At 70.5% G+C, this 80,917-nt stretch carries 86 protein-coding genes (1 of these 86 only partly in view); 45 read left to right on the plus strand and 41 right to left on the minus strand.

Annotated elements, in window-relative coordinates:
- Both HB662_RS30115 and HB662_RS12150 read right to left on the minus strand, forming a co-directional pair.
- A protein-coding gene (locus HB662_RS30115) for a hypothetical protein (protein WP_456305472.1) crosses the window boundary here: on the minus strand, nt 1-284 show its 5' portion. Its footprint begins 148 nt before the window's first position; only the first 284 of its 432 coding nucleotides appear in the window; it begins with the start codon at nt 282-284; its stop codon lies beyond the left edge, outside the window.
- A 69-nt stretch (nt 285-353) separates the two neighbouring features.
- Nucleotides 354-569, minus strand: coding sequence for a hypothetical protein (locus HB662_RS12150; protein ID WP_168049962.1), 216 nt, complete (start codon nt 567-569; stop codon nt 354-356).
- A 263-nt stretch (nt 570-832) separates the two neighbouring features.
- Here HB662_RS12150 and hrcA point away from each other — a divergent pair, with 263 nt between their 5' ends.
- The 6 genes from hrcA to HB662_RS12180 are packed head-to-tail and all read left to right on the plus strand — an operon-like array spanning nt 833 to nt 5,364.
- Complete coding sequence (hrcA, locus tag HB662_RS12155; RefSeq protein WP_245185581.1) at nt 833-1,873, plus strand: heat-inducible transcriptional repressor HrcA; 1,041 nt, start codon at nt 833-835, stop codon at nt 1,871-1,873.
- A 44-nt stretch (nt 1,874-1,917) separates the two neighbouring features.
- On the plus strand, nt 1,918-3,363 hold the full coding sequence (locus HB662_RS12160) for a LutB/LldF family L-lactate oxidation iron-sulfur protein (RefSeq protein WP_168049964.1): 1,446 nt from the start codon (nt 1,918-1,920) through the stop codon (nt 3,361-3,363).
- A complete protein-coding gene (locus HB662_RS12165; RefSeq protein ID WP_168049965.1) occupies nt 3,360-3,605 on the plus strand; it encodes a hypothetical protein in 246 nt (81 codons plus the stop codon). Before HB662_RS12160 ends, HB662_RS12165 begins: the two co-directional genes overlap by 4 nt.
- Entirely contained in the window at nt 3,602-4,369 is a 768-nt protein-coding gene (locus tag HB662_RS12170) for a LutC/YkgG family protein (protein WP_168049966.1), read from the plus strand. Before HB662_RS12165 ends, HB662_RS12170 begins: the two co-directional genes overlap by 4 nt.
- A 7-nt stretch (nt 4,370-4,376) precedes the next feature.
- The gene (locus HB662_RS12175; protein WP_168049967.1) at nt 4,377-4,943 is read left to right on the plus strand and encodes a Smr/MutS family protein; all 567 of its coding nucleotides are present in this window, start codon (nt 4,377-4,379) and stop codon (nt 4,941-4,943) included.
- 22 nt (nt 4,944-4,965) lie between these two features.
- Nucleotides 4,966-5,364: a helix-turn-helix domain-containing protein gene (locus HB662_RS12180; RefSeq protein WP_168049968.1), complete on the plus strand. Its 399-nt coding sequence runs from the start codon at nt 4,966-4,968 to the stop codon at nt 5,362-5,364.
- 86 nt (nt 5,365-5,450) lie between these two features.
- Here HB662_RS12180 and HB662_RS12185 read toward each other — a convergent pair whose 3' ends face one another.
- Complete coding sequence (locus tag HB662_RS12185) at nt 5,451-6,500, minus strand: NAD/NADP octopine/nopaline dehydrogenase family protein (RefSeq protein ID WP_168049969.1); 1,050 nt, start codon at nt 6,498-6,500, stop codon at nt 5,451-5,453.
- 260 nt (nt 6,501-6,760) lie between these two features.
- Between HB662_RS12185 and HB662_RS12190 the strand changes: the two genes are divergently transcribed.
- The 5 genes from HB662_RS12190 to HB662_RS12210 all read left to right on the plus strand — a co-directional run bounded on the left by HB662_RS12190 (nt 6,761) and on the right by HB662_RS12210 (nt 11,867).
- Nucleotides 6,761-7,696 carry a lysophospholipid acyltransferase family protein gene (locus HB662_RS12190; protein ID WP_245185582.1) on the plus strand — a complete coding sequence of 312 codons (936 nt, stop codon included), beginning with the start codon at nt 6,761-6,763 and terminating at the stop codon, nt 7,694-7,696.
- A 192-nt stretch (nt 7,697-7,888) separates the two neighbouring features.
- The gene (gene miaB / locus HB662_RS12195; protein ID WP_168049971.1) at nt 7,889-9,307 is read left to right on the plus strand and encodes a tRNA (N6-isopentenyl adenosine(37)-C2)-methylthiotransferase MiaB; all 1,419 of its coding nucleotides are present in this window, start codon (nt 7,889-7,891) and stop codon (nt 9,305-9,307) included.
- A complete protein-coding gene (locus tag HB662_RS12200; protein WP_408871626.1) occupies nt 9,304-10,344 on the plus strand; it encodes a PhoH family protein in 1,041 nt (346 codons plus the stop codon). Before miaB ends, HB662_RS12200 begins: the two co-directional genes overlap by 4 nt.
- Before the next feature lie 111 nt (nt 10,345-10,455).
- A complete protein-coding gene (gene ybeY, locus HB662_RS12205; protein WP_245185583.1) occupies nt 10,456-10,932 on the plus strand; it encodes an rRNA maturation RNase YbeY in 477 nt (158 codons plus the stop codon).
- On the plus strand, nt 10,929-11,867 hold the full coding sequence (locus HB662_RS12210) for a hemolysin family protein (RefSeq protein WP_168049973.1): 939 nt from the start codon (nt 10,929-10,931) through the stop codon (nt 11,865-11,867). The genes ybeY and HB662_RS12210 overlap by 4 nt, the downstream gene beginning before the upstream one ends.
- Before the next feature lie 41 nt (nt 11,868-11,908).
- Here HB662_RS12210 and glf read toward each other — a convergent pair whose 3' ends face one another.
- From glf to HB662_RS12255, 9 genes are all read right to left on the minus strand, one after another.
- The gene (glf, locus tag HB662_RS12215) at nt 11,909-13,078 is read right to left on the minus strand and encodes a UDP-galactopyranose mutase (RefSeq protein WP_168049974.1); all 1,170 of its coding nucleotides are present in this window, start codon (nt 13,076-13,078) and stop codon (nt 11,909-11,911) included.
- The gene (locus HB662_RS12220; RefSeq protein WP_245185584.1) at nt 13,071-14,255 is read right to left on the minus strand and encodes a glycosyltransferase family 1 protein; all 1,185 of its coding nucleotides are present in this window, start codon (nt 14,253-14,255) and stop codon (nt 13,071-13,073) included. The genes glf and HB662_RS12220 overlap by 8 nt, the downstream gene beginning before the upstream one ends.
- 177 nt (nt 14,256-14,432) lie before the next feature.
- A complete protein-coding gene (locus tag HB662_RS12225; protein ID WP_168049976.1) occupies nt 14,433-15,170 on the minus strand; it encodes a DUF1194 domain-containing protein in 738 nt (245 codons plus the stop codon).
- Between the two features lie 113 nt (nt 15,171-15,283).
- Entirely contained in the window at nt 15,284-16,291 is a 1,008-nt protein-coding gene (gene holA, locus HB662_RS12230; protein ID WP_168049977.1) for a DNA polymerase III subunit delta, read from the minus strand.
- A gap of 6 nt (nt 16,292-16,297) precedes the next feature.
- Nucleotides 16,298-16,957, minus strand: a complete 660-nt coding sequence (gene lptE, locus HB662_RS12235) for an LPS assembly lipoprotein LptE (RefSeq protein WP_168049978.1) — start codon at nt 16,955-16,957, stop codon at nt 16,298-16,300.
- Nucleotides 16,923-19,565 (minus strand): leucine--tRNA ligase, encoded by a 2,643-nt coding sequence (leuS, locus tag HB662_RS12240; RefSeq protein WP_168049979.1) that lies wholly within the window; start codon nt 19,563-19,565, stop codon nt 16,923-16,925. The genes lptE and leuS overlap by 35 nt, the downstream gene beginning before the upstream one ends.
- A gap of 87 nt (nt 19,566-19,652) precedes the next feature.
- Nucleotides 19,653-20,198 (minus strand): DUF3576 domain-containing protein, encoded by a 546-nt coding sequence (locus HB662_RS12245; protein WP_408871627.1) that lies wholly within the window; start codon nt 20,196-20,198, stop codon nt 19,653-19,655.
- A 158-nt stretch (nt 20,199-20,356) separates the two neighbouring features.
- Entirely contained in the window at nt 20,357-21,553 is a 1,197-nt protein-coding gene (locus tag HB662_RS12250; protein WP_168049981.1) for a porin, read from the minus strand.
- Between the two features lie 206 nt (nt 21,554-21,759).
- Entirely contained in the window at nt 21,760-22,368 is a 609-nt protein-coding gene (locus HB662_RS12255; protein ID WP_168049982.1) for a thiamine phosphate synthase, read from the minus strand.
- On the opposite strand from HB662_RS12255, the gene HB662_RS12260 reads away from it, so the two are divergent.
- A complete protein-coding gene (locus tag HB662_RS12260) occupies nt 22,367-23,053 on the plus strand; it encodes a YggS family pyridoxal phosphate-dependent enzyme (protein WP_168049983.1) in 687 nt (228 codons plus the stop codon). The genes HB662_RS12255 and HB662_RS12260 overlap by 2 nt on opposite strands.
- 61 nt (nt 23,054-23,114) lie before the next feature.
- On the opposite strand, the gene HB662_RS12265 is transcribed toward HB662_RS12260, so the two are convergent.
- The gene (locus HB662_RS12265) at nt 23,115-23,672 is read right to left on the minus strand and encodes a histidine phosphatase family protein (RefSeq protein WP_168049984.1); all 558 of its coding nucleotides are present in this window, start codon (nt 23,670-23,672) and stop codon (nt 23,115-23,117) included.
- 178 nt (nt 23,673-23,850) lie between these two features.
- On the opposite strand from HB662_RS12265, the gene HB662_RS12270 reads away from it, so the two are divergent.
- On the plus strand, nt 23,851-24,531 hold the full coding sequence (locus tag HB662_RS12270; RefSeq protein WP_168049985.1) for a Tim44/TimA family putative adaptor protein: 681 nt from the start codon (nt 23,851-23,853) through the stop codon (nt 24,529-24,531).
- Nucleotides 24,532-24,552: 21 nt separating this feature from the next.
- Nucleotides 24,553-25,662: an MltA domain-containing protein gene (mltA, locus tag HB662_RS12275; RefSeq protein WP_168049986.1), complete on the plus strand. Its 1,110-nt coding sequence runs from the start codon at nt 24,553-24,555 to the stop codon at nt 25,660-25,662.
- A 79-nt stretch (nt 25,663-25,741) separates the two neighbouring features.
- Here mltA and hemE read toward each other — a convergent pair whose 3' ends face one another.
- On the minus strand, nt 25,742-26,797 hold the full coding sequence (gene hemE, locus HB662_RS12280) for a uroporphyrinogen decarboxylase (RefSeq protein WP_168049987.1): 1,056 nt from the start codon (nt 26,795-26,797) through the stop codon (nt 25,742-25,744).
- A gap of 462 nt (nt 26,798-27,259) precedes the next feature.
- Here hemE and HB662_RS12285 point away from each other — a divergent pair, with 462 nt between their 5' ends.
- Both HB662_RS12285 and HB662_RS12290 read left to right on the plus strand, forming a co-directional pair.
- Nucleotides 27,260-28,147, plus strand: coding sequence for a pyruvate, water dikinase regulatory protein (locus HB662_RS12285; RefSeq protein WP_168049988.1), 888 nt, complete (start codon nt 27,260-27,262; stop codon nt 28,145-28,147).
- Entirely contained in the window at nt 28,147-28,773 is a 627-nt protein-coding gene (locus HB662_RS12290) for a Maf family protein (RefSeq protein ID WP_168049989.1), read from the plus strand. Before HB662_RS12285 ends, HB662_RS12290 begins: the two co-directional genes overlap by 1 nt.
- Before the next feature lie 3 nt (nt 28,774-28,776).
- Here the strand turns inward: HB662_RS12290 and HB662_RS12295 are convergent, their stop codons facing one another.
- The 8 genes from HB662_RS12295 to HB662_RS12330 form a co-directional block, all read right to left on the minus strand.
- On the minus strand, nt 28,777-29,124 hold the full coding sequence (locus tag HB662_RS12295) for a DMT family protein (protein ID WP_168049990.1): 348 nt from the start codon (nt 29,122-29,124) through the stop codon (nt 28,777-28,779).
- On the minus strand, nt 29,121-30,389 hold the full coding sequence (locus HB662_RS12300) for an AmpG family muropeptide MFS transporter (RefSeq protein ID WP_168049991.1): 1,269 nt from the start codon (nt 30,387-30,389) through the stop codon (nt 29,121-29,123). Before HB662_RS12300 ends, HB662_RS12295 begins: the two co-directional genes overlap by 4 nt.
- A 119-nt stretch (nt 30,390-30,508) precedes the next feature.
- On the minus strand, nt 30,509-30,856 hold the full coding sequence (locus HB662_RS12305; protein ID WP_168049992.1) for an AbrB/MazE/SpoVT family DNA-binding domain-containing protein: 348 nt from the start codon (nt 30,854-30,856) through the stop codon (nt 30,509-30,511).
- 255 nt (nt 30,857-31,111) lie between these two features.
- Complete coding sequence (locus HB662_RS12310; protein ID WP_168049993.1) at nt 31,112-31,429, minus strand: hypothetical protein; 318 nt, start codon at nt 31,427-31,429, stop codon at nt 31,112-31,114.
- Between the two features lie 346 nt (nt 31,430-31,775).
- A complete protein-coding gene (locus HB662_RS29710; protein WP_168049994.1) occupies nt 31,776-32,414 on the minus strand; it encodes a calcium-binding protein in 639 nt (212 codons plus the stop codon).
- A gap of 332 nt (nt 32,415-32,746) precedes the next feature.
- Complete coding sequence (gene typA / locus HB662_RS12320; RefSeq protein WP_168049995.1) at nt 32,747-34,576, minus strand: translational GTPase TypA; 1,830 nt, start codon at nt 34,574-34,576, stop codon at nt 32,747-32,749.
- Between the two features lie 259 nt (nt 34,577-34,835).
- Nucleotides 34,836-35,456: a hypothetical protein gene (locus HB662_RS12325; RefSeq protein ID WP_168049996.1), complete on the minus strand. Its 621-nt coding sequence runs from the start codon at nt 35,454-35,456 to the stop codon at nt 34,836-34,838.
- 109 nt (nt 35,457-35,565) lie between these two features.
- On the minus strand, nt 35,566-36,570 hold the full coding sequence (locus tag HB662_RS12330) for an adenosine kinase (protein ID WP_168049997.1): 1,005 nt from the start codon (nt 36,568-36,570) through the stop codon (nt 35,566-35,568).
- Between the two features lie 132 nt (nt 36,571-36,702).
- Between HB662_RS12330 and HB662_RS12335 the strand changes: the two genes are divergently transcribed.
- From HB662_RS12335 to HB662_RS12345, 3 genes are all read left to right on the plus strand, one after another.
- Nucleotides 36,703-37,368 carry an EI24 domain-containing protein gene (locus HB662_RS12335; protein WP_168049998.1) on the plus strand — a complete coding sequence of 222 codons (666 nt, stop codon included), beginning with the start codon at nt 36,703-36,705 and terminating at the stop codon, nt 37,366-37,368.
- 346 nt (nt 37,369-37,714) lie between these two features.
- On the plus strand, nt 37,715-38,254 hold the full coding sequence (locus tag HB662_RS12340; protein ID WP_245185587.1) for a bactofilin family protein: 540 nt from the start codon (nt 37,715-37,717) through the stop codon (nt 38,252-38,254).
- Nucleotides 38,255-38,355: 101 nt separating this feature from the next.
- Entirely contained in the window at nt 38,356-38,940 is a 585-nt protein-coding gene (locus HB662_RS12345) for a hypothetical protein (RefSeq protein WP_168049999.1), read from the plus strand.
- Nucleotides 38,941-38,942: 2 nt separating this feature from the next.
- On the opposite strand, the gene HB662_RS12350 is transcribed toward HB662_RS12345, so the two are convergent.
- Nucleotides 38,943-39,158, minus strand: coding sequence for a hypothetical protein (locus HB662_RS12350; protein ID WP_168050000.1), 216 nt, complete (start codon nt 39,156-39,158; stop codon nt 38,943-38,945).
- A gap of 52 nt (nt 39,159-39,210) precedes the next feature.
- On the opposite strand from HB662_RS12350, the gene HB662_RS12355 reads away from it, so the two are divergent.
- Together HB662_RS12355 and HB662_RS12360 are read left to right on the plus strand one after the other, a co-directional pair.
- Nucleotides 39,211-39,792: a helix-turn-helix domain-containing protein gene (locus HB662_RS12355; protein ID WP_168050001.1), complete on the plus strand. Its 582-nt coding sequence runs from the start codon at nt 39,211-39,213 to the stop codon at nt 39,790-39,792.
- Between the two features lie 59 nt (nt 39,793-39,851).
- Nucleotides 39,852-40,769, plus strand: coding sequence for an AEC family transporter (locus HB662_RS12360; RefSeq protein ID WP_168050002.1), 918 nt, complete (start codon nt 39,852-39,854; stop codon nt 40,767-40,769).
- 27 nt (nt 40,770-40,796) lie between these two features.
- Here the strand turns inward: HB662_RS12360 and trpS are convergent, their stop codons facing one another.
- The gene (gene trpS, locus HB662_RS12365; RefSeq protein ID WP_168050003.1) at nt 40,797-41,798 is read right to left on the minus strand and encodes a tryptophan--tRNA ligase; all 1,002 of its coding nucleotides are present in this window, start codon (nt 41,796-41,798) and stop codon (nt 40,797-40,799) included.
- 180 nt (nt 41,799-41,978) lie between these two features.
- Here trpS and secB point away from each other — a divergent pair, with 180 nt between their 5' ends.
- The 3 genes from secB to HB662_RS12380 all read left to right on the plus strand — a co-directional run bounded on the left by secB (nt 41,979) and on the right by HB662_RS12380 (nt 44,745).
- Nucleotides 41,979-42,491, plus strand: coding sequence for a protein-export chaperone SecB (gene secB / locus HB662_RS12370; protein WP_168050004.1), 513 nt, complete (start codon nt 41,979-41,981; stop codon nt 42,489-42,491).
- A 137-nt stretch (nt 42,492-42,628) separates the two neighbouring features.
- A complete protein-coding gene (gene lnt, locus HB662_RS12375; RefSeq protein WP_342449498.1) occupies nt 42,629-44,104 on the plus strand; it encodes an apolipoprotein N-acyltransferase in 1,476 nt (491 codons plus the stop codon).
- 194 nt (nt 44,105-44,298) lie between these two features.
- Nucleotides 44,299-44,745 carry a helix-turn-helix domain-containing protein gene (locus HB662_RS12380; RefSeq protein ID WP_168050108.1) on the plus strand — a complete coding sequence of 149 codons (447 nt, stop codon included), beginning with the start codon at nt 44,299-44,301 and terminating at the stop codon, nt 44,743-44,745.
- Nucleotides 44,746-44,753: 8 nt separating this feature from the next.
- Here HB662_RS12380 and HB662_RS12385 read toward each other — a convergent pair whose 3' ends face one another.
- Nucleotides 44,754-45,257 (minus strand): DUF2244 domain-containing protein, encoded by a 504-nt coding sequence (locus tag HB662_RS12385; RefSeq protein WP_168050005.1) that lies wholly within the window; start codon nt 45,255-45,257, stop codon nt 44,754-44,756.
- 110 nt (nt 45,258-45,367) lie between these two features.
- Between HB662_RS12385 and nth the strand changes: the two genes are divergently transcribed.
- On the plus strand, nt 45,368-46,015 hold the full coding sequence (gene nth, locus HB662_RS12390; protein ID WP_168050006.1) for an endonuclease III: 648 nt from the start codon (nt 45,368-45,370) through the stop codon (nt 46,013-46,015).
- A gap of 103 nt (nt 46,016-46,118) precedes the next feature.
- Here the strand turns inward: nth and HB662_RS12395 are convergent, their stop codons facing one another.
- The 5 genes from HB662_RS12395 to HB662_RS12415 form a co-directional block, all read right to left on the minus strand.
- Nucleotides 46,119-46,526 carry a DUF3775 domain-containing protein gene (locus tag HB662_RS12395; RefSeq protein WP_168050007.1) on the minus strand — a complete coding sequence of 136 codons (408 nt, stop codon included), beginning with the start codon at nt 46,524-46,526 and terminating at the stop codon, nt 46,119-46,121.
- An 89-nt stretch (nt 46,527-46,615) separates the two neighbouring features.
- Nucleotides 46,616-47,455: an aldo/keto reductase gene (locus tag HB662_RS12400; protein WP_245185588.1), complete on the minus strand. Its 840-nt coding sequence runs from the start codon at nt 47,453-47,455 to the stop codon at nt 46,616-46,618.
- Between the two features lie 11 nt (nt 47,456-47,466).
- The gene (locus HB662_RS12405) at nt 47,467-48,474 is read right to left on the minus strand and encodes a WD40 repeat domain-containing protein (protein ID WP_168050008.1); all 1,008 of its coding nucleotides are present in this window, start codon (nt 48,472-48,474) and stop codon (nt 47,467-47,469) included.
- Nucleotides 48,474-49,445 (minus strand): CobW family GTP-binding protein, encoded by a 972-nt coding sequence (locus tag HB662_RS12410; protein ID WP_168050009.1) that lies wholly within the window; start codon nt 49,443-49,445, stop codon nt 48,474-48,476. Before HB662_RS12410 ends, HB662_RS12405 begins: the two co-directional genes overlap by 1 nt.
- Before the next feature lie 274 nt (nt 49,446-49,719).
- The gene (locus HB662_RS12415) at nt 49,720-51,045 is read right to left on the minus strand and encodes an aspartate aminotransferase family protein (RefSeq protein ID WP_168050010.1); all 1,326 of its coding nucleotides are present in this window, start codon (nt 51,043-51,045) and stop codon (nt 49,720-49,722) included.
- 78 nt (nt 51,046-51,123) lie between these two features.
- Between HB662_RS12415 and tsaB the strand changes: the two genes are divergently transcribed.
- Together tsaB and HB662_RS12425 are read left to right on the plus strand one after the other, a co-directional pair.
- On the plus strand, nt 51,124-51,783 hold the full coding sequence (gene tsaB, locus HB662_RS12420) for a tRNA (adenosine(37)-N6)-threonylcarbamoyltransferase complex dimerization subunit type 1 TsaB (RefSeq protein ID WP_168050011.1): 660 nt from the start codon (nt 51,124-51,126) through the stop codon (nt 51,781-51,783).
- Between the two features lie 24 nt (nt 51,784-51,807).
- Nucleotides 51,808-52,215 (plus strand): GNAT family N-acetyltransferase, encoded by a 408-nt coding sequence (locus HB662_RS12425; protein ID WP_168050012.1) that lies wholly within the window; start codon nt 51,808-51,810, stop codon nt 52,213-52,215.
- A gap of 77 nt (nt 52,216-52,292) precedes the next feature.
- Here the strand turns inward: HB662_RS12425 and HB662_RS12430 are convergent, their stop codons facing one another.
- On the minus strand, nt 52,293-52,550 hold the full coding sequence (locus HB662_RS12430) for a sulfurtransferase TusA family protein (protein ID WP_168050013.1): 258 nt from the start codon (nt 52,548-52,550) through the stop codon (nt 52,293-52,295).
- Between the two features lie 153 nt (nt 52,551-52,703).
- On the opposite strand from HB662_RS12430, the gene HB662_RS12435 reads away from it, so the two are divergent.
- The 3 genes from HB662_RS12435 to HB662_RS12445 all read left to right on the plus strand — a co-directional run bounded on the left by HB662_RS12435 (nt 52,704) and on the right by HB662_RS12445 (nt 54,719).
- Nucleotides 52,704-53,156: a MucR family transcriptional regulator gene (locus HB662_RS12435; RefSeq protein ID WP_168050110.1), complete on the plus strand. Its 453-nt coding sequence runs from the start codon at nt 52,704-52,706 to the stop codon at nt 53,154-53,156.
- Between the two features lie 126 nt (nt 53,157-53,282).
- Entirely contained in the window at nt 53,283-53,780 is a 498-nt protein-coding gene (locus tag HB662_RS12440; protein WP_168050111.1) for a Fur family transcriptional regulator, read from the plus strand.
- 66 nt (nt 53,781-53,846) lie between these two features.
- Complete coding sequence (locus HB662_RS12445) at nt 53,847-54,719, plus strand: GNAT family N-acetyltransferase (protein ID WP_168050014.1); 873 nt, start codon at nt 53,847-53,849, stop codon at nt 54,717-54,719.
- Between the two features lie 72 nt (nt 54,720-54,791).
- On the opposite strand, the gene HB662_RS12450 is transcribed toward HB662_RS12445, so the two are convergent.
- Nucleotides 54,792-56,867, minus strand: coding sequence for a methyl-accepting chemotaxis protein (locus tag HB662_RS12450; RefSeq protein WP_168050015.1), 2,076 nt, complete (start codon nt 56,865-56,867; stop codon nt 54,792-54,794).
- A gap of 885 nt (nt 56,868-57,752) precedes the next feature.
- Here HB662_RS12450 and HB662_RS12455 point away from each other — a divergent pair.
- Nucleotides 57,753-58,907 carry a DegT/DnrJ/EryC1/StrS family aminotransferase gene (locus tag HB662_RS12455; protein ID WP_408871628.1) on the plus strand — a complete coding sequence of 385 codons (1,155 nt, stop codon included), beginning with the start codon at nt 57,753-57,755 and terminating at the stop codon, nt 58,905-58,907.
- Nucleotides 58,908-58,933: 26 nt separating this feature from the next.
- Here the strand turns inward: HB662_RS12455 and HB662_RS12460 are convergent, their stop codons facing one another.
- From HB662_RS12460 to HB662_RS12485, 6 genes are read right to left on the minus strand one after another with little or no spacing between them, the layout of a single operon-like run.
- The gene (locus HB662_RS12460; RefSeq protein WP_168050017.1) at nt 58,934-59,794 is read right to left on the minus strand and encodes a ParB/RepB/Spo0J family partition protein; all 861 of its coding nucleotides are present in this window, start codon (nt 59,792-59,794) and stop codon (nt 58,934-58,936) included.
- On the minus strand, nt 59,791-60,606 hold the full coding sequence (locus tag HB662_RS12465) for a ParA family protein (RefSeq protein WP_168050018.1): 816 nt from the start codon (nt 60,604-60,606) through the stop codon (nt 59,791-59,793). Before HB662_RS12465 ends, HB662_RS12460 begins: the two co-directional genes overlap by 4 nt.
- Complete coding sequence (gene rsmG / locus HB662_RS12470) at nt 60,587-61,207, minus strand: 16S rRNA (guanine(527)-N(7))-methyltransferase RsmG (protein ID WP_245185589.1); 621 nt, start codon at nt 61,205-61,207, stop codon at nt 60,587-60,589. The genes HB662_RS12465 and rsmG overlap by 20 nt, the downstream gene beginning before the upstream one ends.
- A gap of 27 nt (nt 61,208-61,234) precedes the next feature.
- A complete protein-coding gene (gene mnmG / locus HB662_RS12475; RefSeq protein WP_168050019.1) occupies nt 61,235-63,109 on the minus strand; it encodes a tRNA uridine-5-carboxymethylaminomethyl(34) synthesis enzyme MnmG in 1,875 nt (624 codons plus the stop codon).
- A gap of 19 nt (nt 63,110-63,128) precedes the next feature.
- Nucleotides 63,129-64,454, minus strand: coding sequence for a tRNA uridine-5-carboxymethylaminomethyl(34) synthesis GTPase MnmE (mnmE, locus tag HB662_RS12480; RefSeq protein WP_168050020.1), 1,326 nt, complete (start codon nt 64,452-64,454; stop codon nt 63,129-63,131).
- Between the two features lie 37 nt (nt 64,455-64,491).
- A complete protein-coding gene (locus tag HB662_RS12485) occupies nt 64,492-64,884 on the minus strand; it encodes a (2Fe-2S) ferredoxin domain-containing protein (protein ID WP_342449499.1) in 393 nt (130 codons plus the stop codon).
- 164 nt (nt 64,885-65,048) lie between these two features.
- On the opposite strand from HB662_RS12485, the gene HB662_RS12490 reads away from it, so the two are divergent.
- Both HB662_RS12490 and HB662_RS12495 read left to right on the plus strand, forming a co-directional pair.
- On the plus strand, nt 65,049-65,579 hold the full coding sequence (locus tag HB662_RS12490; RefSeq protein WP_168050021.1) for a methylated-DNA--[protein]-cysteine S-methyltransferase: 531 nt from the start codon (nt 65,049-65,051) through the stop codon (nt 65,577-65,579).
- A complete protein-coding gene (locus HB662_RS12495) occupies nt 65,576-66,547 on the plus strand; it encodes a quinone oxidoreductase family protein (RefSeq protein WP_168050022.1) in 972 nt (323 codons plus the stop codon). Before HB662_RS12490 ends, HB662_RS12495 begins: the two co-directional genes overlap by 4 nt.
- 28 nt (nt 66,548-66,575) lie before the next feature.
- Here the strand turns inward: HB662_RS12495 and HB662_RS12500 are convergent, their stop codons facing one another.
- Together HB662_RS12500 and HB662_RS12505 are read right to left on the minus strand one after the other, a co-directional pair.
- Complete coding sequence (locus HB662_RS12500; protein WP_168050023.1) at nt 66,576-66,968, minus strand: MAPEG family protein; 393 nt, start codon at nt 66,966-66,968, stop codon at nt 66,576-66,578.
- Entirely contained in the window at nt 66,968-67,447 is a 480-nt protein-coding gene (locus HB662_RS12505; protein WP_168050024.1) for a YbaK/EbsC family protein, read from the minus strand. The genes HB662_RS12500 and HB662_RS12505 overlap by 1 nt, the downstream gene beginning before the upstream one ends.
- Before the next feature lie 17 nt (nt 67,448-67,464).
- On the opposite strand from HB662_RS12505, the gene hemW reads away from it, so the two are divergent.
- The 3 genes from hemW to HB662_RS12520 are packed head-to-tail and all read left to right on the plus strand — an operon-like array spanning nt 67,465 to nt 70,552.
- Nucleotides 67,465-68,628 carry a radical SAM family heme chaperone HemW gene (hemW, locus tag HB662_RS12510; RefSeq protein ID WP_168050025.1) on the plus strand — a complete coding sequence of 388 codons (1,164 nt, stop codon included), beginning with the start codon at nt 67,465-67,467 and terminating at the stop codon, nt 68,626-68,628.
- 5 nt (nt 68,629-68,633) lie between these two features.
- A complete protein-coding gene (locus HB662_RS12515; protein WP_168050026.1) occupies nt 68,634-69,611 on the plus strand; it encodes a polysaccharide pyruvyl transferase family protein in 978 nt (325 codons plus the stop codon).
- The gene (locus tag HB662_RS12520; RefSeq protein WP_168050027.1) at nt 69,611-70,552 is read left to right on the plus strand and encodes a hypothetical protein; all 942 of its coding nucleotides are present in this window, start codon (nt 69,611-69,613) and stop codon (nt 70,550-70,552) included. Before HB662_RS12515 ends, HB662_RS12520 begins: the two co-directional genes overlap by 1 nt.
- 34 nt (nt 70,553-70,586) lie before the next feature.
- Here HB662_RS12520 and rsmI read toward each other — a convergent pair whose 3' ends face one another.
- A complete protein-coding gene (rsmI, locus tag HB662_RS12525; protein ID WP_342449500.1) occupies nt 70,587-71,480 on the minus strand; it encodes a 16S rRNA (cytidine(1402)-2'-O)-methyltransferase in 894 nt (297 codons plus the stop codon).
- A 47-nt stretch (nt 71,481-71,527) separates the two neighbouring features.
- On the opposite strand from rsmI, the gene HB662_RS12530 reads away from it, so the two are divergent.
- The 9 genes from HB662_RS12530 (at nt 71,528) to HB662_RS12570 (ending at nt 80,757) form a co-directional block, all read left to right on the plus strand.
- On the plus strand, nt 71,528-72,712 hold the full coding sequence (locus HB662_RS12530; protein ID WP_168050028.1) for a penicillin-binding protein activator: 1,185 nt from the start codon (nt 71,528-71,530) through the stop codon (nt 72,710-72,712).
- Nucleotides 72,713-72,755: 43 nt separating this feature from the next.
- On the plus strand, nt 72,756-74,162 hold the full coding sequence (locus HB662_RS12535; protein ID WP_168050029.1) for an ATP-binding protein: 1,407 nt from the start codon (nt 72,756-72,758) through the stop codon (nt 74,160-74,162).
- 76 nt (nt 74,163-74,238) lie between these two features.
- Nucleotides 74,239-75,390: a glycoside hydrolase family 1 protein gene (locus HB662_RS12540; RefSeq protein ID WP_342449501.1), complete on the plus strand. Its 1,152-nt coding sequence runs from the start codon at nt 74,239-74,241 to the stop codon at nt 75,388-75,390.
- Between the two features lie 74 nt (nt 75,391-75,464).
- Nucleotides 75,465-76,670, plus strand: coding sequence for a ferrochelatase (hemH, locus tag HB662_RS12545; protein WP_342449502.1), 1,206 nt, complete (start codon nt 75,465-75,467; stop codon nt 76,668-76,670).
- Nucleotides 76,667-77,362 carry an HAD family hydrolase gene (locus tag HB662_RS12550; RefSeq protein ID WP_168050031.1) on the plus strand — a complete coding sequence of 232 codons (696 nt, stop codon included), beginning with the start codon at nt 76,667-76,669 and terminating at the stop codon, nt 77,360-77,362. Before hemH ends, HB662_RS12550 begins: the two co-directional genes overlap by 4 nt.
- The gene (gene hemJ, locus HB662_RS12555) at nt 77,359-77,811 is read left to right on the plus strand and encodes a protoporphyrinogen oxidase HemJ (RefSeq protein WP_168050032.1); all 453 of its coding nucleotides are present in this window, start codon (nt 77,359-77,361) and stop codon (nt 77,809-77,811) included. Before HB662_RS12550 ends, hemJ begins: the two co-directional genes overlap by 4 nt.
- Before the next feature lie 306 nt (nt 77,812-78,117).
- The gene (gene rho / locus HB662_RS12560; protein WP_168050033.1) at nt 78,118-79,392 is read left to right on the plus strand and encodes a transcription termination factor Rho; all 1,275 of its coding nucleotides are present in this window, start codon (nt 78,118-78,120) and stop codon (nt 79,390-79,392) included.
- A 55-nt stretch (nt 79,393-79,447) separates the two neighbouring features.
- Nucleotides 79,448-80,014, plus strand: coding sequence for an HD domain-containing protein (locus HB662_RS12565; RefSeq protein ID WP_168050034.1), 567 nt, complete (start codon nt 79,448-79,450; stop codon nt 80,012-80,014).
- The gene (locus tag HB662_RS12570; RefSeq protein ID WP_168050035.1) at nt 80,011-80,757 is read left to right on the plus strand and encodes a GNAT family N-acetyltransferase; all 747 of its coding nucleotides are present in this window, start codon (nt 80,011-80,013) and stop codon (nt 80,755-80,757) included. The genes HB662_RS12565 and HB662_RS12570 overlap by 4 nt, the downstream gene beginning before the upstream one ends.
- Nucleotides 80,758-80,917: the final 160 nt, after the last annotated feature.

Below are 80,917 nucleotides of genomic sequence, written 5' to 3' on the forward strand. Positions count from 1 at the left end.
TCAGGCACCCGCCCGCGCCGACCAGCCTTTCCATGGCCGGCACCACATCCTCCCGCGCCGCCACGTTGTGGCGCGTAGGAGGATGAACCGGTGCGTCCGGCGTCGTTCATGTCGGCGTCCAGCGCCTGCCGCAGCCAGGTGCCGAGCATCAGGCCGTTCATCTGGTAGAAGATGACTTCCGCATTCTCGAAGACCGGATTCCAGCCGAAGCCGGACCCATAGAAGGTCCGCGACCGGGCAAGATCGGCGACGCCGAGGGTGATCACCGAGATCTGCTGCTGCATGGTCATGTCCTCCGCCCTGGAAGCGGTCCTGCTACGCCCGGCCGATCCCGGCGGAACATCCCGTCTCCGTCAGAGCCAGGCGCTGCCGTTTCCCAGGCCGGTCAGGAAGACCCCCGCTTCCGGCGGCCCGACCAGCAACAGCAGGCCGAGCCCCACCGCGGCCGTGGAGGCCAGCAGCAGCGCCACCATCCGCCCGGCCCCCCGCACCGGCGCGACAAGCAGGGAGGACAGCACCCCCGCCCCGCCGGCCAGCAACAGCGACGCCGCGGTGAACAGCGCCGTCATTTCCCCCACCGTTGCCGCATCTCCAGGCCTCCTTCCACCTCATCCGGGTGCAGGCTAGGCCGGGCGTCGTAACCGCCGCGTGGCGCAAGTGTGTCGAAACCTTGCCACCAGGGCATCGGCGCCCGACATTGCGGGTAGAGACGCAGGTGGTTGACCCGGCCACAGCCGGCCCCCTAGCGTCATCCCCTTGCAACTTCACGGTTTGGGACACGCCCCCTATGGGTCCAATCACCAGGCCGCCGCGCCCCACCGGGTCGCCCGCGATGAGCCCTCTGCCGCCCGGGTTGGACGACCGCAGCGCGGCCATCTTCCGCGAGCTGGTGGAAACCTATGTGGCGACCGGGGAGCCGGTGGGGTCCCGCACCCTGTCGCGCCGCCTGCCGCAAGCCTTGTCCCCCGCCACCATCCGCAACGTCATGGCGGATCTGGAGGATGCCGGGCTGCTATTCGCCCCGCACACCTCCGCCGGGCGGCTGCCGACCGAACGCGGGCTGCGCCTGTTCGTCGACGGGCTGCTGCAATTCGGCGCGTTGGGGGAGGAGGAGCGGGACGCCATCACCGCGCGCTGCGCCGCGGGCGGGCGTTCGCTGCAGGAAACGCTGGGCGAGGCCAGCCAGATGCTGTCCGGCCTTGCCGGGGCCGCCGGGCTGGTGGTGGCACCGAAGCGGGAAGCGCCTGTGCGGCACATCGAATTCGTGGCGCTGGGCACCGGCCGGGCGCTGGTGGTGCTGGTGACGGCCGATGGCCAGGTGGAGAACCGCGTCATCGAGGTGCCGCTCGGCCTGCCGCCTTCCGCCCTGCAACAGGCCAGCAACTACCTGAATGCGCGGCTTTCGGGCCGCACGCTGGAGGAGACGCGCGGCACGGTGGCGCAGGAAATCGCCGCCAACCGCACCGCGCTGGATGCGCTGACGCATCAGGTGATCGAGGCCGGGCTCGGCACCTGGTCCGGCGGCGCCGGCGGGTCGCTGATCCTGCGTGGCCAGGCCAAGCTTTTGCAGAACCTGGACCACGCCCAGCGCGTGCAGGACATCCAGGCGCTGTTCGAGCGGCTGGAAGCGCAGGAGACGATGCTGCGGCTGCTCGACCTGGCGCAGCGGGGGGAGGGGGTGCAGATCTTCATCGGCGCGGAAAGCGGCCTGTTCGACAGCGCCGGGCTTTCGATGGTGGTCAGCCCCTTCCGCAACGGGGCGGAGCAGATCGTCGGGGCCATCGGCGTGATCGGGCCGACGCGGATCAACTACGGCCGGATCATCCCGGTGGTGGATTACACGGCACGCGTGATCGGGCGCCTGCTGGGCTAGCAGGCGCAACCCGCGCTATATCTGCCGCAAGCAGGAGAGCGCCCGTGGTCCACATCACCTCCCCCGCCTTCAAGGCGAATGCCGCCCGCGCTTTGGCCGATGCCGGGCTGCAGAAGGCGCTCGACCGCAGCAAGGGCACGTCGCACGGCAAACGCGCCGCCGCCGTGGCCGCGCTGCCGGAATTCGAGCGGCTGCGCGACATCGGCCGCGACATCAAGAACCACACCCTCGCCAATCTGGATTTCTACCTGGAGGCCTATGCCGCCCAGGTGGAACGCGCCGGTGGCACCGTCCATTGGTGCTCGACCGCCGATGAAGCCCGCGCCGCTGTCCTGAAGATCTGCCGCGACAAGGGCGCGCGCACGGTCACCAAGGGCAAGTCGATGATCTCCGAGGAGCTCGGCATCAACGAGCACCTGGAAGCCCATGGCATCGAGCCGGTGGAAACCGACCTCGGCGAATACATCCTGCAGATCCGCAAGGAGCCGCCGAGCCACATCATCGGCCCGGCCTTCCATTTGAACCGCGAGGATTGGGAAAGCACCTTCCGCGAGATCCACACGGAGCTGCCGAAGGACCGCGTCTTCCATGAGCGCAGCGACATCATGGCGGAGGCCCGCACCAAGCTGCGGTCCCGCTTCCTCGCGGCGGATGTCGGCATCACCGGCGCCAATTTCCTGATCGCCGAGACCGGCAGCAGCGTCATCGTCACCAATGAGGGCAATGGCGACCTGACGCAGACCCTGCCGAAGACCCACATCGTGCTGGCGTCGATCGAGAAGGTCGTGCCGACGCTGGAGGATGCGACCAGCCTGCTGCGCCTGCTCGCCCGGTCCGCCACCGGCCAGGACTTCTCGGTCTATACCACCTTCTCCACCGGCATCCGGCGCGAAGGCGATCTGGATGGGCCGGAGGACTATCATGTGGTCCTGATCGACAATGGCCGGTCCAACATGATCGGCACGGATTTCCAGGAGATGCTGCGCTGCATCCGCTGCGCCGCCTGCATGAACCACTGCCCGGTCTATGGCGTGACCGGCGGCCATGCCTATGGCTGGGTCTATCCCGGCCCGATGGGCAGCGTCCTGACGCCGACGCTGATCGGCATCGACAAGGCCGGCAACCTGCCCAACGCCAGCACCTTCTGCGGCAAATGCGAGAGCGTCTGCCCCGTGAAAATCCCGCTGCCGAAGCTGATGCGCCATTGGCGCGAACGGGAATTCGAGCGGCATCTGTCACCGCAATCCGTGCGCTCCGGCCTCGCCTTCTGGGCCTGGTTCGCCAAGCGGCCGGGGCTGTACCGCATGGCGACAAAGCTCGGCATCGGCGCGCTGTCGCTGCTCGGTCGCGGCAAGGGCAAGTTCACCTCCCTGCCGCTGGCCAGCGGCTGGACCGCGGGGCGGGACCTGCCGGTGCCCGAACCAGGCGGCACCTTCATGGCGCGGTACAAGGCCCAGAAGGCGGCGGATCAGCGGGCGGCGCGCCGATGAGCAACGACAAGATGTTGCCGGCAGGCGATGAGGCGGAGCGCATCCATGGCTACCGCTTTCCCGACCAGAGCGTTCCCACGCGCAGCACCCCGCGGCCTACGGGCACGTTGGAGGAAATCTACGCCCGCATCGACGCCGACACGCCCGCGGCGCGGCTGAACGAGGACCTCGACCGGATCGAGGGCGCGCTGGCCAAGCTGGAACAGGCGGTACGCGACGCGATGGAAGACGAACAGCGATGAGCAAGGACGCCATCCTCGGCGCGATCCGCCGCGGCCTGAAGCGCGGCCCGCTGCCGGCGGACCAGCAGGCCATGCTGGCCGGGCGCATCGCCACCCATCCGCGCCACCTGATCCCGGCCCGGTCGCGCCTGCCACGCGCCGAGCAGATCGCGCTGTTCATCCGCAATGTCGAAAAGGAATTCGGCACGGTCGAACGCGTGCCGGACCACGCCGCCATCCCCGCCGCCGTGGCGGATTACCTGGCGGCGCAGAACCTGCCCTCCCGCCTGGTGATGGCGCCGCACCCGGACCTCACCGATATCGACTGGTCCACCCGCCCGATGCTGGAGCGGGAGGCGCGCCGCGCCGAGGCCGCCGATGCCGTGTCCCTGCAGCATGCCTGGGCCGGCATCGCCGAGACCGGCACGCTGGTACTGCCCTCCGACGCGCAGCGCCCGACCACGCTGAACCTGCTGCCGGATACCGAGATCGCCGTGCTGCGGGCGTCCGACGTGGTCGGCGCCTATGAGGAAGCCTGGGACCGGCTGCGCGCCGGCGCGCCGGATGCGCTGACCGGCGGCTTCATGCCGCGCAACATCATGCTGGTCACCGGCCCCTCCCGCTCCGCCGATATCGAGCAGACGCTGGAGCTCGGCGCGCATGGCCCGCGCCGCCTGCACATCCTGCTGGTGGAGGATGAGCCCGCGCCGCGCATGGAAAGCCCTTCCGAGGCCCGCGCCGAGGCCACCACCCAGCCGGGCGCCCCCGCCGCACCGGGCGATTGACCTTCCCATGCGCGAAAAGCGGCTGAACCAGGCCGACCTCGCGCTGTGGCGCGCCTTCACCGCGGAGATCCGGCCGCTGTTCGGCCATCAGCGCCCGCCGGCGCCGCCCGCTTTGGCGCCCGCGCCCGAACCGGCACCGCCGGCGCAGCTCGCCATCGCGCCACCGCCGAGGCCGGGCCGCCCACTGCCGCCGCCGGAAATCCGGGTGGGGGAGGTGCCGGGCGGCCTCGACCGCAAGCGCTGGCAGGCGCTGCGCCGCGGTGACATGCGGGCGGAGCGCACGCTGGACCTGCATGGGCGGCGGGTGGCGGAAGCGCATCTGGTCTTTCGGGCGTTCCTGCACCGCGCGGCGGCGGAGGGCGTGCGGACCGTGACGGTGGTGACGGGCAAGGGGCCGCAGCCGGAGGGCGGCATCATCCAGCGCGAATTGCCGCATTGGCTGAACGACCCGGATCTGCGCCCGCTGGTGCTCGGCGCCGCGCATCCGCACCCGACCAATTCCGGCGCGGTGAACCTGCTGCTGCGCCGCCGCCGCACCAATACGGCAGCGCCGCAGAAAGGCCCCCGGCGGTGATGCCGCCCTGGGGGCACCGCCGATGACCCCCTTCGGCGCCCGGCTGCGGATGCTGCGGCGGCAGCGGCGGGTGACGCTGAAGGACATGGCGACGCATCTGCAGGTTTCGTCCGCCTATCTCTCGGCGCTGGAGCACGGCCATCGGGGCCGGCCCTCGGCCGGGCTGGTGCACCAGGTGAACGAGTTCTTCGGCCTGATCTGGGACGAGGCGGAGGAGCTGTCGGAGCTCGCCAAACTTTCCCACCCCCGCGTCATGCTGGACACGGCCGGGCTGACGCCGGAGGCGACGGCGCTGGCGAACCGGCTGGCGGAGGGGATCCACCGCCTCAGCCCGCAGACGGTGGCGGCGATGCATGGGCTGCTGGACCGGGAAGTGCCGGCCGGGGAGAAGCCGAGGCTGCGAAGGGCGGCGGGGCGGTAGGAGGGGGGGCGCCTGCCCCCGCCCGGCCGCTGCGCGGCCACCCTCCCCTGCGGAGCGGGGGAGGGTCGGGGTGGGGGCTCGGCGCCCTACCGCGCGTGCCCGTCCCGCAGCAGCGCCGGAAGCTGGCGGAAATCCAGACCCTCCAGCAGGTCGTCGGCCGCCAGGCTGCTGCCCCACATCGCCTCCAGCACCGCCACCGCCGCCTGGGTCAGCGGCATCGCCACGCCACGCGGCACCGCCAGGCGCAGCCACAGCGCCAATCCGTAGGTGACGCTGACGGCCAGATGCGCCGCATCCAGCCCGCGCGGCCCGGGGGTGGCGCGGGCGGCGGCCAGGGCGCGGGCCATCACCGGCAGCGGCGCTTCCGGCACGCCGGCCAGGCGATGCAGCCCGGCGGCCAGGCTCGGCACCGCATGGCCATAGGCGCTGGCGAGTTCCAGCCGTTCCGCATCCAGGCGCTCCGCCAGGCGGCAGATGGCGGGGGTCATGCGGGCGTGCTGGTCCCAATCCTCCCCGGCCTCGATCCGGGTGACATTGCCCAGCGCCAGCGCCGCCTGCAGCACCGGCTCATGCGCCGCCAGCGCCGCGCCCAGCGCATCGGCCAGCGGGATGAAGCGCATGCCGAACAGATCGGCGCATAGCCCGGCCAGCGGGCCGGCGGAGGCGGCGGGAATGGCGGCCAGTTCCACCTCCTCCGGCAATGCCAGGATGCGAAGCTCATCCCCGGCCAGCCGCTCCGCCACCACCGGCGGTGTCGCCATGGCGCCGATCGGGGCGTGGCGGCCCTGCCGGGCCAGCAGCCGGTCCAGCAGCAGCGGGGCCAGCGAATGGCTTGGCGCCAGCAGCACCGGCACGCCTTCCGTCAGCATCGGCGCGATGCGGCGCAGCACCGGGCCCAGCGCATGCGGCGGCACGCTGACCAGCACGGCGCTGGCCCCGGCCAGGGCGCGCGCCACATCCACCGCGACATCCACCCGCGCGGTGCCGGACAGCACGCCCTGCACCGCCAGGCTGCTGCCGATGCCATGCGTGCCGCCGCCGCGCGGCGACCACAGCGCGGCCTCATGCCCCCGGCTGACGGCCAGCGCCGCCGCCCCCGGCCCCACCGCACCGGCCCCCAGGACTGCCAGGCGCATGCGTTTCAGGCTTTCGGAGGCGGCGCGGCGGCGGGCCGGCCGTGAGAGGCGGGATCGGGCGGGGCGAGGCGGATCATCGGAACCACCTTACAGGCGCTTCGCGGGTTCCGCACCCCGCCGCGCTGCCGGGAGCACCCGGCGCACCACAGCGGCAACAAATCTTGCGGAGACACCCCCGTGTTCACAGGACCGTCGCCAGTCCTTCATTGCCCTGCCTTCGATCGCGGTATTAATGCTTGTCCATGCAGGCAACCGCCCGAATGACCGCGCCGGATGTGCTGCGCCCCCGCAAGCGGCGCCTCGCAATCCAATTCTCCGCCTCGGACCCCGAGGGGCTGTGGGGCGATGTCCTGGGGGAGCGTCCGCTGGGCGGCCGCTTCCGCGCGGTGCGCAGGCTGGTCTGCCTGCTGCTATGGACCATCATCGCCATCCCGATCCAGGCGTTTCTGCTGTTGCTGCCCGGACGCGGCGCCGCCTCCTTCGCACGGGTCTACCACCGCACGCTCTGCGCGCTGATGGGCCTTCGCATCCAGGTGGTAGGCGAGGCCTCGACGGCGAAGCCGGTGCTGTTCGTCTCCAATCATTCCTCCTGGCTCGACATCCTGGTGCTCGGCGCGACGCTGGAGGCGAGCTTCGTCGGCAAGTCGGAAATCGAGGGCTGGCCGCTGATCAATACCGTGGCCAGGCTCGGCCGCACCGTCTTCGTCAGCCGCCGCCGCAGCGGCACGAAGGGGGAGGCGGATTCGATCCGCGCCCGGCTGGCCGCCGCCGACAATCTGATCCTGTTCCCCGAGGGCACCACCAGCGATGGCGGCCGCGTGCTGCCGTTCCGCAGCGCCTTCCTGTCGGTGGCCGACAGCGCGCGGGTGGTGCAGCCGGTGTCGGTGGTGTTCGACCGGCTGGGCGGCCTGCCGGCCTGCCGGCGCGACCGGCCGCTGTTTGCCTGGTATGGCGACACCGACATCTTCACCCATTTCTGGCGCCTGGCGCGGCGCCCCGGCGGGCGCGCCACCATCATCCTGCACGCGCCGCTGGACCCGGCCGCCTGGCCGGATCGCAAGGTGCTGGCGGCGGCCTGCTCCCAGGTGGTGGCGGATAGCTGTTCCACGCTGCGGCAGAACCGCCCGGCCCTGCCGCTGCGCGCCACGCCGCCCCGCCCCCGCACCGACGCGCCGCCGGAAATCCTGCCGGCGTGACGCGCCGGACCCACGCTTCCCGCTTGACCCGGCGCGGGCCGATCCCGCAGCCTGACCGCGTGGTGAGACAGCCCCGGCAACCCTTCCTGGCCGCGGGCCGGACGCGCTTCGCTTGACCCGGGCGCGCGGCCTGCGCAAATCCCCCGCTTCCCTCCGCCCCGTCCCGGGCGGGGTGGTGGAGTGTGGCCCGGAATGAACCCTGACAACCCGGATCGGCGTGCCCCCCAGAAGCGTTTGTTCATCCGCAGCTGGGGCTGCCAGATGAATGTCTATGACAGCGGCCGCATGGCGGATGTGCTGGCGCCGCTTGGCTATGCGCCGACGGAAACGCCGGAAGACGCCGACATGGTGGTGCTCAACACCTGCCATATCCGGGAGAAGGCGAGCGAGAAGCTGTTCTCCGAACTGGGCCGGCTGCGCGTGCTGAAGCAGGCGAAGGAACAGGGCGGCAGCCGCATGATCCTGGCCGTCGCCGGCTGCGTCGCCCAGGCGGAAGGCGCCGAGATCACCGCCCGCGCGCCCTATGTGGACCTTGTGCTCGGCCCGCAGAGCTACCACCGGCTGCCGGAGATGGTGGCGCGGATCAGCCGCGCCACCGGATCGGTCATCGAGACCGATTTCCCGGCCGAGCAGAAATTCGACTTCCTGCCGGATTCCACCACGCCCCAGGGCGTCTCCGCCTTCCTGACCATCCAGGAAGGCTGCGACAAATTCTGTTCCTTCTGCGTCGTGCCCTACACCCGCGGCAGCGAATTTTCTCGAAGTGCCGCCGCAGTGCTGAAGGAGGCACGGCACCTGGTCGCACAGGGCGCCCGCGAAATCACGCTGCTGGGGCAGAATGTGAATGCCTGGCACGGCGAGGGCCTGTCCGGCGGCACCTGGACGCTCGACCGGTTGCTGCTGGAATTGGCGGAGATCCCGAACCTCGCCCGGCTGCGCTACACCACCAGCCATCCGCGGGACATGGATGACGCGCTGATCGCCGCCCATGGCCGCATCCCGCAGCTGATGCCCTTCCTGCACCTGCCGGTGCAATCGGGTTCGGACCGGATGCTGGCGGCGATGAACCGTGGCCACAAGGCGGACCTGTACCGCCAGATCGCCGACAAGCTTCGCACCGCGCGGCCCGATATCGCATTGTCCTCCGACTTCATCGCCGGCCATCCGGGCGAGTCCGAGGCGGACCATCAGGCGACGCTGAAGCTGATCGCCGATATCGGCTTCGCGCTGGCCTATTCCTTCAAATACTCCTCCCGCCCCGGCACCCCGGCGGCCAGCGCCGCGGTGCAGGTGGCGGAGGCCGAGAAGGACCGCAGGTTGCAGGAAATGCAGGCCCTGCTGCGGGAACAGCAGGATGCCTTCAACCGTTCCTGCATCGGGCGGCGATGCGATGTGCTGGTGACCGGCGCCGGGCGGCACGAAGGGCAGATTGCCGGTCGTTCACCCTGGCTGCAGCCGGTGCACGGCCTTGGATCGCCGCATCTCACGGGCCAGATAGTGTCCGCCACGGTCACCGCCGCGATGCCGAATTCGCTATCCGTCCGCCTCGAGGGGAATGAGGCGCTCGGTCCTCCGTCGCAAACGCCCCGTCAGGAGAAGGCCGCCGCTTGAACACACCCCCCGCCGCGCTCAGCCTCCGCCCGCCGCCACGTCCCGTGCCAGCACGGGACACCAACACGCAGCGTGTCGTCACCATGCAATTCGACGACAACCAGCTATTGCCGCTGCTGTATGGCGAGCACGACCGCAACCTGGCCCGGATGGAAGTCCGGCTCGGCATCCGCCTTGGCAGCCGGGGCAACCGCCTGACCATCACCGGCGCGCCGGAGCGGACCGATGTGGCGGAAGCGGCGCTGATGGCGCTGTGGCGACGATTGCAGAAGGGGGAGCCGGTGGGCAGCGCGGAGGTCGAGGCGGCGATGCGGATGGCGGAGGGGGTGCAGGAAAGTGACCCCCGCCTGCCGCTGCAGGACCTGCCGGCGATCCGCACCCGCAAGGGCGCCATCGCGCCGCGCACCCCGGCCCAGGCCGCCTATATCGATGCGCTGGCGCGCAGCGAGATGGTATTCGGCGTCGGCCCGGCCGGCACCGGCAAGACCTACCTCGCCGTGGCGCAGGGCGTGGCGCTGCTGCAGGCCGGGCGTGTCGACCGCATCGTGCTGTCGCGCCCCGCGGTGGAGGCCGGCGAGAAGCTCGGCTACCTGCCGGGCGACCTGAAGGAGAAGGTCGACCCCTATCTCCGCCCGCTATACGACGCGCTGCACGACATGATGCCCGCCGAGCAGCTCACCCGTCGCATGGCGGCCGGCGAGATCGAGGTGGCGCCGCTGGCCTTCATGCGCGGCCGCACGCTGGCGCATTGCTACGCCATCCTGGACGAGGCGCAGAACACCACCGCCGCGCAGATGAAGATGTTCCTCACGCGAATGGGTGAGGGCAGCCGCATGGTCATCACCGGCGACCCGACCCAGGTGGACCTGCCGCCGGGCCAGCGTTCGGGGCTTGCCGAGGCGCTCTCCATCCTCTCGGGGGTGGACGGCATCACGGTGGCGAGATTTGCCGAAGAGGATGTGGTAAGGCATCCCTTGGTTGCGCGCATCGTCGCCGCATATGGTCGGATGGACCAGGCGGCGCGCGGGCGTGGATGAGTTGTTCGGTGACGGTCCTTCACACAGGGCGGATCGGGCACCGGGGGCATTTGGAGAGCGATGGAACCGTTAAGTAGACATCCCGGCTCGGGCGCGGAGGCCCGGGCCGGGATGCAGAGCGAGGATGCGGGCATTACCGTCGTCCTCGCCACCCAGGGATGGCGTGCTGCCGTGCATCACCCGGAAGCGCTTGCCCGCCGTGCCGTGGCCGCGGCCCTGCGGGAAGCCGGCGCCGCCGGCGCCGTCACCGTGCTGCTGACCGACGATGCGGAGGTCAAGCGCCTCAACACCGGGCATCGCGACAAGGCCAAGCCGACCAATGTGCTGTCCTTCCCGGGCGGCCTGCCGGGCCACCTGGGCGACATCGCCTTGGCGCTGGGCGTGGTGCGGCGGGAAGCCCGGGAAGCCGGGCGCAGGCCGGCGGACCATCTGGCGCATCTCGTCGCCCATGGTGCCCTGCATCTGGCTGGTCACGATCACCTGGATGCCGGCGAGGCGCGGCGCATGGAACAGGCGGAGGCGCGCGTGATGCGCCGCCTCGGCCGCCCCAACCCCTGGAAGGAGGGCCGGGGACGGCCAGCGACATGAGCGGCAACGGAGACCATGCGGGCCACGCGACCCCGATCGAGCGCCGCAACAGCCTGCTCTGGCGGATCCAGGGCCTGCTGCGCCGGCGCACCGCGGACACCGTGCGTGACCAGGTCGAGGAACTGCTGGAAGGCCGGCAGGAGGAAGGCGCCCCGAACGACCCGGACCACCTCGGCGGCGGTCTGGACCTGAATGAGCGCGCGCTGCTCGGCAATGTGCTGCGGCTGCGCGACAAGGCGGCCTATGACGTGATGGTGCCGCGCGCCGACATCCTGGCGATGCCGGAGGATCTGACACTCGACCAGGCGATCCGCCTGATCCAGCGCGAGGGCCATAGCCGCTTCCCGGTGTACCGGGAGAACCTCGATGACATCGTCGGCATGGTGCACATCAAGGATGTCTTCGCCGCGGTGGGGCGGGACCCGGATACCTTCTCGCTGAAGGCCATCCTGCGCCGGCCCCTGTTCGTGGTGCCGACGATCCCGGTGCTGGACATGCTGCTGCAGATGCGCGCCGCGCGCATCCACATGGCGCTGGTCGTGGATGAATACGGCGGCATCGACGGGCTGGTGACCATCGAGGATCTGGTGGAGACCATCGTCGGCGATATCTCCGACGAGCACGACGAGGTGGCGCCCGCCACCATCCAGGACCGCCCGGACGGCACGGTGGAACTGGACGCCCGCACCACGGTCGAGGCCTTCGAGCAGAAATTCGGCGCAGTGCTGACCGATGAGGAGCGCAGCGCGGATATCGACACGGTGGGCGGGCTGATCTTCACCCTGGCCGGGCGGGTTCCGGCCCGAGGGGAGCTGATCTCGCACCCATCCGGCCTCGAATTCCGCGTGCTGGACGCCGATCCGCGCCGCATCCGCCGGCTGCGGGTCCGCCGCCCCGGTGCTGCCGGAGAGCCGGCCCGCCAGGCGGCCGAATGAAAAACCCTCTCCCCCCGTTTGCGGGGGAGAGGGCTTCCCGGTCAGTCGCCAGCGGCCACCCGACCGGCGGCGATCTCATCGTTCACCGCCATCGGCGGCACCACCTTCTGGATGCGCTCGAAGGTGGCCAGCGCCTGACCGACGACCTGGTCCATGTTGTAGTAGCGATAGGTCGCCAGCCGGCCGACGAACCAGGTCTCCCGCTCCGCATCCGCCAGCGCCTCATACTTCTTGTAAAGCGCCTGGTTCTCGGGCCGCGGGATCGGATAGTAGGGGTCGCCCTCGGCAGAGGGGAATTCGTAGGTCACGCTGGTCTTCGGATGCACCTGGCCGGTCAGGTACTTGTATTCCGAGACGCGGGTGAAGGGCGTGGATTCCGCCGGGTGGTTCACCGTGCCGGTCGGCAGCGCCTGTTCCTGGTCCAGCGTCTCATGCTGGAAGCGCAGGCTGCGATAGGGCAGGCGGCCGTAGCGGTGGCCGAAATACTCATCCACCGGCCCGGTCCAGATCACCCGGCGGAAGCTGAAGCGCTTTCGCGCCTCGGCGAATTCCATCCCGGTGCGGATCGTGATGTTCGGGTGGTCCAGCATGCGGCTGAACATGGCCGTGTAGCCATCCCGCGGCATCGCCTGGAACCGATCGGTGAAGTAGCGGTCGTCCCGGTTGGTGCGCGTCGGCACGCGCGCCGTGACGGATTTGTCCAGTTCGCTCGGGTCCAGCGCCCATTGCTTGCGCGTGTAGCCGCGGAAGAACAGCTCGTACAATTCGCGGCCGACCTTGCCGACCACCACATCCTCGCTCGATCGCACCTGCTCGACCTGCTCGGCGCGTTCCGCGAACCAGGCTTCGAGCTGGTCCTCGGTCAGTTCCAGCCCATACAGGCGGTTGATGGTGTCGAGGTTGATCGGCATCGGCACCTGCACCGTCTGCCCCGTGCTGGGGCTGACCACCTCGGCCAGCACGCGGTGCTCATAGGGGCGCCAGTCGGTGAAGCGCGACAGATGCGTGAACACCGCCTCGCTGTTGGTGTGGAAGATGTGCGGGCCGTAGCGGTGGATCATCACCCCGGCCTGATCCGCGTGGTCATAGGCGTTGCCGCCGATGTGGTCCCGCTTGTCGATCACCAGCACCCGGTCGCCGCGGGACGCCGCAAGGCGCTCCGCCAGCACGGAACCGGCGAAGCCGGCACCCACGACGAGCCAATCAAACATTCGCCACCCCCGATGCCATCGCCGTTGCCGGCACCGCGCCGGCGCCCGCCCGTTCCGGAACCCGCAGCAGCGCGGCCATGCGCGCCCAGGTCAGGTCCCAGGAATTCTTCGCCAGCTGCAGGTCGACGCGCGCCAGGAAGGGTGCCCGCGGCCGCGCCAGCAGAGCATCCGCCTGCTCCGCCAGTTCGGCGGCGGATTCCACGATCTCGACCAGCCCGGCCTCGCCGTAGTCCCGCACCACATCCACCACCGGCGTGGAGATCACCGGCAGGCCGGCGGCCAGGAATTCCGGCGTCTTGGTCGGGCTGATGAAGCGCGTGCTCTCATTCAGCGCGAAGGGCATGAAGCCCATGTCCCAATGCGCCAGATACTCCGGCAGTTCGTCATAGCTGCGGCCGCCGAGCCAATGCAGGTTCGGCGCCTGCGGCAGGCTGGCGGCGTCGATCTTCACGACCGGACCCAGCATCACCAGCTGCCAATCCGGCCGCAGCGCCGCGAAGGCGGCGACCAGTTCCAGGTCCATCCGCTCATCCACCACGCCGAAGAAGCCGATGCGCGGATGCGGGATGCCGGCCAGGGAGGCCGGCTCCGCCACCGCGCCGCGGGCGCGGCCGAAATGGGCGGTATCAATGGAGGAGGGGAAGCAATGCACCCGTGGGTGCCGGTCGCGCTTCGCCTCGTACAGGCTGCGCCCGCCGGTGAAGACCAGATCGGCCCGTTCCAGCAGCCGGCGCTCCATTTCCAGCATTGCCGGCGGGGCGCCGCGGAAGGCGGAAAGCTCGTCCATGCAGTCATAGACGGTGACATCCGCCTTGATGTGGTCGGCGAAGACCAGCGCCATCGGCGTGTAGAACCAGGCCACCAGGCGGCGCCCGGCGCGTTCCGCCAGCAGCCCGTCGAGCAGCGCGCGCTGCGCGGCGAAGCTTTCCGCCACCGAGAGCCCATGCGGCAGCACGGGAACCGCGCGCAGCACACCCCCAGGTTGCGGCGAAAGGTCCAGCCGCGCGGCGGCGATCGGCTCCTCGCGCGGTTCCTCGAAGAAGATTACCTCATGGTCCTGCGCCGCGCGCGTCATCAGGTGCTGCGGGCGCTGGAAGACGAAGTCCCAGCGAAGATGCGAGAGGCAGAGCAGCACGGACCGTGCCTCACCGCCGTTACCTGTCGGGGGAGCAGCCATTGTCATCCTGGTCTCCTGTGTCCAGCATCCGGGCACGCGAGACCCCTCCGCCGCGGCCCGTTTGGGCCGCCGCTCCGGACCTGCTGGATGTCCTGATGCAGGCAAAACGCGCGATGCTGCGCTGCGGTTCCAGCCGAGGCCGGAACGGGAATCAGCCGTCGCGCCGTTGATCTCAGCTCAGGAGAATTGCGTCCGTTGCAGCACCGGGTCGGCCGGCAGCCCGGCGATCTCCCGGATCAGCTTGCGCCGCACGGCCTGGCCGAAATCGGCGAAATCCTCGGCCGCGATCATGAAGGCGCCGGGCCCGCCGATCACGCTCTCCCGGTAGTAGATGTCGAGCGGGATGGGCGGGCGGCGGCCGAAGGTCGGGCGGTCGTTCAGGATCGGCAGCCCGTTGATGGTGATGCCCTCCGCCACCGCGCGGTCGCGCGCTTCCTCGGCCGGCGGGCCGCTGTTGTTGACCCCGTCGCCGGAGACATCGATCACCCGGCGCGTCGCCTCGAAGGGACATTCCGCCAGGGTGCGGCGGGAGAATTCAATACCGCCGGAGATCGAGGTCCAGGACAGCGAGGCCCGCGGCGCCTCCGCCAGGCCGGTGGCCCAGACCTCCGCCTGCATCTGGCTGCCGATGCGGGTCCAGGGCAGCACGAGGCGCTGGTATTCCAGCCCCGCCCATTCGACATAGGCGACCGCGACGCCACCCATCATGCCGCCGCGGATCGCCTCCACCAGCCGCGGATCGACCATGGCGTTGCGGTAGCCTTCGCGCTGCAGCCGTGCCTCATCCTCATCGATCGAGCGGCTGACATCGACGGCAAGCACCAGCGCCACATCGACCGGTTCATTTGCCCGGCTGCCCTCAGGACGAAGCGCGGCCGCGGCACCCGCCGCGGCGAGAAGGGACCTGCGGTACATCCGCGACCTCCCGCTGCATGAACGAAGCCCATGCAACCGCAACGCGTGGCGTCGGTTCAAGCAGATAGATATTTTTCTTTGAACCGCCTTGCGCTTGGCGGTTCCGCGCAGGGTCAGCGACGCGCGTAGGCGGCGGCCTGGCGGGCGAGGGCGGCGATGCCGGCGCGGGCCAGCATTTCATGCACCTCCCGGAACGCGGTGGTCTTGGTCCGGCGCTCGGCCTCCAGCAGCGCCGCGCCCTGGGTCTCCAGCGCGGCCAGCGGCCAGATCCGCAGCGCCTTGTCGAAGGCGGGCTTGTGGCGGAAGAACACCGGCGGGCGCAGCACACCCGCATCGCCGGCCAGTTGCGCCTCATGCAGCCGCTGCACGTGGCGCAGCGTGGCGCGCACCACCATCACGGCATTCGCCCCTTCCGCGAAGGCGGCATCCAGCGCCCGGTCGGCGGCCTGGGCGTTGCCGGAGGTGGCGGCCATCAGCGCGGTGTCGAGATCCGCCGTCGCGCCATCGGCGACGCAGGCCATGGCGGCGGCCTCATCCACCTTGCCGTCCGGGCCGGCATGCAGCGCCAGCACCTCCACCGCGCGGCGCAGCAGCATGCGGTCCTCGCCGAGGCGGGCCGCCAGCCAGGCGAGCACCGGCGGGTCTGCCTGCACGCCCTGTTCGCGCAGCAGGCGGCTGATGGTGCCGGCCAGTTCCTCCGGCCTTTCGCGGTAGCAGGGCACCACCATGACATCCGGCGCGGCCTCCGCCATGGCGCGCAGCTTGGACCGGGCGGTCATCTCGCCGCCTTCCAGCAGCAGCAGCGCATCCCCGGCGCCGGCCAGCGCGTCCTTCAGCGCCGCGGCATGCGCATCCGTCGCGTCACGCAGGCGGACCACGCGGCGGCCGCCGGTCATTGCCAGCGCCGCCGCTTCCCCGGCCAGCGCGCCGGGGCGGGCGGCTTCGTCCCGGCTCAGCTCGGCCAGGCGGAAAGGGTCGGGGGTGGGGCCGAGCACCGCGCGCACCAGCGTTTCCGCCCGCTCCCGCGCCAGGCCGGCATCGTCACCATGCAGCAGCACGGCGCGGGTGGCGCCAGGATCGGCGAGGAAGGCGCCGGTACGCTTCGGGTCGAGCTTCGCCATCGCCGATCAGCGGATGGCAGGCGTCAGCCCGGGCACCAGTTCCGGCCGAGCGGGCTGCACCACCATGGGGCTCGCGCCCTGCGCTGGGGCGGGCCCACCCTGCGCCAAGCCGGCGGCGCCAGCCTCCCGCCTGCGGAAATCCACCGCGATGCGGGTGACGACCAGCTCGGCCAGCAGCTCCGCCAACCGCTGTTCCGCCACTTCCCGGCTGCTGTCGGCGGCGAAGAACTGGTTGGGCGGAATGTTGTAGGCCTCGATGCTGCGCTCGATGCCGGAGGCCAGCGTCTCCGGCGGCGGACCGATCCGCGCCAGCAGCCAATTGGCGGTGCCGATGTAGCGCACCCGCGTGGCGGTGCCGTCGCGCTGGATGCCGACGCCCTCCGCCTGCAGATTAGGCGACAGCCGCAGCTCATACAGCGGCTGGTCCGGGCCGGAGACGCTCTGGCCCATGCGCTGGTAAAGCGCACGCCGCAGAAGCTGGCCAAACCGCTCCTGGATGACGGTGACGCGGATGCGGGACAGCTCCGCCCGCATCTCCCCGCCGGCGCCGCCGCCATAGAGGGGCCGGAAGCCGCAGCCGCCCAGCGCCAGCAGGCCGAGCCCGCCGAGCAGCCGGCGGCGCGAGAAGGATTCAGACGACGTAATTGACCACCCGCCCCGGAACATGGATCCGCTTCTTCACCGGCTTGCCGCCAAAGGCACGCTGCACGTTCTCCTCCGCCTCGGCCAGGGCGAAAATCTCCGCCTCCGGCGCGCCGACGGCAACCTCGATGGTGGCGCGCAGCTTGCCGAGCACCTGCACAGCCAGCGTCATCGTCTCCGCCTTCACCAGCGCAGGGTCGGCTTCAGGCCAGGGAAGCTGGGCGACCAGCTCCGGCGCATCCGGGTTGAGCAGCGCGAACAGCTCCTCGGCCAGATGGGGCATCATCGGTGCGGCCAGGCGGGCCAGGGTTTCCAGCGCCTCCCGCCGTGCCGCGCCGATGCCCTCGGCGGTCGCCTGCGCCTCGGCCTCGCCGATCGCATTGGCGAATTCATGGATGCGGGCGACCGCGACGTTGAACGCGAAGCTGTCCAGCGCCTCCGTCACCGCCACGATGGTCCGGTGCGTCACCTGCCGCAGCTTCCTGGCGGCGCCGGCCGTCTCGGGCATCGGGGTGCCGGGGGCGGGCAGGGTCGGCAGGGCATTCGCCGCAAGGCGCCAGACGCGCTGGGTGAACCGGAAGGCGCCGGCGACGCCGGACTCCGTCCACTCCATGTCCCGCTCCGGCGGGTTGTCGGACAGGATGAACCAGCGCGCCGTGTCGGCGCCGTAGCGGCCGATGATGGCGCCCGGGTCCACCGTGTTGCGCTTGGACTTCGACATCGCCTCGACCCGGCCGATGGTCACCGGTTCGTTGCCACCCTTCAGGGTGGCGCTGCGCGTGCCGTCGGCGGCGAGGTTGAAATCCACCTCCTCCGGGTACAGCCAGCGGCCATCCGGGCCCTTGTAGCTTTCGTGCTGGACCATGCCCTGGGTGAACAGCCCGGCGAAGGGCTCCTTCACCTCCAGATGGCCGGTCGCCTGCATCGCGCGGGTGAAGAAGCGACTGTAGAGCAGATGCAGGATCGCATGCTCGATGCCGCCGATATACTGGTCCACCGGCAGCCAGGCATTGACGGCTTCCTGCGTCACCGGTGTCTCGGCGTGCGGCGAGCAGAATCTCGCGAAATACCAGGAGCTGTCGACGAAGGTGTCGCAGGTATCCGTCTCCCGCCGCGCGGGCGCGCCGCAGGACGGGCAGGCCACGTGCTTCCAGCTCGGGTGGTGGTCCAGCGGGTTGCCGGGCTTCGAGAAATCGACGTCCTGCGGCAGTTCGACCGGCAGCTGGTCCTCGGGCACCGGCACCACGCCGCAGGCCTCGCAATGGATGACCGGGATCGGGCAGCCCCAGTAGCGCTGGCGGGAGACACCCCAGTCGCGCAGGCGCCAGTTCACCACGCCGGTACCCTGGCCCTCGGCCTCCAGCCTTTCGATCGCCGCCCGCTTGGCCGCGGGTACCGGCTTGCCGTCGAGGAATTCCGAGTTGAACAGCGTGCCGTCATCGGTATAGGCGGCACCATCCAGGGCGAAATCCGCCGCGGATGCGCCCGGCGGCAGGACCACCGGCTTGATCGCCAGCCCGTATTTGGTGGCGAATTCGAAATCGCGCTCGTCATGGCCGGGGCAGCCGAAGATGGCGCCGGTGCCGTATTCCATCAGCACGAAATTGGCGATCCAGACCGGGAAAGTCTGGCCCGGCAGGAACGGGTGCGCCACCCGGAAGCCGGTGTCGAAGCCGCGCTTCTCGGCCTGTTCGATCGCCGCCTCGCTGGTGCCCATGCGGCGGCATTCGGCGACGAATTCGGCCGCGGCCGGATTGGCCGCCGCGGCCGCGGCCGCCAGCGGGTGCTCGGCGGCGACGGCGATGAAGGACATGCCGAACAGCGTGTCCGGCCGCGTGGTGAAGACCTCCACCTCCGCCGTCTCGGCCACCGCTTCGGTCAGCTTGAAGCGGACCCGCGCGCCTTCGCTGCGGCCGATCCAGTTGGACTGCATCAGCTTGACGCGCTCGGGCCAGCGATCCAGCCCGCCCAGCGCCTCCAGCAGGTCCGGCGCGTATTTCGTGATCGCCAGGAACCACTGGGACAGCTTCTTCTTCTCGACCAGCGCGCCGGAGCGCCAGCCGCGGCCGTCGATCACCTGTTCATTGGCCAGCACGGTGCCGTCCACCGGGTCCCAATTGACCCAGGATTCCTTCCGCTCGACGAGGCCGGCCTTCCAGAAATCCAGGAACAGCTTCTGCTGCTTGCCGTAGTAGCCGACATCGCAGGTGGCGAATTCGCGCGACCAGTCCAGCGACAGGCCCATGCGCTTCAGCTCGGCGCGCATGTTGGCGATGTTGTCGTAGGTCCATTGGCCGGGATGGATGCCGCGTTCCCGCGCGGCGTTTTCCGCCGGCAGGCCGAAGGCATCCCAGCCCATCGGGTGCAGCACCAGGTGGCCGCGGGCGCGCTTGTAGCGTGCCACCACATCGCCCAGCGTGTAGTTCCGCACGTGACCCATGTGGATCTTGCCGGAAGGGTAGGGGAACATCTCCAGCACGTAGTATTTGCTGGCGCCGGCGGGCGGCACGTCGGGCACGGCGAAGCAGCCGCGGCGGTCCCATTCCGCCTGCCAGCGCGGCTCCGCGGCGGCAAAATCATGCCGGGCCGGCTGCGGCTGGCCGGAATCCTGGGTCGGGGACATCTCGTTCATCGTGCTGCGGTGCGCTGGCCTGGGTTGGGTTCTCCGGCATAGAACCCCCGCGCTGCCCTGGGAAGGGCGGCGCGGGGCGGCATGGTCCTACCGCGCGGCGGCGGTGGACTGGGCGCGCAGTTCGCGTGCCCGGGCGAGCACCTGATCCTCAAGCTCCGAGGCCGTGCCGGCGGAGACCGGGACATCCACCCAGGCATTGCCGCGCAGTTCCTGCCGGAACAGCGCCACGCGCACGCCATCCGAGCGGAGCTGGCGGCCGAGGATATAGGCGGTGGCGCGGAAGCGCTCGCTGGGGTTGCCCGGGGGCGAGTACCAATCCGTGATCAGCACGCCGCCGAAGGGGTCGGCGGAGGACAGAGGCATGAAGGACAGCGTATCCAGCGCCGCGCGCCAGAGGAAGGCGTTCACGCCGATGCCGACGCCACCCTGGTCGGCGCCGCCGCGCTGCTGGCTGCGGTCGGTGCCGAACAGCAGGATACCGTCGCTGCCGCCGAGCCGCCCACGCACCTGGTCCCGCCGGCGGTCGGAGCTGTATTCGTCGAGTTCGGGCGTGCGGACATTGCCTTGGAGCGCGCTGCACGCCGCCAGCAGCGTTCCGGTCAGGCCCACCATCATCAGTCGCGTCAGGCGCATCTTTCCCATCCTGGCCCGGCGGGGGCCTTTTCTGCGGATGGTCTTACCCTTCCAGCGCCCGATCGCAAAGCCGGGGGTGCAATGGCGGGGCGGTGAACATGAAAAAGGGACGGCAGGTTTCCCTGCCGTCCCCCTTCAGGCTAGCCGATCCGGAAGGATCAGAAGGCCAGGCGCGTGCCGAGGATGAACACGTCGATGCTGCGGTTGCGGTAGTTGGCCGCAACGTTGGCCGCACCGAACGGACGGACGTTCTCGTCCTCGATGTTGGTGTAGTTCGCGAAGACTTCGAGGCCCGGGGCCACGGTGTACACGGCGCCAACGCCGACCGCCTGCTGCTCACGATCGCCAGCGTCCACGCCACCGACAACGCCGTTGTCACGCTTGCCGAGCGAGTAGAAGGCGCCAACGGAGATCGCACCGGCACGGTAGGTCGCGCCGAGGGTCCAGTTGTTGGAGTTGTCGAGGCCAGCGGCCAGACCACCACGGCCCGGAGCGGAACCCGAGTAGCGGCCCCAGATGTAGTGACCACCGACGGTGAAGCCCATCGCGGACAGGTTCAGGCCGGCCTGGTAGGCGTTCGGGTCACGCAGGGTGGAGCCCGTCGGGACATCGGCGCGCATCGCGGAGAACGCCGCGGCCACACCGACATTGCCGAAGCTGCCGCGGTAGCGGATGGCGCCGGACAGCTCGTTGCGGATGGAGCCCGCGTTCGGGTTGCGCTGCAGGGCGGCGTTGTTGGCGGCGGCCGGCTGCAGGAAGTTCTCACCCTCGTACTGGTTCGGCGCATAGCTGACGCCGAAGTCGAAGCCGAAGAACTGCGGGGACAGGTAGATGATCTTGGTGCTGTCGCTGCCGTCGTTGATCGTCGTCAGGATGTAGCGGGTGCCACCGGCTTCCGGCGCGATGAACTCGTCCCAGCCACCCGACTCACCGAGGTTCGTCACGCCCGGGGCGGCGACCTTCAGCTGGTCGGCGGCGCTGTCGTTGTCACCGAACTGCAGGGTGCCGAGGGTCGGGGAGGAAACGAAGCCCCAGACTTCGTCGGTGTCGATGGCGGTCTGGCTGGTGTTGTTGTTATCCAGCTGCAGCTCGATCTCGGCACCGTAGGACAGGCCGTTGGCCGCCTTGCCGCGCACGATCACGCTGATTTCCATGTCGGAGCGGAAGTCGACCTTGGAGCGGGAAGCGGGCAGGCCGGTGATCGCCGCAGTGTCGAAGTTGTCGTCGACGTAGCCGCCGGTGAACTCGAAGTAGCCGCCCACGCGAACCGTCGGAGCCGTCTGCGCCTGGGCCACACCCATGCCCATCAGCGCGGCGCCAACCACCGCGGTGGTGCCCAGCAGAATCTTGCGCATATCTAAAAACCTCCTCCTGCGCCGGGTGGCCCCCGGCATGCGACGACCCGCCTGCCCCCCTCGGCAGGACGCCGCCACCAGGTTCCCCCCCAATGGCAGTCAGGTCCGGGGCGGATAATGATCCCGGCGCTGCGGACAGGGCAACGGCACAGCAGCGACTGACGCGACTTCCTTGAGACAGTGTGGCGAATGGGCAACAAGGGTGTTCAGCGCCGCAGCGCGCCGATCGCCGCCAGGCCCGCCAGCCGGCCGCGCGGCAACCGCCCCGCCGTTGCCGCCGCCACGCCGCCCAGCGCCACCGCCGGCTGGCCGAGCCGCGCGGCGAGCGCGCCCCACCGCAAGGGGCCCAGCGCCGGCGCGCCCGGGTGGCTGGCGGTGGCGAAGGCCGGGGAGACGAAGCCGAGATCCGCCCCCAGCCGCCGCGCCCGCGCCACCGCAGGGCGCCCATGCACCGCCAGCGAAAGCCAGGCCCAGGGGGTGCCGCGCCGCCGCGCTGCCAGGAAGGCCGTCAGCCCCGGCGGCGCGGCGCGGTCCGGCAGATGCAGCCCGCAGCGAAGCCGCAAGGCCGCCGTCGGATCGCCGCCCAGCAGCAGCAGCAGCCCACGCCGCCGCACCACCCGGCGCAGCCGCGCCAGCACCGGCGGCCGCAGGCCGCGCGCCAGCACCCCCGCCCCGCGCGGCAGCAATGCCGCGGCGGCACACGGGTCCGGCAGCCGCACCGGGTCGGAGACCAGCCACAGGCGGGGGATCGGCCCATGCAGCCGCCCATCGCGCGGCTTGAGCACATGCGACCAGCCCTCTAGCGTCCGTCCCATGCCGCACGATCCCCCGCTTGACCCGACCATCGCCGCCAATCTCGGCCAGATCCGCCACAGGATCGCCGAGGCTTGCGCACGCGCCAACCGCCCGGCCGAAGCCGTCACCCTGGTTGCCGTCTCCAAGACCCATCCCGCCACGGCGGTCGAGGCCGCGCTGGCTTGCGGCCAGATGATCTTCGGCGAGAACCGGGTGCAGGAGGCGGAGGGCAAGTTTCCCGCGCTGCGCCCCGCCTGGCCGGCGCTGCGCCTGCACCTGATCGGCGCGCTGCAGACCAACAAGGCGCGCGAGGCGGTGCGCGTGGCGGATGTGATCGAGAGCCTGGATCGCCCGAAGCTCGCCCTGGCACTGCGCGACGCCATGGCGCGGGAAGACCGCCAGCCGCGCCTGCTGATCCAGGTCAATACCGGCGACGAACCGCAGAAGGCCGGCATCGCACGCGCCGAGGCCGATGCCTTCATCCGCGCCTGCCGGGAGGAACACGGCCTGCCGGTGGACGGGCTGATGTGCATTCCGCCGGCCGAGGACGATCCGCGGCCGCATTTCGCGCTGTTGGCCGAAATGGCGACGCGGCATGGCTTGGCCACGCTGTCCATGGGCATGAGCGGCGATTTCGAGGCGGCGATCGCCGAGGGCGCCACCCATGTCCGCGTCGGCAGCGCCATCTTCGGGCGCCGCGACTGAGCCAGGCGCCTCAGGGCCGGTGCGCCAATCGGGGCGGCCGGCCCGCGAGACTTCGGGCGTTTCAGTGGTGCTTCCAGGACACCTCGGTCAGTGCCGGCTCGGTCGGGTCGCAGCGCAGCCAGGTGCCGTTGGCGACCGACTGGCCCGTCATTGCCAGGATGAAGCCCCAATGCGCGACCACCAGCGTGCTGGACCAGTCGCCAAGGGCCGACATCTCGGCGCGAAACAGCGCCGCCCGCGCCAGGACCTGATCCGCCGGTTCCTCCTGCGCCGGCCACCACACCTCCTCCACATGGCTGAAATCCAGATGCGGCCATTCGGCGGAGAGCGCCGTGGTGGGGCTGCCCACGTCGCAGGTGAAGGCATAGCGTTCCCGCACAAGCGGCTGCACCAGCACCTTCAGCCCCAGCCGCCGGGCCAGGGGCGCCGCCGTCTGCAGGGCGCGGCTGTAGGGGGAGGCGATGATGCGCGTGATACCCTCCGCCGCCAGCGCTTCCGCCGCCTGTTCCGCCTGGCTGTGGCCCAGCGGGGTCAGCCGCGGGTCGATGATGCCGGGGTCGCGCCGCGTGGCGCTGAAATGCAGGTTGAACTCGCTTTGTCCGTGGCGCAGCAGGATCATCGGCGGGGCGGCTCCTCATGAACTTCGAAAGGATGGCCTGGCGGCGCGCAGGGGCAATCCCCGGCACGGTTCGGGCGTTGGAGTGGGTCTATTGACGCATAGGACCCATGATCCGCGGCCGTAGGCGTTGCGGGGGCCCTGGGGCCGCCTTAAGTGAGTGCTTGATGAGGAGTTGGCAATGTCGGGCGGCTTTCCTGTCGATCTGATCCTGTTCGCAATGGTCGCGGCCTTCCTGGTGCTGCGCCTGCGCAGCGTGCTCGGCCGCCGTACCGGCTTCGAGCGTCCGCCGCGCGAAGGTGCGGCGCCCTACGACCCACGTGCCGCGCGCCCCGTCGGTGAGACGGACCAGCCCGAGTTGCCGCCGCCCGCCCCCGCCAGCACCACGCGCCATGTGGTGCCGGACCCGCGGACGCCGACCGGCCAGGCTTTGGCGCGCATCAAGGGCATCGATCCGTCCTTCGAGCCGCATGGTTTCCTGAACGGGGCCGAGGGCGCTTTCCGGATGGTGGTGGACGCCTTCGCCCGTGGTGACCGGGAAACGCTGCGCGCGCTGCTGGCCGATGACGTCTATGGCGGCTTCGAGGGTGCCATCACCACCCGTGAGCAGGCCGGCGAAACCCAGCGCTCCGAAGTACGCGCCATGCAGGAGGCCGGGATTGAGTCCGCCGACCTGCGCGGCACCACCGCCGATGTAACCGTGCGCTTCATCAGCGACCAGGTGAACCTGACCACGGCGAGCGATGGCAGCATCTCCGCCGGCGCCGAGGCGGTCACGGAACTGACGGATATCTGGACCTTCCAGCGCGACCTCCGCAGCGAAGACCCCACCTGGCGCCTCGTCGCCACCCGCTCCGCCTAGTTTCGGGACGCTGCCGCGGTCGTGTGGCGCGGGTTTCTCCTGGCTGGCCTGCTGGGGCTTGCCGGGTGCGCGGAGCCGGTTTCCTATCCGCGGCAGGTCGAGTTTTCGGAGCTGCCGGGGTGGACGGGGGACAGGCTGGAAGCGGCGCTACCCGCCTTCCGCGCGAGTTGCGCCGTGCTGGCGCGGCTGCCGCCGGACCGGGTGATGGGCGGCGAAGGGGAGACTGCCCGCAAGGCCGGTGATTTCGCCCGGGCCTGCGCCGCCGCCGCAGACCTGCCCGCGGATGGCGCGGCCGCCCGCCGCTTCTTCGAAAGCCACTTCCTCGCCTACGCCGTCGGCGAGGATGTGCTGACCGGCTATTACGAGCCGGAGCTGCGCGGCAGTTCAACCCGTACCGGCCCCTTCCAGACCCCGCTGCATGCCCGCCCGCCCGAACTGGTGGAGGTCGATCTCGGCAGCTTCGCCCAGGATCTGCGCGGCCGCCGCACCGCCGGCGTGGTGCGGGATGGCCGGCTGCAACCCTATCCCGACCGGGCCGCCATCGCCGGCGGGGCGCTGGCGGGGCGCGGGCTGGAACTGGCCTGGGTGGATGACCCCGCCGATGCCTTTTTCCTGCAGATCCAAGGCTCTGGCCGCGTCCGGCTGACCGATGGCCGCGTGCTGCGGCTGGGCTACGCCGCGCAGAACGGCCACCCCTACTACGCCATCGGCCGCGCCCTGGTGGAGAACGGCGCCCTGACGCGGGAGACCGTCTCGATGCAGGCGATCCGCGCCTGGCTGGCCGCCGCGCCCGCCGCGGAGGCCACAGCGCTGATGAACCGCAACCCGAGCTACGTCTTCTTCCGCCCGCTGCCGGACCTGCCGCCGGAGGCCGGGCCGCTGGGTGCCCTGGGCGCGCCGCTGACGCCCGGGCGGTCCCTCGCGGTGGATCGCACCCGCACGCCGCTCGGCGCGCCCGTCTGGGTGGCCGCGCAGGCGCCGCTACGGCGTCTGGTGGTGGCGCAGGACACCGGCGGCGCCATCCGCGGCTCCGCGCGAGCCGATCTGTTCACCGGCTGGGGCGATGCGGCCGGCGCCGAGGCGGGCGGGATGCGCGACCGCGCCGCCCTGTTCGTGCTGCTGCCGCGGTAGTTTTCTCGGCTCACAGGTCGCGGAAATTCGCCTGAAAGGCCCTCTCCCCCCTGCGGGCGGAGAGGTTTTTTTTGGCCTGCTACAATCCGGCCCGGACGATCCGGACGAGCTGCGCGACATGCTCCGGCGGTGTCACCTTCTCAATGCCGTGGCCCAGGTTGAACACGAAGGGCCGGCCGCGCATCGCCGCCAGGATCTGCCGCGCCTCGGCTTCCATCGCGTCGCCGCCGGCAATCAGTGCCAGCGGGTCCAGATTGCCCTGCAGGCCCACCGTGGCGGCAACGGCGGAGGCGGCGAAGCGGGGGTCCATGGAGGTGTCCATGGCCACCGTGTTGACGCCGGTCCGCAGCGTGTATTCGCCGATCAGCGGCCCGGCCAGGCGCGGAAAGCCGATGATAGGGATGGAGGGGTGCAGCCGCTTCAGGCTGCGGACGATGGTCGCGGTGGGCTCGATCACCCAGCGGCGGAACTGCGCCGGCGGCAACAACCCGGCCCAGCTGTCGAACAGCATCAGTGCCTCGGCCCCCGCCTCCGCCTGGGCCAGCAGGTATTCCGTGGTGGCCTCGACCAGGATGCGGATCAGCTTGCCGAACAGGGCCGGGTCGCTGAAGGCCATCTGCCGCGTGGTGGCGAAGTCCCGGCTGCCATGGCCTTCGACCATGTAGCAGGCGACCGTGAAGGGGCTGCCGGCAAAGCCGATCAGCGCGGTCTTCGGGTGCTGCGCCTCCAGCGCCGCGCGCACCCGGCGCACCGTCTCCAGGATCGGGGCCGCCCTTTCCCGCACCGCGCCCACTTCCAGAGCATTCACCGCTGCCAGGTCGCGCAACGGCTCGAGCTGCGGGCCCTCGCCCTCGGCGAAGCGGAGCGGCTGGCCCATGGCCCAGGGGACCATCAGGATGTCGGAGAACAGGATGGCGCCGTCCATGCCGTAGCGGCGGATCGGCTGCAGCGTCACCTCCGCCGCCATCTCCGGCGTGGTGCAGAGCTTGATGAAGCCGCCGGCCTGGGCGCGGATCTCGCGGTATTCGGGCAGATAGCGGCCGGCCTGGCGCATCAGCCACATCGGCGGCGGCCAGACTGCCTCCCCCGACAGGGCACGCAGCAGCGGTTTACCGGGCGCGTCCGTGGTCGTCATGCCCGCTGGCTCTGCCGTCAAACCCGCCTCCCCTGGTTCCGCCCGATGGCTCCTCTGCCTAGGGCACGGCCGTCGAAACGCCAATTCCCCAATAAGAAGAAAGAATCCTAAAGAGTCTGTGGGGGTAGTAGGGCCCTGTGCACGATGGGGATCACGGCTCGCCCGGTTTTCGTCCACAGCCCTGTCCATAGCCCGACCGGGGCGCAGAGTGCTGATTCGGCTCGGTGAATCGTCTTACCCCCGGAAACGCTCCGCAACCGCGGCGATTCATCCCGTGTGCCGGCGCCGGGACGGTTGTCCCCACTGACAGGGCGGCGCCACCCGGCGGGCCGAACTTGTCCCCAGCATCCACGGCTTTCCGCAGCCGCTTCGACGCCCTGTCATGGGGCGGCGCCATGCGGTAAGCCTGCACACTGAGGAAACCATTCGGCCCTGCCGGGCCGCCGGAGCCGGGCGCCCCATATGCCGAGCCGCACGATCAACCTGCACCTGGTCTCCGACAGCACCGGGGAGACGCTGAACTCCATTGCGCGCGCCACGCTGTCCCGTTTCGAGGACCCGCATGTCATCCACCATCGCTGGTCGCTGATCCGGTCCCGCCTGCAGCTCGACCGGGTGCTGGAGGGGATCCAGTCCGAGCCCGGCCCGGTGCTGTTCACCCTGGTCGATCGCAGCCTGCGCCTGGCGCTGGAGGAGCACTGCCAGCGCCTGCATATCGAGCACATGTCGCCGCTCGAGCCGGTGATGGAGATGCTGCAGCAGGCGATCGGCGCCCCGGCGCGCGAAAAGCGCGGCGCGCAGCATGTCATGGATGCCGATTATTTCCGCCGGATCGACGCCATGCACTATGTGCTGGCGCATGATGACGGCCAGGGCACCGCCGGCATCGCGGAGGCCGATGTCTGCATCGTCGGCGTCTCCCGCAGCAGCAAGACACCGACCTGCTTCTACCTGGCGAACCGCGGCATCAAGGCGGCCAATGTGCCGCTGGTGCCCGGCGCGCCGCTGCCGGTGGAGCTGGAGACGGCGCCCTGCCCGGTGATCGGCCTGCATATCGAGACCAATGCGCTGATCGAGATCCGCCGCCACCGGCTGAAGCTGATCGGCGCGCATGGCGTGCACCACGACGCCACGGATTACGTGGACCATGAGGCGGTGAAGGCGGAGATCCAGGCGGCCCGCCGGCTCTGCACCCGCCATGGCTGGCCGGTGATCGACGTGACCCGCCGCTCGATCGAGGAGACGGCGGCGACGGTGCTGCAATTGATGGAGGCCTGGCACGCCCGCCGCGGCGCCAGGCCGCCGGAACCGCCGCGCTCGATCGATCCGGCCTCCGGCGTGTTGGCCTGATGCGGCAGGCGGAGCAGCCGGCGCTGGTGCTGGCCAGCGCCTCGGCCACCCGCCGGGCCTTGCTGGAGGCGGCCGGGCTGCGCTTCGAGGCGATGGCCGCCGCGGTGGATGAGGCGTCGATCAAGGAAGCCGCCCAGGCGGAGGAGATCCCGCCAGCGGAGGCCGCGATCATGCTGGCCGAGGCCAAGGCCATGCGGGTGGTCCGCAAGCGGCCGGAGGCGCTGGTGATCGGCTGCGACCAGCTGCTGACCTGCACTGACGAAGCCGGGGTGCTGCGCTGGTACGACAAGCCGGCGGACCTCGCCGCTGCCCGCCGCCAGCTACTGGCGCTGCGTGGCCGGCGGCATGAGCTGGTGACCGCGACGGTGGCCTGGCGGGATGGCCAGCGCATCTGGCAGGACGTCACCACCCCGCGGCTGACGATGCGGGATTTTTCCGAGGAGTTCCTTGCGGATTACCTGGCCGCCGAAGGCGAGGCGGTGCTTTCCAGCGTCGGCGCCTATCGGCTGGAAGGGCCGGGCATCCACCTGATGGCGAAGGTGGAGGGCGCCCACAGCGCCATCCTCGGCCTGCCGCTGCTACCGCTGCTCGGTTTCCTGCGGCAGCATGGGGTTCTCGGCGCGTAGCGGTCAGTCGACCGGCAGGAAGATGAAGACCACCGCCGCCACCAGGCAGCCCATGGCCGCGAAATAGGTCCAGCGGAGTTGCTCGCCCAGGAACATCACGCTGAACACCGCGAAGACCGCGAGCGTGATCACCTCCTGCATCACCTTGAGCTGCTGCCCGGTGAAGGTGCCGTAGCCGATGCGGTTGGCGGGCACGGCGAAGCAGTATTCGAAGAAGGCGATGCCCCAGCTGGCCAGCACCGCCAGCCAGAGCGGCCAGGCCGGCTGCTTCAGATGGCCGTACCAGGCGAAGGTCATCAGCACGTTGGAGAACACCAGCAACAGCGGTGTCAGGAAATACGGGCTCGTCATGCAGGCAGGTCTTTCGCGGGCGGCACTACGGGTTGCGCGGGCGGCGGCAACCGCCGGAGCAGGAACAGCATGATCGCCATCGCCGGCAGCGCCGCCAGCGTGGTCAGCCCGAAGAACCAGGACCAGCCCAGCCCCTCCGCCAGCCAGCCGCTGCCGGCACCCAGGGTGCGCAGCGGCACGGCGGCGAGCGAGGACAGCAGCGCATATTGCGTGGCGGTGAAGTTGCGGCTGGTCAGCGCCGAGAGATAGGTGACGAAGGCGGCGTCGGCCAAGCCATCGGTGAAGTTCTCCACCCCCACCTGCAGCCACAGCATCGGCGGCGAATAACCGGCCTGGGCCAGCGCCACATACATCAGGTTGGACAGCATCTGCAGCACGCCGGTCAGCACCAGCGCCCGCGCGGTGCCGAGCCTGGCCACCACCCAGCCGCCGGCGAGCGCGCCCGCCAGGGTCATGAACAACCCGAAGACGCTGCCCACCGCCGCGACCTCGAGCCGGGAGAAGCCAAGTTCGCGGTAGAAGGGCGCGGTCATGATGCCGGCCAGCGCCTCACCCAGCTTGAACAGCGCGACGAAGCCGAGGATGGCCAGCCAGTAGCGGCGGCCCATGAAATCCACGAAGGGATCTACCACCGCCAGCTTCAGCCGCCGTGCCCAGGGCAGCACCTGTACCGGCGGCGCGGCGGGTTCCGGCCCCAGCAGCACCGCGGCGAAGCCGACGCCGATCAGCGCCGCGCAATAGGCGAAGGCGGCGGTCCAGCCGGCGAATTCGGCGATCGCCAGGGCCCCGGCATTGGCCGCCAGCAGCGCCGCGCGGTAGCCCCAGATGTAGCAGGCCAGCCCGTAGCCCTGGTTGTTTTCCTCCAGCACCTCGATGCGGTAGGCGTCCACCACGATATCCTGACTGGCCGACAGGAACGCGACCAGCACCGCCACCATCACCGTGACCTCCGCCGCGGTGGAAGGGTCGGTGAAGCCAAGGCCCAGGATGGCAGCCGCCAGCAGCGGCTGGATGGTGGCCAGCCAGCCGCGCCGCCGACCAAGCCAGCGGAAGGCCGGCGGTGCCGCATGGTCCAGCACGGGCGCCCAGAGGAATTTGAAGGCATAGGCCAGGCCGATCAGCGCCGTCAGGCCGATGGCGGTCAGCGAGATGCCGGATTCGGAAAACCACTGGCGCAGCGTGAAGGCCGTCAACGGCAGCGGCACGCCGGCGGAAAAGCCCAGCGCCAGCAGGACCAGGAAGCGCCGGTCCCTCAGCAGGGGCATCCTGGAAAGGACGCCGCGGAACGGGTTGGGCAAGCGGAACTCCTCTCTGGCCGCCACCCAGCCCGGGGAGGCTGGCAAGGTCTAGAAGGTTTTTCGCCCGCGTGGAAACGCCCGCCGGTTCAGTCCTGCAGCGCCTCGGTCAAAGCGAGGCGCGCCGCCTTCAGCCGGCCGAGCAGCCGTCCCGGCGTCACCAGCCGCAGCCCGGGCGATTCCACCCGCAGCAACAGTACCGTGCCCGGCGCCAGGTTCAGCGATTTCCGCAACTGGCCCGGCAGCGTCAGCCGTCCCTTGCGATCCAGCGTGGGTTGGCGGCCACGTTCGGCGGATTCGCCCGGCGAGATCGCAAGCTCCCCATCCTCCACCACCACCTGGAGCTTCACGCCAGGCTCCAGCCCGGTCGCTGCCCGCAACGCGGGTGTCAGCAGCACACGCCCGCGTGTGTCGAGCTGTAATCTGATAGCGCGCATCCAACCATCCGACCGTTGCGTTTGTGGAGTGTGCAGCAGAATCATCACCCAGCGCAAAGGGCGCGCGCCCCGGGCATGGGTGGCGCGCCAACTTCGCATGCCATCCTGCACGAAACCCTTTTGGGAGTGCAGCGACGACGGTGTAGCTTTCGTATTACGGTCCCGTGGCGCCCCCCGCCCGGGCCCGGCCCTGCGGCGCGTCGCGCATCTCAAGACCGGACCTCCTCCGGCGGCGCGTCGCAGGGGCCCCCCGCATCAGGCCAGCGTGATGCAGAGGGTAGCGGTGAAGCGCAGCGTCGCACCATGGATGGTCAGGTCGCCGCTGAATGGCTGCGGCTCGCCCGACTGATCCACGAAGCCCAGGCCGCCATCGGCATCGAGATGCAGCGACAGGCCCGGCTCCAGGACATTGATCGCGATGACCAGCTGCGTGAGCGAGACATCGCGCAGGGCCAGCACGTCCTGGCCTGGCTGACCGACGAATTCGGCATTGCCATCCGCCGGCGACCAGCAGGCTGCGGCCCGCGCCGGGACCGCGGATTGGGGTGCCTCGGGCGCCAATTCGGGTAACACTTCGGGTAACACTTCGGGGGCGAGGCGGGGCAATGCGTGGGTTCGGTGGGGGCCGTTGCCCTTGCCGGCCAGCCCCCAGCTCCCCCGCCCCCAGCTCCGCGCCAGATCATGCCAGCCGCGTGCCGAACGCGGGCCGCGCCAGAGGGAAGGTTTCTTGTTATCCGCGCTCATCAACCCAGTGCTCCCGCTTCTGCAACTCGCGTGAGTAAAGGCTAGGCGCGGGGCCAAAGGGCCGGCAGGCGGGGCGTAACGATCGGGCGGATAGGCAGCGCCTTGGCAGCGGGGGTTGAACGCGCGAAGGGCGGCGCCGCTGCCGGCGCCGCCCCCCGTATAATTACCAGCAGGATCAGAACTGGATCTGCAGGCGCTCCACATCGAAGAACTTCAGCGTCTCGCCGCCGATGTTCAGCTGGCCGCTGAAGCTGACCTGCTGGCCGGCCTGGTTGGTGAAGCTCACCTGCCCGGCGGAGTTCACCAGGATCTGCAGGCTCGGGTCATACAGCTGCAGCGCGGCGTTCAGCGTGTCCAGGTTCACGCCCTGCAGGATCAGCGTGTCCTGGCCACTGCCGCCATGGAACTCGTCGCTGCCGTCGCCCGGCGCCCAGATGTAGCTGTCATTGCCCTCGCCACCGAAGGCCTTGTCGGCCGCGCCGTCGCCCGCGCCGCCATCCAGCGAGTCATTGCCGGCATCGCCGAACAGCTCGTCGGAACCGTCGCCGCCATAGGCGAAGTCGTTGCCGCTGCCGAGGAAGACCTTGTCGTTGCCGGCGCCGCTGTTCACCGCGTCGTCGCCGCCGGCCGCATGGACCTCATCCTGGCCGCCGGCGGAGATGACGGTGTCATTGCCCTCGCCCGCGAAGATCTTGTCCATGCCGTCGCCGGTCTGGATGTTGTCCGCGCCGGCGGTGCCGTAGCGGTCGGTGAAATTGCCGCCCGAGACCTTTTCCAGGTCACTGCCGTCGATCGCCTTCGGTGTGCTGCTCATCGGAGCCTCCTTTTCGTTGCGTGTCCCGATGACCGAACGCTAGGCCCTGTCCGCGCCGCGCGATACGTGTCCCGTGCCTTTGGACGGCATAGGCGCAGCCGATGGCTGGTGACGTCCCAGACCGCTTGGCTGTTGCTTTTACTGCACAAGGAAGCCGCGCTGGCGCGTGTGGTGGTTCCAAGCCGGTAAAAAAAGATCCTGCGACAATTGCGGGTCTGCCGGGCTGCAGCCTTGTTGCGGCGGCCCGGCAGCAGGCGGAAACGAAAAAGGCCCCCTCCGCGATGGCGGAGGGGGCCCTGGTAGGCGATGGCCGAAAGGCCGGACGAAACGGCTTATGCCGCTTCGCTCTCGGACTTGCGGGCGTTCTTCTTGCGCTCATGCGGGTCGAGGTAGCGCTTGCGCAGGCGAACGGCGGTCGGCGTCACCTCCACCAGCTCGTCTTCCTCGATATAGGCGATGGCCTGTTCCAGGCTCATCCGGCGCGGCGGCACCAGCAGAAGCGCCTCGTCCTTGCCGGCGGCGCGGATGTTGGTGAGCTTCTTTTCCTTGATCGGGTTGACGTCCAGGTCGTTGTCCCGGCTGTGCTCGCCCAGGATCATGCCGACATAGACCTTCACGCCCGGATCGACGAACAGCGTGCCGCGCTCCTGCAGCGAGAACAGCGAATACTGGATCGCCTCGCCATCGGAGTTGGAGATCAGCGACCCGTTGCGGCGGCCCTCGATCGGGCCGGCCCAGGGCTGATAACCCGCGAAGATGCGGTTCATGATGCCGGTGCCGCGCGTGTCCGTCAGGAACTCGCCATGGTAGCCGATCAGGCCGCGCGACGGGATCAGGAAGGTCAGGCGCAGCTTGCCGCCACCCGACGGCCGCATGTCCTGCATCTGGCCCTTACGCAGGGACAGCTTCTGCACGACGACACCCGAATATTCCTCATCCACGTCGACCAGGCATTCCTCGAACGGCTCCTCGCGCTCACCCGTCTCCGGGTGCGCACGGGTCAGCACGCGCGGGCGGCCGATGGTCAGCTCGAAGCCCTCACGGCGCATCTGTTCGATCAGCACGCCGAGCTGGAGTTCGCCGCGGCCGGCCACCTCGAAGGCGTCCACTTCCTCGGAGACCTTGATGGAGATGGCGACGTTGCCCTCCGACTCCTTGAACAGGCGGTCGCGGATCTGGCGGGAGGTGACCTTCTTGCCCTCGCGGCCGCCGAGCGGGCCGTCATTGATGCGGAAGGTCATCGACAGGGTCGGCGGATCGACCGGGATGGCCGGCAGCGGCTCCATCACGGCCGGGTCGCAGATGGTGTCCGGGATGGTGCCGTTGGACAGGCCGGCGATGGCGATGATGTCGCCGGCATAGGCCGTCTCCACCACCACGCGGTCCAGCCCGCTGAAGGTCATCAGCTTGGTCAGGCGGCCGGTTTCCACCACGGACCCGTCGCGGCGCAGCACCTTCACCGGCATGTTGAGCCGGGCGGTGCCCTGCTCGACGCGGCCGGTCAGGATGCGGCCGAGGAAGTTGTCGGCCTCCAGGATCGCGGCGTTCATGGCAAACGGCAGGTTCGGGTCGAGGCCCGGCGCCGGCACATGCGACAGGATCAGGTCGAACATCGCCGACAGGTCCTTCTTCGGACCGTCCATCGTCTCATCCGCCCAGCCCTGCCGGCCGGAGGCGAACAGCATCGGGAAGTCGAGTTGGTTGTCGTCGGCGCCGAGCGCCGCGAACAGGTCGAACATCTCGCTGTGGACCTCGTCCGGACGGGCGTCCTGGCGATCCACCTTGTTGACGACCACGATCGGGCGGATGCCGCGGGCCAGCGCCTTGGTCAGCACGAACTTGGTCTGCGGCAGCACGCCCTCGGCGGCGTCCACCAGCACCACCGCGCCATCGACCATGGACAGGATACGCTCCACCTCGCCGCCGAAATCGGCGTGGCCAGGGGTGTCCACGATGTTGATCTTGACGCCCTTCCATTCCACCGCGGTGGATTTGGCAAGGATGGTGATGCCGCGCTCGCGCTCGAGGTCGTTGCGGTCCATCGCGCGTTCCGCCACCACCTGATTGGTGCGGAAGGCGCCGGCCTGCTTCAGAAGATTGTCGACGAGGGTCGTCTTGCCGTGGTCGACGTGTGCGATGATCGCGACGTTGCGAATGTCCATGGTTTCGTCCGGGTTCCGGCCATAAGAGTTTCAGCGAGCGATCCCGAGGAACCGCGTCGCGCCGACCCCCGCCGCCCCGGGCATGACCGTCACGGGACGGTCATCCAGGCACTTCGCTGGGCCATTGGCTTTGATGCGGCGCACACATAAGGCGACGGACGCCAAAAAGCGAGCGGGAACCGCATCGGGCCGGCCCGGGGCAGCCCCGTCCGGAGGGCAGGGCTGCCGCGCATGGCGCCATGCGTCCGGGCGGTCGGCGCTACATGCGCCCGGGGGCGGGCATCGGGCCAGGCTGGAACATCGGCGCAGGCGCGGGCCCCAGCGTGCGGGGCGCGGTGCCGGCGCCGGTGCCGCCTCCGGTCGAAGGGGCCATCGGCATGCTGCGGCCGGTCGCCGTGTCATTCGTCATCGGCGCTGTCCCTGGCGCCGCCATCGGGGAAGGGGCGCGGAGCTGCGCCATCGCCTGGTCGATATGGCGGTTCACCGCGCTGCGGTCGCGCCGGCCCAGCGCTTCCCGCGCCGAGGAAATCTCCGACACCGCCCCGCGGTCCATCGGCGTACCGGCCTGGCTCGGCATGACCGAGCGGGTGAGCAGGCGGGTTTCGGCCTGCTCGAGGTTCTCCCGCGCCTGTTGCGTGCGGCCGGCGGAAACCGCCTCCCGCGCCTGGCGCAGGAAATTCTCGGCGGCGGCGGTGTCCATGCTCGATTGGCTGCTGCCCATCGGCGCCTGGGACATCGGCGCCTGGGACATCGGGGCTTGCGACATCGGGGCTTGCGACATCGGGGCCTGGCGCAGCGGCTCGGTCATCTGCGCCTCGGCGGTCGCGGCCCAGGGCAGGATCAGCGCACTGGCCAGGATCAGGGCGGGTTGAAGTCGCATGCTGAACCTCCTTCATGGGCCGGAAGCGGCCCTCGGCTGTTCAACGCGGCCCGGCGCGCCCGGGTTCCGGGGCGCGCAACGTCCTGTTCCCGCGGAAGTTCCGGCCGGTTCAGCCGGCGACCAGCGCCTTCAGATCAGCCTGCGGACGGGCGCCGAAATGGCTGATCGCCTCGGCCGCGGCGACCGAGCCCCAGCGGCCGCATTCCGCCAGCGCCTTGCCCTGCGCCAGCGCCGCCAGGAAGCCGGCGGCATAGGCATCGCCGGCGCCGGTGGTGTCCACCACCTGCGTCGGCACCGCCGCCACCTGCCACTGCTCGGCGCCGGCCACCACCAGGCTGCCATGCTCCGACCGGGTGATGGCGGCCAGTGATACCTCCTGCCGCACCCGCGCCACGGCGGTGTCCAGGTCGTCCGTCTCGTACAGGGACAGGATCTCGGACTCGTTGGCGAACAGGATGTCGGTCTCGTTCCTGACGAATTCCTGGAAGGCGGCGCGGTGGCGGCCGACGCAGAACGGGTCCGACAGCGTCAGCGCGATCTTCCGACCGGCCGCGTGCGCAGCGCGGGAGGCCTTGAAGAAGGCGGCCTTGGCCTCGGGCGGGTCGAACAGGTAGCCCTCGAGGTAGGTGACGGCGGCCGATGCCACCTCCGCCTCGTCCACATCATCCGGCCCGAAGGCGACACAGGCGCCGAGGAAGGTGTTCATGGTGCGCTGGCCATCCGGCGTCACCAGGATCAGGCAGCGCGCGGTCGGTGCGCCGCCGGATAGTGGCGCGGTGGGGAAGCGCACGCCGGCGGCGCGGATGTCATGCGCGAATACCTTGCCCAGTTCATCCGCCGCGACCTTGCCGAGGAAGCCGACGCGGGCGCCGAGCGCCGCGGCGACGGCGCAGGTATTGGCGCCCGACCCGCCGCTGCCTTCGACGCCCGGACCCATCGCGGCGTAGATCCGCTCCGCCGCCGCCGTATCGATCAGCGCCATGCTGCCCTTGGTCATGGATTGCGCGGCCAGGAAGCCATCCTCGGCGCGGGCCAGCACGTCGACGATGGCATTGCCAATGCCGAGCAGGTCGAGGGTGGGCCCATCGGAGTTGGACGGGGCGGCGTTGGTCATCTGCGGTGCGGCCTTCTGCGAATGCGCCGGAAACTGCCGGAAGGGCGGCGCGCAGGCTAGTCCCGGCCGCATGAAGCGGGCCTGAAGGCCAGTTGATTAGCGTGGCGCTTTCCCCGGCCGCGGCGCCGGGCCATGTCCCGGAACATGTTGCAGAACCTGCTGCTGGCGATGCGCCAGCTTCCCGACCCCGCCTTCCGGCGGCCCCTGTTCTTCGGCGCGCTGGGGGCGCTGGCCGGGCTGGCGGGCCTCGCCTGGCTGTCCGCCTGGGGCCTGGGCGCGGTGGCGGGCGGCGATGGCTGGCTCGCCGCCGCCGCCGCAGCGGCCGGGGTGGTGCTGGTGGCGGTGGCCGCCTGGTGGCTGTTCATCCCGCTGCTGCTGGCGGTCGCCGGGCTGTTCCTGGATGGGGTGGCGGAGGCGGTGGAACGCCGGCACTACCCCAGCCTGCCGCCGCCGCAGGGGGCGAGCACCGCGGTGCAGGCCTGGGGGGCGGCGGTGATGGCGGCCAAGCTGGTCGGCCTCACCCTGGTGCTGCTGCCGCTGTCGCTTTTGCTGCCAGTGGTGGGCGTGGTGATCCTGTGGGCGGTGGCCGCCATCTTCCTGGGCGAGGGGCTGTTCGAGGGGGTTGCCCTGCGCCGCATGGGCCGTGCGGCCGCCGATGCGCTGCGCCGCCGGCGTCGCTTCGCCATCTGGGGCCTGGGCGCCGCGCTGGCGCTGCTGGCCGCGGTGCCGCTGCTGAACCTGCTGGTTCCGGTGCTCGGCACCGCCGCAATGACCCACCTGTTGCACAGATCGGCATGATCGCCGTTCCCAGCCGGAACTTTCCGGTTGGTCTTTCCGGTGGATGAGTTGCGGAGATTTGCAGAAGCGGCGCGGCGCGGCGTTGTCTGAACGCGGTGGAGCGTGTTAGCCGGTGCATCCGTACGGTGCGCAGGCAGCGCGCCCGCCGGACCATCTGGCGCCTGTTGCGCCCGGCCGCGATGCTGCCGCGGGACACCGTTGAAGGGGGACGATGATGAATGTCTTCGGCCGTCGCCGGGAAGAAAAGCCGGCCGAGCCCAGCCCCGACCCGCAATCGACCACCGTTCCGACCTCTCGCGACCCCGATCTGGGCGCGCCAAACCGACCCACCAGGGATGCCTCCACCATGAGCCTCGCCCCGAAGCCGCCCACTCCCACCATGCCGACCGGCCCGACGCCGTCCCCCGGCACCGCCATTCCGCCGCGTCCGCCCCAGATGGGTGCGCAGATGGGCGGGCAGATGGGGGGCCAGCAGCCCGGTGGCGCGCCGACCATGCCGACGCCCCGTCCGCAGGCGCCGGATCGCCGCACCCTGGTGGTCGGCCGCGGCATCAGCCTGCAGGGCACGGTGGCCGATGCCGAGCGCCTGGTGGTCGAGGGCACCGTCGAGAGCCAGATGATCCAGGCGACCGAGCTGTCGATCAGCCAGACCGGCGTGTTCAAGGGCGAGGTCCAGGTCGAGGACGCCGAGATCGCCGGCACCTTCGACGGCACGTTGACGGCGCGCGGCCAGCTGGTCATCCGCGGCACCGGCCGCGTCATCGGCACCGCCCGCTGCCGCCGCCTGATGGTCGAGGATGGTGGCCAGATCTCCGGTAAGATGGAGATGCTGGGCGACGCGCAGGTGGCCCCCGGCCCGGCGCCGCGCGCCTACGCCGAAGGCTGATGCAGACCCGCGGCACCGCTTGGGTGTCGCGGGGCCGCTCGCCGCGACCTTGGGGGATGGCGGTCGCGGCGATACGCCGCCCGCAGGTCCTCCGTCCGGTCATGTTCATGGTCCTGCTGCTGGGGGTGGCCTGCGCCCAGCCGGATCCGTCGGATCCCGTGGTGGTATTGCGGGAGGCCCTCGCCTCCCACCAGGCCAGCCTCGCCGGCATCGCCCCCCGCACGGCGGCGGCCGGCGGCGAAGGCTCCGTAGCCCCATCCGTCGCCCCATTGGGCGCTCCCGCCCCCACCGCGCCGGCCCGGCCGCGATCGGGCGCCGGGGAGGCTGGAAGGGCCGAGGCTGGCGGATCGCCCACCATGGCGGGGCAGTTCGTCGGCCACGCGCCCGGCACGGTCATCGCCTGGCTCGGCGAACCCCGCTTGCGGCGGGAGGAGGGCAATGCCGAGATCTGGCATTACCAGGGACCGCAATGCCATCTGGACCTGTTCTTCTACCGGGACGACGTGCCGGGCGCGGGGCTGCGCGTGGCCTTCGCCGCCGCGCGCGCCATCGGCACCGCTCGGCGCGGCGAGGCTGCCTGCCTGCGCGACATCGCCCGCGGCGCCGGCGGCCCGGCGGTCCCCGCCGCCCTGCCGGAGGAACTGCCGGCGGCGGAGCCTGGGCCGGAGCCGGTGGCGGGCGCCTGACCCTACAGGTAGCGGCCGCGCTCCAGGATCTCGAGCGTGTAGTCCCGGTAGCTCATGCCCAGTTCCTCCGCCCGCGCCAGGCGGCGCAGCACGATCTCCCGCCCCGGGCTGCGCCAGGCGCGACGATGCGCGCGCCGCCAGCAATGCAGGCGGTAGCCTTCATCTGGATCCGGATCCTCCAGCGGCGGTCCGCCATTATGGCCGAGCGGAGTGGTCATCGCGGCTGCCTCTCGCGGGGAAGGCCGAAACTATGATAGACGAAAATCCACCATGCAAGACGATCTGATCCCCGACGAGGCCGGCCAGCGCCTGGCCGCGCGCCTGCGGGCGGAACGGGAGGCGCGTGGCTGGTCGATCGCGACCCTGGCAGAACGCTCCGGCGTCTCCCGCGCCATGATCAGCAAGGTGGAGCGGGCCGAGGCGAGCCCGACCGCCGCCCTGCTCGGCCGCCTTTCCGGCCCCTTCGGCCTGACGCTGTCGGCGCTGCTGGCGCGGGCGGAGGCGTTGGCGCCGGGCGGGGTGGTGGCGCGGGCGGCGGGGCAGGCGCTGTGGCGCGACCCGGGCACCGGCTATCTGCGCCGGCTGCTGTCGCCGCCCGGTGCCAATCCGGAACTGGTGCGGGTTGAATTGCCGCCGGGCGCCGTGGTGCCCTACCCGGCCGAAAGCTACGCGCTGCTCGCCGGCCAGTGCATCTGGCTGCAGGAAGGCGAGTTGCTGTTCCATGAGGGGGAGCGGACCCATCGCCTGGCGCCAGGCGATTGCCTGGCGCTCGGCCCGCCGGCGGATTGCCGCTACGAGAATCCCTCCGCCGCGCAACCCTGCCTCTATCTCGTGGCGGTGGCGCGACGGTGACGGCTTGCGCAGGATGGGCGCCGATCCCTCAAGGTGCCTGACCGGATGACTCCTCCCCCATGACCCATTGGCTGGACGCCTTCGTGCCGGTTTTCGGCCTGCTGGCCCTGGGCGCGCTGCTGCGCCGGAAACTGCTGCGCGACGACACGATCTGGGCGGGGATCGAGAAGCTGGTCTTCTGGGTGCTGCTGCCCAGCCTGATCGTGACGGCCCTGGCCAATATGCGGCTGGCGGATCTGCCGGTGGGCGGGCTGGCCGGGTCCATCTGGGGTGCGCTGCTGGCCGGCACCGGGATTTCGCTGCTGCTGGCGCGCGGGTTGGGGGCGGGGCATCCGGCCATGACCTCCATCCTGCAGGGCGGCATCCGCTTCAACAACCTGATGGGCTTCGCCATTGCGGGGGCCATCTGGGGGCCGCCGGGCATCGCGCTGTGCGCCATCTGCACCGGGCTGATCGTGCCGATGGTGCAGACCATCACCACCCTGGCTTTTGCTTTCGGCGGCGAGGGCCGGGTGCTGCCCGCGCGGCTGGCGCGCCAGGTGTTGCTGAACCCGCTGATCATCGCCTGCGCGCTGGGCTTCCTGCTATCCGTGCTGGGCGGACTGCCGCCGGGGCTGAGTCCCACGGTGCGGGTGCTCGGCCAGGCCTCGGTCGCGCTCGGGCTGCTCTGCGTGGGTGCGGCGCTGACCCTGAAGGGGCTGGGCGACCGGCCGCTGGCGCAGGCAGCGACGGCGGTGCTGAAGCTGGGCGTGGTGCCGCTGATCACCTTCGGCCTGGCCAGCGCCCTGGGGCTGGGGCCGCTGCCCACCGCCATCGTGGTGATGCTGATGGCGCTGCCCACGGCGGCGACCAGCTATGTGATGGCGCGCGCCATGGGCGGCGATGCGCCGCTGATGGCGGCGATCACCACCAGCGAGCATGTCGTCTCCATCCTGACCCTGCCGATCTGGATCTGGTTCCTCAGCGGCCGGATGTAGCAGGGGCTACATTCGTGGAAGGGTCGGTTACCTGCGCGGCAGGAAGCCGACAATCTCCTCCGCCCGGGCGCAGATCGGCGCGGCGATCGCCTCCGCCCGGTCGGCGCCGAGGCGAAGCTGGGCGTCGAGCGTCGTCGGGTCGTCCAGCAGCCGGGACATTTCCTTCCGGATCGGGTCCAGATGCGCGACCAGGGCGGCGACCAGCACCTCCTTGAACGCACCGAAGCCCTTGCCCTCATGCTCCCGCAGCACGTTCTCCGGCAGGGTGCCGGTGATGGCTGCCAGGATGCCGACCAGGTTGCGCGCCTCCGGCCGGTTCTCCAGACCCGAGGCATGGCCGGGCAGCGGCTCGGCATCCGTGCGGGCCTTGCGGATCTTCTGGGCGATGGCGTCGTGGTCATCCGTCAGGTTGATGCGCGACTGGTCGGAGGGGTCCGACTTGCTCATCTTCTTCGTGCCGTCGCGCAGCGACATGACGCGGGCGGCAACGCCCTGGATCAGCGGCTCGATCTTCGGGAAGAAATCCACCTCGTAGTCGTGGTTGAACTTCTGGGCGATGTCGTTGGCCAGCTCCAGGTGCTGGCGCTGGTCGTCGCCGACCGGCACCTGGGTCGCGTGGTAGGTCAGGATGTCGGCAGCCATCAGGTTCGGATAGACATACAGGCCGCTGGACGCGGCCTCCCGGTCCTTGCCGGCCTTATCCTTGAACTGGGTCATCCGGTTCAGCCAGCCAAGGCGGGCGACGCAGTTGAAGATCCAGGCCAGCCGCGTATGGGCATGGACGTGGGATTGCAGGAACAGGGTGCAGCGCTTCGGGTCCAGGCCGCAGGCGATCAGCGCCGCCGCCATCTCCCGCGTCTGCCGCGCCAGCTCCTTCGGGTCCTGCCAGACGGTTATGGCGTGCAGGTCCACCACGCAGAAGATGCTCTCATGCGTGTCCTGCATCGGCACCCAGTTGCGGATGGCGCCGAGGTAGTTGCCGAGGGTGGGCACGCCGGAGGGCTGGATGCCGGAGAACACGCGGGTCATCTGGGGATACTCTGCTTGGGCGGGGAACGGTTGTGCCGCCTATGCGGCGCACGTCAAGCCGTCAGCCGCCTATGCGGCGCACGTCAAGCCGTGACCGGATGCGCGCGGCTTCAACCCTGGCCCGGCGCGGTGGCGCGTGGTAGCCCGCGGCAGCCGATCTTCGCATGAGCGGGAACCCCGATGTCCGACCAGAACGCGCCTTCCTCCCCGATCCCGAACGGCCAGCCGGCACCGCCGCTGCAGCTCAACATCCAGTACACCAAGGATCTGTCCTTCGAAGTGCCGGGCGCGCCCGAGATCTATGTGACGCTGCGCGAGCAGCCGCGGGTGGACCTGGCGCTGGACGTGCAGGCCCGCCCGGTGGAGCAGGGCCAGAACGTCTTCGAGGTGTCGCTGCAGATCCGCGCCGACGCCAAGGTGGGCGACACCCCCTGCTTCATCGCGGAACTGGTCTATTGCGGCGTCTTCACCATCAATGTGGAGCAGCAGCATCTGGAGCCGATCCTGCTGGTGGAATGCCCGCGCCTGCTGTTCCCCTTTGCCCGCAACATCCTGGCCGACATCACCCGTGACGGCGGCTTCCCGCCGGTGATGCTGGCGCCGATCGACTTCGTCGCGCTGTGGCAGAGCCGCCGCGGTCCCGGTGCCCAGGGTGTCCAGGGCGCGGCGCAGCCGCCGGTCGGGATCGCCTGAAGCCCCCTCGCGCCGCGCCGCGCGAGGGTTTCGCGCGGCGCCTGTCCACCTCCGGTCGCTGGCGCGACGCGCTGACGAGGCGGGTCGCGGGGCCGGGCTTCTGGCGCGCGCTCGCCACCGCCTTCGGGCTGGGCGCCGTGACGGCGCTCGCCTTGCCGCCGGTGCATCTGGTGCCGGTGCTGCTGCTGACGCTGCCCGGCCTGTTCATCATGGTGACAGCCGCGCCCAGCGCGCGGCGCGCCGCCCTGATCGGGCTGGCCTGGGGCTGGGGCTTCCATGTCGCTGGCCTGCACTGGCTGACGAATGCCATCCTGACCGAGGCGGAACGCTTCTGGTGGCTGGTGCCGATCGCGGTGCCGGCGCTGGCGCTGCCGCTGGGCGCCTTCACCATCCTGCCGGCCCTCGCGACCCGCTGGGTCAGGCCGGGCTTGCCGCAGGGCCTGGCCTTCGCCGCCGCCTGGCTGGCGGCGGAGCTGCTGCGCGGCGTCGTCTTCACCGGCTTTCCCTGGAACCTGCTCGGCACCGTCTGGGCCTTCGCCAGCCTGCCGATCCAGGCGGCCGCCTGGGTTGGCGTGCACGGCCTGTCGCTGGCCACCGTGCTGCTGGCCCTGGCGCCGCTGGCCGGACGGCGCGGCTGGATCGGCGGCGGCGCGGCCCTGCTGGTCTTCGCCGGCATCGGCCTGGGCCGGTTGTGGCCGGCCGAGCCGGAGCCCGAGCCGGTCACCATGGTCCTGGTCCAGGGCAATGTGGCGCAGGAGGCGAAGTGGCGGGAGGATACCCGCCTGCCGATCTTCCAGCGCTACGTCGATCTATCCGCCGGCGGCGTCCGCACCGCGCTCCAGGAGGCACCGGGCAACCGCATCGTCGTGGTCTGGCCGGAAACCGCCAGCCCGTTCCTGCTGGCCAGCGACCCGCGCGCCGCCGAAATGGCCACCGCACCCCTGCCGCCCGGCGCCCTGCTGCTGGCCGGCAGTGTGCGGGCGGAATTCGGCGCCGATGGCCGCGCCACGCAGGTCTGGAACAGTCTGGTGGCGCTGGACGCCCAGGGGGCGGTGCTGGATGCCTATGACAAGGCGCATCTGGTGCCGTTTGGCGAATACACGCCGCTGCGCGGCCTGCTGCCGATCCGCATCGTCGTCTCGGCGCTGGACTTCACCGCGGGGCCGGGGCTGCGCAGCGTGCGCCTGCCGGGCCTGCCGGCCTTTGGCGGGCTGATCTGCTACGAGGTGATCTTCCCCGGCGCGGTGACGCCGGCAGACCGGCCGGGCTTCCTGCTGAACATCACCAATGATGCCTGGTTCGGCATCTCGGCCGGGCCGCACCAGCATCTGGCTGCCGCCCGCCTGCGTGCGGTGGAGGAAGGACTGCCACTGGTGCGCGCCGCGCAGACCGGCATCTCCGCCGTCTTCGACGCGCGCGGCCGCGTGGTGGCGCGGATGGGGCTGGCCGAGACCGGCGTGGTGGTGGCGCCCCTGCCGCGCGCGGCGTCCGCGACGCCCTTCGCACATCTAGGATTGTGGATCCCGATCGGATTGCTCGTCCTGGTATCAGTCGTTGCGATTACGTCATCGAATTGGCGAGTCACCTCCGGAGGCGAGAAGCTGTCTCCATGAACCGACGCAGCCGGGGGTATGAAAGCATTATTGAGATTTCTCAAAAGAGTTGACAATTCATGACCGGCCGGATACGCCTTGCCGCGGCCGCTGGGCGGGCGCGTTCCAGCCCCTGCATCGGCTCCGCCCAGGCCAGGATGGCCCCCTGAACGGGTGGACATGAACTTCCCTGGACTGGAGTGCGCGCGTTGGCCATCCCGAGCGAAGAGGTTGTCGAACGAGCGGAACGGGAGCATCGGCCGAGCCCGATCGATGTCCACGTCGGCAGCCGCGTGCGCCTGCGCCGTACCCTCCTCGGCATGAGCCAGGAGAAGCTGGGCGAGGCCTTGGGCCTTACCTTCCAACAGGTTCAGAAGTATGAGCGTGGCGCGAACCGCATCGGCGCAAGCCGGCTGTTCGACATTTCGCGCGTGCTGGATGTGCCGATCGGCTTCTTCTTCGACGACATGCCGCCCGAGATGGGTGGCAACCAGGGCAACCGCCGCTTCGGTGGATTCCAGGAACAGCAGGACGGTTTCGAGGACGACACGCTGCATCGGCGGGAGACGCTGGAGCTGGTCCGCGCCTATTACCGCATCACCGATGCCTCCGTCCGCAAGCGGGTTTTCGAGCTGATCAAGAGCCTTACCCCCACGGACTGAATTAACCCTCACTGCAACTGGGGGTTGTCGAAGATGGGTTGGCGATAGCGCCGCAGCGCCGCCGCCAGTGCCTCGCCCAGATCGCGTTTCTCGGCGTCTGAGAGAAAGCACCCAACCTCCACGTGCCGGCCCCGCTGCACCAGGCTGAGCCGCGCAACGCCACCGGCCACCTCCTCCAGCGCCACCTTGGTCCAATAGGGCTGCAGCACCGCCTCCCGCACCCCGCCGCGGCCATTGGCGGTGACCACCTGCAACTGGTTCTCCGTCAGCCGCACCACCTCCCGCGCCCGTGCGCTCCAGCGCCGGTGCAGCGCCACCAGCCCCAGCACCAGCGCGACCTCGACGCCCAGGAAGCCGAGCACCGGCCAAGCGCCGAGCACCAGGAACAGTCCGCCCGGTATCGCCGCGCCGACCGCCGAGAACAGGCAGAGCAGCCGCATGCCGCCGGCGGACAGGCTCTGCGACGGCGTGCTGATCGCTTCGAACAGGATCGGTTCGGCGGTGGCTGACATTGTCATTCACTATGGGGTAGGGCTGGCATTCCGCCATGTCCGAAATTACGAAACCTGCCGCGGCCGCCCGCGCCACTAAGCCAGCACGCCCGCCCCGCAAGGCGCGCCCGATGAACCGCGCCCAGGCGGAAGCCTTCCTGCGCGCGCTCGCCGCCGCCAACCCGGCGCCGGAGACCGAGCTCCACTTCCGCGATGCCTATACGCTGCTCGTCGCCGTGGCACTTTCCGCGCAGACCACCGATGTCGCGGTGAACAAGGCCACCGCCACCCTGTTCGAGGCCGCGGCCACCCCGGCCGCCATGGTCGCGCTGGGGGTGGAGGGCGTCTCGCCGCATATCCGCCGGATCGGGCTGTGGCAGGGCAAGGCGCGCAACGTGGTCGCGCTGTCGCAGCTTCTGCTGGACCGGCATGGCGGCGAGGTGCCGAATGACCGCGCCGCGCTGGAGGCGCTGCCCGGCGTCGGCCGCAAGACCGCCAATGTCGTGCTCAACGTCGCCTTCGGGCAGGAGACGATGGCGGTCGATACGCACATCTTCCGGCTCGGCAACCGCACCGGCCTGGCGCCCGGCAAGACCCCGCGGCAGGTGGAGGACAGCTTGGTGAAGCGCTGCCCGCCCGACATGCTGCGGGACGCGCATCACTGGCTGATCCTGCATGGCCGCTACATCTGCAAGGCACGCGCCCCGGAATGCTGGCGCTGCCCCGCACTGGCCTTCTGCAACTACCCGGCCAAGGTCCTGGCCCCGCCAGCCAAGTAGCTGGAGCCGTTTCGTCGGAAGCGACGGCGGTGAAGCGGCTCCAGCTACCTGTCTTCAGGCATTTCCCGGTTCGCCTTGCGAAGCTGCAAGGCCGTGGAATGCCCTACCGTTCGACATCCTCGATCGACAGGCCGAAGGAGGCCACGCCCTCGGCCAGCAGGTCGCCGAAATTGTCCATGCCGAGCAGCACCTCGGCGGCATCCTCGCCATTGTCGCGCTCGCCGGCCTGGGCGATGGCCTCGTCCCATTCCTCGGCGGTGAAATCGCCGCGGCCGACCAGGGCGAGCGCGATCAGGGCCGCCTGCTCATCCTCGTTCAGGGCCAGGATGGCGGCGCGCAGGCTGTCCTCGTCGAACTCGTCCTCTGCCTCCCCGGTATCCGGGTCGCTCTCCGCCTCGGCGTCGAGGTCCACCACATCGGTGCCCTGCACCGCCCTCGCGTGGTCCACCAGCGTGGCCACCACCTCCAGGCTGATGCCCAGATCGAGATCGTCTTCCGATGGCTCCGCCATGGGGCCGCCCCTTTTCGTCACGTCGCGTTGAATGTGGATTAGAACGTCCGGGCCGGCCGGGTTCCAGGGCCGGCCCGTCAAAAAATGTCTCAGCCATTCACCCAGTCGGGTGCCATGCCGGGATTCACGAAACGCCGGTCCTTCGGCAGCGCCGCGATCACCGCCAGATCATCCGCATCCAGCTTCAGATCAAGCGCCGCCAGATTCTCCGCCTGCCGCGCCGGGCTGGCCGCCTTGGGCACCATGGCCACGCCGGGCTGCGCCAGCAGCCAGGCCAGCGCCACCTGGGCGGCGGAAGCGCCATGCTTGCGGGCGATGTCCTGCAGGGCCGGCTCGTTCGGGGCGTTGCCCTTGCCGAGCGGCGAGTAGGCGGTCAGCGCCATGCCATTGGCGCGGCAGATGCCGAGCAGCTTCGACTGGTCCAGCAGCGCATGGCACTCCACCTGCAGGCAGGCGAGGCTCACCCCCTGGTCGCCCCCTTGGTCAATCGCCCGCTGCAGCAGCTTCGGCGGGAAGTTGGAGACGCCGATCGCCTTGGCGCGCCCCTCCGCCCGGATCGCGGCGAGGCCCGCCAGCGCATCCGGCAGATCCAGCTCCGGGCTCGGCCAATGGATCAGCAGCAGGTCCACATAGGGCGTCGCCAGGCGCTTCAGGCTGGCATCGAAGGCGCTGCGGATCGCCGCGCCATTCGTCTTGTCATTCCAGATCTTGGTGGTGAGGAAGATCTCCCCGCGCGGCACGCCAGATGCCGCGAGGCCGGCGCCAACAGCCTCCTCATTGCCGTACATCTCCGCGGTGTCGATGTGGCGGTAGCCGAGCGAAAGGGCGGATTGCACCGCGGCGCTGCATTCCGTCCCCTTCATAGGCCAGGTGCCCAGGCCCAGGCGGGGCATGCGGATGTTCGGCGTCTCGATGACGGGCATCGCCATGCGGGCTCTCCTCAGCGCTTCGAAAGATCGACGAAACCGGCCAGCCCGGCTTCCGTGCCGAAGGCCAGCCGGGTGCCCGTGGCGTTCCAGGCCAGGCTGGTGATGGCGGAGCCGCGCGGCGGCGCCACCGGCACCACCTTGCCGCTCGCCACCTCGGCCATCAGCACCAGCCCGTCGCCGAAGCCGGCGGCGACCACTTCGTGCTGGGGATGGCAGGCGACGGCGCTGCACAGCACCTCGTCCCCGCCGGCGAGTTCGGTCGGCGCCTTGCCCATCGGGCCGCCGCCGAAGAAGGGCCACAGCACCACGGATTCCGCACCACTGGTCGCCAGCCAGCGGCCGCGGCTGGTGAAGGCGATGGAATGCGTCTTGCCGGGGTAGCCGGACATCCGCATGTGCTGGCCATCCGCCAGCCGCCAGCCATGCAGCGCGGTTTCCTGCATAGCGGTGACCACATGGGTGCCGTCCGGGCTGAAGGCGATGGCGTGGTGGCTGCCCTTCCACTCCAGCACCTTGGGCTTGTCCTCCTTCGCCGCGACGAACCACAGCGAGGCGCCGCCATAATGGCTGGCGGCCAGGCGCTTGCCCTTGGCATCGAAGGCCAGCCCACCGACGGAGGAGGGATGTGGCAGGGATTTCAGCACCTTGCCCGTGCCATCCAGCACATGCGCCAATTTGCCGACGGAGGCCGCGCGGATGCCCGATTCATGCGCCGCGACGTGGTCCACCCACTTGCTGCCGAATTTCGCGACCTCGGTCACCGTACCATCCGGCGCGGTATGCACCAGGCGGCCATCATCGCCGCCGGTCAGGAAGCCGCCCTTGGCATCGGCGCAGGCCGACAAGATGGCACCGTCATGCGCCTCGGCCGTGATGTCGCCGATCCGCACCGTCCCATCCGCCAGCGCGAAGCCGAGCACGCCGGCGCGGTCGAAGATGGCGGCCACCACCCAGCCGCCGAGTTCCTGCGTCGTGCCGCGCTGCGCCAGCAGGAAATCGGCCTCCGTGACACCAGCCATCAGGCCGGCACCTGGCACGCCTCGAAGCCGCGGCGCAGTTGCGGGCGGTTCAGGTCGCGGCCGATGAAGACGATCTTCGAGCGGCGCGGGTCGCCGTCCTTCCAGTTCCCGATGTAGTCGCCATCAGCAATCATGTGCACCGCCTGGAAGGCAAAGCGCCGGTCGTCATTGGCGTATGACAAAATGCCCTTGGTGCGCAGCAGGTCCTGGCCCTTCTTCTGCAGCAGGTCGCTGATCCAGGCGTTGAACTTCTCCGGGTCCAGCGGGCGGCTGGCCTCGAAGGACAGGCTCATCACCGCGTCGTCATGGGTGTGGTCGTCCTCGCCGGAGAGGAATTCCGGGTCCCGCTCCAGGATGCGTTCCAGGTTGAAGGCATCGCGGCCGATCACGGCCTCGATCGGCACGTCGGATTTCGTGGCGCGGCGGATCTCGGCATAGGGGTTGATGCCGCGGATGCGGCGCTCCACCGCATCGGCTTCCTCGGGCGTCACCAGGTCGATCTTGTTCAGCACGATGATGTCGGCGAAGGCGATCTGTTCCTGCGCTTCCTTGCTGTCATCGAGGCGCGCGAACAGGTGCTTGGCGTCCACCACGGTGACGATGGCATCCAGCTTCGTGGCGCGCTTCACATCCTCATCGGCGAAGAAGGTCTGTGCCACCGGGGCGGGGTCGGCCAGGCCGGTGGTCTCGACGATGATGCCGTCGAACTTGCCCTTGCGCTTCATCAGCCCGCCGATGATGCGGATCAGATCGCCGCGGACGGTGCAGCAGATGCAGCCGTTGTTCATCTCGAAGACTTCCTCGTCGGCATCGACGACGAGGTCGTTGTCCACCCCAAGCTCCCCGAACTCGTTGATCACCACGGCGAATTTCTTGCCGTGGTTCTCCGAAAGGATGCGGTTGAGCAGAGTGGTCTTGCCGGCGCCGAGGTAGCCGGTGAGCACGGTGACGGGAACGGGGGTATCGGCCATCGGGGCGGTCTCCGGGATCGGTTTGGGCGCATATATGGGATTGCGCCGCCCGGCTACCCGTGCGGCGCATGCAACCCTGCGATCCCGGGGGCCCCATGCGGCCCGGAGGGCCGAGCGGCCGCCGCGGCTTATACGTCGCGCCAAGGGCGCGCTTCGGGGCGAAGAAGCCAAGGGCGCGCCTTCGGGGCGCTGCCCCGACGCCGCCCGTCACGCCCATGGCGTGCCTGTGGCACGACTGAGGCGCACGAAGGTGCAGCCTTCGTGCGCTTGATGACTACGCGACGGCGCGGATCGCTTCGTCCAGCGTGCCGAACAGCCGGTCGACATGCGGCTTTTCGATGATCAGCGGCGGGGACAGCGCCACGATGTCGCCGGTGACGCGCACCAGCACGCCCTTGTCGAAGCAGGTGCGGAACACCTCCATGGCCCGGGCGCCGGGCTTGCCGGGGGTCGGCTCCAGCTCGATGCCGGCGATCAGGCCCATGTTCCGCACGTCGATGACGCCGGGCGTGGACTGCATGGCGTGCGCGGCTTCCTCGAAATACGGCTCCATCGCCAGGGCACGGCCCGGCAGGTCCTCCGCCTTGTGCAGGTCGAGCGTCGCGATGGCGGCGGCGGAGGCCAGCGGGTGGCCGGAATAGGTGTAGCCGTGGAACAGCTCGATGCCGGCCGGAACGCCATCGACGATGGTCTGGTAGATCTCGTTGCTGGTCGCCACCGCGCCCATCGGCACGGCGGCGTTGGTCAGCCCCTTGGCCATGGTCATGATGTCCGGCGTCACGCCCAGGCGCTCGGCGCCGAAGGGCTTGCCGATGCGGCCGAAGCCGGTGATCACCTCGTCGAAGATCAGCAGGATGCCGTGCTGCGTGCAGATTTTCCGCAGCTTCTCCAGGTAGCCCTTGGGCGGCACCAGCACGCCCGTGCTGCCGGCGACGGGTTCCACCATGACGGCCGCGATGGTGTCGCCATGCAGGGCGACCAGGTTCTCCAGCGTATCCGCCAGGTGCTCGCCATGGTCCGGCTGGCCCTTGGCGAAGCTGTTCTGCGCCGGCAGGTGGGTGTGCGGCAGGTGGTCCACATAGGGAAGCTGGGCGCCGAACTGCTTGCGGTTGCCGCCGATGCCGCCGACCGACATGCCGCCGAAGCCGACCCCGTGATAGCCGCGCTCCCGCCCGACCAGCCGCACCCGCTGCGACTGCCCGCGCGCCTTGTGATAGGCCAGGGCGATCTTCAGCGCGGTATCCGCCGCTTCCGAGCCGGAATTGACGAAGAAGACGCGGTCCATGCCTTCCGGCGTCATCTCCGCGACGCGGGCCGCGGCCTCGAAGGCGATGGGGTGGCCGAGCTGGAAGGTCGGCGCGAAATCCATCACCGCGGCCTGCTTCTGGATCGCCTCGACGATCTCCCGCCGCCCATGGCCGGCATTGCAGCACCACAGCCCCGCCGTGCCGTCCAGGATCTCATCGCCTTCCGGCGTGAAGTAGGACATGCCCTCGGCGCGGGCCAGCATGCGCGGGGTGGATTTGAAATACTTATTGTCGCTATAGGGCATCCAGAACGCGTCGAGGTTGTTACGGCGCGGGATCTGTATTTCGTTCATCGGAGTGGTCCTTCTGCGCCGCAATCCAAGCAAGCGGCGCGGCCGGGGGCAAGCGTTCGCTCCAGAGGCGGGTCTTCCATGAATCTCCTGGTCCTCGATGGGGCGCTCGCCCGCTGCTCTGTTGCCGCCTTCGCGGATGGCGTGCTGGTGGCGGAGGAAGCGGCCGACGGCGCGCGTCAGCAGCCCACCGCCCTGCCGCCGATGGCCGCGCGGGTCCTGGCCAGGCTGGGCGCGCTGGATGCGGTGGCGGTGGTGGTGGGGCCGGGCGGCTTCACCGGGCTGCGCGCCGCCATCGCGCTGGCCGAAGGCCTGGCACTGGGCGCCGGCGCCCGCCTCATCGGGGTCACCACCGGGGAGGCGCTGGCCGCCGCACTGCCGGAGGCGCTGCGGCAAACCCACCAGGTGTGGTCCGCGGTCGATACGAAGCGCGGCCGGCTGGTGCTGGAATGCCTGGCGCCCGGCGCCTGGGCCGCCGAGGCCCCGCCGCGCCCGATGGCGGAGGCCGAGCTGCCGCAACCCGACGGCCCGGTGGCGCTGGTCGGCGATGCCGCGTCCATCGCGGCAGCCCGGTTGCTGGCACGCGGCGCCCGCGCGCTGCTGACCGACAGCCGCCTGCCAAGCGCGGCCGCCGCCGGCCGGGTGGCGCTGCTGCGCCTGGCCGGTGCCATTCCGGGGCGGGACGCCGCGCCGCTCTATGCCGAGCCGCCGGCGGTGCGGCTGCCCGTCCCCGCGCCATGAACCGCGCGCCATGAACCGCCCATCATGAACCCGGCCGAGGCGGCGGCGCTGCATGCCGCCAGCTTCCCCCCGGCCGAGGCCTGGGGAGCGGATGCCATCGCGCTGATGCTGGACCTGCCCGGTGCCTTCGGCGTGCTGCGCCCGGCAGCCGGCTTCGTGCTGGCGCGCGTCGCGGCCGATGAGGCGGAGATCCTGACCCTCGCGGTGGTGCCTGACGCGCGCCGCGCCGGCCACGGTTCCGGCCTGCTGGCGGCGGCGATGGCCGGCGCGCGGGCGCGTGGCGCGGCGACGCTGTTCCTGGAGGTGTCGGACCGCAACCAGGCGGCCCGGGCGCTCTACGCTGCCTTCGGTTTCACCGAAGTGGGGCGCCGCCGGCGCTACTATCCGGATGGCGCCGACGCGCTGGTGCTGCGGCGAAGCCTGGATCAGTAATACCCGGCCTCGCGGAACGGAACCTGCGGAAGGCGATTGAGCGCGGAACGGTCATGATCCGCGGCACCTGGTATAAATCAGCTCTTCTTGCGGATCAGCAGTATCAGCACACCATCTGCCGCTTCCGTTGCCGAGAGCACGCTGTGACCCTGCTCGGTGGCCGTGCGGGGCACGTTCTGCCGCGGTTCGTCGCCCTTCAGCCGCAGCCGCAGGACCTGCCCCGGCTGCATGCGGTCGAGCGCCAGGCGGGTCCGCACGAAGGTCATCGGACAAGTCTCGGTGGTTATATCCAGGTCCCGGTCGTGGGTCTGTTCTTCGGCTGTGACAAGTTTCATCGGAACCCGCCCATTTTGTTTGGCAATGATCGTTGCGTCGGATCGATTCCGAGCAATATAGTCGCGGCAAGCATAGTGGCCCAGGACATCTCGTCCGAATGCCCCGAACGCGTCGGCCCCTCCCGGCCCGACGATGCAGGCGAGACCGGAAACATGGCTGAAACGACTTCGAACCCCGACATTCTGGGCCTGACCGCCGAGATCGTCTCGGCGCATGTCTCGAACAATTCCGTGGCAGTGGCCGACCTGCCGAACCTGATCCAGGAAGTCTACCGGACCCTCTCCAGCATGGGCCAGCCGGTGATCGAGGTGGCGGAACGGCCGCAGCCCGCGGTCCCGGTCAAGAAATCCGTGACGCCGGAATTTCTGATCTGCCTGGAAGACGGCAAGAAACTGAAGATGCTCAAGCGGCACCTCAAGACGTCGTTCAACCTGACGCCCGACCAGTACCGGGAGCGTTGGGGCCTGCCGTCGGACTATCCGATGGTGGCGCCGAACTACACCAAGCACCGCTCGACCCTCGCCAAGCGCATCGGCCTCGGCACCAAGCCGCGGGGCCGTCCGCCGGGCCGCGGCCGGGCAGCCGGGGCTGCGCGCGAAGCCTGAGGCGGGCGGCCGCCCCGGGCCCGTCGGCTTCGCCCCATCCTCCGGGTGGTCTGGCGACGCGGACGGGGCTATGGATAGTGCTCCGGCCCTTATCGGCCGGATCGCCGGAGGGTGCCGCGCCTGAACATGCAGAGTTCCGACGCCCCGACACGCGCTGACGCCGAACGCCCCGATCCCTCGCGGATCGAGCGCCTCTGCGTCGAGCGTGGTCTGAAGATGACCGGTCAGCGCCGGCTGATCGCGCGCGTCCTCAGCGAAGCCGAGGACCATCCCGACGTGGAGGAGCTGTACCGCCGCGCCGTCACCCTGGACGCCAAGATCTCGGTCGCCACCGTCTACCGCACGGTCCGGCTGCTGGAGGAAAAGGGCATCGTCGAGCGCCGTGACTTCGGCGGCGGCCGCGCCCGCTACGACCCGACCGATCGGGGCCATCATCATCACCTGATCGACGTGGACACCGGCAAGGTGCTGGAATTTGAGGATCCGGAGCATGAGAAGCTGGCGCAGGCGATCGCCCGGCGGCTCGGATTCACCCTGGTGGGGCAACGGCTGGAACTGTTCGGCCGCCGCGCCCCCGCCGCCCCGCCGCCCCGCGCGCCCCGCCCGGTCAAGACCCGCGGCTGAGCGCGCCTCGCCGGGGACAACCCGCGGCGGATCCTGCGCCGTGGATGAATGCGAGAAGGGATTCGCATGAGTGTCGACGGCCCCCTGCAGGACGACGCGCCGCTGCCCAGCCCGCCAGCCGCGCCTTTCCCCCCTCCGGCGCCGCTGGGGGCGGGGTTCGAGGAGTTGCGCGCCGGCAATCTCGGCCTGCGCCTGGCCGAGACCGCGGCCGAGATCGATGCCGCCCAGGCGCTGCGCTACCAGGTCTTCTATGAGGAGATGGGCGCGCATCCGGACACCGCGACCCGCGCCAGCCGGCGCGACCGCGACGCCTTCGACGCGGTCGCGGACCATCTGCTGGTGCTGGACCATGACCTGGGCAACGGCGCGGAAGCGGTTGTCGGCACCTATCGCCTGATCCGGCGGCAGGCCGCCGACCGGCTGGGCGGCTTCTACTCGGCGGCGGAGTACGACCTTTCGCCGCTGCTGGCCTATGACGGACAGATCATGGAGCTGGGCCGTTCCTGCGTCGCCGGCGCCTATCGCACCCGCGGCACGCTGCAGCTTCTGTGGCGCGGCATTGCCGCCTTCGTCTTCCGCCACCGGATCGACCTGATGTTCGGCTGCGCGTCCCTGCACGGCACCGATCTGGACGCGCTGGCGCCGCAGCTCAGCTACCTGCACGCCAACCACCTGGCGCCGCCGGCGCTGCGCCCCCGCGCGGTGCCGGAGCGCTATGTCGCGATGGATCGGCTGCCGGCGGAGGCGATGAACATGCGGGCCGCCCTCGGCGCCCTGCCGCCGCTGGTGAAGGGCTATCTGCGGCTGGGCGGCTTCGTCGGCGACGGGGCGGTGCTCGACCCCCAGTTCAACACCACGGATGTCTGCATCGTGGTGAAGACCGACCTCATCACCGACAAGTACTTCCGGCACTACGAGCGGACAGCCGGCCCAGGCTGATTCTTTCGCCCCGGGCCTTGCTGCCGCCTTAAGCGGCGCGGATGGCGCCGAGGCCAAGCTTCACTGCGCTCTCTACGCGGCCCGGATGGCGCCGAGGAAGGTGTCGACCTTGCCACGCAGGGTTTCGGCCTGGCGGGCGAGTTCGGCGGAGGCGCTGCGGACATCGGCGGCGGCGGAGCCGGTGCGGGCGGCGTCCTCGCTGACGCCGGTGGCGTGGTGGGCGGCCTGCTGGGTGCCGCTGGCGGCCTCCGCCACCGCCTGGCCGATCTCCGCGGTGGCCTGGGCCTGCTGGGAAGCGGTCTCCGCCACCTGGGCGGTGGTGGCGTTCAGCGTCTCAATGGTCCGCGCGATGGCGCGGACGACCTCGACGGTGCGGGTGGTCTCGGTCTGCATCGCGCCGATCTGTGCGCCGATCTCCTCGGTGGCCTTGGCGGTCTGGGCGGCGAGTTGCTTCACCTCGCTGGCCACCACGGCGAAGCCCTTGCCGGCCTCCCCGGCGCGGGCGGCCTCGATGGTGGCGTTGAGCGCGAGGAGGTTGGTCTGGCCGGCGATGTCGCCGATCAGGCGGACGACGTCGCCGATGCGGGAGGCGGCTTCGGAAAGGCCACGAACGGTGGCATCCGTGGCCTCGGCGGCGGCAGTGGCCTCGCGGGCGACGGCGGCGGAGGCCTCGATCTGGCGGACGACCTCGGCGATGGAGGCGGAGAGCTGCTCGGTGGCGGCGGCGACGGAGCCGACATTGGTGCTGGCGAGGGCGGAGGCCTCGGCGACGGCATTGGCGCGGGAGGCGCCGCTTTCGGCGGTGGCGGCCATGGAGCCGGCGGTGGCGTCGAGCTCGGTGGCGGCGGAGGCGACGGTGCGCAGCACGTCGGCGGTCTCGCCCTCGAAGCCGTGCAGGAGCTTCTCGATCTCGGCGGCGCGGGCGAGGCGGGCCTGCTGCTCGGTGGCCTGGGCGGCTTCGAGGGCGACGCGCTGGAGGGAGGCGTGGCGCAGGTTCTCGACGGCGCCGGCCATCTCGCCGAGCTCGTCGGTGCGGTCGCGGCCGGGCACCTCGAGGGTGAGTTCGCCGCCCCCGATTCGGCCGACGACCTTGGTCAGCGCACCCAGCGGCGCCACGATCCGCCGCAGCAGTACCAGCAGGGTCCCCAGCACCAGCAGGAAGGTGGCGAGCATGGCCAGGCCGGTGAGCTTCAGCTCCTGCCAATGCGCGGCGCTGGTCGCATCGCCGGTGGCCAGTGCCTCCTCCAGCGCCGCGTCGCGCATGCCCAGCAATTCGGCCAGGGCGGCGACGGAGAAGGGGCGGAACTGTGCGACCGTCAGCGGCCAGGCGGCCGATTGCGCGGCCTGTGGCGCGCCGAGGCGGTTGGCAGCCTCATCGATCAACCGGCTCCAGCCCGCCTCGGACTGGCCGATATAGCTGCGGCGCTGCGCGGCCAGGGCGTCCACCAGGCGCGGCGTGTCCAGGGCCTCTACCAGGCGCTCGATATTGCTGAAGGATTCCTGCATGCGGCCGGTCAGCAGGCGTGCCGTGGTCACGGCCGGTGCCTGCACCGGGGTGCCGCCCAGCCAACCGGTGATGAACAGGGCACGGCGGCCTGCCAGATCACGCAGGGTCGCGGCTTGGATGGCGACTTCCGCGCGGATCGCGAGGTTCGGCGCGGTGGTGGCCAGGCGCCGGCCCACGGTTTGTGCCAGCGTGGTCATGCCGTTGCCGATCTCGTTCCGCGCCCGCGTCAGGTCGCGCAGGATCGCCGGGTCACGCTCCGCGACCGGGCGGTTGGCCGCTTCGGTGACGCGGCGCAGCAGGTCGGCTGCCGTCTGCGCGGTGCGCTGCATGATGACGGGATCGAATCCGGCGGCCGTTGCGCTGGCTTCCGCCGCGCCCAGCATGCGGAGCGCCGTGGCGTGACCCTCCCGCAACTCGGGCAGGTTCGGCTGCTGCAGCACCAGCGCGCCACTCAGGCGGCCGGATTGCACGGCGTAGCCGATCTGGGCGCGCAGCACGTCGCTGAGGGTGCGGGTGTCGAGAATGCTCCGGTCCGCCTGCCGCGCACTACGCCAGGCATCATTCGCGAGCCACGCCGAGAGAAGAAAGCCCGGCAGGGCGATCATGGCGAAGCCCATGAAGAAGACGTTGCGGATGCGCATGGGGATAACCTTTGCGTGATCGTCCCCTTTTGCGCAGGTGCGTCTTGCTGCAGCGTTAATTCGCGCCCGTTCCCGGCGCAGTAACTGCTCAGTTATTCGGCAGCGTTGTGTACGTTCCCCGGCACGGCGGCTGTTGTCGCGGGTTTCGGCTGCGGAGGGCGACGGAAACGGCTTAGCTGCGCGAGCGCGCCTACGGGGTAAGTAGCGCTGCAGGCGGCGCGGATGGCATAGGGGAATGTATCGGCCTTGCCCGATCGGCCTGAACCTCCTGCCGCCGATCCAGCCGGTCATCGCCAGCGAACGCCTGCCGGCCAGTTCGCGCAGGGCGGCGACACGGGTCGCGACCTCCTGTCGAATCGCCGGCTCCGGTGCGGTCGGCATAAGCGGCCTGCCGCCGTGGCGCTGGCCGCGGCGGCTCCGAGCAGCCCGGTGATCTTCGCGTGGCCCTGCCGCAGGTCGGCCATATCCGGCTGCGGCACGAGCGTCGCGCTGTTCAGGCGGCCGGATTGGGTGGTGTAGGTGGACTGGGCGCGCAGTACATCGCTGATGGTGCGGGTCGCATGATGGCGTGATCGGCCCGCCTGCCGTCCTGCCATGCTTCGGCGGCGATCCAGGGCGACAGGGCGAGGCCAGACAGGGCCAGCAGCCCGAAGCCGAGCAGAAGGGCGCCGCGGATACGCATCGGTGGCTGACGTCCACAAGCGTGTGCCGGCCGGCGTGACTTTTGGTGAGTACTACTCATCCTAACCCCCCTGACTGGACGCGCCGGTTCCCATATGCCGAACGTCCGGTGGAAGGATTTCGTTGTGCAAAGCAGCGAAATGCCGGGTGATTTGGCCGGGGGGGCGGCCGGGGGGTAAGGAAGGCGCCGAAACCTGCCGACGGATGCCCATGACCAGCCTCCCTCCCATTGCCCTGTTCGACATGAAGGCGCAGCAGGCGCTGATCCGCACGGAGCTGGACCAGCGCCTGGCCGCGGTGCTCGACGGCGGCCGCTTCATCAATGGGCCGGAGGTGGCGGAGCTGGAGCAGAAGCTGGCCGCCTTCTCCGGCTGCGCGCATGGCGTCGGCGTGTCCTCCGGCACCGATGCGCTGCAGATCGCGATGATGGGCGAAGGGATCGGCCGTGGCGACGCGGTGTTCCTGCCGGCCTTCACCTATACCGCCACGGCGGAGGTGCCGCTGGTGCTGGGGGCGACACCGATCTTCGTCGATGTCGACCCGGTGAGCTTCAACATCGACATCGCCGACCTGAAGCGCCGCATCGCCCTGGTCGAGGCGGAGGGCCGCCTGCGGCCGGCGGCGGTGGTGGGCGTCGATCTGTTCGGCCTGCCCGCCGACTGGCCGGCGATCGAGGCCATCTGCGCCGAGAAGGGGATGTTCGCGCTGGATGACGCGGCGCAGGCCTATGGGGCTTCGCTCGGCAACAAGCGGCTTGGCCGCTGGGGGCATGCGACGGCGCTCAGCTTCTACCCCACCAAGACGCTGGGCTGCTACGGCGATGGCGGCGCGCTGCTGACCGATGATGCCGACCGCGCCGAGCTGTGGCGCAGCCTGCGGACCCATGGCGAGGGCAAGACCCGCTACGAGGTGGAGCGCACCGGCATGAACGGGCGGCTGGACACCATCCAGGCCGCCATCCTGCTCGCCAAGCTGCCGCTGCTGGAAGGTGAGCTGGCCGCGCGTACCAAGGTGGCCGCGGCCTATCATGCGGGGCTGGCGGGCAAGGTGCAGGTGCCGGAGATGGTGCCGGGCCATGCCTGGGGGCTCTATTCCATCCTGCTTGCGGATGCCGGACAGCGTGCGCGGGTGCAGGATGCCTGCAAGGCGGCGGGGGTACCGACCTCGATCTATTATCCGAAGTCGCTGCACCGGCAGCCGGCCTATGCTGCGGCGCATGCGGGCGCCATCGCCGCCGGCGCCCCCGGGCTGCCTGTGGCGGAGATGCTGTGCGAGCGGATCCTGTCGCTGCCGATGCACCCCTATCTGACCGAGGCCGAGGTGGCGCGGGTGGTGGCTGCGGTAGTCGGCGCCGTCTGAAGGCAGGCTGGGCGGCCGGCGGCGGCTCAGCCGCCGCCGTTGAGCAGCCGCACCAGGCCGTCCAGCTGGTCGAGGTCACGGTAGCGGACCACGACCTCGCCGCCCTTGCCGGCATGCCGTACGAGCACCTGCAGGCCCAGGCGCTCCGTCAGGTCGCGCTCCAGCGCCCGGGTTTCCGGGTCCTGCGGGCGGGGGGGCGTAGCCTCGGGCTTCGGCTTGGCGGCGGCCAGGGCCTCCGTCTGGCGCACATTCAGGCCGCGCGAGACCACCTGTGCCGCCAAGCGGCCCGGATCTGCCGTGCCGATCAGGGCGCGGGCGTGACCCGCCGTCAGGACGCCATTGCGGACCAGGTCCCGAACCGGCCCGGGCAGGTTCAGCAGGCGCAGCGTGTTGGCGACATGGCTGCGGCTTTTCCCGACCGACTGGCCGAGATGTTCCTGGGTCAGGCCGAATTCGTCGAGCAGCCGCTTGTAGCCCTCCGCCTCCTCCAGCGCGTTCAGGTCCTGGCGCTGCAGGTTCTCGACCAGGCCGGCGGCCATCGCTTCCCGGTCGCCGAGGTCGCGGATGACGACCGGAACCTCATGCAACTGTGCGGCCTGGGCGGCGCGCCAGCGGCGTTCGCCGCCGATGATCTCGTAGCTGTCCGGGCTGCCGGCCTTGGGACGCACCAGGATGGGCTGGAGGATGCCGTGCTCGCGGATCGAGCTGGCAAGCTCGTCCAGGCTGGCGCGATCCATGCCGCCGCGCGGCTGGAAGGGGCCGGGTTCCAGCGCCTCCACCGGCACCGTGCGCAGCGCCTCACCCACCGGGGTGGGTGGGGCGTCCGGGATCAGCGCCGACAGGCCGCGGCCGAGGCGGGAGGTGGGCTTGCGTGTTGTGCTGCTCATGAGGCGCGAATCCGCGCACGCTCCCGCTTGAGAAATTCGGCGGCAAGCTTGACATAGGCCTGCGCGCCAGGTGATCGGAAATCGTAAAGCAGGACCGGCAGGCCGTGGGAAGGGGCTTCGCTGACCCGGACGTTGCGGGGGATGGCCGTCTCGAACACCTTGTCCTTGAAGAAGCCGCGCACATCGCTGGCAACAAGTTCCGACAGATTGTTGCGGCGATCCATCATGGTCAGCACGATGCCTTCCAGGCGAAGGCGCGGGTTGAAGGCGCGGCGGACCCGGTCGATCGTGCGCGTGATCTGGCTGATGCCTTCGAGGGCGAAGAACTCGGTCTGCAGCGGCACCAGCACACCATCGGCGGCGACCAGGGCATTGAGGGTGATGAGCCCGAGCGACGGGGGGCAGTCGAAGAAGATGTAGTCGAAGCCGGCAAGCGCATCCCGCCCATCGGCCAATGCGGTGGCGAGCCGGCGTTCGCGATCTTCAAGGCCCACCAGCTCGATCTCGGCCCCCGCGAGATCCGGATCGGCGGGCAGGATCCACAGGTTGGCGACCTGGGTCGGGCGCAGCAGATCGCCGAGCGGACGCCCTTCCACCAGCAACGCATAGCTGCCCGCCGAACGGTCCTGTGCCGCGACGCCGAGGCCGGTGGAGGCATTGCCCTGCGGGTCGAGGTCGAGCAGCAGCACCTTGTGGTTCGTGGCCAGGGCGGTGGCGAGATTGATCGCGGTGGTCGTCTTGCCGACGCCACCCTTCTGGTTGGCGAAGGCCAGCACCCGCGGCTGCGGGGCTTCAGGCTTGCGGCTGGACATGGCGAATATCGCTGAGGCGGAAGATGGTGGCCTCCGGGTCGGTGCGGCTGGCGAAGCGGTCTAGGGTGAAGGACCAGGCGGGCTGGGCCTCGGCGAGTTCGGTTTCGGCCATGCGTCCCTTGGGGAAAAGGGCAATGCCGCCAGGGGCGAGCAGGCGGTGGGCATAGGCCAGCAATGTGCCGAGCGGGGCCAGGGCGCGGGCGGTGAGCACGGCAAGTGGCGGCAGGCGCGCCTCCTCGATTCGGGTCGCATGGATCTGAACCTGGGCCAGGTCGAGGCGCGCGGCGGCTTCGTTCAGGAAGGCCGCCTTGCGGCGATCCGATTCCACCAGATGGGTTGGGCGGCCGGTGGCGATGGCGAGCACCAGGCCGGGCAGGCCGGCGCCGGAGCCAAGATCGCCAATCGGGCCGGCGCCTTCCGGCAGCAGCGGGACGAGCTGCAGGCTGTCTTCGATATGGCGCTGCCAGACCTGGTCCGTGGTGGTACGCCCGACCAGGTTGATGCGGGTGTTCCAGCGCAGCAGCAGCTCGACATAGGCGTCCAGCCGCGCCCGGATGGCGTCATCCAGTGGCATCGGGTCAGGCAGGGGGTGCGGGATCAAGGGGGCCGGGTGTTTCACGTGAAACCCCTATACCGGCTCCACCGCGCCGCGTCGAAGGTGGATGGCCAGCGCGGCGACAGCAGCGGGCGTGACGCCGGGAACGCGACTGGCGGCGCCGAGGTTATCCGGTTGCGCACGTGCCAGTCGTTGCTGCATCTCGGTCGAGAGGCCCGGAATGAAGCGGAAATCGAAGGCGTCCGGGATCGGCAGCGAATCCTCCCGCGCCAGCATGCGGCGCTCCGAATCCTGGCGGCGCAGATGCGGGGCGTAGAAGGCTTCGGCCTCCACCTGGACCGCGACCGCAGGCGGCAGATCGGCCAGCCAGGGGAAGGCCATGGCCGCCATGGCGGCGGTGACATCCGGCAGGGCCAGCACCTCCAGCACCGTGCGGCGGCGGCCGTCCTGGCGAATCGGGATGCCGGCGGCGGCCAAGGCGAAGGGCGTGGCCTGGTCCTCGCCAGCCTGCCGCAATGCCTTGGTGACGTCCGTGGCGAAGCTGGCGTGGCGATCCGCGCGAAGGCTGCCGATGCAGCCCCAGCGCAGGCCGTGGCCGGTCAGCCGCAGCCCGGCATTGTCGGCGCGCAGGCTCAGTCGGTGTTCGGAACGCGCGGTCAGCATGCGGTAGGGCTCGCTGACGCCCTGGCTCACCAGATCGTCCAGCATCACGCCGATATAGGCTTCGGACCGCCCCAGGATCCGGTCCGGTGGCAAGCCGGCGGCGCGCTGGGCGGCATTCAGGCCGGCCATCAGGCCCTGGGCGGCCGCTTCCTCATAGCCCGTCGTGCCGTTGATCTGCCCTGCGAGGAACAGGCCCGGCGCGTTGCGAACCTCCAGGGTCCGGTGCAGGGCGCGTGGATCGACATGATCATATTCGATGGCATAGCCGGGCTGCAGGATGCGGGCGCGAGCCAACCCGGGGATCGAGGCGATCAGCGCCGCCTGCACATCTTCCGGCAGGCTGGTGGAGATGCCGTTGGGGTAGACGGTGTCGTCGTCCAGGCCCTCCGGTTCCAGGAATATCTGGTGGCGCTGGCGATCGGCGAAGCGGACGATCTTGTCCTCGATAGAGGGGCAGTAGCGCGGGCCGACGCCCTGGATCTGGCCACTATAGACGGCGGAGCGATGCAGGTTCGCCTGGATCAGGGCATGCGTCGCGGGCGTCGTCCAGGTGATCCGGCACTCGACCTGCGGATTGGTGATGCGGTCCGTCAGCCATGACATCGGCTCCGGCGGATCATCGCCGGGCTGCGGCTCCAGGGCTTCCCAGTCGATGGTGCGGCCATCGAGCCTGGGTGGCGTGCCGGTCTTCAGACGGGCCAACGGCAGGCCGAGCCTGTCGAGCGTCCGCGCCAGTCCCACCGATGGGGCTTCGCCGCGGCGGCCAGCCGGAATGCGCGTGTCGCCGAGATGAATTTCCCCGCGCAGAAACGTGCCGGTGGTGAGAATCGCGGCACCGCAGGGAATTCGGGCGCCGCTGACGGTGAGCACGGCGCGGACCCGGCCGGTGGCGTCGATCTCCAGATCCTCGGCCGCATCCCCGCGCAGGGTGAGGTTGGGCTCACGTGCCAGCAGGTCCTGCATCGCGGTGCGATAGAGGCGGCGATCAGCCTGGATGCGGGGGCCGCGCACCGCGGGGCCCTTGCTGCGGTTCAGTACCTTCGCGTGGATCGCGGCAGCATCGGCGGCGCGTGCGATCAGCCCGTCCAGCGCATCGACCTCCCGCACCAGATGGCCCTTGCCGATCCCACCAATGGCCGGGTTGCAGGACATCTCGCCAATCGTGTCAAGGCGGTGCGTCAGCAGCAGCGTGCGCGCGCCACAGCGCGCGGCCGCGGCCGCCGCTTCGCAGCCCGCATGACCGCCGCCCACCACCACCACGTCGAAGCCCGGATCTATCGCCATGGAGCGCGGTATAGGCCGACTACTTGCCGATGCAGAAGTCGCGGAACACGGCGTCGAGAACCTGCTCCACCTCCACCCGCCCCGTCAGGCGACCCAGCGCATGCAGGGCCGTGCGATAGCCCTCGGCTGCCAGTTCAGGCAGCCGGGCCTCCACGGCTTCGCCCAGCCGCGCGGCGGCCTCCGTCAGCGCCGCACGATGGCGGGTGCGCGTCAGGGCAGGTGCATCGCCGATTCCAGCATGGCGCTCGGCGTGCTCGGCCAGAGCCGCCTTCAGCTCCGCGATCCCGCGTCCGGATTTCGAGCTGGTTGGCAATACCGGGTGAGAGGCGATCAGCTTCGGCGCCTCGGCGAGGTCGCATTTGGTCGCCAGGACCAGCACCTGCCGCCCTGCCACCAGCAGGGCGAGGCTTCCGGCATCGGGGGGTTCGTCGGTGGCGAAGGCCACCAGCACAAGGTCCGCCTCCTCCGCGCGGCGCGTGGCGCGCCGCACGCCCTCCTGCTCCACCGCATCCTGTGTCGCGCGCAGCCCAGCGGTATCGGCCAGCAGGACGGGCACGCCGCCCAGCACAAGGCGGCATTCCACGATGTCGCGCGTCGTGCCGGGCTGGGGTGAGACAATCACCGCATCACGCTCGGCCAGCGCGTTCATCAGGGAGGATTTGCCGGCATTCGGTGCGCCGAGGATCGCGATCGACAGGCCCTCCCGCAGGCGCTCCCCGCGTTTGCCGTCCGCCAGATGGCCGGCAATCTCTGCGCGCAGCTGGATCGCCGCGTCGCGCGCCTGTGCGCCGACATCGCTGGGCAGGTCGTCCATCTCGAACTCGATCGCGGCTTCCTGCTGCGCGAGGATGCGTGTCAGGCGGTTGGTCCAGCCGTCGTACAGCGTTGTCAGCGCGCCGCCGGCCTGGCGCAGGGCCTGGCGGCGCTGCGCTTCCGTCTCGGCCGCAATCAGGTCGGCGATGCCCTCCGCCTGCGTCAGGTCGATGCGTCCGTGCAGGAAGGCGCGGCGCGTGAATTCTCCCGGCTCGGCGGGGCGGCAGCCCAGGGTGAGGAGCGCCGCCTCGACGGCCGCGACAATCGCCAAGCCACCATGCAGGTGGAGTTCTGCCGCATCCTCGCCGGTGTAGCTGCCGGGGGCCGGAAACCAGAGCACCAGCGCCTGGTCCAGCACTTCCCCCTCGGCGTTCTGCAACTGGCGCAGGCTGGCGCGGCGCGGCTCAGGCAGGCGGCCGGCCAGTGCCTGCAGCACCATCGCAGATTTCGGGCCGGACAGCCGCAATACGGCAACCGCGGCCGGCCCGGCGCCTGACGCCCGGGCCATGATCGTGTCGGTCACGCTGCTCATGCGCCGGATGTTTCACGTGAAACGTCACAGGGCACGATCAAGCCTTCGGCGGCGGCACGTCGCGCTCGGTCAGCATCAGGTCCGGGGCGCGACCGCCTTCAACCAGATGCGCCTGCAGGATGGCGTCCACATCCTCCCGCGTCTTCGGGCTGTACCAGACCCCCTCCGGATAGATCACCAGGGCCGGGCCAAATTCGCAACGGTCGAGGCAGCCCGACTGGTTCACCCGCACACCCTTGAGTCCGAGTTCCTTGGTACGCACCTTCATGTAGTCGCGCAGCGCCTCGCTGCCCCGGGCGGCGCAGGAGCCGCGCCGATGGCCGTCGGGGCGACGATTGCAGCAGACGAAGACATGCGCACGGAAGTACGGGGGCGGGTCCTGCGGCGTCTCAGGGGCTTCGGTCAGTGCGTCGGTCAGTGCATCGGTCACTAGGGCCTCCGAGTTCTGGCTTGGCGCGGCATGTAGCGATGGCGGCACGGCATCGCCAGGGCGATGCCCGGCGCGCGACAGGGGCAACGAAAGCCCGTATGGTGACCTTGGCTTGACGAGCACCGGCAGAGTGTGGCGCATGGTGGTCCACCGGACGAGAGCGAATGCCCCAGATTACCTGCCTCACGCCCCTCGGCGATATCACCGTCTCCGCGGAGGACGATGCGATCGTGGCGCTGGACTGGGGCCGTGGCCGCGATCAGGCGCCAACGCCGTTGTTGCGGGAGGCGGTTTCGCAGCTTCAGGACTACTTCGATGGGCAGCGAACCAGCTTCGATCTGCCGCTGGCCCCCTTCGGCTCGCCTTTCCAGCAACGGGTTTGGGCGGCACTTCTCCAGATCCCGGCGGGAGAGACCCGGTCCTACGGCGATCTGGCCAAGCTCCTTGCTTCCTCGGCTCGCGCCGTCGGCCAGGCCAATGGCCGCAACCCCATCCCGATCCTGATCCCATGCCACCGTGTCGTCGCCACGGGCGGACGGCTTGGCGGCTATTCGGGCGGCGATGGTCCCGCGACCAAGCGCATGCTGCTGGATCTCGAGCGTCGCGCGCGCCAGTCCAGCGTCGCAGACCCCGTTTCCTCCGCGGCACAGGCTGAACTCCTCCTCCCCCCATCTGCAGGGACCCTCCCCCGATGAACCATGCCATCCGCGTCCACGAATATGGCGGCCCCGAGAAGATGGTGTGGGAGGAGGTGCCCGTTCCCTCGCCGAAGCCGGGCGAGGCCCTGGTCCGTCATCATGCGGTCGGCCTGAACTACATCGACGTCTATTTCCGTACCGGCCTGTACAAGGCGCCCGCCCTGCCGGCGACGATCGGCATGGAGGCCGCGGGCGTGGTGGAGGCGGTCGGCGAAGGCGTCACGCATGTCGCGCCAGGCGACCGCGTCGCCTATGCCACCGCGCCGATCGGTGCCTATGCCGAGGCGCGAACCATCAAGGCCGATCGCCTGGTGAAAGTGCCGGAAGCCATCGCCTTCGAGCAGGCGGCCGCCATGATGCTGCAGGGCATGACGGCGGGTTTCCTGCTGACCCGCACCTACAAGGTGCAGCCGGGCCAGACCATCCTGATCCATGCGGCGGCCGGTGGCGTCGGCCTGATCATGACGCAATGGGCGAAGCATCTGGGCTGCACCGTCATCGCCTGCGTCAGCACGGAGGAGAAGGCGGCGCTGTCGAAGGCGCATGGTGCCGACCACGCGGTGATCGGGCTCGAGACGCTGCCGGCGCAGGTGAAGGAGATTACCGGTGGCGCCATGCTGCCGGTGGTCTACGACAGCGTCGGCCGTGACAGCTTCACCACCTCGCTCGACTGCCTGGCGCCCTATGGGATGATGGTTTCCTACGGCAACGCCTCCGGCCCCGTGACCACGGATATCGGCATCCTCGCCGCCAAGGGCTCGCTCTATCTCACGCGGCCGACCCTCGCGACCTACACGGCCAAGCGCGAGGATCTGGAGGCCCATGCCTCCGCCCTGTTCGACGTGGTGGCCAAGGGGGCGGTGCAGATCCGCGTCAACCAGCGCTTCGCACTCAAGGATGCGGCGGAAGCGCATCGCGCCCTGGAAGCCCGCAAGACCACCGGCAGCACCGTCCTGATGCCCTGAGGCCGAAGCCGGTGGCCCACCCGTAGGGTCAGAAGAGCGCGGCCAACGCCAGCCCCATGGCCGCGGCCCCTGCCGTACCGATCATCGTCAGGGTCAGGCCGGTGCCGAGGACGCGCCAGCGGAACACCTCCGGCTCGCGCCCGATCCCCAGGGCGTGAAATCCCCGCCCTGCCAGCAGTGTCACGCCCAGCACATGCAGCGCCCAGCTCGGCAGGCCGTTCGCCTCGCACAGCGCCAGCAGCAGCAGGGCGAGCGGCGCTGCTTCGGCGAAATTGCCATGGGCGCGCGCTGCGCGTTCCACCAGGCGGTGCGCGGTGCCGAGAGGCTGCTGGTACAGGCGTCGTGCGCGGATCACGCGGGTGGACAGCACCACGAAGGCCAGTGCCAGCGGTGCGGCATAGAAGGCGGTGACGGGCAGCATCACGCGTCTTCCCGCACATCGGCCCGCAAGCCGCCAGACAGGCGCAGCAGCGCATCCGGCGTCGTGGCAAAGACATGCATCGGGGATCCTGCCGCCGCCCAGACCTGCTCGTGTTGGAACAGATCCTCATCGAGCAGCACCAGCGGCGGTGTCACATGCCCCACCGGTGCGACACCCCCGATGGCGAAGCCGGTGACATCCCGCACCCAGCCGCCATCGGCGCGTTTCACGTGAAACATGTCATCCAACGCCCTGCCTACCTTGCGCATGTCCACGCGATTGGCGCCCGATGCGATGACCAGCAGCGGTCGCTCCCCTGCGCGAAACACGATGGATTTGGCGATCTGCGCCACCGTGCAGCCCACCGCCGCGGCGGCTTCCGCCGCACTGCGCGTGCCTTCCGGGAAGGACGCCACCGTGTCCGGATGCCCCGCCGCCAGCAGCGCCGCACGCACCCGTTCGACAGATCCGCCTGACATCGCCATATCTCCGCCCGATGGAAACCCTGGCCCTCTACATCCACTGGCCGTTCTGCGCCGCCAAGTGCCCCTATTGCGACTTCAACAGCCATGTGCGGGACCGTGTGGACCAGGCCGCCTATGCCGCGGCCCTGCGCCAGGAGCTGGCGCGCGAAGCGGCCCGCGCCAATGTGGCAGGCCGCCGTCGCCTCGCCAGCATCTTCTTCGGCGGCGGCACGCCCAGCCTGATGGCCCCCGCGACGGCCGCTGCCCTGATCGCGGATGCCCAGGCGTTGTTCGATGCCGAACCGGACCTCGAGATCACGCTCGAGGCGAACCCGACCAGCGTCGAACTCCAGAAGCTTCGCGACTTCCGCGCCGCCGGCGTCAACCGCGTCTCGCTCGGCGTCCAGGCGCTCGATCCCGCTGCCCTCGCCTTCCTGGGCCGCAAGCACGATCGCGCCGAGGCCATCACCGCCCTGGAACACGCCCGCGCCACCTTCCCGCGCGTTTCCTTCGACCTGATCTATGCCCGCCCCGGCCAGGCCGAAGCCGCCTGGCGCGCAGAGCTGCGGCAGGCCCTGTCGCTCGCCGCCGATCACCTGTCGCTCTACCAGCTCACCATTGAGCCCGGCACGCAGTTCGCCACCCTGTTCGGCCGCGGCGTCTTTACCCTGCCCGAGGGCGACGAAGCCGCCCGGCTCTACACGGCTACAGCCGAGGAAGCCGCCCGCTTCGGCCTGCTGCCCTACGAGATTTCGAACTACGCCCACCCCGGAGCCGAAAGTCGCCACAACCTCGCCTATTGGCGCTACGGCGATTATCTCGGCATCGGCGCCGGCGCGCATCAGCGCCTCACCCAGCCCGACGGCACCCTGCTCGCCGCCCGCCGCCACCGCGCGCCGGAGGAATGGCTGGCGCGGGTGCAGCGCGATGGCCACGCGGTGGTCGAGGAGGAAGCGCTGTCACCGCGCGACCGGGCGCGGGAGGCGCTGCTGATGGGCCTGCGCCTGCATGAAGGGATCGACCCGGCCCGCATCGCCCGCCGCAGCGGCCTCCCCTTCGAAGCCTGCGTGGACATGGCGGCGCTGCAGCATCTCGAGGCCGAGAACCTGCTCGCCTGGCGCCCGAACGGCCATCTTGCCGCGACCCCGGACGGGCTGCTGCGACTGGACGCGCTGCTGCCCTTGCTGGTCAACTGAAGGCCATGACCCGCACCGCCTTCCTCGGCGCCTATGGCTACGGCAATCTCGGCGACGAACTCTGCCTGATGGAGGCCATGGCTGCCTTTCCTTCCACGGAAAGCCACGCCTTCTCGGTCTCCCCCGCCTGGACCCTGCGCTGCTGCCCCGGCCTCGATGCCTGCTTCGCCGATGGCGCCGCCATGCTGGCGCTGCGGCCGGACCGGGTGGTGTTCGGCGGTGGCATGTTCGGGGTTCCCGATGCCTTCCGGAACTGGATGCCCTGGATCGCCCAGGCGGAGGCGCGGGGCGCGGAGATCCATTTCCACAACCTCGGCGTCGCCTGGCTGCTGAAGGATCTGGATTGGCTGGATGCGACGGCGCGCGGCGTCATTGCCCGCCTGGCCAGCTTCACCGTGCGCGACTACCTCGGCGTGGAGCGGATCGCGGAGGCCGATTTCGGCCGGCTGCCGCGCATCACATTCTTCCCCGAAGCCGACATCCCGCCCGACACCGGCCTGGCCGATGCCCTGCTGCCGCAGGATGAGAAGCTGCTCGGCCTGTCGATCATCCCGATGCCCAATATGAAGGCCTGCCTGCAGCAGGAAGCCGGGCTGGTGCGCGACCTTCTGGCCGAATTCGCCGGCCACCAGATCGTGCCCATCGTCTCCACCGTACATGTGGACAGCATGGCGGAGGACGACATGGCCGGCTGCCGCGACTTCATCCGGGACTTCCTGCCCGGCGCACGCATTGCTGCGCCCGCCTTGCTGGACCGCGATTTCTGGCACGCCCAGCTCACGCCGCGTCGGCTCAAGGGGCTGGTGTCGCGGCTGGACGTGCTGGTGACCCAGCGCAAGCACAACGCCATCCATGCCATCGGCTGCGGCGTGCGGGTCATCGGCCTGCACCCGCTGGAGGATAACAGCCTGCGACGCACCTTCGTCGCCATGGAGCACCGCCTGCCGCCCGGCTCCCGCTGCCTCGGCCTGCTCTACAACTGATGCTGACCCTGCTCCTGGCCGAACGGCCGTTCCGCGACCTCCGCTCCCGTGCCCTGCTGGCCAACCTGCCGGCACAGCTCGGCGGCGGCACGGCGCTGCTGCTCTCCACCGCATCCTCCACCGCCCCGGCGGGCTTCGAGCCGTTGTCGCCGGAGGCCGATCCGGCGGCGCATGGCGTCACCCGCGTCGTCATCGCCGGCGCCTTCCAGGAGCGTCCTCAACTCGAACAGGCATTCGCGATCGCCGGCCGTGCGGTGGCGGCCGGTGCAGCGCTGGAGCTTCGCGCCTTCACGGTCGAACGCGGCGCCGCCATGCGGGACCCGCCACGGGGTGTGGAGGTTCTGGCCCGGGCCAGCCCGCTGGAACTGCGGGAGCATCACACCGCCAATGCGCTGATGGTCTGGCGCAGCCCGGCCGCCTTCCGCATCCGCCCCTATCCCGAATGTGCCGTCGCGCCGGATGACGCGCTGGTCTCCCTGCTGCCGGAGGGTCCGATCCTCGGCCTGTCGATCCTGGGCGGCGGGCAGATGCGGCAGGCCTGGACGGCGCGGCTGGCGGAGCTGCGCGCTTTGCTGGCGCCGATGCAGGGCTGGGCCATGCTGCCGCTGCCAATGGAGCACGCCGCCAGCCCGATGGACGACTTTGCCGGCACCCGCGACTTCCTGGCCGCCCTGCTGCCCGGCACGCCCATGCTGCTGCCCGAGCTGGCGCAGGAGGTCTGGCGCCGGCGCCAGTTCACGCCGGGCCGGATGCGGGCGCTGGTGGCGCGTTGCGGCGCGGTGCTCACCAACCAGGACCTGCCCGCCGCCTTCGCCATCGCCGCCGGCGTGCCCGCCATCGGCCTCGCCTTGGGAACGGACCGCCGCGCGATCACCTGCCTGACCCAGTTCGCCAACATCCTGCCGCCCGGATCGCGTTTGCTACACCCGCCGCGCGGCTGAGCGCCGGCCCGCTCCAGGGCTGCCTGGCGGCTGCTCAGGGCTGGGCGGCAGCCAGTTCCAGCGCCCGCGCATACACCTGCTTGCGCGGCAGCCCCGTGGCCGCCGCCACCATCGCCGCCGCATCCCGCAGGCTCTGCCCCGCCATGGCGGCGCGGAGCTGCGCGTCGAGGTCGGCCTCACCCGTCACCTCCTCCGGCGCCGGGCCGACGCAGATGCATATCTCGCCGCGCGCCGGCTCGGTCGCGTAATGCCCCGCCAGCTCCGCCAGGGTGCCGCGCCGCACCTCCTCGAACCGTTTCGTCAATTCGCGTGCCACCGCCCCCGGGCGATCGCCGCCGAGGCCCTCCGCCAGGGCGGCCAGCGTCTCGGCCAGCCGGTGCGGCGCCTCATGCAGCACCAGGGTCGCCGTCAGCCCCGCGCGTTCCGCCGCCCGGTGCCGCGCGATCGCCGCCGCCCGCGGCCCATCCTTCGGCGGCAGGAAGCCCAGGAACACGAAAGGGTGAGGCGGCAGCCCGGACAGCGTCAGCGCCACCACCGCCGCGTTGGGGCCCGGGATGGCGGTTACCGGCACACCTGCCTCGATGGCGGCACGCACCAGGCGGTATCCGGGGTCGGAGACCAGCGGCGTGCCGGCATCCGAGGCGAGTGCCAGCCGCTGCCCGCCTTCGATCCGGGCCAGCACCCGGGGGATCATTTCCGCTTCGTTGTGGTCATGCAGTGGCACCAGCGTCGCGGAGACGCCATAACGCTGCAACATGAGGCCTGTTACCCTGGTATCCTCGCAGAGCACGGCATCCACCGCGCCGAGCACCGCGAGAGCCCGGGGCGACAGGTCGCCGAGATTACCGATCGGTGTCGCCACCAGGGAAAGCCCAAGCGGGGCCTCCCGAGGAGGCGCCGCCCGTTCAGGAGGGTCGCCGTTTGCCACGTCCTTCGTCCCACCATCCGTCCGACGCGCCGGAATCCTCGGCGCCGTTGCCCAGAACGCCCTGGCGACGACGCCGCCTGGGCGGGGTCACGCTGGGGGCGCTGGTGGGCACACTTCTGGGCCTCGCGGCCTGCGCGCCGCAAGCCCCCCGCCCCTCCTTCATCGGCGTCGCCCCGCCGATCGGCGGCCAGCCCGTGCTGCCGGGGCCGGTCGGGCCGCAGCGTGCGGCGATGCTCCTGCCGCTGACCGGGCCGCAGGCGCCGCTTGGCCAGGCGATGCTCAATGCCGGCTACATGGCGCTGTTCGATGAATCGCAATCCGGCATCGAGCTGGCGCCGCGCGACACCGGTGGCACCCCCGCCGGCGCCCAGGCGGCGGCGAGGGCGGCGATCGCCGATGGCGCGCGCATCCTGGTCGGCCCGCTGACCAGCGCGGAGGTGGCGGCCGTTGCCGGCCCGGCGCGGGAGGCCGGGGTGCCGGTGCTGGCCTTCACCAATGATTCGCAGCGCGCCGGCGGCGGCACCTGGGTGCTCGGCATCACGCCGGAACAGCAGGTGCGCCGCGTGGTCGCCGCCGCCGCCGCGCAGGGTGCGCAGCAATTCGCCCTCGGCGCGCCGGACAATGATTTCGGCCGTGCGCTCGCCGGCGCGCTGCGCGGTGCCACGGCCGATCTCGGCCTGCCGCCGCCCAGCATCGCGCTGCACCCGGCCAGTGCCGAACCCGCCATGGCCGCCTCCGGCGCCCGCGTCAGCGGCAGCCGGGCGGATGCGGTGCTGATCGGCGAGACCGGGGAACGCGCCCGCCGCTTCGCCGCCACCTGGATGACGGAAGCCCAGGCGAACGGCCAGCAGCCGCGCCTGCTGGGCACTGCGCTCTGGCTGAACGACCCGTCGCTGGGGCGGGAGGCGGCGCTGGCCGGCGCCTGGTTCGCCGGCCCGGATGGCCGCGCCCGCGCCCGCTTCGAGGCGCGCTACCGCGACGCCTTCCGCGAAACGCCGCCGCGTGTCGCCGCCACCGCCTATGACGCCGCGGCCATTGCCACCCGCGCGCTGCGCAGCGGCGCCTCGCCCGGCCAGGCGATGGCCGGTGCGCCCTTCGCCGGCGCCGATGGCCCGGTGCTGCTGCTGCCGGATGGGCGGACCCAGCGCGGCCTCGCCATCTATGCGGTCTCCACCGGCAGCGAGCCGCAGGTGATCGAGCAGGCGCCGGCCCCCGGCGGCCCGGGCTCCTGAGGCGGCGGCCATGGACCTGCTGAACCGGAGGGTTTGACTGGCCATGCCGGTCGCCGCCCCACCGACCGGACGCTGGCTCGCCGGCGCGGCGCTGATCGGCGGCGTGCCGGCGCTGGCGCTGTTCATTCTGCTGCTCGGCGGCGCGGTGGATACCGCGCCGGGGCTGCTGGCGCTGGGCGCCACGCTGGTCGCGGCGCTGCTGGTGTCACGCATCTGGCTGGCCAATATCGGCGCGCTGTCGGCGGCGCTGCGCCAGGCGGCGGATGGCGCCGGCATGGTGCCGGAACTCACCGGCCGGCTGCTGCTGCCCTCGGTCGCGGATCTGGCCGAGACGGCACGCCGCGTCGCCCGCGCCCTGCAATCCCGCACCGAGCAGGTCTCCCGCCTGCGCCAGGCGGATGAGGCGATCATCGAGCGCCTGCCGGACCCGCTGGTGGTGCTGGACTCTGAAGGCGCACCGCTGCGGGCGAATGCGGAAGCGCGCACGCTGTTCGGCGGCGCCCCCGGCAGCGCCGGCGACCTGGCCGCGCTGCTGCGCCACCCGGCCATGGCCGAGGCGATTGCCGCCGCGCTGTCCAAGGGCGAGCAGCAGCGCGCCGAGATCGTGCTGCCAGTTCCGGTGGCGCGGGAGTTGCGCGTGCATGCGGTGCCGATGGACCCGCCGCTGGGCGATGGCGGCCGGCTGCTGCTGGTGCTGTCGGACCGCACGCGGGACCGCGCGGTGGAGCGGATGCGCGCCGATTTCGTCGCCAATGCCAGCCATGAGCTTCGCACCCCCCTGGCCAGCCTGATCGGCTTCATCGAGACGCTGCGCGGCCCGGCGGAGGATGACCGGGAGGCGAGCGCCCGCTTCCTCGGCATCATGGCGGAGCAGGCGGACCGCATGCGGCGGCTGATCGACGACCTGCTCGGCCTGTCGCGGATCGAGATCACGGAACACCAGCCCCCCACCGGCCGGGTGGATCTCGGCGCGCTGGCGGCGACGGAGGTGGAGGCGATGGCCCCCATCCTGGCCAAGCGCGGCGCGCGGGTGGCGCTGGATGCGCCGGTCGGGCTGTTCGCCGGCCCGGCCGATGCCGGCCAGTTGGCGCAGGTGCTGCGGAACCTGCTGGAGAATGCCTGCCGCTACGGGCGCGAAGGCGGCACCATCCGGCTATCCGTGGAGCGGGCCGTGGCGCGGACGGAGGCGAATGCCAACCCCCGCTGGCCGGCGCGACCCGGCATCGTGCTGTCGGTGGCCGATGATGGCCCGGGCATCCCGCGCCAGCACCTGCCGCGGCTGACGGAACGCTTCTACCGGGTGGACCGGGGCCGCGGCCGCGATGCCGGGGGCACCGGCCTGGGCCTCGCCATCGTCAAGCACATCGTCAACCGGCACCGCGGCCAGTTGCAGATCGAGAGCGAGGAGGGCGTCGGCTCCACCTTCCGCGTCTGGCTGCCAGCGGAGTAGCGCGGGACTTTTCCGGCGCTCCGGCGTTGCTGCGCTGCCGGTGCCGGCCTTCCGGTGCCTCACGATGGAGCCCAGCGTGACCCCCCAGCCCCCCCTGTTCCAGTCCTTCTTCCTCGCCGGCTTCGAATGCTCCTCGCACCGCAACATGGCGCGCCGGCGCCTCGACATGATCGCCTCCACCCGGCACGATCTTCTGGCGCTGGAGGATTACAGCCAGCTCGCGGAGCATGGCATCCGCACCGTGCGGGACGGGCTGCGCTGGCACCTGATCGAGACCACGCCCGGCCAGTATGACTGGTCCTCCCTGCTGCCCATGCTGCGGGCGGCGGAGGCGGTGCGGACGCAGGTGATGTGGGACCTCTGCCACTACGGCTGGCCGGATGACCTGGATGTCTTCAGCGCTGCTTTCGTAGACCGCTTCGCCCGCTTCGCCGCCGCCTTCGCACGCCTGCATGTCGAGGAAACCGGCCGGCCGCCCTTCGTCTGCCCGGTGAACGAGATGTCCTTCGTCGCCTTCTCCGGCGGCGACATGGCGCGCTCCTCCCCGCACGCCAATGGCCGCGGCCTGGAGCTCAAGCGCAACCTGGTGCGGGCCAGCATCGCCGCCACGCAGGCGGTGCGCGCGGTGGCGCCCGGCGCCCGCTTCGCCTGCATCGACCCGCTGATCCACATCGTCCCTCGCCATCGCGGCGAGGAAGCGGAGGTGCGCGCCCATAATGCCAGCCAGTGGCAGGCCTGGGACATGCTGGCGGGGCGGGAGGCGCCGGAGCTTGGCGGGGCGGAGGACCTGCTGGATGTGGTCGGCGTGAACTACTACTGGAACAACCAGTGGCTGAACCATGCCGAGCCGCTCAGCGTCTTCGATGCCGCGCGCTACCGCCCCTTCCGCGACCTGCTGGCGGAGACCGCCGCGCGCTATGCACCCCGCGCGCTGTTCGTCGCCGAGACCAGCATCGAGGGCGCCCCGCGCCCAACCTGGCTGCGCTACGTGACGGAGGAGACCCTTGCCGCCGCGGCGGCCGGCGTGCCGGTGCAGGGTGTGTGCCTGTATCCCGTGATCTCCCATTACGGCTGGGACGAGGACCGCTACTGCGCCAATGGCCTGTTCGAGCTGACCCCGTTGCATGGCCGCCGCCAGGTGCACCGCCCCCTGGCCGAGGAGCTGGCCCGGCTGCAGGGGCAGGTCTCGCAGGCCATGATGGGTGGGCGCCGGGCCGCCATCGGATAGGCTGGCTCGATCGATACGATCGAATTCGGCGCCACGGGGCCGCATCATCACCCGCTTCCCCTTGACCCGGCGCCGTGACGTGGCATGTCCGGGCGGTGATGGACCTTCCCGCCCAGACCGTGCCCGCACCTGCCGCCTCGGCCAGCCGGAAGCGGCTGGCGGTGGTGCTGCTCAACCTCGGCGGACCCGATGCGCCGGAGAGCATCCGGCCCTTCCTGGTCAACCTGTTCACCGACCCCGCGATCCTGCGCGTGCCGGGCTTCATCCGCCCCTGGCTGGGCCGGCTGATCGCCTGGCGCCGCACCAGGCCGGCGACGGAGAACTACGCGATCCTCGGCGGCAAATCCCCGCTGCTGGAGCTGACCATCGCGCAGGGCCAGGCACTGGAAGCTTTGCTCAACAAGGATGGGCTGAACGCCGATAGCGTGGAGGAGGTGAAGTGCTTCACCGCCATGCGCTACTGGCACCCGATGAGCGACGAGACGGCCGCCGCCGTGAAGGCCTGGGGGCCGGACGAGGTCATCCTGCTGCCGCTCTATCCGCAGTATTCCACCACCACCACCGGCAGCAGCGCGCTCGCCTGGATCAAGGCCGCGGCGCGGGCGAAGCTGGAAGTGCCGACCACCATCATCTGCTGCTTCCACTCCCATCCCGGCTTCGCCAGCTCCACCGCCGAGATCGTACGCGGCGCCTGGGACAAGGCGCGGTCGGAGCTGGACCCGGCGATCCCGCTGCGCGTGCTGTTCAGCGCGCATGGCCTGCCGGAGAGCATCGTAAAGGCGGGCGACCCCTACCAGTGGCAGGTGGAGCAGACGGTGGCGGGCGTGGTGGCGCGGCTGGACCTGCCTGACCTCGACCACGTCGTCTGCTTCCAGTCCCGCGTCACGCCGCAGAAATGGATTGGCCCCTCCACCGAGGATGAGCTGGAGCGCGCCGGCCACGACAAGGTGGCGGTGCTGGTGGTGCCCATCGCCTTCACCTCCGAACATTCGGAAACGCTGGTGGAGCTGGACGTGGAATACCGGGAGGAGGCGGAGAAGCTGCACGTCCCCGGCTATTTCCGCGCCCCCGCCCAGAACAGCCACCCCGGCTTCATCGGCGCGCTGGCCGACCTGGTCCGCCATGGCCGCACCAGCAACCGCACGCTGTGTTCCTTCGCTGGCCCCCGGCAATGCCCGAAGAACCACAAGGACTGCCCCCATGCGGCGCTGATCGGGCGGCTGGAGGCGATGCCGGGCACGCCGGTGGAGCGCACCGCCCGCGCCCGCACCGCGGCATGAGCGCGCCTGCGCGGCCCGCCTTTGCACGCCCGGCCGCCGTGCTGTTCGACTGCGACGGGGTGCTGGCGGATAGCGAGGCGCTGCACAATCGCATCGTCGCGGAGGAGATCTCGGCGCTGGGCTGGGAGATGGACGCGGCCGAGGCGGAGCGCCGCTTCATCGGCCTGTCCTGGCGCAACATCGTCCCGCTGATCGAGGCCCGCCTCGGCCCCGATTCCGTTCCCGCCGATTTCGTGGACAGCATCGTCGCCCGCGTGCTGCGGGCGTTGCGGGAGGAGGTGGTGCCGATCCCCGGCGTGCTGGAGGCGCTGCGCGCGATCGTCGCAGCCGGCATCCCGGTGGCGGTTGCCAGCAATTCCTCCCGCCCCGAATTGCTGACCAAGCTGCACGGGCTGGGCCTGACCGAGACCTTCCGGGGCCGCACCTTCTCCTATGACGACGTGGCCCTGCCGAAGCCGGCGCCGGACATGTACCGGGCGGCGGCCGCGGCCTGCGGCGCCGACCCGCATCATTGCGTGGTGGTGGAGGACAGCGTGACCGGCAGCCGCGCCGGCTGCGCCGCCGGCTGCCGGGTGCTCGGCTACGCCCATGCGACGGACCCCGCCGCCCTGCGTGGCGTCGGGGCGGAGCCTTTCCACAGCATGACGGAACTGCCCCTCCTGCTGGGCTTGCCGGCGGAGACCCTGGCATGACGCTGGACTTCCTGGCGCCGTTCTACCTCTGGACCAAGTCGCTTCACCTGATCGCGGTGATCGCCTGGATGGCCGGGCTGTTCTACCTGCCGCGGCTGTTCATCTACCACTTCCAGGTGCCGGTCGGGGATGCGCGGTCGGAGTTGTTCAAGGTGATGGAACGGCGGCTGCTGAAGGCCATCATGAACCCGGCGATGATCGCCACCTGGGTGTTCGGCCTGGCGCTGATCCTGACCCCCGGTGCAGTGGATTGGACCGCCGGCTGGTGGCACCTGAAGCTGACCTCCGTGCTGCTGATGTCCGGCTTCCACGGCATGCTGGGCGCCGCCCGCAAGCGCTTCGAGGCCGATGGCCGGCCCCGCACCGAACGCGCCTGGCGCTTCTGGAACGAGGTGCCGACGCTGCTGCTGATCGTCATCGTCATCATGGTGATCGTGAAGCCGTTCTGAGATCGGCGACGGATGCTTGCAAAGCGCCTGAAAAACCGCCATGTGCCAATTGACGGTTCGCCCAGCGCCCCATAGGTTCGCCTGGTCGTTCCGACAATCGGCCAAGCGTCGCGTCCTGCGGCGTAGCTGATCCCTCCTCTCCTCAGACTTCTCCTGGTCGCCGCAACCCAGGCCCGTGCAACGGGATCGCGGCGCGGGAATGGCCCCGGCAACCGGTCTTCGCCCCAGGCGGAGTCCGACGAGGCCCACACCGAGACCCCAGGTCCGCCTGATCCCATTCCTCGCGCACGACGGACGCGTCCGCACATGCATCTCTCCGAACTCAAGGCCAAGTCCCCGGCCGATCTCCTCGCCTTCGCAGAGTCCCTGCAGGTCGAGAACGCGTCGTCGCTGCGCAAGCAGGACATCATGTTCGCGATCCTGAAGACCCTGGCGGAGAACGAGCAGGCCATCTACGGCGACGGCACGCTGGAAATCCTCGCGGACGGCTTCGGCTTCCTGCGTAGCCCGCAGGCCAACTTCCTGCCGGGCCCGGACGACATCTACGTCTCCCCTGCCCAGGTCCGCCGCTTCGGCCTGCGCACCGGCGACACGGTGGAAGGCCAGATCCGCGCGCCGAAGGACGGCGAGCGCTACTTCGCCTTGCTGAAGGTCGACACCATCAATTTCGAGCCGCCCGAGGCGCTCAAGCACCGCATCAACTTCGACAACCTCACGCCGCTGTACCCGACGCGGCGCCTGAAGATGGAGAATGCGGAGGCCGAGGCCCAGGCCAAGGGCCCGACCAAGGACTATACCCACCGCATCATCGACCTGGTGGCCCCCATCGGCATGGGCCAGCGCGCCCTGGTCGTGGCGCCGCCGCGCACCGGCAAGACGGTGATGCTGCAGAACATCGCCAAGTCCATCACCGCCAACCACCCCGACGTCTTCCTCATCGTCCTGCTGATCGATGAGCGGCCGGAGGAAGTGACCGACATGGCCCGCACCGTGCGCGGCGAAGTCGTCGCCTCCACCTTCGACGAGCCGGCGACCCGCCACGTGCAGGTTACGGAGATGGTGCTGGAGAAGGCCAAGCGCCTGGTCGAGCACAAGCGGGATGTGGTGATCCTGCTGGACTCCATCACCCGCCTCGGCCGCGCCTACAACTCCGTCGTGCCGTCCTCGGGCAAGGTGCTGACCGGCGGCGTGGACGCCAACGCCCTGCAGCGCCCGAAGCGCTTCTTCGGCGCGGCGCGCAACATCGAGGAAGGCGGCAGCCTCACCATCATCGCCACCGCGCTGATCGACACCGGCAGCCGCATGGACGAGGTGATCTTCGAGGAGTTCAAGGGCACCGGTAACTCGGAGCTCATCCTGGACCGCAAGCTGTCCGACAAGCGCACCTTCCCGGCGATCGACATCACCAAGTCGGGCACCCGCAAGGAAGAACTGCTGGTGGACCGCGCGACGCTTTCCAAGATGTGGGTCCTGCGCCGCATCCTGAACCCGATGGGCACGCAGGATTCCATGGAGTTCCTGCTGGACAAGCTGAAGTACAGCAAGACCAACCAGGATTTCTTCGACGCGATGAACACCTGATCCCCCGCGAGGGCGGCGGTTTCGCGCCGCCCTCGCCTGCCGGACCACCCGCCCAATGGACCAGCTTACGTCTTCCGCCCGCCTGATGCGCGCCGCCGTCTTCGCCGCCCGCGTCCATGCCGGCCACCGCCGCAAGGGCGCCGCCGCCGAGCCCTATGTGAACCACGTCCTCGAAGTGGCGCAGATCCTGGCCGAGCATGGCGCGCCGGAGGACGCGATCCTCGCCGCGCTGCTGCACGACACGGTCGAGGACAGCGACACCGACCCAGACCCCATCACCCATGACCGCCTGGTGGCCGAATTCGGTGCCGAGGTCGCAGGGCTGGTGGCGGAGGCGACGGATGACAAATCCCTGCCCAAGGAATCCCGCAAGGCGCTGCAGGTGCGCCACGCGCCGGGCCGCACGCCGGCAGCCAAGATGCTGAAGCTGGCCGACAAGATCTCCAACCTGCGCGCCATCACCGCCAGCCCGCCGGCGGGCTGGGACCATGCCCGGCGGGTCGAGTATGTCGGCTGGGCCGGGCGCGTCGCCGCCGGGCTGAAGGGCGCCAACCTGGCGCTGGATGCGCTGTTCGACGCCACCTACCGCGATGCCATCGCCGGGCTGGCGCGCGACGCGTGACGCCACCCACCATCCTGCACATCGAGCAGGCGACGCTGACCGCCGTGCCCGCCCCGATCCTGGCCTTCGACGGCCCCTTCGTGCTGCGCCGCTTCCTCGGCGGCACCGGCCGCGCCAATGCCGCCTGCGCGCTGGACCCGGCGCCCGATCCGGACCTGCCCGCCCGCATCGCCCGCGCCGAAGCCTTCTACGCCGCTGCCGGCCAGCCCTGCCGCTTCCGCTCCACCCCGCTGGACCCCGAAGGCCTGACCAGCTTGCTCTCGGCGCGTGGCTACACGGGCCGCGACCACAGCCAGGTCATCGGGGGCCCACTGGCGGCCTTCGCCCGCCACGACACGGCGGCCCGCTTCCTGGATGGCCCGCACCCCGCCTGGATGGCCGTGGTCGCCACCGCCGAGCACCAGTCCGAAGCCCGCCGCGCCGAGAAGGCGCGGATGCCGGAACTGCTGGGCGTGCCCGCCGCCTGGGTGGTGCTGGAGCAGGACGGCATCGCCGCCGCCTGCGCCTTCGTCACCGCCCAGGGCCGCTGCGCCGGGTTGTTCGACCTGGCGGTGCGCCCCGAATTCCGCCGACGCGGCCTCGGCCAGCGGGTGATGGCGGCGGCCGGCGCCTGGGCGGCGGAGCAGGGTGCGGACTGGGCCTATGCCCAGGTCTCCTGCACCAACCAGGCCTCGCTCGCCATGAACGCCGCGCTCGGCCTGACCGAGCACTACCGCTACGCCTATTGGCTCAGGGCGGGCTGAGCGGGCAGGCCAGCGGCGGCGGCCGGGCGAAATCCAGGAAACCAGCGAGGCAGGCGCCGAATACTACTGTGTCATAAAATGCTTGCGTGACGCGGAGCTGTCTTCGTACGTGTGGCGATTCATGCACGTGGAGGCGGGTCCGTGGTTGTCTCATCCGCGC

It is taken from the genome of Falsiroseomonas frigidaquae, from assembly GCF_012163145.1.
Lineage (GTDB): Bacteria > Pseudomonadota > Alphaproteobacteria > Acetobacterales > Acetobacteraceae > Falsiroseomonas > Falsiroseomonas frigidaquae.

Excerpts from the sequence above, each read along its gene's own strand:
- hemW (WP_168050025.1), top strand. The coding sequence starts at position 67,465 with ATGGAAACCCTGGCCCTCTACATCCACTGGCCGTTCTGCGCCGCCAAG.
- HB662_RS12165 (WP_168049965.1), top strand. The coding sequence starts at position 3,360 with ATGAGCAACGACAAGATGTTGCCGGCAGGCGATGAGGCGGAGCGCATC.
- leuS (WP_168049979.1), bottom strand. The coding sequence starts at position 19,565 with ATGAACGAGATGTCCCCGACCCAGGATTCCGGCCAGCCGCAGCCGGCC.
- HB662_RS12220 (WP_245185584.1), bottom strand. The coding sequence starts at position 14,255 with ATGGCTGCTCCCCCGACAGGTAACGGCGGTGAGGCACGGTCCGTGCTG.
- HB662_RS12330 (WP_168049997.1), bottom strand. The coding sequence starts at position 36,570 with ATGACCAACGCCGCCCCGTCCAACTCCGATGGGCCCACCCTCGACCTG.
- HB662_RS12450 (WP_168050015.1), bottom strand. The coding sequence starts at position 56,867 with ATGCGCATCCGCAACGTCTTCTTCATGGGCTTCGCCATGATCGCCCTG.
- HB662_RS12460 (WP_168050017.1), bottom strand. The coding sequence starts at position 59,794 with ATGAGCAGCACAACACGCAAGCCCACCTCCCGCCTCGGCCGCGGCCTG.
- hemE (WP_168049987.1), bottom strand. The coding sequence starts at position 26,797 with ATGACGACCACGGACGCGCCCGGTAAACCGCTGCTGCGTGCCCTGTCG.
- HB662_RS12250 (WP_168049981.1), bottom strand. The coding sequence starts at position 21,553 with ATGCGCAAGATTCTGCTGGGCACCACCGCGGTGGTTGGCGCCGCGCTG.
- mnmE (WP_168050020.1), bottom strand. The coding sequence starts at position 64,454 with ATGAGCAGCGTGACCGACACGATCATGGCCCGGGCGTCAGGCGCCGGG.
- HB662_RS12400 (WP_245185588.1), bottom strand. The coding sequence starts at position 47,455 with ATGGCGATGCCCGTCATCGAGACGCCGAACATCCGCATGCCCCGCCTG.
- HB662_RS12340 (WP_245185587.1), top strand. The coding sequence starts at position 37,715 with ATGAGCCTCGCCCCGAAGCCGCCCACTCCCACCATGCCGACCGGCCCG.
- miaB (WP_168049971.1), top strand. The coding sequence starts at position 7,889 with ATGAACCCTGACAACCCGGATCGGCGTGCCCCCCAGAAGCGTTTGTTC.
- HB662_RS29710 (WP_168049994.1), bottom strand. The coding sequence starts at position 32,414 with ATGAGCAGCACACCGAAGGCGATCGACGGCAGTGACCTGGAAAAGGTC.
- HB662_RS12405 (WP_168050008.1), bottom strand. The coding sequence starts at position 48,474 with ATGGCTGGTGTCACGGAGGCCGATTTCCTGCTGGCGCAGCGCGGCACG.
- nth (WP_168050006.1), top strand. The coding sequence starts at position 45,368 with ATGAACCGCGCCCAGGCGGAAGCCTTCCTGCGCGCGCTCGCCGCCGCC.
- HB662_RS12395 (WP_168050007.1), bottom strand. The coding sequence starts at position 46,526 with ATGGCGGAGCCATCGGAAGACGATCTCGATCTGGGCATCAGCCTGGAG.
- HB662_RS12415 (WP_168050010.1), bottom strand. The coding sequence starts at position 51,045 with ATGAACGAAATACAGATCCCGCGCCGTAACAACCTCGACGCGTTCTGG.
- HB662_RS12410 (WP_168050009.1), bottom strand. The coding sequence starts at position 49,445 with ATGGCCGATACCCCCGTTCCCGTCACCGTGCTCACCGGCTACCTCGGC.
- HB662_RS12185 (WP_168049969.1), bottom strand. The coding sequence starts at position 6,500 with ATGCGCCTGGCAGTCCTGGGGGCCGGTGCGGTGGGGCCGGGGGCGGCG.
- HB662_RS12505 (WP_168050024.1), bottom strand. The coding sequence starts at position 67,447 with ATGTCAGGCGGATCTGTCGAACGGGTGCGTGCGGCGCTGCTGGCGGCG.
- HB662_RS12260 (WP_168049983.1), top strand. The coding sequence starts at position 22,367 with ATGCCGCACGATCCCCCGCTTGACCCGACCATCGCCGCCAATCTCGGC.
- HB662_RS12520 (WP_168050027.1), top strand. The coding sequence starts at position 69,611 with ATGCTGACCCTGCTCCTGGCCGAACGGCCGTTCCGCGACCTCCGCTCC.
- HB662_RS12465 (WP_168050018.1), bottom strand. The coding sequence starts at position 60,606 with ATGTCCAGCCGCAAGCCTGAAGCCCCGCAGCCGCGGGTGCTGGCCTTC.
- HB662_RS12550 (WP_168050031.1), top strand. The coding sequence starts at position 76,667 with ATGAGCGCGCCTGCGCGGCCCGCCTTTGCACGCCCGGCCGCCGTGCTG.
- HB662_RS12490 (WP_168050021.1), top strand. The coding sequence starts at position 65,049 with ATGCCCCAGATTACCTGCCTCACGCCCCTCGGCGATATCACCGTCTCC.
- HB662_RS12325 (WP_168049996.1), bottom strand. The coding sequence starts at position 35,456 with ATGCGACTTCAACCCGCCCTGATCCTGGCCAGTGCGCTGATCCTGCCC.
- HB662_RS12430 (WP_168050013.1), bottom strand. The coding sequence starts at position 52,550 with ATGAAACTTGTCACAGCCGAAGAACAGACCCACGACCGGGACCTGGAT.
- HB662_RS12495 (WP_168050022.1), top strand. The coding sequence starts at position 65,576 with ATGAACCATGCCATCCGCGTCCACGAATATGGCGGCCCCGAGAAGATG.
- HB662_RS12210 (WP_168049973.1), top strand. The coding sequence starts at position 10,929 with ATGAGCGGCAACGGAGACCATGCGGGCCACGCGACCCCGATCGAGCGC.
- mnmG (WP_168050019.1), bottom strand. The coding sequence starts at position 63,109 with ATGGCGATAGATCCGGGCTTCGACGTGGTGGTGGTGGGCGGCGGTCAT.
- HB662_RS12175 (WP_168049967.1), top strand. The coding sequence starts at position 4,377 with ATGCGCGAAAAGCGGCTGAACCAGGCCGACCTCGCGCTGTGGCGCGCC.
- HB662_RS12535 (WP_168050029.1), top strand. The coding sequence starts at position 72,756 with ATGCCGGTCGCCGCCCCACCGACCGGACGCTGGCTCGCCGGCGCGGCG.
- HB662_RS12435 (WP_168050110.1), top strand. The coding sequence starts at position 52,704 with ATGGCTGAAACGACTTCGAACCCCGACATTCTGGGCCTGACCGCCGAG.
- HB662_RS12440 (WP_168050111.1), top strand. The coding sequence starts at position 53,283 with ATGCAGAGTTCCGACGCCCCGACACGCGCTGACGCCGAACGCCCCGAT.
- HB662_RS12265 (WP_168049984.1), bottom strand. The coding sequence starts at position 23,672 with ATGATCCTGCTGCGCCACGGACAAAGCGAGTTCAACCTGCATTTCAGC.
- HB662_RS12150 (WP_168049962.1), bottom strand. The coding sequence starts at position 569 with ATGACGGCGCTGTTCACCGCGGCGTCGCTGTTGCTGGCCGGCGGGGCG.
- tsaB (WP_168050011.1), top strand. The coding sequence starts at position 51,124 with ATGAATCTCCTGGTCCTCGATGGGGCGCTCGCCCGCTGCTCTGTTGCC.
- HB662_RS12190 (WP_245185582.1), top strand. The coding sequence starts at position 6,761 with ATGACCGCGCCGGATGTGCTGCGCCCCCGCAAGCGGCGCCTCGCAATC.
- HB662_RS12245 (WP_408871627.1), bottom strand. The coding sequence starts at position 20,198 with ATGCGCCTGACGCGACTGATGATGGTGGGCCTGACCGGAACGCTGCTG.
- HB662_RS12290 (WP_168049989.1), top strand. The coding sequence starts at position 28,147 with ATGCGGCAGGCGGAGCAGCCGGCGCTGGTGCTGGCCAGCGCCTCGGCC.
- HB662_RS12355 (WP_168050001.1), top strand. The coding sequence starts at position 39,211 with ATGCAAGACGATCTGATCCCCGACGAGGCCGGCCAGCGCCTGGCCGCG.
- HB662_RS12225 (WP_168049976.1), bottom strand. The coding sequence starts at position 15,170 with ATGTACCGCAGGTCCCTTCTCGCCGCGGCGGGTGCCGCGGCCGCGCTT.
- glf (WP_168049974.1), bottom strand. The coding sequence starts at position 13,078 with ATGTTTGATTGGCTCGTCGTGGGTGCCGGCTTCGCCGGTTCCGTGCTG.
- secB (WP_168050004.1), top strand. The coding sequence starts at position 41,979 with ATGTCCGACCAGAACGCGCCTTCCTCCCCGATCCCGAACGGCCAGCCG.
- HB662_RS12385 (WP_168050005.1), bottom strand. The coding sequence starts at position 45,257 with ATGTCAGCCACCGCCGAACCGATCCTGTTCGAAGCGATCAGCACGCCG.
- HB662_RS12255 (WP_168049982.1), bottom strand. The coding sequence starts at position 22,368 with ATGGGACGGACGCTAGAGGGCTGGTCGCATGTGCTCAAGCCGCGCGAT.
- HB662_RS12335 (WP_168049998.1), top strand. The coding sequence starts at position 36,703 with ATGTCCCGGAACATGTTGCAGAACCTGCTGCTGGCGATGCGCCAGCTT.
- hemJ (WP_168050032.1), top strand. The coding sequence starts at position 77,359 with ATGACGCTGGACTTCCTGGCGCCGTTCTACCTCTGGACCAAGTCGCTT.
- trpS (WP_168050003.1), bottom strand. The coding sequence starts at position 41,798 with ATGACCCGCGTGTTCTCCGGCATCCAGCCCTCCGGCGTGCCCACCCTC.
- HB662_RS12180 (WP_168049968.1), top strand. The coding sequence starts at position 4,966 with ATGACCCCCTTCGGCGCCCGGCTGCGGATGCTGCGGCGGCAGCGGCGG.
- HB662_RS12515 (WP_168050026.1), top strand. The coding sequence starts at position 68,634 with ATGACCCGCACCGCCTTCCTCGGCGCCTATGGCTACGGCAATCTCGGC.
- hrcA (WP_245185581.1), top strand. The coding sequence starts at position 833 with ATGAGCCCTCTGCCGCCCGGGTTGGACGACCGCAGCGCGGCCATCTTC.
- HB662_RS12285 (WP_168049988.1), top strand. The coding sequence starts at position 27,260 with ATGCCGAGCCGCACGATCAACCTGCACCTGGTCTCCGACAGCACCGGG.
- rho (WP_168050033.1), top strand. The coding sequence starts at position 78,118 with ATGCATCTCTCCGAACTCAAGGCCAAGTCCCCGGCCGATCTCCTCGCC.
- lptE (WP_168049978.1), bottom strand. The coding sequence starts at position 16,957 with ATGTTCCGGGGCGGGTGGTCAATTACGTCGTCTGAATCCTTCTCGCGC.
- HB662_RS12295 (WP_168049990.1), bottom strand. The coding sequence starts at position 29,124 with ATGACGAGCCCGTATTTCCTGACACCGCTGTTGCTGGTGTTCTCCAAC.
- HB662_RS12360 (WP_168050002.1), top strand. The coding sequence starts at position 39,852 with ATGACCCATTGGCTGGACGCCTTCGTGCCGGTTTTCGGCCTGCTGGCC.
- HB662_RS12425 (WP_168050012.1), top strand. The coding sequence starts at position 51,808 with ATGAACCCGGCCGAGGCGGCGGCGCTGCATGCCGCCAGCTTCCCCCCG.
- HB662_RS12350 (WP_168050000.1), bottom strand. The coding sequence starts at position 39,158 with ATGACCACTCCGCTCGGCCATAATGGCGGACCGCCGCTGGAGGATCCG.
- HB662_RS12170 (WP_168049966.1), top strand. The coding sequence starts at position 3,602 with ATGAGCAAGGACGCCATCCTCGGCGCGATCCGCCGCGGCCTGAAGCGC.
- HB662_RS12345 (WP_168049999.1), top strand. The coding sequence starts at position 38,356 with ATGTTCATGGTCCTGCTGCTGGGGGTGGCCTGCGCCCAGCCGGATCCG.
- HB662_RS12300 (WP_168049991.1), bottom strand. The coding sequence starts at position 30,389 with ATGCCCCTGCTGAGGGACCGGCGCTTCCTGGTCCTGCTGGCGCTGGGC.
- HB662_RS12270 (WP_168049985.1), top strand. The coding sequence starts at position 23,851 with ATGTCGGGCGGCTTTCCTGTCGATCTGATCCTGTTCGCAATGGTCGCG.
- HB662_RS12455 (WP_408871628.1), top strand. The coding sequence starts at position 57,753 with ATGCCCATGACCAGCCTCCCTCCCATTGCCCTGTTCGACATGAAGGCG.
- HB662_RS12305 (WP_168049992.1), bottom strand. The coding sequence starts at position 30,856 with ATGCGCGCTATCAGATTACAGCTCGACACACGCGGGCGTGTGCTGCTG.
- HB662_RS12565 (WP_168050034.1), top strand. The coding sequence starts at position 79,448 with ATGGACCAGCTTACGTCTTCCGCCCGCCTGATGCGCGCCGCCGTCTTC.
- HB662_RS12500 (WP_168050023.1), bottom strand. The coding sequence starts at position 66,968 with ATGCTGCCCGTCACCGCCTTCTATGCCGCACCGCTGGCACTGGCCTTC.
- typA (WP_168049995.1), bottom strand. The coding sequence starts at position 34,576 with ATGGACATTCGCAACGTCGCGATCATCGCACACGTCGACCACGGCAAG.
- HB662_RS12445 (WP_168050014.1), top strand. The coding sequence starts at position 53,847 with ATGAGTGTCGACGGCCCCCTGCAGGACGACGCGCCGCTGCCCAGCCCG.
- ybeY (WP_245185583.1), top strand. The coding sequence starts at position 10,456 with ATGCAGAGCGAGGATGCGGGCATTACCGTCGTCCTCGCCACCCAGGGA.
- holA (WP_168049977.1), bottom strand. The coding sequence starts at position 16,291 with ATGGCGAAGCTCGACCCGAAGCGTACCGGCGCCTTCCTCGCCGATCCT.